General features: G+C 66.4%; 117 protein-coding genes, 2 tRNA genes, 1 pseudogene and 1 riboswitch (2 of these 121 cut by a window edge). Of the genes and pseudogenes, 53 read left to right on the top strand and 67 right to left on the bottom strand.

The window, feature by feature from the left end:
- Nucleotides 1-1,051, bottom strand: the 5' portion of a protein-coding gene (locus ABIE57_RS05965; protein ID WP_354538094.1) for a phage terminase large subunit family protein. It extends 950 nt beyond the left edge of the window; the window shows 1,051 of its 2,001 coding nt (coding positions 1-1,051); the start codon lies at nt 1,049-1,051; its stop codon lies beyond the left edge, outside the window.
- Nucleotides 999-1,637, bottom strand: a complete 639-nt coding sequence (locus ABIE57_RS05960) for a hypothetical protein (RefSeq protein WP_354538093.1) — start codon at nt 1,635-1,637, stop codon at nt 999-1,001. Before ABIE57_RS05960 ends, ABIE57_RS05965 begins: the two co-directional genes overlap by 53 nt.
- A gap of 110 nt (nt 1,638-1,747) precedes the next feature.
- On the opposite strand from ABIE57_RS05960, the gene ABIE57_RS05955 reads away from it, so the two are divergent.
- From ABIE57_RS05955 to ABIE57_RS05935, 5 genes are all read left to right on the top strand, one after another.
- Nucleotides 1,748-1,954 (top strand): DUF6900 domain-containing protein, encoded by a 207-nt coding sequence (locus tag ABIE57_RS05955; RefSeq protein WP_354538092.1) that lies wholly within the window; start codon nt 1,748-1,750, stop codon nt 1,952-1,954.
- A gap of 12 nt (nt 1,955-1,966) precedes the next feature.
- The gene (locus ABIE57_RS05950) at nt 1,967-2,185 is read left to right on the top strand and encodes a hypothetical protein (RefSeq protein WP_354538091.1); all 219 of its coding nucleotides are present in this window, start codon (nt 1,967-1,969) and stop codon (nt 2,183-2,185) included.
- A gap of 111 nt (nt 2,186-2,296) precedes the next feature.
- Nucleotides 2,297-2,521: a hypothetical protein gene (locus ABIE57_RS05945; RefSeq protein WP_354538090.1), complete on the top strand. Its 225-nt coding sequence runs from the start codon at nt 2,297-2,299 to the stop codon at nt 2,519-2,521.
- A gap of 94 nt (nt 2,522-2,615) precedes the next feature.
- Nucleotides 2,616-3,134, top strand: coding sequence for a DUF3489 domain-containing protein (locus ABIE57_RS05940; protein WP_354538089.1), 519 nt, complete (start codon nt 2,616-2,618; stop codon nt 3,132-3,134).
- A gap of 273 nt (nt 3,135-3,407) precedes the next feature.
- Nucleotides 3,408-4,115: a DNA helicase gene (locus tag ABIE57_RS05935; RefSeq protein ID WP_354538088.1), complete on the top strand. Its 708-nt coding sequence runs from the start codon at nt 3,408-3,410 to the stop codon at nt 4,113-4,115.
- Nucleotides 4,116-4,190: 75 nt separating this feature from the next.
- Here ABIE57_RS05935 and ABIE57_RS05930 read toward each other — a convergent pair whose 3' ends face one another.
- Together ABIE57_RS05930 and ABIE57_RS05925 are read right to left on the bottom strand one after the other, a co-directional pair.
- A complete protein-coding gene (locus tag ABIE57_RS05930; RefSeq protein ID WP_354538087.1) occupies nt 4,191-4,406 on the bottom strand; it encodes a DUF7220 family protein in 216 nt (71 codons plus the stop codon).
- Nucleotides 4,403-4,555 carry a hypothetical protein gene (locus ABIE57_RS05925; protein WP_354538086.1) on the bottom strand — a complete coding sequence of 51 codons (153 nt, stop codon included), beginning with the start codon at nt 4,553-4,555 and terminating at the stop codon, nt 4,403-4,405. The genes ABIE57_RS05930 and ABIE57_RS05925 overlap by 4 nt, the downstream gene beginning before the upstream one ends.
- A gap of 79 nt (nt 4,556-4,634) precedes the next feature.
- On the opposite strand from ABIE57_RS05925, the gene ABIE57_RS05920 reads away from it, so the two are divergent.
- A complete protein-coding gene (locus ABIE57_RS05920; RefSeq protein WP_354538085.1) occupies nt 4,635-5,804 on the top strand; it encodes an IS110 family RNA-guided transposase in 1,170 nt (389 codons plus the stop codon).
- Nucleotides 5,805-6,075: 271 nt separating this feature from the next.
- Here ABIE57_RS05920 and ABIE57_RS05915 read toward each other — a convergent pair whose 3' ends face one another.
- The 22 genes and pseudogenes from ABIE57_RS05915 to ABIE57_RS05810 all read right to left on the bottom strand — a co-directional run bounded on the left by ABIE57_RS05915 (nt 6,076) and on the right by ABIE57_RS05810 (nt 26,221).
- Complete coding sequence (locus tag ABIE57_RS05915; protein WP_354538194.1) at nt 6,076-6,327, bottom strand: hypothetical protein; 252 nt, start codon at nt 6,325-6,327, stop codon at nt 6,076-6,078.
- Nucleotides 6,328-6,463: 136 nt separating this feature from the next.
- Nucleotides 6,464-6,973 (bottom strand): annotated as a pseudogene (locus ABIE57_RS05910) (DNA cytosine methyltransferase); the annotation flags it as partial.
- Nucleotide 6,974: 1 nt separating this feature from the next.
- The gene (locus tag ABIE57_RS05905; protein ID WP_354538084.1) at nt 6,975-8,348 is read right to left on the bottom strand and encodes a site-specific DNA-methyltransferase; all 1,374 of its coding nucleotides are present in this window, start codon (nt 8,346-8,348) and stop codon (nt 6,975-6,977) included.
- Between the two features lie 522 nt (nt 8,349-8,870).
- A complete protein-coding gene (locus ABIE57_RS05900) occupies nt 8,871-9,317 on the bottom strand; it encodes a DUF6362 family protein (protein ID WP_354538083.1) in 447 nt (148 codons plus the stop codon).
- Nucleotides 9,310-9,504 (bottom strand): hypothetical protein, encoded by a 195-nt coding sequence (locus ABIE57_RS05895; RefSeq protein ID WP_354538082.1) that lies wholly within the window; start codon nt 9,502-9,504, stop codon nt 9,310-9,312. Before ABIE57_RS05895 ends, ABIE57_RS05900 begins: the two co-directional genes overlap by 8 nt.
- The gene (locus tag ABIE57_RS05890) at nt 9,501-10,022 is read right to left on the bottom strand and encodes a crossover junction endodeoxyribonuclease RuvC (protein ID WP_354538081.1); all 522 of its coding nucleotides are present in this window, start codon (nt 10,020-10,022) and stop codon (nt 9,501-9,503) included. Before ABIE57_RS05890 ends, ABIE57_RS05895 begins: the two co-directional genes overlap by 4 nt.
- Before the next feature lie 616 nt (nt 10,023-10,638).
- Nucleotides 10,639-13,164, bottom strand: a complete 2,526-nt coding sequence (locus ABIE57_RS05885) for a S8 family peptidase (protein WP_354538080.1) — start codon at nt 13,162-13,164, stop codon at nt 10,639-10,641.
- Nucleotides 13,115-14,146 (bottom strand): AAA family ATPase, encoded by a 1,032-nt coding sequence (locus ABIE57_RS05880; protein ID WP_354538079.1) that lies wholly within the window; start codon nt 14,144-14,146, stop codon nt 13,115-13,117. The genes ABIE57_RS05885 and ABIE57_RS05880 overlap by 50 nt, the downstream gene beginning before the upstream one ends.
- 213 nt (nt 14,147-14,359) lie before the next feature.
- On the bottom strand, nt 14,360-16,939 hold the full coding sequence (locus ABIE57_RS05875) for a VapE domain-containing protein (protein ID WP_354538078.1): 2,580 nt from the start codon (nt 16,937-16,939) through the stop codon (nt 14,360-14,362).
- 10 nt (nt 16,940-16,949) lie between these two features.
- The gene (locus ABIE57_RS05870) at nt 16,950-18,269 is read right to left on the bottom strand and encodes an ATP-dependent DNA helicase (RefSeq protein ID WP_354538077.1); all 1,320 of its coding nucleotides are present in this window, start codon (nt 18,267-18,269) and stop codon (nt 16,950-16,952) included.
- Entirely contained in the window at nt 18,266-19,015 is a 750-nt protein-coding gene (locus ABIE57_RS05865; protein WP_354538076.1) for a hypothetical protein, read from the bottom strand. The genes ABIE57_RS05870 and ABIE57_RS05865 overlap by 4 nt, the downstream gene beginning before the upstream one ends.
- Nucleotides 19,012-19,812: a hypothetical protein gene (locus ABIE57_RS05860; protein ID WP_354538075.1), complete on the bottom strand. Its 801-nt coding sequence runs from the start codon at nt 19,810-19,812 to the stop codon at nt 19,012-19,014. The genes ABIE57_RS05865 and ABIE57_RS05860 overlap by 4 nt, the downstream gene beginning before the upstream one ends.
- A complete protein-coding gene (locus tag ABIE57_RS05855; RefSeq protein ID WP_354538074.1) occupies nt 19,809-20,024 on the bottom strand; it encodes a hypothetical protein in 216 nt (71 codons plus the stop codon). The genes ABIE57_RS05860 and ABIE57_RS05855 overlap by 4 nt, the downstream gene beginning before the upstream one ends.
- 11 nt (nt 20,025-20,035) lie before the next feature.
- Entirely contained in the window at nt 20,036-20,263 is a 228-nt protein-coding gene (locus tag ABIE57_RS05850; RefSeq protein ID WP_354538073.1) for a DUF6511 domain-containing protein, read from the bottom strand.
- Nucleotides 20,264-20,403: 140 nt separating this feature from the next.
- A complete protein-coding gene (locus tag ABIE57_RS05845; RefSeq protein WP_354538072.1) occupies nt 20,404-20,634 on the bottom strand; it encodes a hypothetical protein in 231 nt (76 codons plus the stop codon).
- Between the two features lie 82 nt (nt 20,635-20,716).
- Nucleotides 20,717-21,469, bottom strand: a complete 753-nt coding sequence (locus ABIE57_RS05840; protein WP_354538071.1) for a hypothetical protein — start codon at nt 21,467-21,469, stop codon at nt 20,717-20,719.
- A gap of 19 nt (nt 21,470-21,488) precedes the next feature.
- Nucleotides 21,489-22,346, bottom strand: coding sequence for an ATP-binding protein (locus tag ABIE57_RS05835; RefSeq protein ID WP_354538070.1), 858 nt, complete (start codon nt 22,344-22,346; stop codon nt 21,489-21,491).
- A 105-nt stretch (nt 22,347-22,451) separates the two neighbouring features.
- On the bottom strand, nt 22,452-22,934 hold the full coding sequence (locus tag ABIE57_RS05830) for a hypothetical protein (protein WP_354538069.1): 483 nt from the start codon (nt 22,932-22,934) through the stop codon (nt 22,452-22,454).
- 35 nt (nt 22,935-22,969) lie between these two features.
- Nucleotides 22,970-23,326 carry a hypothetical protein gene (locus ABIE57_RS05825; protein ID WP_354538068.1) on the bottom strand — a complete coding sequence of 119 codons (357 nt, stop codon included), beginning with the start codon at nt 23,324-23,326 and terminating at the stop codon, nt 22,970-22,972.
- Between the two features lie 13 nt (nt 23,327-23,339).
- Nucleotides 23,340-23,933 (bottom strand): hypothetical protein, encoded by a 594-nt coding sequence (locus tag ABIE57_RS05820; RefSeq protein ID WP_354538067.1) that lies wholly within the window; start codon nt 23,931-23,933, stop codon nt 23,340-23,342.
- A gap of 106 nt (nt 23,934-24,039) precedes the next feature.
- Nucleotides 24,040-25,017, bottom strand: a complete 978-nt coding sequence (locus ABIE57_RS05815) for a hypothetical protein (RefSeq protein ID WP_354538066.1) — start codon at nt 25,015-25,017, stop codon at nt 24,040-24,042.
- The gene (locus tag ABIE57_RS05810; RefSeq protein ID WP_354538065.1) at nt 24,986-26,221 is read right to left on the bottom strand and encodes a hypothetical protein; all 1,236 of its coding nucleotides are present in this window, start codon (nt 26,219-26,221) and stop codon (nt 24,986-24,988) included. Before ABIE57_RS05810 ends, ABIE57_RS05815 begins: the two co-directional genes overlap by 32 nt.
- Nucleotides 26,222-26,585: 364 nt before the next feature.
- Between ABIE57_RS05810 and ABIE57_RS05805 the strand changes: the two genes are divergently transcribed.
- The 6 genes from ABIE57_RS05805 to ABIE57_RS05775 all read left to right on the top strand — a co-directional run bounded on the left by ABIE57_RS05805 (nt 26,586) and on the right by ABIE57_RS05775 (nt 32,174).
- The gene (locus tag ABIE57_RS05805) at nt 26,586-27,041 is read left to right on the top strand and encodes a DUF2924 domain-containing protein (RefSeq protein ID WP_354538064.1); all 456 of its coding nucleotides are present in this window, start codon (nt 26,586-26,588) and stop codon (nt 27,039-27,041) included.
- Nucleotides 27,038-28,348, top strand: coding sequence for a recombinase family protein (locus ABIE57_RS05800; RefSeq protein ID WP_354538063.1), 1,311 nt, complete (start codon nt 27,038-27,040; stop codon nt 28,346-28,348). The genes ABIE57_RS05805 and ABIE57_RS05800 overlap by 4 nt, the downstream gene beginning before the upstream one ends.
- Nucleotides 28,345-28,734, top strand: coding sequence for a ParB/RepB/Spo0J family partition protein (locus tag ABIE57_RS05795; RefSeq protein WP_354538062.1), 390 nt, complete (start codon nt 28,345-28,347; stop codon nt 28,732-28,734). The genes ABIE57_RS05800 and ABIE57_RS05795 overlap by 4 nt, the downstream gene beginning before the upstream one ends.
- 106 nt (nt 28,735-28,840) lie before the next feature.
- Nucleotides 28,841-29,983 carry an 8-oxoguanine DNA glycosylase gene (locus ABIE57_RS20590; protein WP_454283692.1) on the top strand — a complete coding sequence of 381 codons (1,143 nt, stop codon included), beginning with the start codon at nt 28,841-28,843 and terminating at the stop codon, nt 29,981-29,983.
- A gap of 389 nt (nt 29,984-30,372) precedes the next feature.
- The gene (locus ABIE57_RS05780; protein ID WP_354538059.1) at nt 30,373-31,584 is read left to right on the top strand and encodes a PfkB family carbohydrate kinase; all 1,212 of its coding nucleotides are present in this window, start codon (nt 30,373-30,375) and stop codon (nt 31,582-31,584) included.
- Nucleotides 31,581-32,174: a 7-cyano-7-deazaguanine synthase gene (locus ABIE57_RS05775; RefSeq protein WP_354538058.1), complete on the top strand. Its 594-nt coding sequence runs from the start codon at nt 31,581-31,583 to the stop codon at nt 32,172-32,174. Before ABIE57_RS05780 ends, ABIE57_RS05775 begins: the two co-directional genes overlap by 4 nt.
- 35 nt (nt 32,175-32,209) lie before the next feature.
- Here the strand turns inward: ABIE57_RS05775 and ABIE57_RS05770 are convergent, their stop codons facing one another.
- From ABIE57_RS05770 to ABIE57_RS05755, 4 genes are all read right to left on the bottom strand, one after another.
- On the bottom strand, nt 32,210-34,846 hold the full coding sequence (locus ABIE57_RS05770) for a DEAD/DEAH box helicase (RefSeq protein ID WP_354538057.1): 2,637 nt from the start codon (nt 34,844-34,846) through the stop codon (nt 32,210-32,212).
- Nucleotides 34,847-34,857: 11 nt separating this feature from the next.
- Nucleotides 34,858-36,429, bottom strand: a complete 1,572-nt coding sequence (locus tag ABIE57_RS05765; protein ID WP_354538056.1) for a site-specific DNA-methyltransferase — start codon at nt 36,427-36,429, stop codon at nt 34,858-34,860.
- Between the two features lie 3 nt (nt 36,430-36,432).
- Nucleotides 36,433-36,621: a type II toxin-antitoxin system Phd/YefM family antitoxin gene (locus ABIE57_RS05760; RefSeq protein ID WP_354538055.1), complete on the bottom strand. Its 189-nt coding sequence runs from the start codon at nt 36,619-36,621 to the stop codon at nt 36,433-36,435.
- A 347-nt stretch (nt 36,622-36,968) separates the two neighbouring features.
- Nucleotides 36,969-37,058: transfer RNA gene (locus ABIE57_RS05755), tRNA-Ser, on the bottom strand.
- A 114-nt stretch (nt 37,059-37,172) separates the two neighbouring features.
- Between ABIE57_RS05755 and ABIE57_RS05750 the strand changes: the two genes are divergently transcribed.
- The 8 genes from ABIE57_RS05750 to ABIE57_RS05715 all read left to right on the top strand — a co-directional run bounded on the left by ABIE57_RS05750 (nt 37,173) and on the right by ABIE57_RS05715 (nt 43,595).
- Complete coding sequence (locus ABIE57_RS05750; RefSeq protein ID WP_354538054.1) at nt 37,173-38,006, top strand: DUF2059 domain-containing protein; 834 nt, start codon at nt 37,173-37,175, stop codon at nt 38,004-38,006.
- Between the two features lie 189 nt (nt 38,007-38,195).
- Nucleotides 38,196-38,831 carry a 50S ribosomal protein L21 gene (locus tag ABIE57_RS05745; RefSeq protein ID WP_354538053.1) on the top strand — a complete coding sequence of 212 codons (636 nt, stop codon included), beginning with the start codon at nt 38,196-38,198 and terminating at the stop codon, nt 38,829-38,831.
- An 11-nt stretch (nt 38,832-38,842) separates the two neighbouring features.
- Nucleotides 38,843-39,112, top strand: a complete 270-nt coding sequence (rpmA, locus tag ABIE57_RS05740) for a 50S ribosomal protein L27 (RefSeq protein WP_354538052.1) — start codon at nt 38,843-38,845, stop codon at nt 39,110-39,112.
- 181 nt (nt 39,113-39,293) lie between these two features.
- On the top strand, nt 39,294-39,833 hold the full coding sequence (locus tag ABIE57_RS05735) for a GNAT family N-acetyltransferase (RefSeq protein WP_354538051.1): 540 nt from the start codon (nt 39,294-39,296) through the stop codon (nt 39,831-39,833).
- Nucleotides 39,834-39,869: 36 nt separating this feature from the next.
- On the top strand, nt 39,870-40,904 hold the full coding sequence (obgE, locus tag ABIE57_RS05730; protein WP_354538050.1) for a GTPase ObgE: 1,035 nt from the start codon (nt 39,870-39,872) through the stop codon (nt 40,902-40,904).
- Nucleotides 40,892-41,998, top strand: coding sequence for a glutamate 5-kinase (gene proB, locus ABIE57_RS05725; protein WP_354538049.1), 1,107 nt, complete (start codon nt 40,892-40,894; stop codon nt 41,996-41,998). Before obgE ends, proB begins: the two co-directional genes overlap by 13 nt.
- A gap of 71 nt (nt 41,999-42,069) precedes the next feature.
- Nucleotides 42,070-42,708, top strand: coding sequence for a DUF1007 family protein (locus ABIE57_RS05720; protein ID WP_354538048.1), 639 nt, complete (start codon nt 42,070-42,072; stop codon nt 42,706-42,708).
- Nucleotides 42,690-43,595 carry a nickel/cobalt transporter gene (locus ABIE57_RS05715; RefSeq protein ID WP_354538047.1) on the top strand — a complete coding sequence of 302 codons (906 nt, stop codon included), beginning with the start codon at nt 42,690-42,692 and terminating at the stop codon, nt 43,593-43,595. Before ABIE57_RS05720 ends, ABIE57_RS05715 begins: the two co-directional genes overlap by 19 nt.
- A gap of 5 nt (nt 43,596-43,600) precedes the next feature.
- Here the strand turns inward: ABIE57_RS05715 and ABIE57_RS05710 are convergent, their stop codons facing one another.
- Nucleotides 43,601-43,996, bottom strand: coding sequence for a metallopeptidase family protein (locus tag ABIE57_RS05710; RefSeq protein WP_354538046.1), 396 nt, complete (start codon nt 43,994-43,996; stop codon nt 43,601-43,603).
- Nucleotides 43,997-44,051: 55 nt separating this feature from the next.
- On the bottom strand, nt 44,052-44,978 hold the full coding sequence (locus tag ABIE57_RS05705; protein WP_354538045.1) for an MBL fold metallo-hydrolase: 927 nt from the start codon (nt 44,976-44,978) through the stop codon (nt 44,052-44,054).
- Between the two features lie 149 nt (nt 44,979-45,127).
- On the opposite strand from ABIE57_RS05705, the gene ABIE57_RS05700 reads away from it, so the two are divergent.
- Together ABIE57_RS05700 and gltX are read left to right on the top strand one after the other, a co-directional pair.
- On the top strand, nt 45,128-46,447 hold the full coding sequence (locus tag ABIE57_RS05700; protein ID WP_354538044.1) for an MFS transporter: 1,320 nt from the start codon (nt 45,128-45,130) through the stop codon (nt 46,445-46,447).
- Nucleotides 46,448-46,512: 65 nt separating this feature from the next.
- The gene (gltX, locus tag ABIE57_RS05695; protein ID WP_354538043.1) at nt 46,513-47,838 is read left to right on the top strand and encodes a glutamate--tRNA ligase; all 1,326 of its coding nucleotides are present in this window, start codon (nt 46,513-46,515) and stop codon (nt 47,836-47,838) included.
- Here the strand turns inward: gltX and ABIE57_RS05690 are convergent.
- Nucleotides 47,822-49,060: a DUF2254 domain-containing protein gene (locus ABIE57_RS05690; protein ID WP_354538042.1), complete on the bottom strand. Its 1,239-nt coding sequence runs from the start codon at nt 49,058-49,060 to the stop codon at nt 47,822-47,824. The genes gltX and ABIE57_RS05690 overlap by 17 nt on opposite strands.
- A gap of 216 nt (nt 49,061-49,276) precedes the next feature.
- The gene (locus ABIE57_RS05685) at nt 49,277-49,852 is read right to left on the bottom strand and encodes a gamma-glutamylcyclotransferase family protein (RefSeq protein WP_454283691.1); all 576 of its coding nucleotides are present in this window, start codon (nt 49,850-49,852) and stop codon (nt 49,277-49,279) included.
- 85 nt (nt 49,853-49,937) lie between these two features.
- On the opposite strand from ABIE57_RS05685, the gene ABIE57_RS05680 reads away from it, so the two are divergent.
- The 5 genes from ABIE57_RS05680 (at nt 49,938) to ABIE57_RS05660 (ending at nt 55,307) form a co-directional block, all read left to right on the top strand.
- Nucleotides 49,938-50,390: an RrF2 family transcriptional regulator gene (locus tag ABIE57_RS05680; RefSeq protein ID WP_354538040.1), complete on the top strand. Its 453-nt coding sequence runs from the start codon at nt 49,938-49,940 to the stop codon at nt 50,388-50,390.
- Nucleotides 50,391-50,420: 30 nt separating this feature from the next.
- A riboswitch (glycine riboswitch) is annotated at nt 50,421-50,508 on the top strand.
- A 159-nt stretch (nt 50,509-50,667) separates the two neighbouring features.
- Nucleotides 50,668-51,792: a glycine cleavage system aminomethyltransferase GcvT gene (gene gcvT / locus ABIE57_RS05675; protein ID WP_354538191.1), complete on the top strand. Its 1,125-nt coding sequence runs from the start codon at nt 50,668-50,670 to the stop codon at nt 51,790-51,792.
- Nucleotides 51,793-51,812: 20 nt separating this feature from the next.
- Entirely contained in the window at nt 51,813-52,172 is a 360-nt protein-coding gene (gene gcvH / locus ABIE57_RS05670; RefSeq protein WP_354538039.1) for a glycine cleavage system protein GcvH, read from the top strand.
- Nucleotides 52,173-52,272: 100 nt separating this feature from the next.
- Nucleotides 52,273-55,122: an aminomethyl-transferring glycine dehydrogenase gene (gene gcvP / locus ABIE57_RS05665; protein WP_354538038.1), complete on the top strand. Its 2,850-nt coding sequence runs from the start codon at nt 52,273-52,275 to the stop codon at nt 55,120-55,122.
- Between the two features lie 111 nt (nt 55,123-55,233).
- Nucleotides 55,234-55,307 (top strand) — tRNA-Cys (locus tag ABIE57_RS05660).
- Between the two features lie 87 nt (nt 55,308-55,394).
- On the opposite strand, the gene ABIE57_RS05655 is transcribed toward ABIE57_RS05660, so the two are convergent.
- Both ABIE57_RS05655 and ABIE57_RS05650 read right to left on the bottom strand, forming a co-directional pair.
- Complete coding sequence (locus tag ABIE57_RS05655; RefSeq protein WP_354538037.1) at nt 55,395-56,000, bottom strand: thermonuclease family protein; 606 nt, start codon at nt 55,998-56,000, stop codon at nt 55,395-55,397.
- 210 nt (nt 56,001-56,210) lie between these two features.
- Nucleotides 56,211-57,371 carry a pyridoxal phosphate-dependent aminotransferase gene (locus ABIE57_RS05650; protein WP_354538036.1) on the bottom strand — a complete coding sequence of 387 codons (1,161 nt, stop codon included), beginning with the start codon at nt 57,369-57,371 and terminating at the stop codon, nt 56,211-56,213.
- 55 nt (nt 57,372-57,426) lie between these two features.
- Here ABIE57_RS05650 and ABIE57_RS05645 point away from each other — a divergent pair, with 55 nt between their 5' ends.
- Together ABIE57_RS05645 and ABIE57_RS05640 are read left to right on the top strand one after the other, a co-directional pair.
- Complete coding sequence (locus tag ABIE57_RS05645) at nt 57,427-58,206, top strand: 23S rRNA (adenine(2030)-N(6))-methyltransferase RlmJ (protein ID WP_354538035.1); 780 nt, start codon at nt 57,427-57,429, stop codon at nt 58,204-58,206.
- 97 nt (nt 58,207-58,303) lie between these two features.
- Nucleotides 58,304-58,594 (top strand): hypothetical protein, encoded by a 291-nt coding sequence (locus ABIE57_RS05640; protein ID WP_354538034.1) that lies wholly within the window; start codon nt 58,304-58,306, stop codon nt 58,592-58,594.
- Between the two features lie 16 nt (nt 58,595-58,610).
- Here the strand turns inward: ABIE57_RS05640 and ABIE57_RS05635 are convergent, their stop codons facing one another.
- From ABIE57_RS05635 to ABIE57_RS05625, 3 genes are all read right to left on the bottom strand, one after another.
- Complete coding sequence (locus tag ABIE57_RS05635; protein WP_354537118.1) at nt 58,611-58,817, bottom strand: cold-shock protein; 207 nt, start codon at nt 58,815-58,817, stop codon at nt 58,611-58,613.
- Nucleotides 58,818-58,948: 131 nt separating this feature from the next.
- Complete coding sequence (locus ABIE57_RS05630; RefSeq protein ID WP_354538033.1) at nt 58,949-59,530, bottom strand: DUF1523 family protein; 582 nt, start codon at nt 59,528-59,530, stop codon at nt 58,949-58,951.
- A gap of 13 nt (nt 59,531-59,543) precedes the next feature.
- Entirely contained in the window at nt 59,544-59,810 is a 267-nt protein-coding gene (locus ABIE57_RS05625; RefSeq protein WP_354538032.1) for a hypothetical protein, read from the bottom strand.
- Nucleotides 59,811-59,928: 118 nt separating this feature from the next.
- Here ABIE57_RS05625 and ABIE57_RS05620 point away from each other — a divergent pair, with 118 nt between their 5' ends.
- Both ABIE57_RS05620 and ABIE57_RS05615 read left to right on the top strand, forming a co-directional pair.
- Complete coding sequence (locus tag ABIE57_RS05620; RefSeq protein WP_354538031.1) at nt 59,929-60,483, top strand: hypothetical protein; 555 nt, start codon at nt 59,929-59,931, stop codon at nt 60,481-60,483.
- Between the two features lie 36 nt (nt 60,484-60,519).
- The gene (locus ABIE57_RS05615) at nt 60,520-61,335 is read left to right on the top strand and encodes a cyclase family protein (protein WP_354538030.1); all 816 of its coding nucleotides are present in this window, start codon (nt 60,520-60,522) and stop codon (nt 61,333-61,335) included.
- 22 nt (nt 61,336-61,357) lie between these two features.
- Here ABIE57_RS05615 and ABIE57_RS05610 read toward each other — a convergent pair whose 3' ends face one another.
- Complete coding sequence (locus ABIE57_RS05610; RefSeq protein WP_354538029.1) at nt 61,358-61,585, bottom strand: DUF1150 family protein; 228 nt, start codon at nt 61,583-61,585, stop codon at nt 61,358-61,360.
- Nucleotides 61,586-61,591: 6 nt separating this feature from the next.
- Nucleotides 61,592-62,005 (bottom strand): Hsp20 family protein, encoded by a 414-nt coding sequence (locus tag ABIE57_RS05605; protein WP_354538028.1) that lies wholly within the window; start codon nt 62,003-62,005, stop codon nt 61,592-61,594.
- A 163-nt stretch (nt 62,006-62,168) separates the two neighbouring features.
- On the opposite strand from ABIE57_RS05605, the gene ABIE57_RS05600 reads away from it, so the two are divergent.
- The 4 genes from ABIE57_RS05600 to ABIE57_RS05585 are packed head-to-tail and all read left to right on the top strand — an operon-like array spanning nt 62,169 to nt 64,442.
- A complete protein-coding gene (locus ABIE57_RS05600; RefSeq protein WP_354538027.1) occupies nt 62,169-62,393 on the top strand; it encodes a YdcH family protein in 225 nt (74 codons plus the stop codon).
- Nucleotides 62,394-62,439: 46 nt separating this feature from the next.
- Entirely contained in the window at nt 62,440-62,928 is a 489-nt protein-coding gene (purE, locus tag ABIE57_RS05595) for a 5-(carboxyamino)imidazole ribonucleotide mutase (RefSeq protein ID WP_354538026.1), read from the top strand.
- Complete coding sequence (locus tag ABIE57_RS05590; RefSeq protein WP_354538025.1) at nt 62,921-63,997, top strand: 5-(carboxyamino)imidazole ribonucleotide synthase; 1,077 nt, start codon at nt 62,921-62,923, stop codon at nt 63,995-63,997. Before purE ends, ABIE57_RS05590 begins: the two co-directional genes overlap by 8 nt.
- Nucleotides 63,998-64,001: 4 nt before the next feature.
- Nucleotides 64,002-64,442, top strand: a complete 441-nt coding sequence (locus ABIE57_RS05585) for an NUDIX domain-containing protein (RefSeq protein WP_354538024.1) — start codon at nt 64,002-64,004, stop codon at nt 64,440-64,442.
- Here ABIE57_RS05585 and ABIE57_RS05580 read toward each other — a convergent pair.
- The 10 genes from ABIE57_RS05580 to ABIE57_RS05535 form a co-directional block, all read right to left on the bottom strand.
- Complete coding sequence (locus ABIE57_RS05580) at nt 64,426-65,274, bottom strand: DMT family transporter (protein ID WP_354538023.1); 849 nt, start codon at nt 65,272-65,274, stop codon at nt 64,426-64,428. The two genes, ABIE57_RS05585 and ABIE57_RS05580, sit on opposite strands and share 17 nt — an antisense overlap.
- A 181-nt stretch (nt 65,275-65,455) precedes the next feature.
- Nucleotides 65,456-66,259, bottom strand: coding sequence for a CE1 family esterase (locus tag ABIE57_RS05575; RefSeq protein WP_354538022.1), 804 nt, complete (start codon nt 66,257-66,259; stop codon nt 65,456-65,458).
- A 67-nt stretch (nt 66,260-66,326) separates the two neighbouring features.
- Nucleotides 66,327-66,998 (bottom strand): polyamine aminopropyltransferase, encoded by a 672-nt coding sequence (locus ABIE57_RS05570; RefSeq protein ID WP_354538021.1) that lies wholly within the window; start codon nt 66,996-66,998, stop codon nt 66,327-66,329.
- Between the two features lie 126 nt (nt 66,999-67,124).
- Nucleotides 67,125-68,831, bottom strand: a complete 1,707-nt coding sequence (locus ABIE57_RS05565) for a bifunctional sulfate adenylyltransferase/adenylylsulfate kinase (RefSeq protein ID WP_354538020.1) — start codon at nt 68,829-68,831, stop codon at nt 67,125-67,127.
- Nucleotides 68,832-69,059: 228 nt separating this feature from the next.
- Entirely contained in the window at nt 69,060-69,950 is an 891-nt protein-coding gene (gene hemF, locus ABIE57_RS05560; protein ID WP_354538019.1) for an oxygen-dependent coproporphyrinogen oxidase, read from the bottom strand.
- A 10-nt stretch (nt 69,951-69,960) separates the two neighbouring features.
- A complete protein-coding gene (locus tag ABIE57_RS05555; protein ID WP_354538018.1) occupies nt 69,961-70,761 on the bottom strand; it encodes an SDR family NAD(P)-dependent oxidoreductase in 801 nt (266 codons plus the stop codon).
- 46 nt (nt 70,762-70,807) lie between these two features.
- A complete protein-coding gene (locus ABIE57_RS05550) occupies nt 70,808-71,800 on the bottom strand; it encodes a class I SAM-dependent methyltransferase (RefSeq protein ID WP_354538017.1) in 993 nt (330 codons plus the stop codon).
- A gap of 1 nt (nt 71,801) precedes the next feature.
- Nucleotides 71,802-72,119 (bottom strand): ATP-dependent Clp protease adapter ClpS, encoded by a 318-nt coding sequence (clpS, locus tag ABIE57_RS05545; RefSeq protein ID WP_354538016.1) that lies wholly within the window; start codon nt 72,117-72,119, stop codon nt 71,802-71,804.
- Between the two features lie 193 nt (nt 72,120-72,312).
- Nucleotides 72,313-75,081, bottom strand: a complete 2,769-nt coding sequence (locus tag ABIE57_RS05540) for a [protein-PII] uridylyltransferase (protein WP_354538015.1) — start codon at nt 75,079-75,081, stop codon at nt 72,313-72,315.
- A 16-nt stretch (nt 75,082-75,097) separates the two neighbouring features.
- On the bottom strand, nt 75,098-76,273 hold the full coding sequence (locus ABIE57_RS05535) for a penicillin-binding protein activator (protein ID WP_354538014.1): 1,176 nt from the start codon (nt 76,271-76,273) through the stop codon (nt 75,098-75,100).
- Nucleotides 76,274-76,352: 79 nt separating this feature from the next.
- Here ABIE57_RS05535 and rsmI point away from each other — a divergent pair, with 79 nt between their 5' ends.
- The 4 genes from rsmI to ABIE57_RS05515 are packed head-to-tail and all read left to right on the top strand — an operon-like array spanning nt 76,353 to nt 79,537.
- The gene (gene rsmI / locus ABIE57_RS05530) at nt 76,353-77,231 is read left to right on the top strand and encodes a 16S rRNA (cytidine(1402)-2'-O)-methyltransferase (protein WP_354538013.1); all 879 of its coding nucleotides are present in this window, start codon (nt 76,353-76,355) and stop codon (nt 77,229-77,231) included.
- Entirely contained in the window at nt 77,228-77,662 is a 435-nt protein-coding gene (locus tag ABIE57_RS05525; RefSeq protein WP_354538012.1) for a YraN family protein, read from the top strand. The genes rsmI and ABIE57_RS05525 overlap by 4 nt, the downstream gene beginning before the upstream one ends.
- 58 nt (nt 77,663-77,720) lie before the next feature.
- Nucleotides 77,721-78,656 (top strand): glutathione synthase, encoded by a 936-nt coding sequence (gene gshB, locus ABIE57_RS05520; RefSeq protein ID WP_354538011.1) that lies wholly within the window; start codon nt 77,721-77,723, stop codon nt 78,654-78,656.
- Entirely contained in the window at nt 78,653-79,537 is an 885-nt protein-coding gene (locus tag ABIE57_RS05515) for an alpha/beta hydrolase (RefSeq protein ID WP_354538010.1), read from the top strand. Before gshB ends, ABIE57_RS05515 begins: the two co-directional genes overlap by 4 nt.
- Here the strand turns inward: ABIE57_RS05515 and ABIE57_RS05510 are convergent.
- The 9 genes from ABIE57_RS05510 to ABIE57_RS05470 form a co-directional block, all read right to left on the bottom strand.
- Entirely contained in the window at nt 79,524-81,038 is a 1,515-nt protein-coding gene (locus tag ABIE57_RS05510) for a YifB family Mg chelatase-like AAA ATPase (RefSeq protein ID WP_354538009.1), read from the bottom strand. The two genes, ABIE57_RS05515 and ABIE57_RS05510, sit on opposite strands and share 14 nt — an antisense overlap.
- A 108-nt stretch (nt 81,039-81,146) precedes the next feature.
- Nucleotides 81,147-82,496, bottom strand: a complete 1,350-nt coding sequence (locus ABIE57_RS05505; protein WP_354538008.1) for an aminotransferase class III-fold pyridoxal phosphate-dependent enzyme — start codon at nt 82,494-82,496, stop codon at nt 81,147-81,149.
- 366 nt (nt 82,497-82,862) lie between these two features.
- On the bottom strand, nt 82,863-84,176 hold the full coding sequence (locus ABIE57_RS05500; protein WP_354538007.1) for a M16 family metallopeptidase: 1,314 nt from the start codon (nt 84,174-84,176) through the stop codon (nt 82,863-82,865).
- Entirely contained in the window at nt 84,173-85,498 is a 1,326-nt protein-coding gene (locus tag ABIE57_RS05495) for a M16 family metallopeptidase (protein ID WP_354538006.1), read from the bottom strand. The genes ABIE57_RS05500 and ABIE57_RS05495 overlap by 4 nt, the downstream gene beginning before the upstream one ends.
- Nucleotides 85,499-85,562: 64 nt before the next feature.
- On the bottom strand, nt 85,563-86,102 hold the full coding sequence (locus tag ABIE57_RS05490) for a DUF3035 domain-containing protein (protein WP_354538005.1): 540 nt from the start codon (nt 86,100-86,102) through the stop codon (nt 85,563-85,565).
- Between the two features lie 51 nt (nt 86,103-86,153).
- A complete protein-coding gene (lspA, locus tag ABIE57_RS05485) occupies nt 86,154-86,624 on the bottom strand; it encodes a signal peptidase II (protein ID WP_354538004.1) in 471 nt (156 codons plus the stop codon).
- A 10-nt stretch (nt 86,625-86,634) separates the two neighbouring features.
- Nucleotides 86,635-88,224, bottom strand: a complete 1,590-nt coding sequence (gene purH, locus ABIE57_RS05480) for a bifunctional phosphoribosylaminoimidazolecarboxamide formyltransferase/IMP cyclohydrolase (protein WP_354538003.1) — start codon at nt 88,222-88,224, stop codon at nt 86,635-86,637.
- 33 nt (nt 88,225-88,257) lie between these two features.
- The gene (locus tag ABIE57_RS05475; protein WP_354538002.1) at nt 88,258-90,000 is read right to left on the bottom strand and encodes a heparinase II/III family protein; all 1,743 of its coding nucleotides are present in this window, start codon (nt 89,998-90,000) and stop codon (nt 88,258-88,260) included.
- Nucleotides 90,001-90,176: 176 nt separating this feature from the next.
- Complete coding sequence (locus ABIE57_RS05470) at nt 90,177-91,436, bottom strand: RsmB/NOP family class I SAM-dependent RNA methyltransferase (protein ID WP_354538001.1); 1,260 nt, start codon at nt 91,434-91,436, stop codon at nt 90,177-90,179.
- 65 nt (nt 91,437-91,501) lie between these two features.
- Here ABIE57_RS05470 and ABIE57_RS05465 point away from each other — a divergent pair, with 65 nt between their 5' ends.
- Nucleotides 91,502-91,693: a DUF1674 domain-containing protein gene (locus ABIE57_RS05465; protein WP_354538000.1), complete on the top strand. Its 192-nt coding sequence runs from the start codon at nt 91,502-91,504 to the stop codon at nt 91,691-91,693.
- Between the two features lie 6 nt (nt 91,694-91,699).
- Here the strand turns inward: ABIE57_RS05465 and ABIE57_RS05460 are convergent, their stop codons facing one another.
- Together ABIE57_RS05460 and dapB are read right to left on the bottom strand one after the other, a co-directional pair.
- A complete protein-coding gene (locus ABIE57_RS05460) occupies nt 91,700-92,050 on the bottom strand; it encodes a dihydrodipicolinate reductase (protein ID WP_354537999.1) in 351 nt (116 codons plus the stop codon).
- 60 nt (nt 92,051-92,110) lie between these two features.
- Complete coding sequence (gene dapB / locus ABIE57_RS05455) at nt 92,111-92,929, bottom strand: 4-hydroxy-tetrahydrodipicolinate reductase (protein WP_354537998.1); 819 nt, start codon at nt 92,927-92,929, stop codon at nt 92,111-92,113.
- 122 nt (nt 92,930-93,051) lie between these two features.
- On the opposite strand from dapB, the gene ABIE57_RS05450 reads away from it, so the two are divergent.
- The 9 genes from ABIE57_RS05450 (at nt 93,052) to ABIE57_RS05410 (ending at nt 100,823) form a co-directional block, all read left to right on the top strand.
- The gene (locus ABIE57_RS05450) at nt 93,052-93,471 is read left to right on the top strand and encodes a protein tyrosine phosphatase family protein (RefSeq protein ID WP_354537997.1); all 420 of its coding nucleotides are present in this window, start codon (nt 93,052-93,054) and stop codon (nt 93,469-93,471) included.
- On the top strand, nt 93,468-94,187 hold the full coding sequence (locus ABIE57_RS05445; protein WP_354537996.1) for a 2-dehydro-3-deoxygalactonokinase: 720 nt from the start codon (nt 93,468-93,470) through the stop codon (nt 94,185-94,187). The genes ABIE57_RS05450 and ABIE57_RS05445 overlap by 4 nt, the downstream gene beginning before the upstream one ends.
- On the top strand, nt 94,184-95,533 hold the full coding sequence (locus ABIE57_RS05440; protein WP_354537995.1) for a hypothetical protein: 1,350 nt from the start codon (nt 94,184-94,186) through the stop codon (nt 95,531-95,533). The genes ABIE57_RS05445 and ABIE57_RS05440 overlap by 4 nt, the downstream gene beginning before the upstream one ends.
- A 108-nt stretch (nt 95,534-95,641) precedes the next feature.
- Nucleotides 95,642-96,928 (top strand): ABC transporter substrate-binding protein, encoded by a 1,287-nt coding sequence (locus ABIE57_RS05435; RefSeq protein WP_354537994.1) that lies wholly within the window; start codon nt 95,642-95,644, stop codon nt 96,926-96,928.
- A 34-nt stretch (nt 96,929-96,962) separates the two neighbouring features.
- The gene (locus ABIE57_RS05430) at nt 96,963-97,559 is read left to right on the top strand and encodes a hypothetical protein (protein ID WP_354538190.1); all 597 of its coding nucleotides are present in this window, start codon (nt 96,963-96,965) and stop codon (nt 97,557-97,559) included.
- Between the two features lie 16 nt (nt 97,560-97,575).
- A complete protein-coding gene (locus tag ABIE57_RS05425) occupies nt 97,576-98,496 on the top strand; it encodes a branched-chain amino acid ABC transporter permease (protein WP_354537993.1) in 921 nt (306 codons plus the stop codon).
- Nucleotides 98,493-99,425, top strand: coding sequence for a branched-chain amino acid ABC transporter permease (locus ABIE57_RS05420; RefSeq protein WP_354537992.1), 933 nt, complete (start codon nt 98,493-98,495; stop codon nt 99,423-99,425). Before ABIE57_RS05425 ends, ABIE57_RS05420 begins: the two co-directional genes overlap by 4 nt.
- The gene (locus ABIE57_RS05415) at nt 99,422-100,144 is read left to right on the top strand and encodes an ABC transporter ATP-binding protein (RefSeq protein WP_354537991.1); all 723 of its coding nucleotides are present in this window, start codon (nt 99,422-99,424) and stop codon (nt 100,142-100,144) included. The genes ABIE57_RS05420 and ABIE57_RS05415 overlap by 4 nt, the downstream gene beginning before the upstream one ends.
- Entirely contained in the window at nt 100,128-100,823 is a 696-nt protein-coding gene (locus tag ABIE57_RS05410; RefSeq protein WP_354537990.1) for an ABC transporter ATP-binding protein, read from the top strand. The genes ABIE57_RS05415 and ABIE57_RS05410 overlap by 17 nt, the downstream gene beginning before the upstream one ends.
- A 109-nt stretch (nt 100,824-100,932) precedes the next feature.
- On the opposite strand, the gene cobS is transcribed toward ABIE57_RS05410, so the two are convergent.
- Nucleotides 100,933-101,685: an adenosylcobinamide-GDP ribazoletransferase gene (gene cobS, locus ABIE57_RS05405; RefSeq protein ID WP_354538189.1), complete on the bottom strand. Its 753-nt coding sequence runs from the start codon at nt 101,683-101,685 to the stop codon at nt 100,933-100,935.
- Between the two features lie 73 nt (nt 101,686-101,758).
- On the opposite strand from cobS, the gene cobT reads away from it, so the two are divergent.
- From cobT to ABIE57_RS05385, 4 genes are all read left to right on the top strand, one after another.
- On the top strand, nt 101,759-102,769 hold the full coding sequence (gene cobT / locus ABIE57_RS05400) for a nicotinate-nucleotide--dimethylbenzimidazole phosphoribosyltransferase (RefSeq protein ID WP_354537989.1): 1,011 nt from the start codon (nt 101,759-101,761) through the stop codon (nt 102,767-102,769).
- Between the two features lie 66 nt (nt 102,770-102,835).
- Nucleotides 102,836-104,053 (top strand): hydantoinase/carbamoylase family amidase, encoded by a 1,218-nt coding sequence (locus ABIE57_RS05395; protein ID WP_354537988.1) that lies wholly within the window; start codon nt 102,836-102,838, stop codon nt 104,051-104,053.
- A gap of 97 nt (nt 104,054-104,150) precedes the next feature.
- Nucleotides 104,151-104,510, top strand: coding sequence for a 4Fe-4S dicluster domain-containing protein (locus ABIE57_RS05390; protein ID WP_354537987.1), 360 nt, complete (start codon nt 104,151-104,153; stop codon nt 104,508-104,510).
- 74 nt (nt 104,511-104,584) lie between these two features.
- Nucleotides 104,585-105,238 (top strand): alternative oxidase, encoded by a 654-nt coding sequence (locus tag ABIE57_RS05385; RefSeq protein WP_354537986.1) that lies wholly within the window; start codon nt 104,585-104,587, stop codon nt 105,236-105,238.
- 156 nt (nt 105,239-105,394) lie between these two features.
- Here ABIE57_RS05385 and ABIE57_RS05380 read toward each other — a convergent pair whose 3' ends face one another.
- From ABIE57_RS05380 to ABIE57_RS05365, 4 genes are all read right to left on the bottom strand, one after another.
- Nucleotides 105,395-106,093 (bottom strand): CDP-alcohol phosphatidyltransferase family protein, encoded by a 699-nt coding sequence (locus tag ABIE57_RS05380; RefSeq protein WP_354537985.1) that lies wholly within the window; start codon nt 106,091-106,093, stop codon nt 105,395-105,397.
- A 91-nt stretch (nt 106,094-106,184) separates the two neighbouring features.
- Nucleotides 106,185-106,772 (bottom strand): cytochrome P460 family protein, encoded by a 588-nt coding sequence (locus ABIE57_RS05375; RefSeq protein ID WP_354537984.1) that lies wholly within the window; start codon nt 106,770-106,772, stop codon nt 106,185-106,187.
- Between the two features lie 83 nt (nt 106,773-106,855).
- Nucleotides 106,856-107,803, bottom strand: a complete 948-nt coding sequence (locus ABIE57_RS05370) for a tyrosine recombinase XerC (RefSeq protein ID WP_354537983.1) — start codon at nt 107,801-107,803, stop codon at nt 106,856-106,858.
- A protein-coding gene (locus tag ABIE57_RS05365) for a DUF484 family protein (protein ID WP_354537982.1) crosses the window boundary here: on the bottom strand, nt 107,800-108,112 show its 3' portion. 395 nt of this gene lie beyond the right edge of the window; 313 of the gene's 708 nt are visible here — the last part of the coding sequence; its start codon lies off the right edge, out of view; the stop codon is at nt 107,800-107,802. The genes ABIE57_RS05370 and ABIE57_RS05365 overlap by 4 nt, the downstream gene beginning before the upstream one ends.

The raw sequence follows: 108,112 nt of genomic DNA, 5'->3' as shown, positions 1-108,112 counted from the left end.
CGTCCGACCCTTGGGCTGCTTCCCATGACCGCACGATCCGCTCCCAACTCAGCCAGCCCACCGGCGAATAGAGCGCCGAGAGGTGATACCCGACCGTGGTCGGATCGGCGGCAACAGCCGTTGCGCGCCATTCGCCCGCTTCCAGCATCGCCGTCTTGTGATGCTCGCCGATGGGCCGCTCGCAGCCCTCGCAGTGATATTCCGCCGTCTCCGGCCGCCCCTTCTGCCAGCGCAGCCGCTCAAAACGCAGCCATTGCGCGTGACCGCAATGCGGGCACGGCACGAAGAACCGGCGCTGGTCGCTGGCCTCGTATTCCCGTTCGATCCGGCTCAGCCCCCGGATCGTCGGCGTCGAGACCAGGAACACCTTGCGCCGGTGCGCAAACGTCAGCGACCGGGCCTCGGCCAGCGTGACCGGATCGCCTTCCTCGTCGGCCGAGGCCGGATAGGCGTCGACCTCGTCGAGGAAGATGTAGCGCGCCGGGGTGGACCGCAGCCCGACCGCCGAGTTCGCCCCGGTCATGATCAGGATGCCGCCCGCGAATTCCTTGGACAGCATCGTGTTGCCCGCGTCGCGCGACCGGGCGGGCTTCACCCGCTCCCGCAGATCCGGGCTTTCGTCGATCAGCGGGTCGATCCGCTGGCGCGAGTTGCGCTTGGCCAGTTCCACGGTCGGCTGGACCGCCAGCATCGGACCCGGCGCATGATGCATCACGAAGCCAATAAAGCAGTTGCCCGCTTCCGTGGCGCCGACCTGAGCCGCCTTCATGAACACCACCCGCTGCACAGGGCTCGCGGGCGAGAGGTTGTCCATGATCTCGCGCATGTAGGGCGTGCGTGCCGTCCGATACCGCCCCGGTTCGGCGGAAGCCCGGCTCGATAGCGTCCGGTGTTGGTCCGCCCATTGCGAGACGGTCAGGTCCGGGTCGGGCCGCAGCCCGTTGCCCCAGGCGCGCAGGATCTCGCCCGCGCCGTCGAAGTCCGTCAGGCCATCATCATCACCTGAAGTCGGGCCGGACCTCGGCGAGTTCGTCGAGGTGGGCGCGTACATGTCTCTCCAGCACCTTCTGCATCGCGGCTGGCTCCACGGTGATCTGCTGGCCCGTCGCGTCGCTGCACGAGGCCGAGAGCTCGGCCGCCATCAGCGCGGCCGCGCGCGCGGGCCAGTTCACCCACGCGTCCCGTTCCTCCCGTGCCAGCCGGAACACCAGCGCCAGCGCGCGGGCCCGCTCGATCAATTCCCCCTTCAGCTTCTGGAGCCGGATGCGCCGCTCCTGCGCCTTCAGCACCTCGTTCGCGGTCTTGGCCTGCAGAAAGGTCGTGCCGCCGCCGACCGCCGGGACCGCCAGACCCTGTTCGCGCAGCGTGTCGCCCACGGCCGCCACTGCCGCCTCGGGGACGGGTTTCAGCTTCGGCGCGGGCGTTCGCGGGGCTTGCGTGGCGCCACTGGCGCCACGGTCCACGCTCACCCTCGTCTTGGACGGATCGGTTGTTTCCGCGCGCCGGGCGTCGCTGGCGGCCGCGTTGATGCTGCCGTCGGGATAGAGAACCAGCCGCTCGGCCGTCTTCGCCTTCTGGATCGCGCCCCGCGACAGCCCGACATGGGCGGCGTACTGGCGCTCGCTCATGCCCTGCATCGACGGCTCCGATTATCATTCTGAATCATGCGCTTATCGAGTTGATAAGCACGGCGGACTGAGGGAACGTGTGTCCAGAAGGACGATGCAACTCACCCGAGGAACCTGCCATGCCCCGCCACAAGACCGACCCCGCCGCCGCCCGCGACGCGCTGATCCTGGAGATCGCACAGCGCCGCTTCTTCCTCGAGACGATCGAGACCCGGAACTCCGACCGGCTCGATTTCCACGATGTCGCCGTCTGGGCCATCCGCGACGCGCTCGTCGAGGCCTATGACGCCGGACGCCGCGCTGGCGCTGTCGAAACCCAAACCTGAAAGGACACCCACATGACTGCCACTACCACCATCCGCATCGATCACACTGCACTGCCGGATCCGCTGAACCTCAAGGGTCCCGAAGCTGCCGCCCGCATGATCGAGGCCGCGCTGCGCGATGAGGGCATTGCGGCTGAAGCCTCGGACGTGATCTCGCACATCAAGATCGAACTGCCGACCACCGAGCTTGTGGCCGCCAGCACCATGCTGGCCAGCCTGCAGCTGATCTGAATGGTGTCGGCCAGAAAGCAATCATATGGCTCTGAATTGCCTACACTTTCGGGCGTGGCGGAGCGATTCTGATTGCACAGGAACGTAGCAACTCAAAACGGAGCCACCACCATGACCCGCCGCCCACCGGACAACACCAAGGCCCTCGACGCCTTCCTCGCCGCAAAGTTCGAGATCGAGGCGATGCTGGAGCGGCTCGCCGCCCTCAGCGCAGACCACTTCGAGACCCACCCCGACGAGATCGACTGGGGCGACGTCGGCACCCTGAACCATTACCGCGCCAAGCTGCGCGAGATCACCGACAGCGCCTTCGGCGAGGGCGAGCACGCCCGCTGACATCCGGCACCGCCGGAACTCCTGCCGCGCCCAGCGCGGCTCGGGGTCGTAGGAGGGCCACGACGGTCGCGGCCCCGAACACGGAGACGCCCCCATGACCCAGATCCAGCTGTCCGACACCCAAGCCGTAATCTTGTCCGCCGCCTGCGCGCGCGAGGACGGGATGCTGTTCCCCGTCACCGCCAACCTCAAGGGCGGCGCCGTCGGCAATGTCTGCAAGAGCTTGCTCAAGCGTGGGCTGATCGAAGAGGTCGCCGCCACCGACCTCAACACGGTCTGGCGGCACGACGAGGAGCGCGGCCCTATCACCCTGCGCGCCACGTCGCTGGCCTACAGCACTCTCGGAATCACGGATGATCCGGAGGAGCTGCCGGCGGCCGAACCTGCGCCCGTGCCCGCTCGCCGCCGCAGCGGCACCAAGCAGGAGGCGGTCATCGCCATGCTGAAGGCCGAGGGCGGCGCCACCATCGACGAGATCGTGGACGCTACGCAATGGGCACCTCATACCGCGAGGGGTTTCATGGCCGGCGCGCTGAAGAAGAAACTCGGACTCACCATCACCTCCGAGAAGGTCGCAGGACGCGGGCGCTGCTACATGATCGCCGAGGGCTAAGGGGTAGGCCACGAACTCGATCAGGCCGCCGTCCTGCTGGGCGGCGGTTGCTCATTCAGCGGTGGCAGGCAATCGACGCGAAGAGCCCGAAGCGGACGAACGGGTTGCGTGGCTCCCTGATCATGAATAATATTGTCGTTAGGCTTGACCCGCGCCTCCCCCCTCCAGATGGGGAAGTATTGCACATACGGGGTGACTGAGATCATCGAACCATCTGTTCGAGCGTTCGCATAAGGAGGGGTTGCGTTTCCGGCTCGATATGGAGGTTCCGTGATGCGACTGTCCGCACCGATCTATCAGTTGAAACGGCGTGCCAAGCTCTTGGCCCGTCATGAGAAAATTCCTCTGCATTTAGCACAGGACCGTGTTGCCATTGACGAAGGCTTCACTGCATGGAGCCTGCTGGCATCACGCGTCCAGGCGGGTTCCAATGAGGACCCACTGCTGCAAGAGCTTGCATATGGCGATATGCTCCTGATCGCTGCCCGTCCCGGGCAAGGTAAGACGCGGCTTGGATTGCAGCTGCTGCTCGATACTGCCCACGCAGGGCGGCGAAGCGTCCTCTTCACGCTGGAATACACTGAACGCGAGGCGATCGAGCAGTTCCGCGCACTTGCCGACCCGTTGCCCGAACTCATGCCCGAAATCGTCACCTCAGACGATATCTGCGCCGACAGCATCGTCCAGCATCTGTTGGGCGCACCAAGGGGCACTGTGGCTGTCATCGATTATTTGCAGATCCTCGATCAGCAGAGGACAAAGCCCCCGCTTTCGGAACAGATGAAGGTCTTGCAGGCATTCACACGCAGCACCGGTGTCATTCTGGGAGTGATCTCGCAGATCGACCGGTCCTACGAACCCGAGGTCACGGCTGTGCCGGGCATTGCCGACCTTCGCCTTCCCAATCCAATCCCTTCCGGCATCTTCTCAAAAGCCTGCTTCCTGAATGCCGGTGAGGTGCGCCTTCAGACTCTGACTTGACGCTATCTGCCAGTGCGCGCGTCAGTCGCACTGGCAGACCGCAAACGACCGCTTCGTCCGCCAATCTGACCGTCACTATCGCCCCCGGATCGCCTCGAACACCCTTCGCAGGACGAAGGAGCGTGCAATGCTCACTACCGTGAACATCGCGCCCATCTTCAGGTTCTGCGCCAGCGTCGTGTGCAGCCCGAAGACCGGGAAGATCAGGATCTGCGTGACGACCGCAACGCCGTAGCCGACGATCACATTGGCGACGGATTCGACCAGCGACATGAGGCGCGACTGCTTCATGTCGCGGCCTCATCCATCGGCCAGCAGTTCAGCCGCCAGAGTTCGGAGCGCATACGCTGCAACCAGCGGGACCACGCCGTTGCCACAGAGCCGAAGCCGGTCCACCCGGTGGGCCAGCCCATCAGCGCCTCGACGAACAGCGGGTTCAAGATTCCATGGGCGGTGGACCGCGACCGGCGCTCTGGCAGAGTGGGGTTGCTCAGACACCCATCTGCACAGGAGACAGCCATGAACAAGCCTTCCCCCGCGATCATCACGCCGGCCGCGATCCGCACCGATCTTGGCGCGATTTTCGTCTCGTTGGAACTCAGCCGATCGCGTTGGGTCGTCACGTCGCTGTCGCCCGGCGGCGGCGAGAAGATGTCGAAGCACAGCGTGCCGGGCGGCGACATTGCGGGGCTCATGGAGCGTTTCCGGCTTCTTGTAGCGAAAGCGAAGGCGCGCACGGGACGGGATTTCCCGATCGTCACCATTCAGGAGGCGGGTCTCGACGGCTTCTGGATCCACCGCGCGCTGGTGAAGGAAGGCATCGAGAGCCATGTCGTCGATCCGGCCTCGATCGCGACCTCGCGTCGGCGGCGGCGCGCCAAGACCGACAGGATCGACGGCGAGGCACTGGTGCGGGCGCTGCTGGCCTTCAAGCGGGCAGAGCCGCGGGTCTGCGCCATGGTCCGGGCCCCGTCGCCCGCTGAGGAGGACGCGCGCCGGATCATGCGCGAGCGCAAGACCCTGACCGGCGAGCGTGTTGCGCATGTCAACCGCATCAAGGGGCTGCTCTTCGCGCAAGGCGTGAGCGGATATGAGCCGCTGCGGCGCGATCGTCGCAAGCGGCTGGAAGAGCTGCGGACCGGGGACGGCCGGGAACTCCCGCGGCATCTGACGGCGCAGATCCTGCGCGAGCTCGACCGGCTGGAACTGCTGCTGGCGCAGATCAAGGCGGTGGAGGCCGAGCGCGATGCCGAACTGGCACAGGCCCGGGAGGCCGCGCTGCCCGCCTCGGCCGCGCGGCTGCTGGAGATCAGGGGGATCGGCCCGGAATTCGCCATGCTGCTTTGGTCGGAGGGGCTCTATCGTCACTTCGACAACCGAAGGCAGGTGGCCGCCTATGCGGGTCTGGCGCCGACGCCGTGGCAGAGCGGAGCGGTCGACCAGGAACAAGGCGTGTCGAAAGCCGGCAATCCGCGGCTGCGCACCACGATGATCCAGCTGGCCTGGCTCTGGCTGCAGCACCAGCCGACATCGGCGTTGACGCAGTGGTTTCGCGACAGGGTGGCGCATCAGGGTGGCCGCTCGCGCAAACCCGCCATCGTGGCGCTGGCGCGAAAGCTGCTGGTTGCACTCTGGAAATACGTCGCCACGGGTGTCGTGATCGAGGGTGCCGCGATGAAACCCGCCTGACCTGATACATCCTTTTTTCGAAATTCGACGGGGCCCGATCAGCCTCGCCGGATCCGGGTGGATGAACCGGGCCGGACCCTGGTCTGACAAGAACCGTGTTCAAGATTGGTCTCATCCGCTCGAGCCCAGCCCGCCGCAAGCGGAATTCTGGACCGCGCCGACCGCCCGACAGGGCACCTGCGCGACCGTATGTGAGGTTGATCGTGCCCGGAACCGGGCCGCGTCATGCATTCGGGCTCGGACCTCGGATCCTGAAACAGACGGAGCGTAATCATGTGACCAAATGCCAACCGTTGACATCGGAGTGCCCATGTGAGGTCCGGGGCGTGTCGCAGGAAGGCGCGCCAACCGCTGGCGTCACCAGGACCTGGCGGCCAAGCAGGCCGTTCACCGGCGTGTTCGCCAGGCTCGTCGCGCCATCCTTGTGGTCCCGGGCCGTCGGCGTCATCCACATCCCCGCCGAATGGGTCAGATCGGCCGTCTTGCGGTTGCCCGCGCTCGGCTTGCAACCGTCGTTCGCCATCGGTGTCGGCCAGAGCCGCAGCATCTCCGTCCGGTTGCCGCCGCTCGAACGGGTCCCAGAGCAGGCGCGCGGGGTCGGCCAACTCGTCCCCTTCGCGGATGGCGAGGATGAAGAGCCGCTCTCGTCGATGGGGCGCGCCGACTTCCGCCGCCGTGAAGAGGCCTGCCGCAAGCTTGTAGCCCATGCGGACCAGTCCTGCGGCGACTTCGGGGAAGCCGAGGCGGAGATGATGGGCGACATTCTCGAGGAAGACGAAGGGTGGCTCGACCTCGCCGATGATGCGGGCGACATGCGGCCAGAGGTGGCGCGGGTCGTCCGTGCCCCGGCGCTTGCCTGCGACGGAGAACGGCTGACACGGATAGCCCGCAGTGACGATGTCCACCGCGCCGCGCCACGGGCCGCCGTCGAAGGTTCCAACGTCGTCCCAGACAACAGCCTGATCCAGGGACGCGTCTTCCATCCGCGCCACGAGAGTGGCTGCGGCGAAGGTTTCCCGTTCGACATGGCCCACAGCACGATATCCGGGGATGGCGATGGCAAGCCCGAGGTCGAGACCGCCTGCGCCGGAGCAGAGGGAGAGGCCGAAGAGGCATGCGTCTCCGGCTCCGGAAGTGTCTCCGGAGGAACGTAAAGCCAGGTCATGCATGTCACGCGGCGGTCTTGCGCTTTCGCGCGGGTTCGGGGGCGGCGTCCTTGACCGGCGTATCGGCCCGGGCTTCGGCGTCGTCCCCCAGCCGCTCGGTTCTCACCTCAGCGAAGGTCCGACCGTCGCCATCGAGGATCGCCTCGCGCCCGGTCTCGGCCCGCCAGCGTTCGACGGCGACATCGACATAGGCCGCGCTAATCTCCATTGCGAAGACGCGGCGGCCGTTGGCCTCGCCCGCCATGATCTGCGAACCCGAGCCCGAGAAGGGCTCGTAGCAGAGGCCGCCCCGCGCAACATGCTGGCGCATCGGGATGCCGAACGCGTCGAGCGGCTTCGGGGTCGGGTGGTCGGGCCGGTCGTCCTTGGCGAAGCTGGGCAGCGCCCATGTCGAGGGCAGCGTTTCCTCGGCCACCTTCGGCGGCCGGTTCGGGCGACGCCAACCCATGAAGCAGGGTTCGTGCTTCCAGAGATAGTGCGAGCGGGTCAGAACCCCGCGATCCTTCACCCAGATGATCTGCTGGTGGACGAAGGCGCCCGCCTTCTCCCAGCAGGCTTCGAGCATCGCCTGGCGGCGCGAGGCGTGCCAGCAATACCACGCGGCATCGTCGGCGATGGCTTCGGCGACCGCAGCGGCAATGAAACCGTCGTAGAGGTCCGCGCCTTGGCTGCTGTCATCCCAGGTGGTGCCATAAGACGCCGACCAGTCTTTATTCCGCGTCGGGTGGTTCGATCCGTCGTAATCCACCAGATACGGTGGGTCGGTGGCGAATAGCACCGCCCGTTCGCCGTTCATCAGGCGGCGCACGTCGGCGTGGTTCGTGCTGTCCCCGCAGAGCAGCCGATGGTCGCCAAGGATCCAGAGATCGCCCGTGCGCGAAGCTGGATTGCGCGGCGGCTCGGGGATGGTCACCGGCGGCACGCTGGTGCCGCCGCTTTCCTCGCCGTCCCCCTCCGGCACGAAGGCCAGCAGCTTGTCCAACTCGCCGTCGGAAAACCCGACCAGCGACAGGTCGAAATCCTCGGCCAGCAGGTCGTTCAGTTCCGCCGACAGCAACGCCTCGTCCCAGGTGCCGAGCTCCGTCAGCTTGTTGTCGGCGATGCGATAGGCCCGCCGCTGCGCCTCGGTCAGATGGCCGAGCACGATCACCGGCGCTTCCGTCAGCCCCAGTTGCGTGGCGGCCAGCACCCGGCCATGGCCCGCGATCAGCTCACCGTCCTCGGCCACGAGGCACGGCACGGTCCAGCCGAACTCGGCCATGCTGGCAGCGATCTTGGCGACCTGCTCGGCGCCATGCACCTTCGCGTTCCTCGCGCAGGGCTGCAGGCGCGCAAGCGGCCACATCTCGATCGCGTCCGGGGCGAAGCTGAGGGTCATGCAGGTTCCTGTCGATGATGGGGCGGCTTCCGCCCGGGTGGATTCCGCGATGCGGGCATCCACGGGCTTCCGGCTGGACTCCGGGGTCCAGGGTGTCCACCCCGGAGTCCACCAGCCAAGTGGTTGTTATTGCGTGGTTATTTGTGGTTTCGGGGGTGGACTCCACCCGGGGTGGCTTCCCAAAAAATCGGCCCTGTCGCTGGCGATATGCCGCGCTTCGCCCGCCAGCATACGTTTCGGCCCGGAAAGGAACCGTAAAACAATGGCTTGGCGGTTTGGCTCAGGGACGACCGGTCACCGATTGATCCGGAAAACCATTCTCTGCGCGCGCCCCCCGTCAACCGCCTGCCACTCGCCCTTCGAACCATCCGGACCCCGATCTGGATTCCGGCCTGGCTTCCAGATGGACCCCGGAAGCCAGCGGCGCGGGCCGTCCCGCGCGCGCCTCTCCCGAGCATATCGTTTTTGTAGGCCTCGGCGCGGGCAGGGTGAACCCCGTCCGATGTCTCTCCGAAAATTCCCTCACAGGACGATTTTCCTTGACAGCCGGTCGGCATTCTCGACCACGAAGCGCTTCGAACGTCGCGAGGACGGCACGCGACCGTTGAGCCGCCAGGTGATCAGCGCGACGCCGTACTGCCAGTGGCGGTTGGCTGCCGGACGGCTCAGCCCGATCTCCCAGGTGATCTTCTTCCACGGCTCGCCGTTGGCACGCAACCAGACGATGCGGGCGTCGCTCTTCTCCAGCCAGCGCAGCCAGAGCATCGCCTCCTCGGCCTGCGTGATCTGACGCGGGCTGGGCCTCGGGCGACGCATCCGCGGCTCCTGGCCGACCTTGTCGGCGAAGCTGTGGAAATACTCGGGCCATGCGTTGAAGAAGCCCTGCGGCATCACGCCCGGCATCTGCCGCATCACGCCCGCCGCGAGCTCCAGCCGGTCCTGCACCTGCGCTGTGGTCCACTCACCCATGGCGCGCCTCCCGTTCCCGCTTGCCATAGAGCCGCTCGCCAAGTTGACGGACCAGCTCGCGTTCGGGCCAGGTCAGGCGGTCGTCGTCGATGGCGACGGCCAGCAGCCCTTGTTCCTTCCAGCCGTCGCGCTTGACCTCGTCGGGGTTGCGGCGGTGCCCGCCGTAGCCATGGGGATGCCACCTCATGCGACACCCCCATTCGTTGCGATGGCCCACAGCAGGAGCGCGATAGCATCAGCTTCGTTGTCGTCGGCGGGAGAGAACCCGCGGGCTCGCGCCGCGGCGATCATCGCCTCCTTCGGGGCGTTGCCTCGGCCAGTGGCGTGGCGCTTGATGGTGCCCACCGGCACGCCCTGATAAGGCACCCCGCGCAGCTCGGCCCATGCGGTCAGGGTGGCCATCAGACCGCCATAGACATGCGATGCGTCGACACCCTTGTGATTTCTGACTTCCTCGAACCAGATCGCGGCGATGGGACCGGACAGCCGGTCGATCTCCGTCAGCCAGTTGGTGAAGCGCAGATAACGCATGCCACCGCCATCGAAGCGGCCCGGGCGGAACAACGCGGTGCCGCTGGTGGTCAGGCCTTCATGGGTCCGGAGCGCCCAGCCGGTCGTGGTGCCGAGATCGAGCGCGAGGATGCAGGACCTGGAGATCGCGCCCGGCTCGGGGCGGACGTCCTGCGCGGGGATCGGTGTGTTCATCGTGAAGGCTCACAAGCTGTGGGCCTTCGGCTTCGGTCACCGCAATATCTAGCATCCGGCGGGTCTGCGCCAAAGCGAAAACGACCACGGGCGCGACGGCGGGCGGCGATCGACGCTCACCTCAGCTCCGGTCCCAACCTCAGGGCGCGTGGTCCCAACCTTCGGGGAGGTTGGGACAGGGTTTTATCATTCCACACCAATGGTTTGACCGGATGTGGTCCCAACCTCGGTGTCCCCAACGGGGGGCCTTCTCTTTTCGTATGGAAAAACATGGTCCCGACGTTTTCCGTTCTCCCACATCAATGTATGGTAAAAGGTTGGGACCACGGAGTGAGGTTGGGGACACCGTTGTTTTTGCACACCTTTTCGTGTCCCCAACCCCCTCGGAAGGTTGGGACAGGGTTGGGACCACCAGGGGGGTTGGGACAGTACCCAGTGACGAAAGCCAGGCGGATTCCGAAAAACTGAGGACGGGCAGCGGAGGGAGGAATGCTGCCTTTCAATGCTCAGCAGGCGACAGTGTCATCCGTGTATCTGCGACGCCGTCAAGCTGTCGCGCGCTGCGTCTGGCTAGCGTGGGCCTCTATACGGAAATCTTCTGTGCGACGTCGCAGCGTCAAGCTCCTCCGGCCGGACGCGCTTGGACCAGCGGCGCGAGTCGAGCCCGCACTTCGTCGTAGATGCCGATTTCACTCGGCATTGAAATTGTCACGGCTAATCCAAAGGGTATCGCCTCATCAACTGGCGCGCCTTGATCGGGATCGCGCTGTACGACAAGAGGAATCGTCATGTTGGGCGTGACGACCGGCGCATTCGCCCCGCTCCAGCGCCGCGAGTTGACTGTCCCGCGATTACTCTGATTTTCGTCTGGATGCCAACGATCGCCAGAGACAGCGAGCGCGTCGAGTTCGACCGGTGTGAGAACCTTCAGTCGACAGCTGCGATAGCTCTTGCGGCCGGGCACAACAGGCGAAAACCAAGCAACCGTTGCTGACAGGCTGTGCGGTCTTGCCTTTCCGCCAATTGCCGAAGGTACCGGCACGTCGATCGTTGCGATGCGATCGGCCCCCAAGAGCCCTGTTGCGAAAAACGTCGCCCGATCCGCAGCACAAGCCACCGCGTCATCAGAATCGACATAGCCGTAGCCGAGGAAGCGCCGAATGTTATCCTTCTGCTTAGACGCTTGGCCGCGCCCGGTGGGGCCGAGGGTATTCTTGATGAGTTCAGCGGTCTCCCTCGGCCATTGGGCCGGATGTACCAGAAGGGCCTTCAGCAGAACTGCACGCTGCAAGGGCGGCATGCGCAGAAACGCGTCCCCATAGGCGGCCTCGAGGGCATCGTGGATGCGGTGACACGTCCGCGACGCAAGCGCCGCTGCTGCGCTGGTTCCATTCGAATAGCCGTCAAGATTCTCTCGACCTGCCCTTGGCGGCGCCGCAACCTTGAGCCCCGCTCCGCGCGAGGCCGATGCCGGACGGACGTCAATGTGCCGGTGATTGCCGACACAGGCCATGTGTTCGCGGGCGCCGGGCATCAGAATGTCCGGCTTGACCGATCTGGCAAAGCCCGGTCCGAGGCTGCTCGATGGGTTCGCCGCGACGTGAGCCGGGAAGGGATCGATCAAGGCTCGCGCCAACCCGCGCTCGGCAGGACCGACGGCGTCGACGTTTCCAGCACCGACCGTGATGCCGTTCACCGTCTCTGCTGGCGATAGCAGGCGGCGGTCCGCCATGACGCCATGCAGCGTAGCAACCATTGATTTCGCGCGGCTTTCTGCGTCGGCATCCTCGTAGTCCCGGCTGGTGGCGTAACCCGGCATGCCGAATGGGAAGACCTGATTGCCGGCACTCACCACAAAGAGCAGGCCGAAGCGATAGGCTAGGCGGTCGAGCAGGCGGGCCCAGGGCGAAAGGTGCTTGTGGAATGGCCGATATCGATTTCCGAGGGAGAGATTGACGATCACGACCCCGGGGCGCTGTTCGCGCAGCCTTGTGACCGCGAGGTAGATCATGTCGACAATGAGCCTGTCGGGAGGGAAGGCATCATTGTTCCCCAAGACCGGGATCATGTGGATCTTTCTCGGCAGTGGGGCCTCGCCGCGATTGAGGTCCCCGTGAATGACGAGGGATGCCATCGCCGTTCCATGCGCCCGAGACGCCACGAGGGCGTCCGGCTCAAGATCGAAGGGATCGTCGAGGTCGATATGGGCGGCCAGCCGCCTGTGGCCACTGACAGGGACGCCGTCGAGCACCGCAAGAATCGGCTCACCGAGTTCCTCGATCTGCTCCCCGGCCTGCGGGCTGTCTTCAGGATCGCCGATCTGGACGGTCGTGGCCTCGGACTGCGGACGGATGTGCATCACCGCGTCCAAACCAGCGATCCCCGCGATCCGCCGTTCGATGATTTCGCGCACGGCCCAAGCCGGGATATCGGCAAGGAGTGCATGGTAGGAAATGTCGGGCAAGCGGCAGCGAGACAGGACCAAGCCCCCTCGCGCCGTCAGCGCGTGTGACGTCTCCTCTTCACTGAGTCGAGCGACCGCCTCATTGGCCCTGAAAACCAGTTCGATCTCCAGTCGGATCAGATCGTTGTCCTGGTGGCCGTCGAGAATTGAGGAGAGAAAGGTCCGATCTGACGGTTGAACGCGGTCGTCTGGCCCCCATGCACGCAAGTCCCTGAGGTGTTCGAACACATTCGCCCAGGGCGTTTCCCCTCTGACCAGTTGTCCAGCCTGCCACCGCCGCCACAGCGATTCAAGGCTTCGCAAGGCCACCATGTCGGGGACCAGAAGGTAGGCGACGGGTTGCTTGTCTTCCTCGTCGCCGTCGAGTTCTTCCTCATCCACCAGTTCCAGCCCGCCCACTTGGCGGATGGACGCGGCAAACGAACTGATCGCGCCGCGGACTTCGAACACCAGCAGCCGTTCCGGCGCGAGGCCGGCAGGGTCTGCGCGCAGTTCAAGCGCCCCATCGCCGCGCGCGAGAATTTCGGCGAGGCGCGTGAACTTTGGGCCGAACGCGCTGGTCTGGCGGTCTCGCGGAAAGGCATCTGGCGAGGGAACGGGTCGGGCGCGGCCTTTGGGGCGGGGCTGATCAGCTCTCGGCGTCAGTCTCAGGAGAGGTTTTGTTGGATCGCTCGGCATTTATGAACTCGGGCGTGACGCGCGAAGTCCAAAGATCCAGTTCCGCGCGCAATGCCTCATCAACCGAAACCTCCCCTAAACCAAGAATCTGCCGCCGTCTGACATTCTGGCAGAAGTCGAGAGCTTCTGCGTAACTCACATTTCCGAGGCGGCCGGCAAGTCGGCTCAGCGCCATTTTTGGTGCATCTGGCCAGCCCGAAATGACCCGGTCCAGAAACACCGCAATCTCGGTCTTCTTGGGAGCCGGAAATGCCAGCCGCATCTGAAAACGGCGCCAGACAGCGCGATCGAGCAGCTCGCCATGATTGGTAGCCGCGACCACAATGACGTAGCTGGGAAGCTGATCGAGTTGCATGAGCAGGAAAGAGACAACCCGTTTTATCTCTCCCGTTTCATGTGTATCGCCGCGTTCCTTGCCGATGGCATCGAACTCGTCGAAGAACAGAACGCTCGGAGTCGTTCGCACATAGTCAAAGAGTTTGCGGAGCCGCGCGTTCGTCTCACCGAGGTAACTGCCGATCAAGGCGTCATATCTGACAACGAAGAAGGGCAGGCCTAGGCCCTCTGCCACTGCCTCGGCGAACGACGTCTTGCCATTGCCTGGGGGGCCCGACAGCAAGACCCGGTGCCGTGGTTCATAGCCGTTCGTGCGCAGGACATCCGCTCTGCGATGCTCTTCAAGAAGCTGGCGGCCACTTTCTTTTGCTGGCAAAGGAAGCAGGATGTCGTCGAGCTGGAGCTGCGGCGTGACCTCGAGAATGGCCTCGCGCCCGTTCGGATCCGCCAAGTGAGGCGAGCTTGCCGTAAGGGCAGGAGGTGTGATCGGGACGGCCGATAAGGCGCGCTGCATGCGGTCGGCCACGATGAAATGCTTCTTGGCGCGCTCTTCCGCGACCATCGCTTCGGTGGTGGAGCGCAGCATCTCTCGATCGCCGGTCGCACCCGCGCGAATCAAGGATACAAGAAGATCGCTCCGCGCCATGTCAGACCTTACGCACCACGATGCACCACCTTTTCGGTCGAGCGCCCAACGAAGACGGTATTCTTGCTCCCGAAATACGGTCGCCAGAAGCAACCCAAAAGACGCCGCGACATTTTTACAGGTTAGCATCCCTTAGCCCGACAAGGAATCCCCCATTGACACCCGCTGGGCATGAAACCGCTGAGATGTGGCATCGGCTCCAGGCGCACAGGCCTACCAAGCTCCTTTTCGGTACCGCCACTCCCGTGCCGCCTCGCGCCCGCCCTCGTCGCGCCGCCGGTACCGCTCCCAGCCGTTCGCCTTGAGGTAGGCCGAGACGCGCATCTGATCGCCTCGCGTCCAGCGGGCGGGTTCGAGCCCGATGGCCTCCTCGAGGATCTCGCCGACCGACACATCCCGCAGCGGCTCCGGGCGCGGCACGTTCTCGGTGCGGGAGTTGCCATAGTCGGGGAAGCCGTCGGAGACGGTGCGGATCTCGTGTGTCAGCCAGTGCTCGATCAGGTCGTCCCAGGCGTCGGACTGGTAGCGGCGGTCTTGCTCCTCGCGGGCTTCCGCCAGCAGCGCCGGGTCGTCGATCCACCAGATCGCCCCGGCGCGGAAGTGGTGGACCGCTTCGGCCCAGAGCTGGTAGCGGTCGCGAGCGAGCGCCGCGATGTCGATGGTGCCGCAGCGGAGCGGCCAGAAGCGGCGGTTGCCGGTCTCGTCGCGCAGGTAGGTGTCCGGGTTGACCGTACCCGCGAAGACACACTGGCGCGGCACCTCGACGGTGTAGCGGCCATAGGGTGGGCGGAAACGGTCGGTGGTGCGGGTGAGGAACGCCTTGATGCGCGAGACCTCGGCGCGGCCGATGGCGTCGAGTTCGGCGATCTCGACGATCCAGACGCCCTGCATGTGGATGGCGGCATCCTTGGACCCAAGCTCTGGCAGTTCGTCGGTGAACCATTCCTCACCGGCCAGCACCTTCAATGCGGTGGACTTGCGCGCGCCCTGCGGCCCTTCGAGGATCAGCATGTGGTCTGCCTTGACGCCCGGGCGGAAGATGCGGGCGACGGCCGAAATCAGCCACAGCGCGCCGACGGTATGGTGAAACGCGGTGGGTTCGGCCCCGAGATAGGTGCTGGTCCAGGTCTCGATCCGGGGCGTGCCGTCCCAGCGCAGGTGCTCCAGCCAGTCACGCACCGGGTGGATGCGATGGTCACGGGCGACGGCGCCTATCGCGCGGCCGACCACCATGGGGGCGACGTTGACGCCGCGCAGTTGCAGCCATTCGGCGGAGCGGACGTCGTCCGCATCCTCCCAGGGCCGGGGAAATGGCCCGGTCGTGCTGTCCCATGGCAGCGGTTGCCGCACCACGATTTCTTGGGCGAAATCGTCGAAGGCGAGCACGCCCGCGAAGGCGACATCGGAGGTCAGAGCAATGATGACATTGGCCTCGTTGCGTTCGGGGGTTCCGGCCATGTCCTGACGCAGGCGGTTGAACCAGGCCGGTTTGGCGATACGCGCATTGGGATCGCCGCTGACGTTGACGCGACGGCGCAGTTCGGCAAGCTGCTTGTCCAGGATCGACATGGAAATGCCGGTGGCGGTCTTGATCCGGGCGAGGATCTGGCGTTCGGGCAGCGGGTCCAGTCTGGCAAGCGCGGCGCGGCCGAGAAGCTGGCCGAGGGCGGTGATGTCAGGCGGGTTGGTCAAGGCGTCGGCGGCGGCGACCAGCGTGTCGATATCTTCCCCGGCCGGGGCGACCGGTTCTGCCGCCGCATCCTCTGCGGGCTCGATCATCAAGGCGGTCGCGGGCACGGCGGCCTCGCCAGGATAGTCCTCGGCCCGCGCGCCCCGCATCAGATCGTCGTTGAAATCATCCCCGTGGAGCGGCAGGACGATCTCGTTCGCAATGTCGGCCCGGTTCAGCCGGTCCGACAGTGTCGCGGCTGCCTGACGCCCGGCATCGCCCGCGTCAGCGTAGATGGTGATGCGCGTCGTGCCCTCGGGCCAGCGAAAGCGCGCCAGCCCATCGGCCGAAAGGGCCGCCCAGACCGGTGTGCCGAAGAGGTCGTGCGCCGCTACAGCCGTCTCGATGCCTTCGGCCACACCAAGGTGGCCGTCTTTTGGCATGGCGAACAGACGCACTGCGGCGTCCGCGACCGAGCCCAGCATCTTCTTGCCCGCAGGGGCCTTGGCGCTGCCGTCATCGAGCAGAAAGGTCCGGTGAATGCCGGGTGCGCGATCTCCGTTCGCGAACCGCGCCAGCGCGATCAGCCCCGGCCAACCGCGACGGCTCTCGAAATCAGGCAGGTCAGGGTGGAACATCAAATGCGGCGATGCAGGATCCGATAGCCCGCGCGCGCGGAGGTAGTCTTCACCCACGGTGCCCACCAGGGGGATAGCACCCGCGACCAGCCTCGCGATCTCGGTGGAATGATCGGGCTTGGGGCGCGGCGCGGACCGGGGTGGCGGATGGTCCATGCCCGCGATCCGCGCCGCCTCGTCGAAAAGTGCTGCGTCAGAGAAGCCCGTCGCCTGGGCAATCAGGTCGATAGGGCCCGCCCGCTCGCCGGTGGCATAGTCGAAACCCCAGCCGGCATAGGGCCCGTCGAGGTGGATGGTGCAGGATCCCTCCTTGCGCGGGGCCCGGCCCGAAAGATCGGCGCAACGCAACGCGCGCCGGTCACGGGCAAGCCGCGCCTCGGGGAACAGCCGCGGCAGCCAGTCGGCGGCCGTGACGGCCAGCCGGTCGCGCACCGCCGCCAGATCATGGCGGGGGTTGGCGGTGGCGACATCGTTCAGGTCGATCATCGCACCCCCTTCAGGCCAGCAGCACAAGGCCGCGCTCGGCCCGGGTGATCGCGGTATAGAGCCAGCGGCGGCGGTCGAGATCGGTCCGGCCCAGCCCGTCGTCCCAGACGATCACGTTCTCCCATTGCGAGCCTTGCGCCTTGTGGGCCGTGATCGCCCAGCCGAAGGTGGCTTCGGTCAGAAGACGCTTGTCCTTCCAGTCGCGGTCGTGGCGTTTCGGATCGTTGGCGACATGATCCTCGAAATGCCCCTTGTAGACGCGCAGGCGGCCGGGTCGGCCGTCGCGATCAAGGGGCCCGACCCGGCGACCATCCTCGTCATGGACGATGGCCGAGAAATGGAGGCTGCCTTCGTCGACGATGCCTTCCAGTGTCAGGAACATGCCGTTGATCAGCCCGAGGTCGTTCTGGTTCTTCAGGCAGATGATCTTTTCCGCAGCCCCGGTGGGCAGGTATGTCCCGCCGAGCCCCGCGGCCGCGCGCATCGCATTGTTGAGTTGCAGCCGCGTCGCGTTCAGGCCGCAGATCAACTGCCCGCCGCGCAGCGCCTGATCCGGGGTGATGTCGCCCTTGCGCAGCTTGGCCACGAAGGCGTCGTAGGTCCCGAAGCCGATGGGCTCGCCCATTCGCGCCATGGTGGCCAGCCGGATGATGGCGCTTTCCGCCGCTTGGCGGTGGATCTCGGTCAGCATCACGTCGGGCGCGTCACGGGTGAAGGCGCCTTCACCCTTGATGGGGGGCAACTGGCCGGGGTCGCCCAGCACCAGGATGGGCTTGCCAAAACTCATCAGGTCGCGCGCCATCTCCTCGCCCACCATCGACACCTCATCCAGCACGATCAGTCTGGCATCGGCGGCATCGCTCTGCGGGTTCAGGGCAAAGCGCGGATGTTTCATGGCCGAAAGCGCCTGGCGCATCGCCTCGATTCCCGCCTCGGCTGCGGTCCTGTCGAAGCCGGTCAGCTTGCGGGCGGCGGCCTCGGCTTCCTGCACCTTCACGGCGGCGGCCGCGACTTCCTCTTCGGTCGACTCGATCACCGAGTAGATCAGGCTGTGAATGGTGCGCGCGGATGTGCCCTTGCGGGTCAGCACCAGTGCGGCCTTGCCGGTGAAGGTGGCGGTGACGACGCCGGGCACGCAAGTGCCGTCCCTGGCGCTGCGGTGGGGCGCGAGGCCGAGGTCGTCGAGGGCGAATTTCAGAACGGTGCTCTTGCCCGATCCGGCATAGCCGAAGAGACGGAACACCTGCTGCTGGTCGGTGCGATTTTCGAACCAGTCGCGGACCTCGGCGATGGCGGCGGCCTGTGCGGCCGAGGGGGTGAAACTGGTCATGCGGCGTGTCCTCCGACAGCGTAGTCCTTGACCACCCCGCCGCGTTCGGGATTGCCGACCTCGCATTGCCGCACGAAGACGCGCCGCCCATCGGCGAGCTGACGCCAATGCCCGCGACGAAGATGCCAGCGCGGGCTGGCATGGCTGTCGCCCGGATCGGCGGCGGCGGTCCGAAGGCGTTCCGGATCGATGGCGACCTGCCGCCAGACCCACCCGCGCACGCCGTCGCGGGCAAGGCGGGTGCGTTTCGCGACCGACACCTTGCGGTCGCGGATGTCCGGCGATGCGCCGAGGATGGTCAATGCCCGCCAGACGATGCCGGCGGCGACCTCGCCGTGACCGCGTATCGTCTGGTCCTTCTGCTCGGCCGGATTGCCCTCGATCTCTACCATGCCGTCCGGAAGCATCCAGATCCGCACCAGGCAGTCGGTCCAGCCGCCCGGCGCGCGCTTGCGCATCAGGAAGGTCGCCTCGACGATATCGTCATGCTCGCGTGCGCAGACGATCAGACCGGAGGGCGCCGGACGCTGCTCGCGCACCTCGAAGATCACGGTCGGATGCGGCAGCCGGACCGGGCCGGTCAGCACCCGGGTCATTGCGCGATCGACGGTCTCGCCGTCGAAGGCGGCCTGATCGTCGAAGAAGTAGATCGGCGCGAACTCCGCCGCTTCGAGCAGGTCCGGGCACCAGAAGCGAGCCCTGTGGTTGCGGACGATGCGCTTGAGTTCGTAGGCGTCGGGGATCATGCGTGGGTCTCCTTCCAGCAACGGTTCGCCCACGCGCAGGGCGCATGCCATTTCCCCGCCGACATGCCACCCCGGCACAGAACCGCCGTAGGGACAGCCGCCGTTCGCGGCAGCCATTCGCCCGCTTCGGACGCCCGCACCACCGCGACGGCGCGATCCGACATTTCCTGCGCGAGGCGGGCATCGAAGGGCACCAGTTCGGCGTGCAGTTCCATCGTGTCGCGGTTCAGCGCGGTGAAGAGCGCGGGCTTCGGCAGATCGAGATAGGCCTGATAGAGCGCAAGCTGGGCGGCATAGACCGGGCGGGCGATGCTGACCCCGCGCTTGACCACGTCCTTCCAGCTTGATGCCCCGAGCGCCTTGTTTTCCCAGAGGGCGGGATAGTCCATGGCGACCGGGCCGGAAACGAGGCAGCCGTCGATATGGCCCTTGAACCGGCCGCCAAGGGCCTCGAAGCCGAACTGCCGCCCATCGGCGCGCGCCGTGCGCAGATCGAACCCGGCGATGCGCAGCCAGCCCGCGACGATGTCCTCGCCCCGGTGCCCCGCCTCGAAGATGCGCAGGGTTTTCGGGGCGAACTCCTGACCCTCGTCTTTTGGCACGGCCAGAAAGTCATACTGGATCTGGCGCAGACAATCGCGGCCAAGACCCGAGGAGCTGACATAGGTGCGCGGACGCTCGGCGCGGTTGCGCGCGGACAGCGCCGTGTCGATGGCGGCGGACACGGCTTCGGCAATGGGTGGACGCGGCGCGGCGGCGCCGTAGAGGAAGCCCGATTTATGGTTGAGGTCGATCATCGGTCGCGCTCCCAGAACCCACCGGCCTGCGCGATGCAGGTCAGCTTGTGAAACTGGGCGTCCGTCAACTGGACACGCGCGCCGAACCGTTCGAGTTTCTGGCGCAGGCTATCGCAGAATTCGATCTCGAAATCTGTGGCGGCATTTTCGGTGGCGGCGGCCAGAAGCCCTTTCCAGGCGCAGGTCGTCGTATCGTCGTTCAGATCAATCATGGCGCTTCTCCCTAAAACGGGATCGGATCGTCGTGGGCGGTGCCGGTGCGTTCCCTGATCGCCCCCTGCGCCAGCATGCTGTCGACGTAACCGGTCACCGCCGCCTCGATCAGGCGGTCGATGTCTTCGGCGCTGCGATGGAAGAAGGGCTCCATGAGCCCGAGGTCGGTGAGCGCTTCGGCGAAGAGCGTCCGCGCGTCGCGGATCGCACGGCCCTCGCGGGCGGTCTTGTCGATCATGCCATTGTTCCTTTGGGCAATTGCGCTGCCTGCGTCCTGACAGCGGAGCGAGCAGAAGCGGTGATAGGGATGGCGATCCCAGCGGAGGCCGTGGCAGTAGCCGAAGCCGCGCGCCTTTCGGGCGCAGACGGCGCAGAGCGCTATCCGATCAAGAAGGTCGCGATCGGGTCCTCTTGCGGCCAATCCAGCCGGTGCAGGCGTTCCGCCTGCATCACGATCCAGCGCGAGATGGCGTTCACCGCCATGGCCTCGAGGTCGCCGAGGGTAAGGCTTGCGATGGGTTGGTGCAGTCTTCCTCGGGCCTCGAGCCATTTTCCGATCTCCAGCGCGGCGGCGCGCGTCACATGCGCCTGCCATTCGTCCGGGGTCATGGGCCGGTTCCCCGGCCCAGCCCCATCGCCTTGGGCGGTTGGTGATCGTGCCGCCCCACCTGACCGCCGCGTCCGTCGTGCCTCAGCCATTGAGCCACGCGGGCATCGCGGGGGTGGCCGGCGCCGCCGGTGCGGGCTGCGGCGGCGCGGGTTGCGGTGCCGGTGCCGGGGCGGCCGCTTGCGCGCCCCAGTTCGGCGCCGCGGGCGACGGTTGCGCCGCGCCCCATGCCGGTGTCGGCGCCTGCCAGCCCGGCACCTGCGCGCTCACGGCCTTGCGCGGCGGGGCGTTGACCGGATCCGGCGGCACGGTTTCGCCGCGCATGATCGCGGCATGGCTCGCGTCGTCGGGCAGAACGACGTTGGCGATGCGGTTTTGGTCGCGGTATTGCGGGTTGGAGGCGGGCTCCACCATGATCCGCGCGGCGAAGACGATGCCGTCGAGATGCTTGAGCCCGGGCAGAACCCGCTTGGCCTTGGCGCCGGGGCTTTCGTCCCTGGGATCGAGCCCGAGAGCGCTGTCGACCATCGCCCGAAAGGTGGATTTCGAGATCTTCCAGCCGATGGACTGGCCTTTCTCGTCCAGCTTCCCGCCCGCCACGGTGAAACTCTGCCAGAACTTGCGCCGGGCATGGGGGCCATCGACCACGGTGAATTCGCAATCGAGCATGCGTGCATCGCTGGATTGCGATGCCTTCAGCAGCCCCGCATCCATCGGGGTCGCACCGTTCACGCCGCCGGGGCGGATGGTCAGGCGGACCTTGGCGAAGGTGCCGTCGGGGATCAGCTCGCCGATGGGGGCCATCTGCGGCTGGGCGTCGTTGAGATCGTAGCTCATGTCAGTTTCCTTTCAGGGATCAGGAGGCGAGTGCAGGTTTGAGAGCGGTTCGGCCATCGATCCGGGCGAGCAGCGCGCCGAGATCGGGCGGTTCGGTCATGTCGAGGCGGCCGGAGCGGTCCTTGGCCGGAAGGCCCCAGGGGTTGCCGGAGCGGCAGACGAGGCGGCGCTCGGCGGAGGTCTCGTCGAGGGTCCACTCGCCCTCGGCATCACGCGCGAACAGCTGCATCGAGACCACCTGGTCCACGATCCCGGGCAATTCCCGCCCGGCCTTGCTGCCCTCCATCTGCGGCTGCCAGGTGACCGTCCCGAAATCGTCGGTGACCTTTTCCAGCACGCCGACGAAGATCACCGTCTTGCCGCGCGCATGCTGCAGGTGCTTCAGCGCCTGGATCACTTCGCGCCCCAACAGCCCATAGGCCCCGCGTACATCCGGCTTGCCGGTCCGGTCCGAGAACGCCTCGGGCTGCTGGCGGGCATAGGCCATGACTTGCCGGGTCAAATCGGTGATCGAGTCGACGAACACGATGCGGCGCGCGGCAAGAAAGGCTTCGATGCCGCTGTCGCGGTGCTGGGCCTGCAACCACGCATGGCGTTCGGCACCATACCAGGATTGCGGATGCTGCGCAGGATCGGGCCCACCGATCAGCACCACCAGATCGCGGAAATCGGTGAAGCTGCGCACCGGGATCGACGCCCCGCGCCAGTCCTGCACCGACTTCATCCCGGCCTCGAGGTCGAGGCAGACGGTTTCCTCGGCGGGCAGCGATTTCAGGAGCGTGGTCTTGCCCACGCCGGGCGGACCGAAGATCGCCAGCGAGGTCTTGTTCTCGGCCGAGGAGATGCGCTCGTCGGCGGTGATGATGCGGAAAGTCATGGGGTTCTCCGGAATTTGCGTTCAGGGTGCGCGGCGGCGGGGGGTGACCGGGTGCCGAAGGGGAACCTGCCCGGCGTTGCCGCGCGGGCGTCCCGCCGCCGCGCGTCACCGGTCTCGGGTCTCGAGCCGGAACACGGGTTTGCCGGTGGTCTCGCTCCGCGCGTCCGCGAAGCCCTCGCGCATCGCCGCGGGCCAGGCGCCGTAGCGCCGCTCGGGCACGCGGTAGGCGATCTCGAGATACTCGGTCGTGTCATCGCCGGCCGCGCGGATGCGCTCGGCCATCGCCGCGAGACGGTCCTGATCCCAGGTCACCTTCTTCGGCAGATCGGCGACGATTACGATGCCGTCGTCCTCGATGCGCACGGTGCCGGAGGTCTTGCCCTGGGTGGCCCGCTCGGCCGCGGCGGCGGCCTCGTAACGTTGCGCGATGCCAGCCTCGAGCCGGTCCCGCAGCCGCTTCACGCGGGCGGTCTCGGTGAGCGCCGTCGTCTGCAGGTCCAGCAGCAGCTCGGGCGGAAATGCGGCGATGTCGCCAATGGCGAAGCGATCGAGGTCAATGAGGCGTGGGGCGTTGTCGTTTTGCGGCATGGCGGAAACTCCGTTGGAAGGGGATGGCAGGGCCATCACGCGGCCTCGGCGTCTTCGAGGAGACGGGCGAGCGGCACGGGCGTGCGGCGCGGCTTGGTCCGGGCGATGGCGAGATAGGCGAAGCGGTCCGGGCCGAGCCGCACCTGAACGAGGTGGACGAGGTCCGCCTCAAAAGCCCGATGCGCGGCGCTGGCGAGCGCCCCAAGCCTGCGACGCTCGGGCTCCGGCAGCGTCGAGATGACGGCCGTCGTGTCGATCCCGAGAAACCCGCGGTGGTATTCGAGGCGGTCGTCGGGCATCGCCTGACCGATCCAGGCGCAGAATTCGACATCGGTGAGCGGCCGGGGCCTGGCCGGGATGAAGGCGGTGCGGGGCATGATGAGCATCTCCATGTCCTCCCTCTACTCACGCGGCTCGCGAGGCGTCCCACCGCGCCCCGAACCCGCGCATCGCGAGGTCGAGCCGCAACCGGGCGATGCGGCGGTAAAGGGCGGAGCGGGAGATGCCGCTGTGGCTGACAATCTCGGCGATGGCGCAGGTCCCGAGAGCGGCGCAGAGCCTGCGGGCCTCTTCCGGCAGCGCGCCAAGGGCGAGGGCAAGATCGTGACGCAACTCGGCATCCTCGGCCGCGCTGGCATCCTGGCCATGCCAGGCAGCGAGCCCGTCGGTTTCCGCCAACAGGCAACCCAGCGGCTCGACCCCGCCAGCGATCGGCGCATCGAGCGAAAGCACCGTCCCGCCCTGCGCCCGGCGCTGGCGGTGATGGCGGATCGCGATCCGCGCGGACTGGTTGCGCAGGATGATGCCCGCGAAGGCGCCGATGCTGCCGCGTCGGGCATCGAAGCCGGGCAGACGGCAGATCAGATCGACGAGCAGGTCCTGGCGGAGATCGTCGAGATCGGCCGCGGGGAGCGCCAGCTTGCGGTGCAGACGCCGCGCCGCGAGGTCGGCCTCGTCGATCAGCGTGGCGAGGTCGGAGGGGGAAATGGGTGGGTGCATGTCGTGGTGCCTCGGAACATCATTGCTGTTGTTCCGAAACTGCCGTTTCGCTGCGGGCGATTGGTGGGAATGGCGTGGGAAAATCGTGGGAGAAACGTGGATCGTCTCAGTCGCGGATGTCGATGTCCTGTCCCGGCAAGCTGATGGTCAGTCCCCGTCCGTGCACCGTCTTCACCAGGTCGAAAGCCTGTTCGCGCGTCAGACCCTGCTTCTGCAACTTGTCGCGGAGTTCGTTGATGACATCGCGATGGGTCGCCCGGTTGGTCAGGGCATAGAGTTCCTGATAGGTGAGCATGACCTGTCCAGCCGCGACCTTCTCGGCGGCACCGAGAAAACAGTCGAATTCGGTAAGCGACAGGACGAAATCGCGGCCATCCAGTTGCACGCTTCGCCGTGAGCGTGAAATCATTAGCCGGGCGGTTCTGGATGCGGCGGAATCTGAGGACGTCGCCGCGACGTGCGGCTCCGCAAGGATCCGCGCGAGGTCCAGACGATCCGCACCGGACTGGTCAGGGATCATCACCTCGCTGAAGTCCAGCACCGGAATTCCGGCTTCCCGCCAACGAATTGCGATGGTCGCCTCGATTGCGGTGGCGATCAGGGCCACCCTTGTGCCGCCCACCGCGGCCTTGAGCGCAAGGATCATGCCGGGCGCTTCCAACCTGTCAGGGTCGTTGCAAAGCACCATGGCATAGCCTGAAGGTGCCTTGCCGATCAGCCAGACGCCGTCATCCATCCGGACCACGCCGCCGACAAGCCCGCCCGATGCCGCGATTTCGCCCGCCAGGTGTTCCCCGTCGACGGAATAGCGTTTCAGGTCGTCCTCGGTGAGGGCAACGTCTTCAGCGGCATCATGCGGACAGCAAGCGCGAATCTCGTCGCCGACCCGCCGGATCGGGCGCGCATCAAGCCCGCAGTCGCAATGCGTGCAGACCGGCCAATTGTCGGCCTTGCGCTGTTCGATCAGAACCCGGGCCCGCAGCAGGCGCTCGACCTCGCGCTCGGGGAAGCGGCGTAGCGCCCGGCCGGAGACCCTGGCCTCCGCCCCGCCGTTACTCAGCCGCTTCCACAACCAGGTCAGCATCGCGATCCTTTTCCAGCCCGTTGCGCGCGACCAGCGCATGAATCGCCTTCTCGAAGCGGGTGCGACGGAAGGCGAGCGTGCCGGGCGGCTTCAAACGCACGGTCACCTTGGCGGGCTGTTTCGCGTCGCTCTTGAAAAACACCCGGAAGGTGATCTCTCCCAGACGCCAGCCGCGGCCGAAGCGCACCTCGCTGGCCTTGAAATGCCGGAGCGCCGCACCGGATGCGTCCTTCGACTCCCAGCTGCGCACATAGCGCCATGCGCCATCCTCGTCCTCGGCGAAGAAATCGGCCGCTGCCGCCACGATCCGAACCTCGAGGATCCTCTCGTCGAACGCATGCTGGAATGCGAAGTCCGGGCCGAACGCGGTGATGGGATCGAGGGTATAGAGATCGCGCGCGTCCTTGCCGGCGAAGAAACCGGGTCGCCCGAGGATGTGTTCGGCGAAGATCGCCGCCACTTCGGCCTGCTGCGCCCTTGGCACGCCGCCGATGCGCAGGAGCCCTTCGTTCGATGCATAGCGCAGGGCCGCATATTTCACCGCGCGCAGGGTGATGATCTGTTCGCGGTCGCCCGCCACGACCGGCGTGGTCGTGACCGGTGCGCCATGGCTGACGACGAGGTTGATCTCGCCATCCTCCTCATAGGGGCCGAGACGACAGTAATCGCCCTGCAGGTCCTGCGCGAACAGCTTCACGATGGCGGCCTTGAATGCCGCCGACGCCGCCTCGGTCAGATCGGCTCCGACATCGCGCTGCGGGCCGCGAAACTCCGCCATGGCGGTCGGCGCCCGCAGCGCCTGGAAATCGGCCGCCGCCTCGAAGATCGGGTGGTGATGCAGATAGGCGTGCAACGCCACATGCTTGGATTCGTGCCTCACCGGCGCCGAGTCGGCCTGTTTCGCATCGAGGTCGGAATAGAGGATCACGCCCTGGCGGCGAGCCTCGTTCAGGATGAGTTGCATGCCTTCGCCGGTGCCGAGTTCGGCGACCCGATGCAGATCCGCGATCAGCCCTTCGGACCAGGCGGTGATCGGCGCCGCGAAATAGGCGGCCATCCGTTTGCGAATCTCGGCAACTTCGCCCTCGAACACGAGAGGGAGGCCATCGTCCTTGAAATGACGCGCGAAGAGGTCGCGCATGAGCACGACATCGATGCTGTTGAGAAACTTCGGATTGACAAATTTCTTGATGTCGGACCCCATGGCACCCCCTCGCTGAAGACTCATTTGTTCATATTATGTTCTAACAACCAGAACAACCCTGAGTCGAGTCGAAACAGGCGCGGTTCGCGCATTGCCACCGTCCGTGGGACAGATTGAAAGGGCCGTGAGTAGAGGAAGGGTGAGACCTCACGGACACGCCCTTCATGAAACGCCCCAATCCGCTATCACCCGCCCGAATGACCCCCGCCGAGCGCCGCGCCGAGCTGTGCGGCCTGCTGGCGCTCGGGCTGGTTCGGCTGCGGATGCGGGAGATGGGCGAAGTATCTGACGATACTGGAGAACGTTGCCTACACTATCCGCCCGACCAATGCCGTCATGCAACTCCAACTCAGCGGAGAAATGCATGAACAAGCCCGATCCCATCCCCGCGCGCCTGGCCGCGCTCAAGACCACGTCGACGCCCGAGCTGAAGAAACAGTGGCGAGAGTTGTTCGACAGCGAGCCGCCGCCCTTCAACCGGCGCTACCTGGAGTCCCGCCTGGCCTACCGCATTCAGGAACTGGCCTATGGTGGGCTGAGGCCGGAGACGATCCGGCGGCTGGAGCGGCTGGGCGAGGAGTTGGACGGCGGCGACCGATCCAAGCGCCGCATCCGCGCCGACCGCGACCGTCCCATCACCGGCACGCGGCTGCTGCGCGAGTGGCAGGGCGTCGAACAGATCGTCACCGTGACCGCCGATGGCTTCGAATGGCAGGGCCGCCCCTACAAGTCGCTGTCCGCCATCGCGCGCGCGATCACCGGCACACGCTGGAACGGCTGGGTCTTCTTCGGGCTGAAAAACCATCGGAGAACGGCATGAACAAATCTGTCGTTCGCAAGCTGCGTTGCGCGGTCTACACCCGGAAATCCTCCGAGGAAGGGCTGGAGCAGGAGTTCAACAGTCTCCACGCCCAGCGCGAGGCCTGCGAGGCCTACATCGCCAGCCAGCGCTCCGAGGGCTGGGTGCTGGTCCGCGACCAGTATGACGACGGCGGCATCTCGGGCGGCACGCTGGAGCGGCCCGGCCTCAAGCGCCTGCTGGAAGACATCGAGGACGGGCTCGTCGATGTGGTGGTGGTCTACAAGATCGACCGCCTCAGCCGCTCACTCGCCGACTTCGCCAAGCTGGTCGAGGTGTTCGACCGCAACGGCGTGACGTTCGTCTCGGTCACGCAGTCCTTCAACACGACCACGTCGATGGGCAGGCTGACGCTGAACATCCTGCTCAGCTTCGCGCAGTTCGAGCGCGAGGTGACGGCCGAGCGCATTCGCGACAAGGTCGCCGCCTCTCGCCGGAAGGGCATGTGGATGGGTGGGGTGCCGCCCTACGGCTACCGGGTCGAGAACCGGAAGCTGGTCATCGACGAAGAAGGCGCCGCGCATGTCCGCTGGATCTTCGCCCGCTTCCTCGAGATCGGGTCGAGCACGGAACTGGCGCGGGAGGTCGGCGCACGCGGCATCCGGACGCCGCGCGGGAACCGGATCGACAAGAAATACATCTACCGGATGCTCGGCAACCGCGCCTACATCGGCGAGGCGGTCCACAAGGGCGATAGCTACCCCGGCGAGCACGACGCCATCATCGACCGCGAGACGTGGGACAAGGTTCATGCCATCCTTCGGACAAGCCCGCGCAAGCGTGCCGCCCGGACTCGCGCCGACACGCCCGCGCTGTTGAAGGGGCTGCTCTTCGGTCCCAATGGTGCCGCGTTTTCGCCGACCCATACGCGCAAGGGCGACAGGCTCTACCGCTACTACGTCAGCCAGACAGTGCTGAAGCACGGTGCCGGGTCATGCCCGGTGGGCCGCGTGCCAGCAGGGGAGATCGAGGCCACGGTCATCGACCAACTCCGTGCCGTGTTCCGACAGCCAGAGATTGTTGCGGGGACATGGAAGGCGGCGCGTGTTCACGCCGACGACATCTCCGAGGCCGACGCGCGTGCGGCGCTGCAGCAACTCGATGCGCTGTGGCACGAATTCTTCCCCGCCGAGCAGGCACGCATCGTGGCACTGCTGGTCGAACGCGTCGATGTTGGCACTGACGGGCTCAACATTCGCCTGCGCGTTGATGGCCTCGGTGGCCTCGCGCGCGAGATGCTTGCCGGCGGAATCGGAGAAGCTGCATGACCCGCGGGTCTCCAGCCCCGGAGACGGTGACGCTCCACGTGCCGTTCCGCATCGTGAAGCGGGGCGGACGGAAGGAGATGCAGCTGCCGGAAGGCGCTACCCAGCCGCGGCGCGCGGACAACACGTTGGTCAAGGCGCTGGCACGTGCATTCCGATGGAAGCGGATGCTTGAGTCGGGCGAATACGCCACCATCGCCGAATTGGCCGAACGGGAGGGCATAGCGCCCTCCTACATGACCCGCGTCCTGCGGCTCACGCTGCTCGCGCCTAACATCGTTGAGGCGATCCTGGACGGGACGTACGGGCCCGATGTGACGTTGGCGCTGGTGCTGGAGCCGTTTCCGGTGGAGTGGGGTCGACAGCCAGGTCGATCAGACCGCGCCTGACGACCCCGGCATCGGGCGTACGAACGGGCTCATTACAGGCGCCAACTACCCGCGCACCGCCAAGGCGCAGCATTGGCCGAATGACAATCCTGGAACATCGCGAAAAATGGAAGGCAGCGACATAGACCATGCATTAGGAATGCATACTGCCATCGAGAATACGCGCGACAAGAGCGCGAAGTTCGGGGGAATTCGCCACGTTTGCGACGACGCCCTCCAAGTCAACTTCCTTTGCCGCATCATCGATGATTGCCCTCAGCTCGTTAACCTTAGACGACTGAAAAACATTACCATTTTCGATACGCGAAACCGTACTCTGCTTAAGGCCGACTTTTGTCGCGACAGTACTTTGCGACAGTCCAAGCCGCCTTCGAGCCCGCTGAAGGGCGATGCCAAAAGCAGGCTGATCGAGCTTGTGTTCATGCATGATTTAATGCATATATCATGCATGACAGCTTGTGAAGCCCACCCCTCTCGCAGCCACTGCGTACTGCCCGCGCTTGATGCAAATGGGTGCGCCGAAGTCCTTCCGGGGGTCGCGCTGGGTCGACCTGATGTGATCCTCTCGCCGGCCTATTGGCGCTGGCGCTGCGCGAATGCAGAGAAAGCCGGTGAGGGGTATGTCGCACGAGAATCCACACTTCACGAAGAGTTGGGTTTCTGTCTCTTGGGTGGATACGGAGTGCGCGTTGAGGTGAACGACGCTTTCTTCCGCCATCTGCGAGAACGAGGCGTATTTGAATGGCGCGCGCGCCCCTCAGTGGAGCAGCTGTTCGATCTGCTCTCTGAACGGATCCCAGTTTCCGATGCACGCGGGGTGAGACTTCAGAGTTACCGCTTCCCACGTCAGAAGGCGGAGCGGCTTGCTTGCTCCCTCGTGCTGGCTGACGAATTGGCGCCCGAGCGCTCAGCGCATGCGAAAGCCTCGCGGGTCTTTCGCAACAGACTAATGGCCATGCCAGGCGTCGGTCCGAAGACAGCGAGCTGGATTGCGCGCAACTGGCTGGGTGCCGAGAATGTTGCGATTCTAGATATACATGTTCTTCGCCTTGGTCGGCATATGAAGCTTTTTCCCGACCGTGTGCGCCTGCCTGCCGACTATGAGCGCCTTGAGGCACGCTTCATCGATTTCGCCGCAGCTCTGGAGGTTCGACCGTCAATCCTTGACGCAGTAATCTGGGACGACATGCGTCGGTTCGGATCGCGTATGGTGGAGCGCGCCACTGTCGGCTACGCTACTCGAAATTGATTAGGAGGATGATTTATGGGCGGAAGCGGCGGTGATCCGAGCTATCCCAAAGGAGGAAGCGGGACGGGTGGTGGCAGCGGCGGATCAGGCTCCGGCGGAGGTAACCCCGGCGCGGATCCCTGTGCGATATCCTTTCAAGACGATCTCTACTCCCCTGTCGCCGGTGTCGCGGACCGGCTCACAAGCGGCCAGGTGCTGGCGGTCCGCTTGACCCCTGCGAACGCCGTAGGCGTGTTTCTGGACAGCGGAACGCAGGTTGGCACGCTTGCGGGTCACGTGCTGCTTCCTGCGTTGATTGGCTGCCTCGATGACGGTGTCGAGTTTGCCGCGGACGTCGTCGACGTGACAGGGGCAGCGGCAGGACGCGTGCGCCTTCGAGTGCGACGTGCATGAGCGGCACTGAACCCGACATCACAGTCGTTGGTGGCTACTATGCCGAGCGCTGCGTCTCGCCCGAGGTGGACGCCCGCTTCGGCTCGGGCGGCCGGGCCGCGCTTGCGCTTGCCGCCGCGGGTAGGCACGTTCGTTGGCGGTATTACTGCCCAGCTGCCGAGCAGTTGGACGCGACGCGCACCGTGGCGCATGAGAACCTTGAACATGCACCAGCTGCCAGCGATGCGCTTGTGTCGTTCCGCTACACTCACCCGCTCGCTCGTCCGGAGTATCTTCCTTTCCCATTGCCAAGGGCCGAGCCCCTGGTTGTCGAGGGGGCCGCGGTACTGCGCTTCGGGCTCATGGAAGGCACTGGCGTCGTAAGGGCTGAGGCTTGCGTATACGATCCCCAAGGGGATCCTGCGGATTTCCACGAAAATGGCTCGGGCGCTTCAAGGCTTGCAATCGTATTGAACCTGTCCGAAGTCCTTGCGCTCGGGCGGGCACCGGATGAGGCCAGCGCTGTGGAGCGTCTCTTCGCTGGCGGGAACCTCTCAGCCCTTATTGTCAAGGCAGGGGCGGACGGATGTCGCGTTTACGAGAACGCCCGCCTTTCCGCAGAAGTGCCGCCCTATCAATCCGCTCGCGTGTACAAGATTGGCACGGGCGATGTCTTCAGCGCCGCATTCGCGGAAAACTGGATGTTGGCGGGGCGATCAGCGCCAGATGCGGCTGACGTTGCCTCGCGCTGCGTCGCGCACTATGCGCAGACGCGTACGCCAGCCGTTCGAGCGGAAGAGGCCATCAGCGTCGGCGAGCCAATCAAACCTGGTGTAGGTGGACAGGTCTATATTGCTGGGCCCTTCTTCACGACACATGAGCTTTGGCTCGTCGAGGAAGCGTATCGCGGGCTGAAAGAGCTGGGTGTGAAGGTCTTTTCTCCTTACCACGAGATTGGGCTCGGCCAGCCGTCCGAAGTCGTTCCGGCGGACCTCGCCGCGCTAGACCAGTCCACAGCGGTGCTCGCCCTTCTGGATGGTGGCGACCCGGGGACTCTATTCGAAGTGGGCTATGCAACGCGCATCGGCCTCCCTGTAGTGGCGCTAGCACAATCGACGAAGGCCAGCGACCTAACGATGTTGCTGGGCTCTCCCAATTGCCGTGTCGTCGACGACTTCTCTACAGCTCTGTACCATGTGGCGTGGGCAGGGCGCCGGGCATTGACATGAGGGTCCTGCTTTTCTCCGGCGGCGTAGAGTCCACCGCACTTGCCTACTGGCGGCGGCCAGACCTACTGCTCACTATCGATTACGGGCAACGCCCGGCCGCCGGAGAAATGAGGGCCGCATCACACCTGGCTCGACAGCTTGACCTGCCGCATCAGGTAGTGACGGCGAACGTCGGCGCCCTGGGCGCTGGGGACATGGTCGGCCGAGGTATGGCATCTCACTCAAAGGTTAGTGAGGCGTGGCCTTTTCGGAACCAATTCCTCGTGACGGTAGCCGCCATGGCATTTGCGGATCGCGGCTTGAAGGAAATTGCCGTGGGAACGGTGATCACAGACCGCGTTCATCCCGACGGCAATCCCGAGTTCGTCAGTGCGATCGACGCTTTGATTCGCTGCGAACTGCCCGACGCCCGTGTAACGGCACCGGCGATCAACATGACAACTGTTGAACTCGTCCGCGAAAGCGGGGTTCCACTCTCCCTGCTTCGCTGGACGTTCTCGTGCCATAGAGAGTCCGTTGGATGCGGGCAATGCCGAGGGTGCAACAAGACTTTGGAGACGTTCGCAGCGCTGGGCCTGAACACCGCTTAGCCAAGAGGATTAATCCGCCTCTCTGATCGCGGTTTTCACTTGTGAACGCTGAGTTTCCCGACCATCTGAGCCCGCATGTCTCTGCCGTCGACGGTCTTCTCAACCACGACGAACAGGCCCTTGCCGCCGCTCTTCCTCTCCCACAGCTGCCCGATGGTCCGCTTTTCGGCGGTGTCGGGGCCATCGGCGATGTGGGCGCCCTTGTACTCAACGACGAGCAGTCGGCCGTCCTCCAACTGAGCCACAAAATCCGGATAGAATTTGTCTGTGGCCGTCGGCAACCAGAACGAGTTGGGGTGGCGAGCGACGTTGCGGATCCAGAACTTGAGGCCCGGCAAGCTGTCGATGGCCTGCGCGCACTGAAACTCTTCGCCGTTCTCGGCCCCGTCGAAAGCAGGCACATGGTCCGGCCCAAGGAAGTGCTTGCGAGGTTTCCAGCGCCCACGATACCGGCGCTGATCCCAGTACATTCCGTCCTTGAACTCGAAAGCCTGGTCGAAGGATACCTCGACCTTGGCTTCCGGAGCGAAGAGATACCGCTGGTAGACGCCATCGCGTTCCTGCTGACGGATGGCGGCGAGTTTCTCGCGGATCTTGCGGGCGAGGATGAATTTGCACCGCATCAGCGCCGCGATGTGCATGCCGCGTGTGGTGATCAGGTGGCCGACCAGGTCGCGCAGCCAGCGCAGCAGTTCGCTCTGATGAATGTCAGGCTGGCGCACCTGCCGGTCGAGCCAGAGCACCAGCGCCTCCGGCGTCCAGCCTTCGACATCGACGTCAAGCGCCAGTTGTTCCTCTTCGTCGGCGAACTGGTAGGTGATGCGGTTGCCGTCGAGGTCGATCTCGAAGCTGCGTGCCGTCTCGCGGATCGCGAACTCGCCTTCACCCAGCTTCGACGAGTGGTCGAGCAGCGACCAGTCGTGGAATTCCATGAACACGTCGGTGTCAGCGAACTCGAACTCGCCCTGGATCTCGGAGACCAGGCGAGGGACCTCGAACGCCTCGCCCTGTTCTGCAGGCGATAGCTGGTCCTTCACCTCGACGCGATACTTGGTGACGGCCGCCGAGAACCCGGTTCGTTCGGTCTCGGGGAGGGCCTCGACGATCGCCTCTTCGAGGCCGCCGTCAAAACGCCCCGTCACGGCAATCTCGACCTTCCCATCCTCGGTTTCGCGAACGCTCACCCCTTCGCGCTTCTTCAGTTCGGCAAGCACCTCAGGCGTCGCCGTCACCGTGTGCTTGAAAGTCGGCTTCGGCTTGTCGCGCGGGCCGAACAGGCCAGTATCGGCATCGAGCGAAGTTTGCGCCGGTTCGATGTTGTCGAGCGCCTCATCCTCCTCGAAACCCATGGCCACCAGCTTGTCGGCCAGCGACCGCGCCGCCTCGCCGAACGACGGCTCCGACAGGAACGCATAGGCGCGGTTCAGATCCTCGGCCTTGCGGCGTTTGGCATATGGCATCCGCAGGACGCGCCCCAGCAACTGCTCGACGTCCACCGCGCTCTGGATCCTCGAGACCGAGCAGAACGCATAGGCGAAGGAGCAATCCCAGCCCTCCTTCAGCGCCTCGACGGTGATGACGTATTCGATCGGGCATTTCGGATCGAACAGGTTGATGCCGTCCAGTTCGCGCTGATCGCCAGTTGCCACGGCGATCTTGTGCTCGGGGATCTGCTCGACCTCCATCAGGTGCTTCTTCAGCACCTCGACCGTCACCTCCTGGTTCTTGGGCTGCGCCTGGAACAGGACGATGGGGCGGATGTACGACGAGTCCTTCTCGGCTTCCTCAGCCAGCGACGCGCGCGACGCGATCGCCCCGTTCACCGCGTTCTGCCAGGTGTCGTGCTCGGACAGCATGATCGGCAGCTTGATCATCTCCTCGAGCTTCAGCTCCTGCGCCGTCACGCTGTGCAGGATGTTCGAGTTGAGCCGCGGCGTCGCCGTGAACTCGATGATCGCGGACGGATTGACGCGTGCCTGCATTTCGCGCGTCAGGCCGGTGACCGCGTTGTGCGCCTCGTCGACGATCATCAGCGGCCGGTGGACATGCATCAGATTGGCGAAGGAGAACTTCACGCCGCCGCCTTCCAACGTTTCCAGCCCCGGCAGGCTCTTGGGCAGCGCCGTGAAGTGCGGCTCCATGTTCTCGTTGTGGGAATAGACCTTCCGGCCCTCGGTGTTCGAGACCCTCAGCGTCTGGATCGTGCCCACGACGATGCAGCAATGGTCGCGGATGTCGTGCGGGCGGATATGCGTGAAGTCCGCGATGTCGAACACGCGCACCCGGCCGTCGAAGGCCTCGTCCAGCGCCTGCCGATAGGGGTGGCGGGCGTTCTTCAGCGCCTCGGCCGTCTGAAGCCGGATGGTGTTCGACGGCACCAGCCAGAGGACCATCGGATAGTCCTTCTCCACCCAGGCGTCGCGCGCGATGCCGATGGAGTGGGCGCCGAGGATCGTCTTGCCGCCCCCGGTGGGCAGGCGCAGGCAGACATATGGAACGGCCGGCAACTCGGCGAGCGACGTGTAGGTGCCACCGTACCGGCCGAGCCGCTTGGCCTGTTCGGGCTCCCTGGTGATCGCCTCGTACGCGCCCTTCGGGCCCGCCACGCGCGCCTCCTCGAAAAAGCGGCGGAGAACGGAGAGAGTATCGGTCTGGTATTGCTTCAATTTCATCAGATGCCCCCTCAGGCCCGCGCTTTGACGTCGTAGGGCGTCTGCTTAAAGGTGATGCGCTCGCGGTCGAGCGTCGTGGGCGTCAGCCGTGATTGTTCGCCGTAGACGGTCAGCGGGCCGTCGAAGTCCGGCGCCAGCTTGGCGATATCCTCTCGGATCAGGACGAGGGTCGCGCGGGTCAGCACGTTGCCGCCGCCCGGCCTCTTGTCGCCAAGGATGCCGTTGTAGAGCAGCGCATGGGCGCGGCCGTCATGAATGCCGAGCAGCGGGCTGTCGCCGCTGCCATCCCAAGGCCGGTCGGTCTCCGAAAACCAGACATGCGCCGCCAGCACCGGGAAGCGGATGTCCTGCCGGATGTGGCCTTCCTCGTCGAAGACGGGCGGGCCCAGCCGGTAGAAGCGGAAACCGCCGCCACCCTGCCAGCCCACCGCCTCCGAAATCCCGCCCGGTTCGCCCTCGATGACCTTCTGCAGTCGCGGCGCGCAGTGGGACACCGCGTGCTCTCCCATCTCGATGCCAATGTAACGGCGACCCATCTTGTGAGCGACAGCGGCCGTTGTTCCCGAGCCGAGGAAGGAGTCGAGAACGATATCTCCTCGATCAGTGCAGGTCTCAAAGACGCGCGCAATCAGCTGCTCCGGTTTTACGGTTGCGAACGTCTCTACGCTGGCAAGCAGGGATCGTTGATGAGCTTTCGCTTGCCGTGAGGTCTTTACATCGAGCAGAATCGTAGGGTGTGGGCGCGTGGGCGTCTCTGGCGCGAACTCCCGTGCATACGGGACCCATACGGTCTCGCCGTTTCTTTCGCGCTGTTTCCAAACAAGCCTATTCTCGCGCCTTAGCTTTTCGACGCCTGCCTTGCTGAACGCCCAATTGGCTTCCCTGCCGTCGTCGTGGATCGGCAAAACCATCGTTCCGTCAGGAGCCTCGATTTCGTAGAACATTGTAGGTCGATCTTCTCGGAGGCTGTTGGCGCCATTCTTCTTCACGAGCCGATCACGATGCGGACGCGGCTCTTCTTCACTCGTCCGGTAAGATTCGAGAATCGACAGGTCTGCTTTCTTCTTGAACGGGGCCCGCTCCGAATTGCGCTCGTAGCAAAGTATGTATTCGTGATCCGGTGTGACCGGGACCTTGTTATCGTTTGGACTGTCGACCTTCTGCCAAATGAAGGACGTGTAGAAGTTTCGACGCCCGAACACCTCGTCCATGATGACCTTGAGGTAGTGCCCCTCGTTGTCGTCGATGGACACCCAGATCGAGCCATCCTCGGCCAGAAGATCGCGCAGCAGTTCCAGCCGCGGCCACATCATGGCCAGCCATTGCGTGTGCTCGAGGTTGTCGTCGTAGTGCTCGAAGGCGGAGCGCGTGTTGTAGGGCGGGTCGATATAAATGCATTTCACCCGGCCGGCATAAAAGGGCAGCAGGGCCTTCAGCGCTTCCAGGTTGTCGCCCTGGATCAGCATGTTGCCCGCGCCACCGTCGCCCGCCGACAAATCCGGGACTTCCTCCAGCAAGCGATAGGGCACGTGCTGTGCCGTGCGGATGTCCTCGTCCCGTGTCAGCCAGTTCAGTATCGGCATGCGCTACCGCTCGTCCTCTCGTTTCTTGCCGGAGGGTTCCACGGTCCGGCCGGTCAGCCGCTGGTACTCCTCGACCGCAAGGACGACGACCACCGGCCGCCCATGCTTCTCGACCACCACTGGCTCGGCCCGCGCCACGTCGATCAGCTGGCCGAAGTGATGCTTGGCCTCACGGGCAGACACGGCCTTCATGGGCCCCTCCCTGATTTGTGGTCAGAATGGTCATAACTCGCCCGGGACGTCAACGAGCGGCGCGTTCCGATGCTGCAAATCAGGGTTGGATACCGGTGGCGCCACACCCGAACGGAACCGGCGTCGGAGTCAATAACCGCTCCGTGGAAAAGCCGATTAGATACAGTGGCTTACAAGCTATTCACCAAAATGGCGCAGTCATGAGGTCCGGAGAATATCGGCCCCGAGAGACCGCTTCGGGGCCTCCCGGCGGCAGGGCCAGTGCTCAGCCGCGCCCGCATAACCCTCGAAAACAACGAGAAAATCCGGCCGCAGCCGGATCGGGAGAACGCTTTCGCGAGGGCAAGTGGCGGAGAGACAGGGATTCGAACCCTGGGTGGGGTTGCCCCCACAACGGTTTTCGAGACCGCCCCGTTCGACCACTCCGGCACCTCTCCGCGGGGGTCTGGTGAGCGCGTTTACTTGGCTTTGGAGGGCGGGGCAAGGGGGTTATGGATTGTTTGTGCCGCAAAATCGCCTAGGTTTGGGAAAACAGATCGAGAGGTCCCGCCATGGTGTTTCTGCCGTCTCTCCAGCGTCTGCCTGCCCTTGGTCTGACGCTGATGCTTGTGTTGTGGTCCTGCGTCGCAGCGGGGGCCGACCGCGACCGACTGTCGGCGTTCCTCGAGGTGACGGGATTCGACGTGGCGCTGGACAGCATCGCGCTGAGCGCGCCGGATGCGCCCGCGATGGTCGATCTCGCGCCCGAGGATTTCGGGATGGCCTGGGAGCGGATCACCGCGGAGGTCTTCGATACCGTCAAAATGCGGGCGCGAGCGCTCGATATTCTCGCCGAGACGCTCGATGACGAGATGCTGAACCATGCCGCCGAGTTCTACGCCTCCGGTCTCGGGCAGCGTCTTGTTGCCGTGGAGAACGCGGCGCATATGCGCGCGGATGACGAGGCCGCGCGGGCCGAGGGCGAGGCGCTGCTGGCGGCAATGGATGAGGGGCGCCGCGCAGCCCTGAGCGAGATGAATGACGCGATCGACGCCTCGGGCCAGTCGCTTCTGGCGATCCAGGAAATCCAGTTCCGCTTTCTCATGGCTGCGTCCGCGGCGGGGCTGACCGAGGGCGCGATTGATGCGGACATGCTGCGGCTGATGCTGGCACAGGGGGCCGAGGAGATGCGCGAACCGATGCGCGCCTCGGCGCTGGCCAATGCGGCGCAGACCTATCAAGACCTGTCGACCACGGATTTGCGCGCCTATGCCGCCGCGTTGGCGCATCCCGTGATGGCGCGGGTTTACGAATTGATGAATGCCGTGCAATACGAGATCATGGCCGATCGGTTCGAGGCGCTGGCGCTGCGGCTGGCGGATGTGCCGCGCGCGCAGGATTTGTGAGCGTGTCGGGGCGGGGAATGGCTTGACTCGGCGGCGCGCCTCGCGCATATGCCCGTGATCCGGCGGGATGGCTTGCCGGTATTGTTTTTGAATGACACCCGGGATGGGTGCGCTGTCCGAGGTGGCCCAGAGGCCGAAAACACCCGCGAAAGCGGGGACCACAGGACGCGGAAGCGAAAGGAAATGCCCATGTTTGCGGTCCTCAAGACCGGCGGCAAGCAATACAAGGTCCAGTCCGGCGATACGCTCCGGGTGGAACGCATTGCGGCCGATGCCGGTGAGAAAGTGCAGTTCAACGAGATTCTGATGCTGGGCGGTGAGAGCCTTGTCATCGGCGCGCCGCTGGTCGCGGGCGCGGCCGTGCAGGCCGAAGTGATCGACCAGATCAAGGGCGAGAAGGTCATCAACTTCGTCAAGCGCCGCCGCAAGCACGGCTCGCAGCGCACCCGTGGCCACCGCCAGAAGCTGACGCTTGTGCGGGTGACCGACATTCTGGCGTCGGGCGCGGATGCAACCGGCGTCAAGGCCGCGATCGGCACCGGGTCCGTGAGCGCGTCGGCGCTGGCCACGACCGCGCCGAAGGCTGCGAAGGCCCCCAAGGCAGAGACGGCCAAGGCCGCTGCCGGTGGCGACGATCTCAAGCGTTTGTCGGGCGTCGGCCCCGCGCTCGAGAAAAAACTGCACGAGGCGGGCGTGACCAGCTTCGCGCAGATCGCCGCATGGACGCCCGAGGACGTGGCGGCCTTCGACGAGAAACTGAATTTCAAGGGCCGGATCGAGCGTGAGGGCTGGATCGAGCAGGCCAAAGAACTCGCGCAGGGCTAAGGAGAGACGAGATGGCACACAAGAAAGCAGGCGGCTCATCCCGCAACGGTCGCGACTCGGCTGGTCGGCGCCTTGGCGTCAAGAAATACGGCGGAGAGGCTGTCATTCCCGGCAACATCATCGTGCGTCAGCGTGGCAACAAGTTCTGGCCGGGCGATGGCGTGGGTCAGGGCAAGGATCACACGCTCTTTGCCGTGACCGAAGGTGCCGTGACGTTCCGCAAGGGCCTCAAGGGCCGCACCTTCATTTCGGTCCTGCCAGTGGCGGAGGCCGCAGAGTAAGCCGACCTCGAAGGTTTTGACAAACATGAGGGGATCGGCGCGCGCCGGTCCCCTCGTTCGTTTTGCCGCCGAACGGTCAAATCCGCGTCACTTTGCGGTGTGAGACCACAGCGCCGCGCTTGCGGTGCCCGCGACCGCCCCCATTTTGGGGGATGTTCCCCGTCATGCGAAGGAGGAGCGCATGAAGTATGAGACCATCATCGCGCAACCGGTGATCGAGACCGAGCGGTTTGACCTGCGCCCGCTGCGCGTGTCGGATGCCGGACTGATCGCGCTCAACGCGGGCGATATCCGCGTGGCGCGTGCGACCTCGACCATTCCGCACCCCTATCCGCCCGGCGCGGCCGAGGCACTGATTGCGCGCGCGCAGTCCGAGACCCGGCTTGAGGATATCTGGGCCATCGACGCCACCAGGGTCGGCGGGCCCGAACTGATGGGCCTCATCAGCCTCACCCGCGTGGATGCGGGCCAGTCCGAGATTGCCTATTGGGTGGCCCCGGCGTTCTGGAACACGGGCGTGGCCTCGGCGGCGGTCGAGGCGCTGATCGCTGCCAACCCGCATCAGGCGCGTACCATCTTCGCCAGCGTGTTTCAGGACAATCCGGCCTCGGCGCGGGTCTTGACGAATTGCGGCTTTCAGTATCTTGGAGATGCCGAAACCCATTCGGTGGCGCGCGGCGCGAACGTGCCCACCTGGACCTATACCCTCAAGATGCTCTGAGGCCCCGCGCAGGGCCTTGGGCCGGAAGGACGGACGATGAAATTCCTCGACCTCGCCAAGGTGTATATCCGCTCGGGCGCGGGCGGCGCGGGCTGCGTGGCCTTTCGCCGTGAAAAATATATCGAGTTCGGCGGCCCCGATGGCGGCGATGGCGGGAATGGCGGCTCGGTCTGGGCCGAGGCCGTGGACGGTCTCAACACGCTGATCGACTTTCGCTATCAGCAGCATTTCTTTGCCGATAACGGCCGCCCCGGCATGGGACGGCAAAAGACCGGGGCGAGCGGCTCCGATATCGTGCTGCGGGTGCCGGTCGGCACGGAGATCCTTGACGAGGACGAGGAGACGGTGATCGCCGACATGACCGAGGTGGGCCAGCGCATCGAACTGGCGCATGGCGGCAATGGCGGCTGGGGCAATCTGCGCTTCAAGACCTCGACCAACCAGGCCCCGCGCCGCGCCAATCCCGGTCAGGAGGGGGTGGAGCGCACGATCTGGCTGCGCCTCAAGCTCATCGCCGATGTGGGCCTTCTGGGCCTGCCCAATGCCGGCAAGTCCACGTTCCTTGCCGCCACCTCGAACGCGCGGCCCAAGATCGCCGATTACCCCTTCACCACGCTGCATCCCAATCTGGGCGTGGTGGGTGTGGACAATGTGGAATTCGTCGTGGCCGATATTCCCGGCCTGATCGAGGGCGCGTCCGAGGGGCGCGGCCTGGGCGATCTGTTTCTGGGCCATGTGGAGCGGTGCGCGGTGCTCTTGCATCTGGTCGATGGCTCTTCGGGGGATCCGGTGGCGGATTATCACACGATCATCGAGGAAATCGGTGCCTATGGCGCGGGGCTGGCCGACAAGCCGCGCCTCACGGTGCTGAGCAAGATCGACACGCTTGACGACGAGGAACGCGCGTTTCTGCGCGACGAATTGCAGGCGGCGAGCGGCGGGCCGGTGATGCTCATGTCGGCGATTTCCGGCGAGGGCGTTACGCAAGTGCTGCGCGCCTTGCGCGCGCGCATCGACGCGAACCGCCTGCGCGAAAGGACCGCCCCGGAGGAAGCCCCGTGGCAACCCTGAGCGATGCGCGCCGCGTTGTGATCAAGATCGGCTCGGCCCTGCTGGTGGACCGCGCCACCGGGGCCTTGCGCGCCCCTTGGCTCGCCTCGCTGGCCGAGGATGTGGCTGGCTTGCGCGCGCGCGGCGCGGATGTGATCCTTGTGTCGTCGGGCTCGATCGCGCTCGGGCGCGGAGTGCTCGGCCTGCCCGCCGCCGCGCTCTCGCTCGAACAAAGTCAGGCGGCGGCGGCCGTGGGGCAGATCAAGCTTGCCGGGGCCTATGAGGCAGCACTCGCGCGTCACGGGTTGCAGGCCGCGCAGGTGCTGGTGACACTCGAGGACAGCGAGGACCGCCGCCGCTATCTCAATTCCCGCGCCACGATGGAGCAGCTTCTGCGCCTTGGGGCCGTGCCCATCGTCAACGAGAACGACACCGTGGCCACGGACGAGATCCGCTATGGCGACAATGACCGTCTGGCGGCACAGGTCGCGGTGACGGCGGGGGCGGATGTGCTCATTCTTCTGTCGGATGTGGATGGCCTTTACACCGCCAATCCGCAGATTGATCCGGGTGCGCACCACCTCGCCGAAGTTGCCGAAATCACGCCCGAGATCGAGGCGATGGCGGGCGATGCCGGCTCGGGCCTCTCCAAGGGCGGGATGAAGACCAAGGTGATGGCCGCGCGCACCGCCACGGCGGGGGGCTGTGCCATGGCGATCACGCGCGGCGACCGGCTCCACCCGGTGCGCGCGCTCATCGAGGGGGCGCGGGCGACGTGGTTCGCGGCGCAGGGCGACCCGCAGCAAAAGCGCAAGGCCTGGATCGCGGCGATGAAGCCACGCGGCCGCGTGACCGTCGATGCCGGGGCCGCGCGCGCGCTGGCCAAGGGTAGCAGCCTTCTGTCGGCCGGGGTGAGCGCGGTTTCGGGGACCTTCGGGCGGGGCGACCCGGTGGAGGTTGCCGAGGAGGGCGGGCGCGTTCTGGGCCAGGGCCTGACCCGTTACGACGCCGAGGATGCCCGGCGCATCGCGCGTCTGCGCTCGGACCAGATCGAGGCCGCGCTCGGCTATGCCTCCCGCGGCCCGCTCATCCACCGCGACGATCTCGCGCTCTGAACTGGGCCGATCCTTGCCGAGCCTGCGGGGCGCGCTTGCGGGGCGATCCGGGGTGGCCTATCTCTGGGCGCATGAAAAACATCGCCCTCGCCGCCCTCATCGCCGTGCTGCCCGTGTCTCAGGCCGGGGCGCATCCGCATGTATTCGTCGATGTCGCTCTGCGCTTTCAGGATGACGGCGCGGGCAATCTGACCGGCGTCGAGGTGACGTGGAGCTATGACGATTTCTTCTCGCTGTTGATCCTGACCGATATGGGGCTTGATCCCGATGGCGACGGGGTGCTGACCGAGGAGGAACTGGCGCGGCTCAAGGGGTTCGACCTTGTGGAATGGCCCGAGGGGTTCGAGGGCGATCTTTACCTCCATGCGGGCGAGGAGAAAATCGCGCTGGACCACCCGACACCGACCGGGGTGCGGCTTGAAGAAGGCCGGATCATTGCCACCCATGTGCGCAGCTTCGGCCCCGTCCCCGCCGAGGGCTTGCGGGTCGAGCCGTATGATCCGACCTATTACGTTGATTACACGCTTGCCGGACCGGTCACATTGCCGTCGGGCTGCGCCTATGCGATCCGCGAGCCGGACCTTGACGAAAGTCAGCGCGCGTTCCGCGACATGCTCGCGCAACTGAGCGCCGAGGAGCAATATACCGGCGTCGAGGTGGGCAATCTCTTTTCCGACACGATGGTGATCTCGTGCCGCGCGCGCTCCTGAGCATTGGGGCGCTGGCGGTTCTGGGGCTGGCGGTCTGGCTATGGGGGATGGGCGGCGCGGATGACCTTGCCGCCTGGGCGCGCGCGGGTCAGGCCGAGACGCAACAGGCCATGGCGCGCCTCCTGCGCGCCTTGCGCGCGGGCGAGCCGGGGGCGATGGTGGGGCTTCTGAGCCTCTGTTTCGCCTACGGCTTCTTTCACGCGGCAGGGCCGGGACATGGCAAGATCCTGATCGGCGGCTACGGCATGGCGGCGCGGGTGGGGGCGGCGCGGCTCTCGGCGCTGGCGCTGGCGTCAAGCCTTGCGCAGGCGGCCAGTGCCGTGGCGCTGGTTTATGCGGGGGTGTTCCTGTTCGACCTCACACGCCAGCAGATGACCGGTGTGGCGGAGGGGCTTCTGGCCCCGGTAAGCTATGGCGCTGTGGCGCTGGTGGGGCTGTGGCTGGCGTTGCGCGGGGGGCTGCGCTGGAACCGGGCGCGCGCGCTCCGTGCCCCGGGCCACGATCATGACCATGCCTGCACCGGTTGCGGCCACAGCCACGGCCCGACCCCGGAGCAGGCCGCGCGTGTGCACGGCTGGCGCGATGCGGTCATGCTCATCGGTGCGGTGGCGATACGGCCCTGCACCGGGGCGCTTTTCCTGTTGATCCTCACATGGCGCATGGGGATCGAGATGGCGGGCATCCTCGGGACCTTTGCCATGGGCCTTGGCACGGCAAGTGTGACCCTCGCCGTGGCGCTCGCCTCGGTCACGCTGCGCGAGGGCGCGCTGGCGCGGCTGACGACGACCGAGGGACGGGGTCTTGCGCGTGCCCTGACCGCGCTGGAAATCGGCGCAGGGCTCCTGATTGCGGCGCTGTCGCTGCACCTCATGCGCGCCACGCTCTGAGCGCGCTATTCCCACCACTCGTCGATGGCGGCAATATCGTCATCGGACCAGCCGAAATGGTGGGCAAACTCGTGCACCACCACATGCGCGATCAGCTCTTCGAGCGGGATGTCGCCCCGGTCGCGCCATTCATCCAGGATCGGCTCCCGGAAGAGCCACACGGTATCGGGCCCGAGCGGCTGATCGAACTGCGATTTCTCGGTGAGCGGAATGCCCTCGTAAAGCCCGGTCAGCTCAAGGGGATCGTCGATCTCCATCTCGGCCAGGATATGCGCGGGCGGCCAGTCCTCGATCAGCAGGACCACGTCGGAGGCGGGCTTGCGAAAGGCCGGCGGCAGCGCGTCGATGGCGTCGAGCGCGAGGCGCTCGAAATCGGCAAGGGAGGGCGGGCGAGTATCCATGCGCGCCATATGGGGCAGGGGGCCGGGATTGTAAATCCGGCCCCCTGCGCGGTGCTCAGAGCATGAGCTGATAGCTGGCGGGCACGTAGCGGAATCCGTCGCCCGCCGTCTCGACATAGCCCAAGCCGGGCCAGGGCATGTGATAGCCGACAAAGGGGATACGGTCGGCCGAAAGCATCCCCAGAAGGCGGCGGCGCGTGGCGGCGGCGGCTTCCTTGTCCATGTCAAAGCGCACCTCCCAGTCGGGATGGGCCAGCGACCAGACATAGTGATTGGCGAAATCCGCCGCGAGCAGCAGCGATTTGCCCTCGCTTTCGAGCATGTAGGCGGTGTGGCCGGGGGTGTGGCCATGGGCCGCCATGGCGGTGATGCCGGAGGCGACGCTTGCGCCATCGGCGGTCATGGCGGTCTTCTCGGCCAGCGGGCGCATGTTGGCGTCGAACCGCTCGTTGCCCGCCCCGGCCCAATGGTCGAACTCGGTGCTGGCGGTGACATAGCGGGCATTGGCAAAGGTCGGCGCGCCGTCGCGCATCAACCCGCCGATATGGTCGCCATGCATATGGGTGATCACCACCACGTCGACCTGATCCGGGGTATATCCGGCCTCATTGAGCGCACTCACGATGCCATCGGGATTGAGGCCGGTGTCAAAGAGCACAAGCTCCGCCCCGGTATTGACCACCGTGGGGGTAAAGAAGAACTGCGCCTGATCGGTGGGCAGGTTGGCGGCGGCAGAGACCGCGTTGAATTCCTCGGCACTGACGTTGAGGCCGAAGATCGTCTGCGGATCGGGGCGCGGGGCGGTGGCGGCCAGAAGCGTCGTCACCTCGAACGCGCCCAGCGTGACGCGGTTGAAGCGGGTGCTGGCGGGGCCCATCATCGGGGCCGCCGCGCGTGCAGAGGTGCCGGCAAGGGAGGCGGCAAACGGTAGGGCGGCGGTTGCGGCCATGAGGCCGCGGCGGGTGATCTGTCTTTTGGTCATCGAAGGCTCCCTGTCTCTGACGCGACGCGTGGACAGTAGCGCCCACGCGGCTTTCGACAAGAGGGTAGCGCGGATCGGGCACGGCGCGGTGACGCTCACGCGAAGTTGATCGGGCTTGCGGCGGCGCGGGACAGGCGTAGTCTGCGGCCATGCTCGGCATCCTCAAACACCGCGATTTCGCCCGCCTCTTCGCCGCGCAGGTCGTGGCGCTTCTCGGCACGGGGCTGTTGACCGTCGGCCTCGGCCTGCTGGCCTATGATCTGGCGGGGGCGGCGGCGGGGATGGTGCTGGGCACGGCCTACACGGTCAAGATGGTGGCCTATGTCGGTCTGTCGCCGGTGGCGCAGGCCATGGTGCAGCGCCTGCCGCGCAAGGCGGTGCTGATCGGGGCTGACCTGATCCGCGCGGGCGTGGCGCTTTGCCTGCCCTTCGTCACCGATCTGTGGCAGGTCTATGCGCTCATCTTCGTGCTTCAGGCTGCTTCGGCCACCTTCACCCCGGCGTTTCAGGCGGTGATCCCCGACATCCTGACCGATGAGCGCGCGTATACCCGCGCGCTGTCGCTCTCAAGGCTGGCCTATGACCTCGAGAACCTCGCAAGCCCCGCACTGGCGGGTGTGCTGCTTCTGGTGCTGAGCTATCACTGGCTGTTTCTGGGAACGGTGGCGGGGTTCGTGGCCTCTGGCTGGCTGGTCTGGCGCGCGACGGTGCCGCCGGTTGCGGGCGGCGCCGCGCGGCCCTTTCGCGAGCGGCTTACGCGCGGCGCGCGCATTTACCTCGCCACGCCGCGCCTGCGGGGGCTTCTCTCACTTAACCTCGCAGCCTCGGCGGTGGGGGCCTTCGTGCTGGTGAACACCGTGGTGCTGGTGCGGGTGGATCATGGCGGGGACGAAAGCGCGCTGGCACTGGCGATGGCGGCCTTTGGCGCGGGTTCGATGGCGGCGGCGCTCATGCTGCCGCGCGTTCTGGAAAGGTTGAGCGACCGGCCGGTGATGCTGGCAGGGGCCGGGGCGCTGGTGGTCCTGGCGCTGGGCACCGGCGCGGCGATCTGGGCAGGGCAGGCCCCGGCATGGGCGGCGTTTCTCGCGCTCTGGGCGCTTATCGGGCTGGCCTATGCGGCGGTTCTCACGCCTTCGGGGCGCCTGCTGCGGCGTTCGGCCCACCCGCAGGACCGCCCCGCGCTTTTCGCCGCGCAATTCGCCCTCAGCCATGCCTGCTGGCTTGTGACCTATCCGCTGGCGGGCGTGGCGGGGCGCTGGCTGGGGATGGGGCCGGCGCTGGTGATGGCGGGGCTTGTGGCGGCGCTGGGCCTCATGCTGGCGCTGCGGCTCTGGCCCGGCGATCAGGCGCGTGCGCCCTTGCACGACCACCCTGAATTGCCGCGCGACCATCCGCATCTGCGCACCCATGGGCAGGGACCCCATGCACATGGCTATGTCATAGACGATCTGCACCGCCGCTGGCCCTGAGCCGGGCCATTCTGGACAATCGTCCATACCTGTGACAAAGCCCCGGCCATTGTCAGGAGACGCCCATGACCACCACCCGCTTTGCCCCGTCGCCCACCGGCTATATCCATGTCGGCAATCTGCGCACCGCGCTGATGAACTATCTCATCGCGGCCAGGGCCGGGGGAACCTTCATCCTGCGCATCGACGACACCGACCCGGAGCGCTCGAAAGAGGAATATGTCGATGCGATCAAGCAGGATCTGGAGTGGCTCGGCCTGCATTGGGACCGTGTGGAGCGGCAATCGCAGCGGCTCGACCGCTATGCCGGGGCGGCTGACCGGCTGCGCGGCATGGGGCGGCTCTACGAGGCGTTCGAGACGCCGACAGAGCTTGATCTCAAGCGCAAGAAACAGCTCAACATGGGGCGGCCCCCGGTCTATGACCGCGCTGCCCTGGCGCTAACGCCGGAAGAGGGCGCGCGCCTGCGCGCCGAGCGCGGCGCGGGCGTCTGGCGTTTTTTGCTCGATCAGCAGAGGATCGAGTGGCCCGACGGTATCCTCGGCCCGATCTCCATCGACGCGGCGAGCGTGTCGGACCCGGTGCTCATCCGCGCGGACGGGCAGGTGCTCTATACTTTCGCCTCGGTGGTGGATGATATCGAGATGGGCGTGACCGACATCGTGCGCGGCGCGGATCATGTGACCAACACCGCGACGCAGATCCAGATCATCGAGGCCCTGGGCGGCACGGTCCCGCGTTTCGCGCATCACTCGCTCCTGACCGGGCCGCAGGGCGAGGCGCTGTCGAAACGTCTCGGCACGCTGTCGTTGCGCGACCTGCGCGCGCGCGGGGTGGAGCCGATGGCGCTTTTGTCGCTGATGGCGCGGCTTGGATCGAGCGATCCGGTGGAGTTGCGCAGCGAGATGGCAGACCTGATCGAGGGTTTCGATATCGAGCGTTTCGGCGCGGCGCCGACCAAGTTCGACGAGGCCGATCTTTTCCCGCTCACCGCGCATGTATTGGCCGCAAAGCCCTATGAAGCGGTCGCCGATACAATCGCGGCCATTGGCGTGCCCGAGGATCTGGCGCGGCAATTCTGGGAGGTGACGCGCGAGAACATCACCACGCTGCACGATCTCGAGCGCTGGTGGACGCTTTTCCGGGACGGAGCGGAGCCGGTGATCGACGCCGAGGATCAGGCCTTTATCGCTGAGGCGATGGCGCTCTTGCCCGAGGGGCCGCATGACAATGAGACCTGGGGCAAGTGGACCGCGGCTGTCAAGGAGGCCACGGGGCGCAAGGGCAAGGGATTGTTCATGCCGCTCCGCAAGGCGCTGACCGGGCAGGCGCACGGGCCGGACATGGCGCGGGTTCTGCCGCTCTTGCAGGTGATCAGGGCAAAAAACTGATCCCGTCGCCGGTGGCGCGCAGGCGCGCGCGCTCGCTTTCCAGTGCCAGCGTGGCGTCGGCGTGATCGAGCGCGCGGGCGGCCATGGCGCGTGCCGCCTCGGCCAGCGCGGGGTCGGGGGCCTCCGAGAGCCGCAGGAGTGCCGCGCGCAGCCGCTCGGCCACCTCGACCTGCCCCGCCCCGTCGCGCGCGGTCTGGGCAAAGGCAGCCTCGATCAAGGCCGTGCGCGAGGTGTCGGGCAGGAACAGCCCCTCGAAAAGCCGTGCGTCGGTCTCGGGGCGCGCGCGCGCCCAGTCGAGCAGCAGCTTTTCCAGCCGACAGATCACGGCGATGGCCGTGCCGGGATCGTTGATCCCCGGCGAGAGAGCGCGCGCGGCGGTTTCCGACAGCACCATGAGACCATAGCCCGCATCCTGCTCGAACGTGCGATGCGCGCCGATGGTGAGGTGCGTCCCGATGGTCGCAAGCGTGGCGTCATCAAGCCCCGCCGCATGGCCGATCGCCTCGCCCTCGATCACGTAATCGCCGGGGCGGGCGTAGAGATAAAGCCGCGCCTGCGCGCCGGTGCAAAGCGTCGAAAGGCCCGGCATGTCGATGAACTGCACATGGCCCGTGGCGGGCGCGGGGATGGCGCGCGCGTCGGCGGGCAGCACCATGTCACGGCTGAGTTCCTGCGCCCCGAGCGCGGGTAGTTGGCGCGTGCGCATGAGGCAGGGCCGTGTCGCCGCCTCGATGGTGGCCAGCGTCGCGTCCATGCTACCCAGATCGCTCAGGTGATCGATCCAGCGCAGCAGCGCCAGGATCACCAGCACCACCACCGCCACCGTCACGCCCAGCACGATCACGCTCGCCCCCTCGGGATAAAACCCGGCCTTGAACAGGATGATGGCCGCGAGCGCGTAGACGAAAGCGCCGATAAAGGTGGCCAGCACGGTTTGCGTGGTCGTATCGGCCAGCAGAAGGCCATGTACGCGCGGCGTCGTCTGTCCCGCGGCGGCGTTATGCGCCGTCACCATGACGTTCAGCGAGAAGGTGCTGACGGCGAGCATCCCCGAGGCGAGGATGGTCAGGATCGGCAGCACTGTATCGGGCGAAAAGCTGCGCCGGAGCGTGGCGGGGATCATGTCTTCGGCCAGGATGGCAATCGCGGCCGTGCCCACAGACAAAAGCGCAAAAAGCGTCACCCGCAGCCACAGCTTGTGGCTGAGGCGCTGCAGGATCATCGCCGGAGAGGAGAGAAACAGGGATTTCATTGATGACCATGCCTTTGCGGTGACAATGCCAGAGTTGCGCGCGACGTGGCCGCACGCAAGCCCGGACGATGCGGCGATGGATACTTTCATAGGGGCTGGCGAAAGGCGTTTTTCGCAGAAACAACGCCGCCCCGAGAAAATTCGCGAATTTTCCCGGGCTTGGCCGGTCCGTGTCGCGCGCGGGCCTCAGTCCTGCGCGGGACTGCCCAAGGCCCCGACCCGCCAGAGGTGATCGTCGGTGATCGCGCGTTCCCTTGCCGTCACCGGCTGATGGCGCGGATAGCGCGGCGCGGCGCGGTCGTCGAGAATGGGCGCGTCCCAGCCATGGGTGGTGGTGAAAAAGCGTGTGACGCCATCCTCGCCGAATTCACGCAGATAGCCCTGCACGACCACGTCGATATAGCTCAGCAGGATCGGATGCGCCTTGCCTGGCGCGCCGTGATGTCCTTCGGGGATGGTGTAGACCGCGATCTCGGGGCGGTGGGGCAGGGCATGGCGCACCTGATGGGCGGCGGGCGCGCGGATATAGGCCGCTTCGCGCGCATCGAGCGCGGGCCAGTGCGCCCGCGCCACCGGCGCGATCAGCCCGTCGATCTCGGCCGTCTCGTCCGGCACCACCGTCAGATAGGCGACAGGGCGCAGTGTGGTATGCCGCCAGACGCGCCGCCAGCCGCGCAGGTGTGCGGGCACCGCCCCCGCGAAATCATGCGTGGCCCGGTTCACCAGACTGCCATAGCCGAAGAAATATGTATCCCGAACCAAGGTTTTTCGTCCTCGCTTGACGTGTATCAAGGCCCGTTTGCACGGTCGGTGCATAATGGGGCAGTTTCAAGGGAGAGTGTGCCCCATGCGGATCACCAAGAGAACCAATATCGCCATCCGGCTGCTGATGTTCTGCGCGGTCAATCCCGAACGTCTGGTGACCAAGGCCGAGATCGCCGAGCGCTGCAATACCTCCGAGAGCCATCTGGCGCAGATCATCAACCGCCTCGGGCAATTGGGCTTTCTGCGCACGCAGCGCGGGCGCACCGGCGGGGTGACACTGGGCCGCCCCATGGCCGAGATTCGCGTGGGCGACGTGTTTCGCCAGCTTGAGGACAACGTGCCGGTGGCCGAGTGCTTTGCCGATATGGACAATACCTGTCCGCTCAAATCCGCCTGCCGGTTGCGCGCGGCGCTCACCGATGCGGTCGAGGCGTTTTATGCGCGGCTCGACACGGTGACCCTCGATGCGCTGGTCTGCGAGAACGACGCACTCATCGACATTTTTTCCGCGCCGCCCTGCCTCAAACGGGCTTGATCGGGCGCGCGCAGTATACTAGCGTCCACCGTAATCGGACAGGGAGAACCGGCCTCGCGCCGGTGCCGAAGGAGCAACCGCCCCGGAAACTCTCAGGCGCAGGGACCTGCCCGATTTCGACACTCTGGAGAGACCCCTTTGCGGGGCGCCGACGGGATAGCGATCTCAGGCCAAAGGACAGAGGGGGCATCGTGGCGCGGGCCATTTTGGCATTGCGTATAATCGGTGCCGGTGCGACCTTCATAGCGGTCCGGCCCATCAGATGAGGGAAGACCCGTTGGCCGATCTGCACACGACACCGCTCAGCGCGCTGCACCGAGAGCTTGGGGCAAAGATGGTCCCGTTCGCGGGCTATGACATGCCGGTGCAATATCCCATGGGCGTGATGAAGGAACATCTGCATTGCCGCGCACGCGCGGGGCTGTTCGATGTAAGCCATATGGGGCAGGTGATCCTGCGCGCGCCGGGGGGATATGCCGGGGCGGCCGCCGCGATGGAGCGCCTCGTGCCGGTCGACCTGCTGGGTCTTGGTGAGGGGCGGCAGCGTTACGGCGTTTTCACCAATGAGGCGGGCGGTATCCTTGACGACCTGATGATCGCTAACCGGAGCGATCACATGTTCGTCGTCGTGAACGCCGCGTGCAAGGCGGATGACATCGCCCATATGCGGGCCGGGCTGAGCGGTGTGGAGGTCGAGGAGATCACCGACCGCGCGCTCTTGGCGCTGCAAGGCCCCGCCGCCGAGGCTGTGCTGGCGGCGCTGGTGCCCGAGGTGGCGGCGATGCGCTTCATGGATGTCGGCGTTTTCGATTCGATGTTCGGCGAGCTATGGGTCTCGCGCTCGGGCTATACCGGCGAGGACGGCTATGAGATTTCGGTGAATGACGGGCAGGCCGAGGCGCTGGCCCGCGCGCTGCTGGCGCATGAGGATGTGGAACCCATCGGCCTTGGCGCGCGCGACAGCCTGCGGCTCGAGGCGGGGCTTTGCCTTTATGGGCATGACATCGACACCACGACAACGCCGGTCGAGGCGAGCCTCAACTGGGCGATCCAGAAAGTGCGCCGCGCGGGCGGCGCGCGGGCGGGCGGTTTTCCGGGGGCGGACAGGATATTGCCCGAACTGGCCCAAGGCGCGTCGCGCGCCCGTGTCGGCCTGCGCCCCGAAGGCCGCGCGCCGATGCGCGAGGGCACAGGTCTCTTTGCCGCGCCCGAGGGGGGCGAAGCCGTGGGCCACGTCACCTCGGGCGGCTTTGGCCCGACCATCGAGGGGCCGATGTCGATGGGCTACGTGCCCCGCGCCCTCGCCGCCCCCGGCACCACCTTATATGGAGAAGTGCGCGGCAAGCGACTGGCCGCTACGGTCACCGCGCTGCCCTTCACCCCCGCCCGTTTCAAACGCTGATCACAAGGGAGCCCACAGCGATGAAATTCACCGAAGAACACGAATGGCTGCGCGTCGAGGGCGATCTTGTCGTCGTCGGCATCACCGAACACGCCGCCGAGCAACTGGGCGATGTGGTCTTTGTCGACCTGCCCGAGGTGGGCAAGGCCGTCACCAAGGATGACGAGGTCGTGGTGATCGAAAGCGTCAAGGCCGCCTCTGACATCCTCGCGCCCATTGATGGCGAGATCGTCGAAGTGAACGAGATGCTGGCCGACGAGCCGGGCAAGGTCAACGACGATCCGATGGGCGATGCCTGGTTCTTCAAGATCAAGCCCGAAGACCTGAGCCAGATGGATGAATACCTCGACGAGGCGGCCTACAAGGCCCTCATCGGTTAGGCGCGTTTCCCGCCGGGGGGTGCCTCCGGCGGGGATATTTTCGGCAAGATGAAGCGAGGCGCGCCGCGCGTCTCGGGACCTATGCGTTATGGAGAGTGCGATGCCCTTCAAGCCCACCGATTACCTGCCCTATGATTTCGCCAACCGCCGCCATATCGGCCCCTCGCCCAAGGAAATGGCGGGGATGCTCAACGTGCTGGGGGTGGGCAGCCTCGATGCGCTCATCGACGAGACGGTGCCGAAATCCATCCGGCAGGCGGCACCGCTCGATTTCGGCAAGGCCAAATCCGAAAGCGAGCTTTTGCACCACATGCGGATCGTGGCGTCGAAAAATCAGGTGCTGACCTCGCTCATCGGGCAAGGCTATCACGGCACGGTCACACCGCCCGCGATCCAGCGCAATATCCTGGAAAACCCCGCCTGGTATACCGCCTATACCCCCTATCAGCCGGAAATCAGCCAGGGCCGGCTGGAGGCGCTGCTGAATTTCCAGACCATGGTGAGCGATCTCACGGGGCTGGAAATTGCCAATGCCTCGCTTCTGGATGAGGCGACGGCGGCGGCCGAGGCGATGACCATGGCGCAGCGCGTGGCCAAGTCCAAGGCGCGGGCGTTCTTTGTCGATGAGAACTGCCACCCGCAGAATATCGCCGTCATGCAGACCCGCGCCGCGCCGCTGGGGATAGAGGTGATCGTGGGCGCGCCCGAGGCGCTGGAGGCCGAGAAGGTCTTTGGCGCGATTTTCCAGTATCCGGGCACGCATGGCCATCTGCGCGATTTCTCGGGTGAGATCGCGGCGCTGCATGAGGCGGGTGCGATCGGCATCGTGATCGCCGACCCGCTGGCGCTGACGCTGCTGAAAGAGCCGGGCGCCATGGGCGCGGATATTGCCGTGGGCAGCACGCAGCGCTTTGGCGTGCCGGTGGGCTATGGCGGGCCGCACGCGGCCTATATGGCCTGCCGCGACGCCATGAAGCGTGCCATGCCGGGGCGGATCGTCGGTGTCTCCATCGACAGCCACGGCAACCGCGCCTATCGCCTGTCCCTGCAGACCCGCGAGCAGCATATCCGCCGCGAGAAGGCCACCTCGAACGTGTGCACCGCGCAGGCGCTTCTGGCGGTCATGGCCTCGATGTATGCGGTGTTTCACGGCCCCGAGGGCCTCAAGGCCATCGCGCAACGCATCCACCGCAAGACCGTGCGGCTGGCCAAGGGGCTGGAAGCGGCGGGGTTCAAGGTGGAGCCGAAGGCGTTTTTCGACACGATCACGGTGGATGTGGGCCTGTTGCAGCGCGGCGTGCTGCAATCGGCGGTGCGCGAGGGTGTGAACCTGCGCCGGGTGGACGAGACGAAGATCGGTATCACGCTTGACGAGCGCACCCGCACCAAGACCGTCGAGGCGGTCTGGCGTGCCTTTGGCATCGTCATGGAGGACAGCGATTTCCGCGCCGAATACCGCCTGCCCGAGGCGCTGGCGCGCGACAGCGATTACCTCACCCATCCGATCTTTCACATGAACCGGGCCGAGACCGAGATGATGCGCTACATGCGCCGTCTGGCGGATCGCGATCTGGCGCTCGACCGCGCGATGATCCCGCTGGGAAGTTGCACGATGAAGCTCAATTCCGCCGCCGAGATGATGCCGGTCAGCTGGCGGGAATTCTCGCTCCTGCACCCCTTCGCCCCCGCCGATCAGGCGATCGGTTACAAGGAGATGATCGACGATCTGAGCGCCAAGCTTTGTGATATCACCGGCTATGCCGCGATTTCCATGCAGCCCAATTCCGGCGCGCAGGGCGAATATGCGGGCCTTCTGACCATCGCCGCGTATCATCGCGCGCAAGGTCAGGGCCATCGCAAGGTCTGCCTGATCCCGGTCAGCGCCCATGGCACCAACCCCGCGAGCGCGCAGATGGTGGGCTGGGATGTGGTGGTGGTCAAATCCGCCGAGAATGGCGATATCGACGTGGAGGATTTCCGCGCCAAGGCCGAGAAACACTCGGACAACCTTGCCGGGTGCATGATTACCTATCCCTCTACCCATGGCGTGTTCGAGGAGACGGTGCGCGATCTCTGCGAGATCACCCATAGCCATGGCGGGCAGGTCTATATCGACGGGGCCAACATGAACGCCATGGTGGGTCTGTCGCGCCCCGGCGATCTGGGCGGCGATGTGAGCCACCTCAATCTGCACAAGACGTTCTGCATCCCGCATGGCGGCGGCGGTCCGGGCATGGGACCCATCGGTGTCAAGGAACACCTCGTGCCGCATCTGCCCGGTCATCCCGAAACCAGCGGGCAGGAGGGGCCGGTCAGCGCCGCGCCCTATGGCTCGCCCTCGCTTCTGCCGATTTCCTGGGCCTATTGCCTGATGATGGGCGGCGCGGGGCTGACGCAGGCCACGAAGGTGGCGATCCTCAATGCCAATTACATCGCGAAACGGCTGGAGGGGGCTTATGACGTGCTCTACAAGGGCCGCAATGGCCGTGTGGCGCATGAATGCATCCTGGACGTGCGCCCCTTTGCCGAGAGCGCGGGCGTCACCGTCGACGATATCGCCAAGCGCCTGATCGATTGCGGCTTTCACGCGCCGACGATGAGCTGGCCGGTGGCCGGCACGCTGATGGTGGAGCCCACCGAGAGCGAGACGCGCGCCGAACTGGACCGTTTTTGCGACGCGATGCTGGCCATCCGCGAAGAAATCCGCGCCATCGAGGAGGGTCGGATCGACCCGGAGAACAACCCGCTCAAAAACGCGCCGCATACGATGGAGGATCTCGTGCGCGACTGGGACCGCCCCTATAGCCGCGAACAGGGCTGTTTCCCGCCGGGGGCGTTCCGGGTGGACAAATACTGGCCCCCCGTGAACCGCGTGGACAACGTCTATGGCGACCGCCACCTTGTCTGCACCTGCCCGCCGCTCGAGGACTACGCAGAGGCGGCGGAATAGACGAGACGCTGATATTTGCGGCGGGCCGGGACCGGCTCGCACCCGCCGCAAATGCCCGCTTGACCCGCTTGCACAGCCCTGCGCGATGCGGTATCGACACGCACCACGAAAGGCGAGTTGGCGGAGTGGTTACGCAGCGGATTGCAAATCCGTGTACAGGAGTTCGATTCTCCTACTCGCCTCCATTTAAAATCAATAGCTTAGAGAATTTTTCGGTCAGTGCGCAGACATGCGCCTGAAGTTTCCGTTTTTTTCCGTGTGCAAGCACTCAATCACTTATGAAAAACGTTCATATGTCCGCGTTGTCGGGCAGCCGCTTTCCAGTGTTTCTTACGAACGCCTTCAGGTTCCAGGTGGGCATACTTCCCGCCAGAGAACTTGGGCCAGTCGAGCGCCATTCCCCTTCGAACCATCTCCGCGCTCAAATCTCTCCCATCCGGGAGAAAGCAGGTTGCAACCAGGCGATCATACGACAGCTCCGGCTCGATCTGGGCGGTGATGATTTGCCCCTTGCAGAGATTGACCAACTCCCATTTCGCCTTGTTGCCCCACGGATGCTCAAGCTCCGGCGCGTCGATGCCCGCCAAGCGGATACTCACCTCTCCAATTCGAATGGTATCTCCATCAACCACGTAGCACTTACCTGTCAGCGTGGTCTCGTGCGTGTGGCGTGGCGCTGGGGCGGCCTTGGTAGCCCGCTGAGGAGCCGCAACGGGCGATGACGGTTGCGACCGGCGACGACGTTGCGGAAGCGGAGTGACGGTGTCACTGGACCACGGGCTGTCATGACGTTTTGCCGAGCGGCTGAAAAAGAGCGCGCGGATTATCATCCTGAACAAGTTCGATACCTCTAGGCTGATCAACATAGGGTTGGTCATCTGACAACCGACCCAGTTTATGACAAGCGCCAAACGACCGTCAAACCGCTTCTGCGGTGCATACCTACTCGCCTCCATCCGGTTTCAAGGGCTTGGCAGTCATGCCGTGACAGCCCGAAAGCGCGTATCCCAACCATCCGACCGCATGTCTGACCCGGCCCGCTGCTCTGCATCGACGTTTGCGCGGTGCGTGTCGGGGATATCCACCGGTCAGAGGATCGCGCGAATCCGCTCGACTGCGCGGGCGATGTTTTCGGCGGAATTGGCGTAGGAGAAGCGCAGGAACCCCTCACCGCCCGCGCCGAAGGACGTGCCTGCGATCGTCGCGACGCCGGCCTCATCCAGAAACCGGTTCTGCGCCGCCATCGCGCTCATCCCGGTGCCCTCGATATTGGGAAAGGCATAGAACGCCCCGCCCGGATCCGCGCAGCGCATCCCCGGCAGGCTGTTGAGAGCCGCCACGATCAGCCGCCGCCGCGCGTCAAAAGCCGCCATCATCTCGGCCACCGCGTCCTGTGGCCCGGTCAGTGCCGCAAGCCCGGCATATTGCGCGGCCGCATTCACGCAGGAATGATCGTTGATGCAAAGCCGCGTCGCGTGCCCCACTGCCGCCTCGGGCCAGACCGCGTAGCCAAGGCGCCAACCGGTCATGGCATAGGTCTTGGACCAGCCGTCGAGCATGATAAGACGGTCGCGGATCTCGGGATATTGCAAAAGCGAGACGTGGGACCGCCCGTCATAAAGCATGTTCGAATAGATCTCGTCCGAGAGCACCGCCACCTGCGGGTGATCCGCCAGTCCCGCCACCAGCCGGTCCACCTCGGTGCGCGGGGTGACGCCGCCGGTGGGATTGGCGGGGCTGTTGAGGATGAGGAGGCGCGTGCGCGGCGTGATCCGGGCCAGCACCGCCCCGGCGTCGAAGGCAAACCCGTTCTGCTCGCCGAGCGGGATCGGCACCGGCGTGGCCCCCGAGTAGCGGATGACCGACTCGTAGATCGGAAAGCCGGGATCGGGATACATGATCTCGGCACCCGGTTCCCCGAACATCAGCACGGCAAAGAACATCGTCGGCTTGCCCCCCGGCACCACCACGACGTGATCGGGATTGACCTCGACCCCGTGGCGGGCGTGCAGGTCGGCGGCCACCGCCTCGCGCAGGGCGGGCAGGCCGTTGGCGGGGGTATAGCCGTGATGGCCGTCGCGCAGCGCCTTGATCCCGGCCTCGACGATATGCGGCGGGGTGGGAAAATCCGGCTGGCCGATCCCAAGATTGATGATGTCGCGCCCCTCCGCCGCCAGCGCCTGCGCCCGCGCCAGAACGGTAAAGGCGGATTCGGTGCCAAGCCGCGCCATGCCATCCGCAAAGATCATGCCTCGTCCCTCCGTGCCGTCTTTTCCATCGTCCCGGCACCTGCTACCGGGGGTCATGCTCAGCTATCAGCACCATTATCACGCGGGCAACCCCGCCGATGTCCACAAGCACGCGGTGCTGGCGTGGATGCTGGGCTATCTGACCGCCAAGGACAAGCCGCTTACCTATATCGAGACCCATGCCGGGCGCGGGCTCTATGATCTGGGAGACGCGGCCGCGCTCAAGACCGGCGAGGCGGCGGCGGGCATCGGGCGGCTTGAGCAGCGGCTGCCTGCGGATCACGCCTATCGCCGCTGCCTTGACGCGACCCGCGCCGCGCATGGTGCCACCGCCTATCCCGGCTCGCCGCTCATCGCCGCGCAGATGCTGCGCCCCTCGGACCGGCTGCACCTTGCCGAACTGCATCCGGGCGAGAATGCGCGCCTCGTGCAGACCCTGGCAGGGTATCCCGCAACCATCCGTCAGCAGGACGGGATCGCGATGGCCCTCTCGCTCTGCCCGCCCACGCCGCGCCGGGGGCTGGTTCTGGTCGACCCGAGTTACGAGGTGAAGGCCGAGTATGACACCATTCCCGGCGGTCTGGCGCGGATGGCGCGCAAGTGGAATGTGGGCATATTCGTGCTCTGGTATCCGATCCTCACATCCGACAGCCACCGCCCGATGCTGGCCCATCTGGGCGCCGCGTTTCCTGACGGATTTCGCCACGAGGTCCGCTTTGCCCCGGTGCGTGACGGGCATCGCATGACCGGCTCGGGCCTCTTCGTGGTCAACCCGCCCTTCGGCCTTGCCGACGAGGCGGCGCGGCTTGGCGACACGCTCTTTGACGGAGGGTGAGGGGGAGGCCGTGCCCCTCTGACAGGGTCATTATGAATTGACAGGGGCCGCGCATCGCTTACCATCGCGGCAGATTAACCGTATTTGAGGGGGTTTCATGCGTCCGTTTTCCGCGAAGATCATGACCGCGCTGGCGCTTGCCTGTCTGGCAGCACCCGCGCTTGCGCAGGGGCCGCGCGTCTATGCCTATGACAGCACGGCGAATTTCTGCCCTGCCGGGCTTCAACCGGTGAGCATCAACGGCACCATCTGCTGCGGCGTGCCCAATCAGGCGCAAAGCTATCAGGAGGCCATGCGCCACCCGGTGAGCACGCGCATTCACCATGTGGCCCGCAGCGCGCGCCCGCGTTACGACGATTGCCCGCCGGGGTCGAAGGGCTGCAACTGAGCGCGCGGGGTCGCGCTCAGAGCAGCCGCAGGTCCGAGGCCATCTGCCGCCCGTCGCGGCCGTCCCGAAGCTCGAACCCGACTTTCTGATTGTCGGCAAGGCCGGTGAGCCCCGACCGCTCCACCGCCGAGATATGCACGAACACGTCCTTGCCGCCGTCATCGGGGGCGATAAATCCGTACCCTTTTGTGGTATTGAACCATTTCACGGTGCCTGTCGGCATGCCGCTCTCCTTCGTCTGCGCGTCCCCGGGAGTATGCCGGGCCATATGCGCCAGGTCGCAGGCGCACGGCCCGATGATTGCACCGCCATTGTAAAAATCAAGCGAAACCCCGTGACGGGCCGGATGGAGGCTCAGAGCTTGCCCTCGCTCCACTCGCCGCCCTCGGACGCACCCCGATTTGCCCAGAACCGGTTCCAGCGCACCCGGACGGCCCAGTAAAGTGCGGCGAGCGCCACGAGCAGCACGATATTGAACCACGGGATGATGCGTGCCTCGGGCCCCTCGACCTCCCACAGCGCGACCGCGTTGGGATAGATCGACAGGAACTCGTTGCGCCAGCCGTAATGACGGACAGCCACCCATTGCGCGGTCTCGGCATTGCGCTTGGACATCATGTCCGACGCGCGGGCCTGAAGGTTTGAGGTATTGAACTTGAAATAGGGTGGCCAGCCCCAGCCGGTATCCTCGTTGCGATAGATCATCGGACGGTCATTGGCGCGAAACGTCTGGATGAAGAACACGTCGCGCTCGGTGGCCGAGACATTCTCGCCCGTATTCGCATTTGACCAGAAGAGCGCGTTCTCGCCCGGATTGACGCGCTTTTCATAGGTGTCGGTGATCCGCACGATATCGTGCTGCGGCAGCGTATAGTGGAGAAAAGCCACAACCGCCGTCCAGAAAACGATGCGCCAACCCCATTTCAGATAGACCATGTCGAGGGTTCCCTCAGTTGAAATTCGTGAGCCAGATCAGCAGCGTGATCGCTGTCACCGGCAGGATATAGACCAGCCACAGGAGCTTGCGCCTGAGCGAGCGGTCATATTGCGCCATCCCCTCGGCGATATAGGCGTCGCGGTCTCCGGGGCGACCGGCCTCCTGCCAGTCCTGCGCCATCCGGCCGCGCCGCTTTGCCCGAAAATACCACAAGAGGCCGAGGTAAACCCCCGTAAGCAGGATCAGCCCGAAGATCAGCAGACGCATCAGCGCGACCATTCCCGCCCCCTCATGCTGCGGTCTTGCAAACGGGCCGCAGCGCCGTAAACTCGGCCCATGGCACCGACCCATTGCCGGTGTCAGGCACCCTTTTGCATGAAACCCGGAGTATTCGCAAATGACACGTCCGCTTATTGCCGCAACCCTTGTCTTTGGTCTTGCCCTGCCTGCCGGGGCTGATGAGATTTCCGATACGCTGCAAAGCGCGCTTGATGCCTATGGTGAGGGCGACGCGGCCTATGCGCTCGAAGAGCTGGACTATGCCCGACAACTCCTGTTGCAGCTCAAGACCGAGGCGCTGGCGCAATTTCTGCCCGAGGCCCCGGAAGGCTGGACCAGAGAGATCAATACCGAGATGAACGCAGGGCTGGCCATGATGGGCGGCGGCACCGGGACCGAGGCCAGCTATCGGGGCGAGGGCAAGTCCATCACGCTGCAACTCATGGCCGACAATCCCATGGTCGGGGCGCTCGGCGGCATGATCGGGAACGCGGCCCTTTATGGCGCCAAGGTCGAGCGCGTCGGGCGCGAGAAATTCATGGTTCAGGACAGCGAGGTGACAGGGCTGGTCGATAACCGTATCCTCGTCAAGGCGAGCGGCGCAGAGCCGGAGGCGCTTTTGGCGCTGATCGGGACCATCGACATGCGCGCGCTCAAGGAGTTCGGCAAGTAGGATGCGCCTTGCGCGCCAACAGAAGAGGAGAGACCCATGTGTGACGTCTGCATCATCAACGCGGTCAAGGACAGGATGCTGTCGCGGCGCGGCTTTTTCACCGCAGCCGCCTCTGTCGGCGCGGCCACGGCGCTGGCCCCGCTTGGCGCGCCTGCCGCATTGGCCCAGGGCCATGGCAAGGTCGAGGATCTGACCCACACCTATGACGCCGGTTTCCCGACCTATTTCGGTGCGCCCGGCATTTCGGTGGAACAGAATTTCAACTTTGCCGAACACAGCTTCAACCTGATGACGTTGACGGTGAACGAGCATACCGGCACCCATATCGACGCTCCCTTGCATTTCTCTGCCGATGGCGCGTCGGTTGACGAGATCTCCGTGGGTGATCTGGTGGCACCGCTCTGCGTGGTCGATATCGCGGCGCGCGCGGCCGGGGATGCCGATGCTCAGGTGACACCGGAGGACCTCAAGGCGTGGATCGCGCAGCATGGCCCGATCCCGGACGGGGCCTGTGTGGCGCTTCATTCCGGCTGGGGCGCGAAGGTGGGCAGCGATGCGTTCCGCGGTTTCGACGGCGAGAAACAGCATTATCCGGGCTTTCATGTCGAAGCCGCGCAAATGCTGATCGAGGAGACCGGCGCGCGCTCCATCGCCAGCGACACGCTGTCGCTCGATCACGGGATATCGCCGGATTTCGCCACGCATTACGCCTGGTTGCCCACCGGGCGCTTCGGGATCGAGTGCCTTGCCAATCTCGACAAGGTGCCCGCGAGCGGCGCCACCATCGTTGTCGGCGCGCCCAAGCATCGGGGCGGCACCGGGGGTCCGGCGCGCATATTCGCGCTGATCTGACAGGGTGGCGGCAGGGGGCCGGTCAGTGGACCGTGACCGGCTCCATGTCGTTTTGCCGCGCAAGGAAAAAGGCCAGCTTGCGGTCGCGCACCAGTGCAAGACGCTCGCCCTCGGTCGAATGAACCGCGTAGAGCGTTTCCACGCCGTCCAGTTGCGCGCGCACCTCCTCGGGCAACTCGTCCACCTTTACGGGCCGCACATAGACGATGGGCCGCCCGCCCGCCTGTGCCATATCCTGTTTCACATCCATGACCGCTTACCCCTTGTTGATCCTGATCCGTTGCACCACCGGTTCCGGCTCGATCCGCCGCAGATCGACATGCAGCAGGCCGTTTTCCATCACCGCCTCGCCCACCTCGACACCGTCGGCCAGCACGAAGGAGCGCTGGAATTGCCGCGCGGCGATGCCGCGATGAAGAAACAGGCGCTCCTCGCCCGCGTCGGACTGCCGTCCGCGAATGACCAGTTGCCGGTCCTCGACGGTGATCGCCAGATCGTCCTCGGCAAAGCCCGCCACGGCGAGCGTGATGCGATAGGAATTCGCTGAAGTCTGTTCGATATTGAAGGGCGGATAGCCCTCGTTGCCGGATTTCGCGCTGCGTTCGAGCATCCGTTCCAGTTGCTCGAAGCCCAGCAGATAGGGATGCGATCCCAGAGTAAGCTTTGTCATGACACGTCCTTGAGTGTAAGCGACCGTCCTTGGCCCGGACCCCTTGAAAGGCAGCCCGGTGCAGCAAATATGGGGTTGGCAACCGGGCTCTGCAAGTGCTTTGCGGATGCGGAAAAATCCGGTATCGTCGCCTTCCGCAGTGTTTTCAGGGGAATCGCTGACCATGAATGCCTTTGGCGATCTGTCCATGAAGAACGAAGAGGTGCTGCGCGTGGAACTCGAAGAGTTCCGCCGCGAGCATCGCGATCTCGACGAGGCCATCCGCGCGTTGCAGGATCGTGGCACCGCCGATCAACTGACCTTGCAACGGCTCAAGAAAAAGAAGCTCTGGCTGCGTGACACCATCGCCCGGATCGAGGATCGGCTATACCCGGACATCATTGCGTAAGCCCGCGCGATGGCTATAGTGCGCGCTCCAAAGAGAGGGGCGCGGCATGACAGGCGTGAAGGTGGGCATCATCATGGGCAGTCAGTCCGACTGGCCGACCATGCGTGAGGCCGCAGCGGTTCTGGATGAGTTGGGCGTCGCCTACGAGACGCGGATCGTCTCGGCGCATCGCACGCCGGACCGGCTCTGGGAGTATGGCCGCACAGCGGTGGCGAGGGGCCTTCAGGTGATCATCGCGGGCGCGGGCGGGGCGGCGCATCTGCCGGGGATGATGGCCTCCAAGACGCGGGTGCCCGTGATCGGCGTGCCGGTGCAGACACGCGCGCTGTCGGGTGTGGACAGCCTTTATTCCATCGTGCAGATGCCGCGCGGCTTTCCGGTGGCCACCATGGCCATCGGGGCGGCAGGCGCGGCCAATGCCGGGCTGATGGCGGCGGCGATCCTTGCCAATTCCGATCCGGCGCTTGCGCAGCGGCTTGATGATTGGCGCGCGGCGCTCTCGGCCTCGATCCCCGAGGAGCCGCGCGATGACTGAGCCGCTCAGCCCAGGGGCCACCATCGGCATTCTCGGCGGCGGTCAGCTTGGCCGGATGCTGTCTGTCGCGGCCTCCCGCCTCGGCTTCAAGACCTGCATCTTCGAGCCGGGTGGCGATTGTCCCGCCAGCCATGTCAGCAACTACCATGTCAAGGCCGGGTATGACGACGAGGCGGCGCTGCGGCGTTTTGCCGAGAGCGTCGATGTGATCACCTACGAGTTCGAGAACATCCCCACGACCGCGCTCGATGTGCTCGAGGGCCTGCGCCCCGTGCGCCCCAACCGCCGCGCGCTCAGGGCCAGCCAGGATCGGCTGGTGGAGAAGGCGTTCCTCACGGATATCGGTCTGGCCACCGCGCCCTTTGCAGCCGTGGATGACCCCGAGGACATGGCCGAGGCGCTGGCCGAGATCGGCATGCCCGGTATCCTCAAGACCCGCCGTTTCGGCTATGACGGCAAGGGGCAGGCGCGTATCCATACGCATGAGGAGGCCGAGGCCGCGCTTGCCGCCATGAACGGGCAACCGGCGATCTACGAGGGGTTCGTGACCTTCTCGCACGAGGTTTCGGTCATCGCCGCGCGCGGGGTGTCGGGCGAGGTGGCCTGTTATGATCCGGGCGAGAATGTTCATGAGGGCGGTATCCTGCGCACCACCACGGTGCCCGCGCGCCTGACCACGGCGCAGCGCACCGATGCCGTGCTGCTGGCGGGCAAGATCCTCAACGCGCTCGATTATGTCGGTGTCATGGGGGTGGAGCTGTTCGTCACCCCCGGCGGCCTCATCGTGAACGAGATCGCGCCGCGTGTGCACAATTCCGGCCACTGGACGCAGGCAGGCTGCGCCATCGACCAGTTCGAGCAGCATATCCGCGCGGTGGCGGGCTGGCCGCTTGGCGACGGGGCGCGCCACTCGGACGTGGTGATGGAAAACCTCATCGGCGACGATATGGACCGGCTGCCCGATCTCATGCGCGATCCGCGCGCGGCGCTGCATCTCTACGGCAAGGCCGAGGTCAAGCCGGGGCGCAAGATGGGCCATGTCAACCGCGTGACCGGTTCGGGCGGCTGAGGCCATGACCCCCCGTCTGGCGGTGCGCGCGGTGATCGTCGAGGAGGGACGCCTTCTGCTGGTCAACGCCTATGCTGATGCGCACAGCACGCTCTGGTGCGCACCGGGGGGCGGGGTGGTGGCGCACCGCTCTCTGCCCGAGAACCTCATCCGCGAGGTGCATGAGGAGACCGGGCTGCGCATCCGGGTGGGGCCGCCATGCCTCGTGAACGAGTTTCACGCGCCCGGTGGCGGGTTTCATCAGGTAGAGGTGTTCTTTCGCTGCCGTCTGGTCGAGGGGGTGCTCTCCGACGATTGGCGCGACCCCGAAGGCGTGGTGACGCGCCGCCGCTGGGTCACGCAGTCGGAATTGACCACGCTGCGCGTCAAACCGGCCAGCCTTGGCCATGTCGCTTTCCGGCGCGGCATGGGCTACGACCCGCTCGAGCCTATCGTCGCCCCCTGAGCGGAACGACCGAGAGCGCGACGCCGCCCAGAACCACCGCCCCGGCGATCACCAACGCCACGTCGATCCGCTCGCCCAGCAAGAGCGCGCCGCCCGCCATGGCAATGACCGGCACGGTCAGTTGCGCCACCGCCGCCACCGAGGCGGGCAGGGCGGGCAGCACGCGATACCACAGCGCATAGCCAAGCCCCGAGGTGATCGCCCCCGACAGCACCGCCAGCGCGATCCCCTCGCCCCCAAGCGTCACGGCACCCGACGGCAGGGCAATCCCGAGGAGGAGGCCCAGAGGTGCCGCCAGCAGGAAATTCGCAGCCGTCCCCTGAAGCGCATCGGTGCTTTTGCGCCCCGTGAGCGAATAAATCCCCCATCCCACGCCCGCTGCCGCCATCAAGAGCCCGTGCAGCACGCTGACCTGCGGCCCCGCGCCGGGCCAGAGCAGCCAGACAAGGCCTGCAAATGCCAGAGCGGCCCCAAGCGCGCGGCGCAGCGGTATCGCCTCGCGCGCCAGAAGGCTGCCCGCGAACATGGTGATCTGCACCACGCCAAAGAGGATGAGCGCGCCAAGGCCCGCATCGAGCACGGTATAGGCCCCGGAAAACCCGTAGATATAGAGCAAGAGCGCGGCCACCCCCGCGACCCGGCCCGGCCCGCCAAGCCGCAGGCCACCGCGCAGACCGATGCAAAGCGCCGCCAGCATCACCGCCCCCGCGATCAGCCGGATCGTGCCGAAGCTTGTCGCGTCGATGCTCCCGCCCGCGAGCGCCATCCGGTTCAGCACCGAATTGGCGGCGAATGCGATCATGGTGAGGGCGGTCAGGAGAAAGAGGCGCATGACATCGGCCTGATGCTTGGCGCGCGGCCTGTCAACCCCCGTACCGTCATGCGCGGGCCCGACCAGGTCACCTCTCCGAGTGCGAGGCCGGTCTTGCGAGATTGCCCGGTCAAGCCGGACAATGACGGGGCCGAAAAGCGCGGGTCACGCGTCAAAGACGGGTATCCTGAAAGCGTCCGGCTCATGGATAGGAGGGCGGCAGGTCAAGCAACTCATCGAGTTGCCGCGCGATCCAGCCGCGCGGGATGAAATGGCCGCGTGCATGGACATCGAGCACCACGCGCCCCTCGGCGCAGTTCCATGCGGTGCGTGTGAACGTATCATGCTCGGTGATGGACCAGTCGCCTGTCGCTTGTCCCGGCCCGTCGCAACCCATCCGGTCACGCCAGAGTTTGACGGGCCATGTCGTCTCGCCATTCGGGCCAAAGGGGAAATTCAGCACGGTGTCGCGCGTTCCGTGGACATGGCGGAACTCGGTCGGGGCCTGCGGGCAGTCCTCGAACTGATCGAGCGTGCCCGAGACCGCGAGCACGGCCGCCACTCCCGTGCCGTTCTCGCAGGCATAACGCCAGGCCATCGCCGCGCCGTAGGAATAGCCCGAGACGAAGATGCGGCTGCGGTCGACGGGATAGCGTTCTGCCGCGTCCTCGATCACGGCGGCAGCGAAATCCACGTCATCGGTCACCCGCGTCCAGAAATCCCAGGTCTTGCCCTCGCCGTTGGGGGCAAGCAGCAGCACGCCGCGCCGCCGCGTCGCGCCCGAGATGCGGCCATGATTGACGATCAGCGTGCCCTGCCGCATCCAGCCGTGGAAATGCAGCAGCACCGGCAGGGGCGTGACCCCGTCCCAATCGTCGGGTTCGCGGACGTGATAGGCGCGGTCACCCAGCGGGCAGGGGACCTCTGCATGGCATCTCTCGGCCTTGGGCGCAGCCAGCGTCAGGGAGGGCAGCATCAGCGCCACGAAAAGAACGAAAACCCGCATGAAATCCTCTGAATACGGTTTACGTCGAACCTATCCTGCGCGCCTGAAATGTCATGTCACAAGCATGTCAGGCGCGCGCCAGGTAGACCGCTTGCGTAAAGGGGCGGTCTTGCAAGGGGTTCTCGAACACCACTTCTTCGGCCCATGCCTTGGCAAAGACCCCCGCCAGACGGGCAGTGAATTCCGCATCGGGCCGCTCGTTCGACCAGAGCCCGAATATGCCCCCCGGCCTGAGATGGCGCAGCACGTCCCGCAGCCCCTCGGGCGAATGGTCGATATCGACAAGGATGGCGTCATGGCGCTGCGCCGGCATGGCCGGGTCATAGCCATGGGGCGTGCCGGTCAGGGCAAAGAAATCGCCCCGGATGAAGCGGCAGCGCGGATCGCCCGTCAACTCCGGCCCAAGCGGCACAAGGCCGCTTTCGTGCCAGTCGATCACCGGTTGGAGATATTCGACAACCGCCAGCCGCGCCACCCGGTCCGAGGCCAGCACCGCCTGCGCCGTGTAGCCAAGGCCAAGCCCGCCCACCACCACATCGAGCGCGTCCCCCTTGCAGGCCGCCAGCCCCAGCCGCGCCAGCGCCACCTCCGAGGCGGTAAAGGCGCTCGTCATAAGGAATTCCTCGCCCAGCTTGATCTCCAGAACATCCAGCCCAAGCCGCAGGTCACGGCGACGGCGCAGCGAAATCGCGCCGATATCGGTGGGCTGGTAATCGAGTTCCTCGAACATGGCGGACATTGGCGCTCCTTGGGTTTTACGGCGCAGCCTAGGGCGCAGAGGCAGGGGTGTCGATGGCCGATCCCGCCGAACGCAAACGGGCCGCCCGTCAGGGGCGGCCCGGTCCTGGTCGTTCGTGGAGCGCGATCAGCCCGCGATCAGCCCCATCTGTTCAAGCTTCAGGATCACCTGATGCGCGCAGTTGTCCACGTCGACATTCTCGGTCTCGACGCGCAGTTCGGGGTTTTCGGGCACATCATAGGGATCGGAAATTCCGGTGAATTCCTTGATCTTGCCCTCGCGCGCCAGCTTGTAGAGGCCCTTGCGGTCGCGCCGCTCGCATTCCTCGATGCTTGTCGCCACATGCACCTCGACGAAGGCGCCGAACTGCTCGACATCCTCGCGCACGGCGCGGCGGGTGGTCGCATAGGGGGCAATCGGTGCGCAGATGGCGATGCCGCCATTCTTGGTGATCTCGGAGGCGACATAGCCGATGCGGCGAATGTTGAGGTCGCGGTGCTCCTTGGAAAACCCAAGCTCCGACGAGAGGTTCTTGCGCACCAGATCGCCGTCGAGCAGCGTCACGGGGCGCCCGCCCATCTCCATCAGCTTGACCATGAGCGCGTTGGCGATGGTCGATTTGCCCGAGCCGGAAAAACCGGTGAAGAACACGGTAAAGCCCTGCTTGGAGCGCGGCGGACGGGTGCGGCGCAGCTCCGCCACCACTTCGGGGAACGAGAACCACTCGGGGATCTCCAGCCCCTCGGCCAGACGGCGGCGCAGTTCGGTGCCGGAAATATCCAGCACGGTCGACCCTTCCGGCACTTCCGAAATCGGGTAATATTGCGCCTTTTCCTGCACATAGACCATGTGCTTGAAATCGACCATCTCTAGGCCGATTTCGTCCTGATACTCCTTGAAAAGCTCCTGCGCCTCGTAGGGTCCGTAGAAATCCTGCCCGGCGGAATTCTTGCCGGGGCCGGCATGGTCGCGCCCGACGATGAAATGGGTGCAGCCATGGTTGCGGCGAATGAGTCCATGCCACACCGCCTCGCGCGGGCCGGCCATGCGCATCGCCAGATTGAGCAGGCTCATCGTGGTGGTGGCGGAGGGGTATTTGTCCAGCACCGCCTCGTAGCAACGCACGCGTGTGAAGTGATCGACATCGCCCGGTTTGGTCATGCCGACAACCGGATGGATGAGCAGGTTGGCCTGCGCCTCGCGCGCGGCGCGGAAGGTCAGTTCCTGATGCGCGCGGTGCAGCGGGTTGCGGGTCTGGAAGGCCACGACGCGCCGCCAGCCCAGCTTGCGGAAGAGCGCGCGCAATTCGTTGGGCGTGTCGCGGCGGCCACGGAAATCGTAATGCACCGGCTGCTGAATGCCGGTGACGGGGCCACCGAGATAGACCTTGCCTGCGGTGTTGTGCAGGTAGTTCACGGCCGGATGCGCGCTGTCATCGGCCCCGAATACATGCGCCGCCTCGCGCGCCTTGTCCGGCGTCCAGCGGTCGGTGACGGTCATCGTGGCGAGGATCACGCCCTCCTGATCACGCAGCGCGATGTCCTGACCGATTTCCAACCCTTCGGCGAATTTCTCACTCACGTCGAGGGTGATCGGCATCGGCCAGAGCGTGCCATCGGCAAGGCGCATGGTCTCGACAACGCTGTCGTAATCGGCCTCGCTCAGGAACCCCTTGAGCGGGTTGAAGCCGCCGTTCATCAACAGTTCCAGATCGCAGATCTGGCGCGGGCTGAGATCCCAGCTTGTCAGGTCGGCGGCCTCGACCTTGAGTTTCTGGGCACTCTCGTAGGAAACGTAGAGTTCGGGGACGGGGGCTAAATTTGGGGACTGCATGGCAACCTTCGTCATGTTGGCAAAAAAGGGCGCGCCGGTTGGCACGTCGAATGCGCGCGGCTTAGACCCGGAAGGCCGCGCAATTCAAGCGCAAGCGGGTTGTTTCTGGAAAAAAGAGGCGGATTTGGCACGGATTGGATGGAATGGGGGACAAAACCGGGCAGCGCGATGCTGCGGTGCAGCAATAATTCGCCGAAAGGGTCACCGTGGCGAACGCGCGTTCCACGCTCACACCCATTTCGCGAGCGGCGGCAGGCTCATCAGCACCGCGTTGGCGTCATGGCCGGTGGCGAGGCCAAACTTGGTGCCCCGGTCATAGACAAGGTTGTATTCGGCATAGAGCCCGCGATGCACAAGCTGCGCCTCCTTGTCGGCCGCGTCAAAGGGCTGCACGCGGCGGCGCTCCACAAGCGGCAGATAGGCGGGCAGGAAGGCGCGGCCGATATCCTGCGTCAGGGCGAAATCCGCTTCCCAGTCGCCGGTGTTGCGATCATCCATGAAGATCCCGCCGACGCCGCGCGCCCGCCCGCGATGGGGCACAAAGAAATACTCGTCCGCCCAGTCCTTGAGGCGCGGATAAAGATCGGTCCCGTGCGGGTCGAGATGGGCCTTTTGCGTGGCGTGGAAATGGGCGGTGTCCTCGGCGTATTCGATACACGGGTTGAGGTCCGAGCCGCCGCCGAACCACCAGGCGTGGGGCGTCCAGAACATGCGGGTATTCATGTGCACGGCCGGGCAATGCGGGTTTTGCATATGTGCCACCAAGCTGATGCCGGAGGCCCAGAAGCGCGGATCGTCCGCCATGCCGGGCACGCCGCGCGCGGCCATGGCGCGCTGTGCCGCCTCGCCAAGATGACCGTAGACCTCGGAGACATTGACGCCCACCTTCTCGAAGACGCGCCCCCCCCGCATCACGCTCATCAACCCGCCGCCCGCGTCCGAGCCATCCTCGCTGGCGCGGCTTGTCTCGGTCACATCGAATCGGGCGGGGGGCATGTCGGCAAACGGGCCTGCGGCGTGGCTTTGTTCCAGCGCCTCGAAGGCGGCGACGATCTCGTCGCGCAGGTTTCGGAACCAGCCGCTTGCTCGGGCCTTGCGGTCGGTGAAATCCTCGGACATGGGCACTCCTTCAATGGGCGGGGGCGGCGCAGGCATCGATCAATGTGCGCCCGCCATCCATGGTCATGATCTGCCCGGTCATGAAGGCCGAGCCGTCGCAGGCGAGATATTGCACCGCCTCGGCAAGTTCGGTGGCCGAGGCGATCCGTCCCAGCGGCGTGTGGCACTCGATATCCTCGCGGTAATCGCTGTGCTCGCGCAGCGTGTCCTTGAGCGAGGCGCTCATCACCGAGCCGAAGGCCACCGCGTTGACGCGGATGCGGTGTGGTGCCAGCGCCACGGCAAGGCTGCGCGTCATCTGGTCGAGCGCGGCCGAGGCAATGGAATAGGCCAGGAGGTCGGGATGCGTGCGCCGCGCGGCGATCGACGACAGGTTGACGATCGTTCCTGCTGTCCCCTCGCGCTCGCCCTCCGCCTGCTTGATCATGCGACGCGCGACAAGCTGGCTCATGCGCAACGCGGTCATGACGTTCTGTTGCCAGAGGGTCTCTACCCCGTCATCATCCGTGTTGAACGGGTCCGAAGGCAACACCTGACGGCAGGCGTTCACGAGAATGTCCACCTCGTCGAAGGCGTCGAGCGTGGCCGAGAGCAGGTTGGCCTGCGCCAGTTTCTGCCGCATGTCGCCAGCGAAATAACGGACATTGTCGCTCTCGGCCAGCTTGCCCAACTCTTCCTTGAGCCGCTTTTCGTCCTTGTCGGCGAACATCACATTTGCGCCCTTGTCGGCAAAATGCCGGCCGATGGCCAGGCCGATTCCGTTGGCGGCTCCGGTGACGATGGCGGTCTTGCCCGCGATGGAAAAGGACATGGCAAAGGGGCCTTTCTGGCTGATCCGTCGCGCAATCTAGGCCAATTCAGGGCCGCTGGCGAGAGGGATGGCTGGCATGGAGGATCTTGAAACGGCTATCGCCCGCCGCCTCGGTCACGCGCTTGAACCGCTCGGCGAGGGTGCTCTCATACGCGAGGTGCCGGTTGGCCACCAGCCAGAGCGCGCCCGCAGGCTTGAGCATGTCGGCGGCCGCCGCGATGAAGGCGCGGCCAAGGCCGGGATCGGCGGCGCGCGTGGTGTGAAAGGGCGGGTTCATGATCACCGTGTCGGCGCGCGTCTCGGGCCGCCAGCCGGTCGCGTCGGCCCAGTGCAGATGCGCGCGCGGATCGTGCAGGTTGCGGCGCGCGCATTCAAGCGCCGCGTGATCGGCCTCGACCAGGTCGAGCCGGGTGAGGCCGTCGCGCTCCAGCGCGCGGGCCGAAATATAGCCCCAGCCACCCCCCAGATCAATCACATGCGCGCCAAGCTTAGCAGGCAGTGTGTCGCCGAGCAGCCGCGAGCCGGGATCAATCCCGTCGGCGGAAAACACCCCCGGCGCGGTGACAAACCCGCCCTCGATTTCTTGCGGTCCGGGGCTTTGCCAGTCGGAGAGGTCGGCACCGGGCGCGAGCACGACTATCTTGCCATGGGCCTTGGAAAGCGGCGTCCCGGTCTCGGTGCGCGCCCGCAGCGCGCGCAGCATCGATTCGATACCGTCGGTCTTGTCCCCGTCCACGATCACCGGCCCGTCGCTGACCCCCGCTGCCCCGGCAAGGAGCGCGCGGGCCAGCATCCTTGCGCGCGGCAGGCACACGAGCGCGGTGGCATAGCGGCCTTCGGGCGTGATGGCACAGTCATACCCTTGCGCGTTGAAATGCTGAAAATCCGGGGCAAATCCGGTGATTACCTGCACCCGGTCCCGTGGCAGCACCGAGATGTCCGCGCCCGCGCGCGGCGCGAATACGGCGATGCGCCCGCTCTCGGGCAGCACCACATGCCCGCTTTCAAGCGCGAGCGTCAGGCGGTCGGCAAGGGCCACGCTATTCCTTTTCCATCGTGCATTGCAGCGGATGCTGATGGCGGCGGGCGAAATCCATCACCTGACCGACCTTGGTCTCGGCGATTTCGTGACTGAACACGCCGACGACGGCCACGCCCTTCTTGTGAACCGTCAGCATGATCTCGAAGGCCTGCGCATGCGACATCCCGAAAAACCGCTCAAGCACCGCCACGACGAATTCCATCGGGGTGTAATCGTCATTGAGCAGCAGGACCTTGTAGAGCGGCGGACGCTGCGTGCGGGGCCGCGTCTTGAGCGCGATCGACGTCTCGTTGTCGCCGTCCTCGGGTCCGGTCATGATATGGCGCGGGGTTTTTGGCATGGGTGGCGGTCGGGTCCGGGTTTGTGAAGGTGCGGTGTCTCTCGGCCCCTCTATATAACTTTTGCCGCGTGCGAGAAAAGGGGCGGTTTGCGCCGTGCTCTGGCCGCGTCCTGCCGTCATTTTCCTGGCCAGACCGCAGGATCTCTTGATGTCCGACACGTTGCGGCCCTCAGGCCCCCGCCCGCTCCACGCCTTCCTCGATGGCCGCGCGGAGTTTGCGTTCCAGCGCGGCGCGTTTGCTCTCGGAATGGAATTTCAGCCCGAACATGTCCTTGACATAGAAGGTATCGACCACCTGTTCGCCAAAGGTGGCGATGACCGCCGAGGCGATATAGACATTGTTGGCCGCCAGCGTCCGGGTGAGATCATAGAGCAGGCCGGGACGGTCGCGGGTATCGACCTCGATGATGGTGTAGATCTCGGACCCGTCATTGTCGAAGGTGATATGGGTGGGCACGCGAAAGGCGCGCTCGCGTTTCCTGAGCTTGTCGCGGGACTTGATCGCCTCGCGCGGCACGATCTCGCCCTTGAGGGTGCGCGCGATGGTCTGGCGCAGGCGCGGCAGGCGGCTTGCCTCGAAGGGGCTGCCGTCATCGTCCTGGATCCAGAACACGGCGGTGGCGAACCCGTCCTTGGACGTATAGGTGCGCGCATCGACCACATTCGCCCCCGCCAGCGCCAGCGCCCCCGCCAGCCGCGAGAAGATGCCCGGATGATCGGCCAGCGCGAAACAGGCGCGGGTGGCGTCGCGATCCGCGTCGATGGCCAGATCAATGGCGATCTCGTCCTCGTGCAGGTCGTGCAGCAGCCGGGCAAAGATCACATGGGCCGTGACATGCAGCCCCTGCCAGTAGGGGGGATAGTGGCGCGCGGTCTCGTGCTTGAGGTCTTTCGCGTCCCAGTCGGGCAGGGCCTCGCGCAGCGCGCGCTTGGCGTCCACGCCGCGCTGTTCGCGGTTGAGCGCCTCAAGCCCGCCCTCCATCGCGCGGCGGGTCTGGCGGTAGAGCGCGCGGAACAGCGAGGCCTTCCAATTGTTCCAGGTGCCGGGGCCGACGCCGCGAATGTCGCAGACCGTGAGCAGGAGGAGCAGGTCAAGCCGCTCGCGCGTCTGCACCGCCTTTGCAAAATCGCGCACCGTGCGCGGATCGGCGATATCGCGTTTCTGCGCCGTGTCGGACATGAGCAGGTGGTGGCGCACCAGCCATTCCACCGTCTCGGCCTCGCGCTTCGAGAGGCCAAGGCGCGGGGCCACCTTGCGCGCGATCTGCGCGCCCAGGATCGAATGATCCTCGGGCCGGCCCTTGCCGATGTCATGCAGGAGCAGTGCGAGATAGAGCACGCGGCGATTGACGCCTTCCTTGAGGATCTCGGAGGAAACCGGCAATTCCTCGATCAACTCGCGCCGCTCGATCTGCGCCAGATGGCTGATGCATTGGATGATATGTTCGTCCACCGTGTAGTGGTGATACATGTTGAACTGCATCATCGCGCGCACGGGCTCGAACTCCGGCAGAAAGGCCGAGAGCACGCCAAGCTCGTTCATGCGCCGCAGCGCGCGTTCCGGATTGCCGTGTTTCAGGAGCAGGTCGAGAAAGAGTTTTTGCGCCGCCTGGTCGTGGCGGAACCCCTCGTCGATAAGTGAGAGGTTTTTTGTGACCATGAGCATGGCGTCGGGATGGATCAAAAGCCCGGTGCGCAGCGCCTCCTCGAAAAGACGCAGGAGGTTGAGCGGATCGGCCAGAAAGGCCGCCTCGTCGGCGACGGCCAGCCGCCCGGTGGTCTCGACATAGCCCGCGCGCAGTTTCTTGCGCCGCTTGAGCAGGCGTTGCAGCAGCGGCTCGGCCTTTTGCTGCGCGGCTTCCAGCTTGGTCAGGAAGATGCGCGTCAGGTCCCCCACGGCGGTGGCGTGGCGGAAATAATCCTGCATGAAGATCTCCACGCCCCGCCGCCCGCCGCGATCGGCATAGCCCATGCGCTCGGCCACCTGCACCTGCACGTCGAAGGTGAGTTGGTCATTGGCGCGCCCGGCGATGAGGTGCAGATGACAGCGCACCGCCCAGAGAAAGCTCTCGGCGCGCTGAAACGTGCCGAATTCCTCCTGGGTGAAGGTGCCGAGTGCCACCAGATCGCCGACATCGCGCACATGGTGCAGGTATTTCGCGATCCAGAACAGTGATTGCAGGTCGCGCAAGCCCCCCTTGCCCTCCTTGACGTTGGGCTCGACCATATAGCGCTCGCCCTGTTTTTCGTGGCGGGCGTCGCGCTCGGCAAGCTTGGCCTCGGTGAATTCGCGCTCCGTGCCGGTAAAAAGCTTGTCGCGCAACTCCGTGTCGAGGCGCTGCGCGAGGGCGGCATCACCACCAAGAAAGCGATGCTCCAGAAGCGCGGTGCGGATGGTGAAATCTTCCGATCCAAGGCGCAGGCAGTCGCGGATGGTGCGGCTTGCGTGGCCGACCTTGAGGCGCAGATCCCACAGGATGTAGAGCATCGATTCGATCACGCTCTCGGCCCAGGGGGTGATCTTGTAGGGCGTGAGAAACAGCAGATCGACGTCCGAATGGGGCGCCATCTCGCCGCGCCCGTAGCCGCCGACTGCGCAGACGGCGATGCGCTCGGCCTCGGTCGGCGTGGCGAGCGGGTGCATGTGCTGCGTGGCCAGATCGAGCGCGGCGAGGGTGACGCAATCGGTCAGCCAGCACCAGGCACGGGTGGCCGGGCGCGCATCGAACGGCCGCGCGGCAAAGGCCTCGGAAATCGCCGCCCGTCCGCGCGTCATCTCGGCCCCGAGGACAGACACGGCCGCGCGGCGCAGCGCGGCGCTGTCGGTGGCACCGGCAGCGGCCTCGTCCAGTGCCAGCGCGACCTTGCCCGCCGCGAATATCTCGTCGGGCGGCAGGATCAGGTCGGCGGGGGGCGCGGGCGGCTGGGGCAGGGGCATCAGCGCCGCGCGGGCCTCAGAACCCGGCACCGCCAAAGCCCTGGGGTGCGGGCGACAGGATCTGCACGCGCTTGTCGGTGATGGTCGCCACGGCAAGGCCGCGCTCGTTGGTGCCGTCCGGGCGCAGCCGGAAGACGCCGCTCACCCCCTGGAAGCCGGCCGCCTGCGTGAGATCGCCGCGCGTGAGGCCCCGACCGGCCTTGGTGAGCGCGCCGACGGCGGCGATCCCGTCATAGGCGAGGCCCGCGATCGGGTGCGGGCTATTGCCATGGGCCGCGCGAAAGCGGCTCTCGAACGCGTCAGAGCGGGCCGGATCGGGCACGGCGAACCACCCTCCCTGCACCCCCGGAAGATCGAGTGTCTGGCGCGGTGTGTCCCACCGGGCCAGGCCGATATACTGCACCCGGTCCGGACCAAGCCCCGCCTCGGGCAGCATCTGCGAGAAGAGCGGCAGCGCGCCCGCGCTGTTGGCCGTCAGAAAGATTGCATCGGCCGCATTGGTCTCGGCGGTGCTGCGGATCACCGGCACGGCGTTGACAACCCCGTCCTGCGAGAAATCGTAGCTGACGCTTCCCGCCAGCGTGCCGCCCTGCGCCTGCACCGCCTGGCTGATCGCCTCGAGCCCGAGCTGTCCGGCGAGGTTGTCGGAATAGACCGCCAGGATGCGGGATTTCCCCTGGCCCGTGGCAAAGCCCGCCAGCCGGTCGGCGGTGTTGCGGAAGGTCTGTCCCAGGACAAAGAGATTGCCGCCCGCGATGGTCGGGTTGTTGGAAAAGGCCAGCACGTTGATGTTGCGCTGTGCCATGGCGACGGCCACGGCATTGGCCGATTCGGCATGAAGCGGGCCGATGATGATCTGTGCGCCATCGGCGGCGGCGTTGAGCGCGGCCTGCTGCGCCTGCGCGGGTTGCCCGGCGGTGCCGTAGACGCGCAGGTCGATTTCGACGCCCGCGAGATCAGCGACCGCAAGCCGCGCGGCATTCTCCAGATCGCGGGCAAGCTGCGCCTCCTGCGCGTTACCCGTGCCATGCGGCACCAGAAGGGCCACCGGCACCGCGCCGCCCCGCGCCACGCTGCCGCCCCCGCCGGTCATGGCCCCTGGCGCGACATCGCAAGCGGCCAGCCCGATGAGCGCGAGAATCGCGGCGAGGCGGGCCAGGGGCTTGCGGAGGAGGGTTGAAACGGCAAACATGGTCTACTCCCTGTTATGGGCACCCAAGGCAGGATACACGCAGGCGTGATCATAGCCGTCATGGAACAAGGGTCCAGCGATGAATTCCGATCCGCAGAAACTGGCCGCCGGACTATACCTCATCGCCACCCCGATCGGCGCCGCGCGCGACATCACGCTCCGGGCGCTCGATCTGCTGGCGTCGGCAGAGGTGCTGGTGGCCGAGGACACGCGCAGCCTGCGGCGGCTGATGGAAATCCATGGCGTGGCCCTGGGCGAGCGCCCGCTCTGGGCCTATCACGATCATAACGGCGCAAAGATGCGCCCGCGCATCCTGGCGGCGCTGGCGGAGGGCAGATCGGTGCTCTACGCGTCGGAGGCAGGCACACCGATGGTGGCCGATCCGGGCTTTGATCTTGGCCGCGCGGCGGTGGCGGCGGGCCATCCGCTCATCTCGGCACCGGGGCCATCGGCCGTGATCGCGGCGCTGACGCTCTCGGGCCTGCCCACCGACCGGTTCCTGTTCGCGGGCTTCCTCCCAAGCAGCTCTGCGCGGCGCAAGACGGTGTTGAAGGAGCTTGGCGCGGTGCCCGCGACGCTGGTGTTCTACGAATCGCCCAGGCGCGTGGCCGCGATGCTGGCGGACGCGGCAGAGGTGCTGGGCGGCGAGAGACCGGCGGCGCTCTGCCGCGAGATCACCAAGAAGTTCGAGGAAACGCGCCGGGAAACGCTGGAAACCCTTGCACGGGACTGCGCCGGAGAGACGCTGAAAGGCGAAATCGTTATCGTGATCGGGCGCGGGGATTCACCGGATATTAAAGAAGGTGATATAGACCGGGCTCTGGAAGAGGCTCTCAAAGGCGCAAGTGTGCGCGATGCGGCGGATCGGGTGGCTGCAGATATGGGGTTGCCCCGGCGCACGGTCTATCAGCGAGCCTTGCAGCTTGCGGCGCGCAAGGAACAAGGGGACGGGTCATGATGCGGCAACTGGCCTTCGATTTCGACGCCGCTCCGACTGTGGGCATGCACCAAGGTGTGCCGCAGTGGCGACAGGAACGGGGCCGGCGCGCCTTTCTCAGCGGGCAGGCCGCCGAGGACATGGTCGCGCGGCTTTACGAGGGGCGCGGCGTTCAGGTTCTGGCGCGGCGCTGGCGCGGGATCAGCGGTGAGATCGACCTCGTCCTGCGCGCGCCCGACACCTATGTGTTCTGTGAGGTCAAGCGCGCGGCAACGCATGATCTGGCGCTTCAGCGGTTGCATCAGGGGCAATTGCAGCGGATCTATCATGCAGCCTCCGAATATATCGGGCTGACGCCCGAGGGGCAGCTGGCACCGGTGCTATTCGACGTGGCGACGGTCGATGGCATCGGATCCGTGAACATCCTCGAGGCGGCGTTCGGACTTTTCTGAATTGCGCGCGCGCGCGGCATGGCCCATGAAAGGGGCGATGTGACACATGAGGCCACGCATGAAAATCGCGTTTCAGATGGACCCGATCGGGCCGATCGACATCGCCGCCGACAGCACCTTTCGCCTGATGATCGAGGCGCAGGAGCGGGGCCATGAGCTTTTTTACTACACGCCCGATGCGCTCGCCTATGAGGAGGGGCGCATCACCGCGCGCGGCTGGCCACTCGAGGTGCAGCGGGTGGCGGGGGATCACTACCGCTTGGGCGAAAACCAGGTGGTCGATCTGGCCGATTTCGACGTGGTCTGGCTCCGGCAGGATCCGCCGTTCGACATGCATTACATCACCACGACGCATCTGCTGGAACGGTTGAGCCCGGCTACGCTGGTGGTCAATGATCCGTTCTGGGTGCGCAATTTCCCCGAAAAGCTTCTGATCCTGAACTTCCCCGACCTGATGCCGCCCACCACCATCGCGCGCGATCTTGCCACGATCCGCGCGTTTCGTGCGCGCCATGGCGATGTCATTCTCAAGCCGCTTTACGGAAACGGCGGGGCGGGGGTGTTCCATCTGCCCGAGAGCGACCGGAACCTTGCAAGCCTGCACGAGATGTTCACCGGCTTCTCGCGCGAGCCGCTTATCGCGCAGAAATACCTCCCCGATGTGAGCCGGGGCGACAAGCGGGTGATCCTTGTGGATGGCGCGCCCATCGGCGCGATCAACCGTGTGCCCGCCGCGGGCGAGACGCGGTCGAACATGCATGTGGGCGGGCGGCCCGAGAAGATCGGCCTGACCGACCGCGACCGCGAGATCTGCGCACGGATCGGACCGCTTCTGCGCGAGAAGGGGCAGATCTTCGTCGGCATCGACGTGATCGGCGATTACCTGACCGAGATCAACGTGACCTCGCCCACGGGCCTTCAGGAACTCGAGCGGTTCGACGGGACCAATGGCGCGGGACTTATCTGGGACGCCATCGAGGCGCGGCGGGGATGAGCTGGCAGCTTGCGCTTCTGAACCGCCACCTTCGGTGGTTCGAGAAGCCGGCGCTGGCGCGGCATGACAAGGACCGGCTGCGACGGTCCTTTGCGCTGAAGGCGCGGCTTTATTTCCATGCGCCCCGGGGCAGCCGGTTCGAGCGCGGGAGGCTGGGGGCTGTGCCCGTGCAATGGGCGCGGGCGCGCGGCGCGGTCAGGGGGCGAGGGCCGGTCCTCCTCTATTTCCATGGCGGTGCCTACGTGTTCGGCACCTCGGATACGCACCGCGCGATGCTGGCGCGGCTTTCCGCGCTGACCGGGCTCGAGAGCTGCCTGCCGGATTACCGTCTGGCGCCGGAGCACCCGTTCCCGGCTCAGATCGAGGATGCGCTGGCCTGCTACCGGGCCTTGCGGGCAGAGCGCGAGGTGATTCTCGGCGGGGACAGCGCGGGTGGCGGTCTGGCGCTCGCCCTCCTGCATGAGATCCTGCGGCAGGGGCTGGACGCTCCGGCGGCTCTCTTTGCGTTTTCGCCCCTTACGGACGTGACGTTTTCGGGCGGCTCCGTGCGTGAAAACGCCCTGCGCGACACCATGTTGACGGCAGAGCGGATCGGCGAGATGCTGGAGATGTTCCTGGGCGGGCAGGACCCGTCCGATCCGCGGGCCTCGCCGCTTTTCGGCCGGTTCGAGAGTGCGCCGCCGGTCTGGCTGACCGTGGGCGATACCGAGATCCTGCGCGACGATGCGCTGCGGATGCACGCGGCCCTGACGGCGCAGGGGGTGACGAGCGAGGTGCATCTGAGGCCGGACCACCCGCATGTCTGGCCGATCTTCCACAACATCCTGCCCGAGGCACAGACCACTTTGCGCGATCTGGCGGGGTGGCTCAGGTCTCTTTGATGGTTGTCAGGCGAAAGCTGACCGCCTCTGCCACATGGGGCAGGCGCACGGCGTCAGAGCCGTCGAGATCGGCGATGGTGCGCGCCACCCGCAACACCCGGTGATAGCCGCGCGCCGTCAGGCCGAACCGCTCGGCCACGCGGGTGAGCAGGGCGCGCCCCTCGGCGTCGGGTGTGGCGATGTCCTCGAGGGCCTCGCCTTCGGCATCGGCATTGAGGCGCATGTCGGGCCGGTCCGCGAAGCGCGCGCGTTGCACCGCCCGCGCCGCCGCGACCCGTTCGGCCACCTGCGCCGACCCTTCGCCAGAGGCGGGCAGATCGAGATCGCTAAATGCCACCGGCGGCACATCAAGGCGCAGATCGAAGCGGTCCATCAGCGGGCCGGAAATGCGCCCCATGTAATCCTCGCCGCAGTTCGGTGCGCGCGAGCAGGCGCGGGCGGGATCGCTCAGATGCCCGCATTTGCATGGGTTCGCGGCAGCCACGAGCAGAAAGCGGCAGGGATATTTCACATGCGCATTGGCGCGCGCGATCATCACCTCGCCGGTCTCGATGGGCTGGCGCAACGTCTCGAGCACGGGGCGTGGAAACTCGGGAAATTCGTCCATGAAGAGCACGCCGTTGTGGGCAAGGCTGATCTCTCCCGGCTTGGCGCTGCGTCCGCCGCCCGTGATCGCCGCCATCGAGGCGGTGTGATGGGGCTCGCGGAAGGGGCGCGTGCGGCTGATTCCGCCCTCGGATATGAGCCCCGCGACCGAATGGATCATCGAGGTTTCCAGCGCCTCGGCGGGGCTGAGCGGCGGCAGGATACCCGGCAGCCGCGCGGCCAGCATGGATTTGCCGGAACCGGGCGGGCCGACCATCATCATGTGATGCCGCCCGGCGGCGGCGATTTCCAGCGCGCGCTTGGCGCGCTCCTGCCCCTTGACGTCGCGCAGGTCGCGCCCCGGTGGCGGGCCGGTCACCTCGCCGGGTTGCGAGGGCGCGATGGGGCATTCGCCGGTGAAATGGCGCACCACATCGGCGAGCGAGGCGGCAGCGATCACCTGCGCCGCGCCGACCCAGGCGGCCTCGGCGCCCGAGGCGCGCGGGCAGAGCAGGATACGGTTTTCTTCGGCCGCTGACATGGCCGCAGGGAGCGCGCCGATCACGGGAATGAGCGTGCCGTCGAGCGACAATTCGCCAAGGGCCGTTGTGCCCTCGACCGCGTCATGGGGCAGGATCTCGAGCGCGGCGAGCAGGGCGAGGGCAATGGGCAGGTCGAAATGGCTGCCTTCCTTGGGCAGGTCGGCGGGCGAAAGGTTGACCGCGATGCGCTTGGATGGCAGCGAAATGGCCAGCGCCGAGAGCGCCGCGCGCACCCGCTCGCGCGCCTCCGACACGGCCTTGTCGGGCAGACCCACGAGGGCAAATCCCGGCACACCGGCAAGCACGGCGCATTGCACCTCCACGGGGCGCGCCTCGACCCCTTCGAAAGCCACGGTATAGGCGCGTGCGACCATGTTCTCCCCGCGCGGCGATGCGTCAGGGTTAACGGGTAGCGCCGGGAGGTTTAAGAATGGTTAACGGTGATTTGGGACGACAGGTCCGGCCCGTCGCCCCTCTCTGGCTCAGGCTGCCGAAAAGCCCGCGTCGAGCGCGTTCAGGATCACGTCCACCTCGGCCTCGGAAATCACCAGCGGGGGCGACATCAGGACGTTATGCGCGCCAAGCCGCACCATCGCGCCCGCGTCATAGGTGGCGGTGTGGATGCGCTGCATGGTGGCCGCGTCCATCGGCGTTTTCGCGGCGCGGTCGCTGACGATCTCGATCCCGGTCATCAGACCGTGACCGCCGCGCACATCGCCGATGATGGCGTGCTTTTCGGCCAGACGCTTGACGCCTTCATAAAGCTGGGTGCCGCGCGCAGCGGCGTTCGTCTTGGTGTCAAGGCGCAGGGTCTCCGAGAGGCAGGCCACCACGCCGGCCGCCCCCACGGGATGCGCCGAATAGGTATAGCCCGTCCAGATCGCGCCGCGCGCGTCCGAGGTCTCGAACACCTCGGCCACCGCGCCGGAGATGAGCACGCCGCCCACCGGGAAATAGCCCGAGGTGATGCCCTTGGCGATGGTCATGAGGTCAGGCTTCACGCCCCAATGCCGCGCGCCGGTCCAGTCGCCGGTGCGCCCGAAACCGCAGATCACCTCGTCCGAGATCATCAGGATCCCGTAGCGATCGCAGATCGCGCGCATGTGTTTCATGAAGGACGCATCAGGCACGATCACGCCGCCCGCGCCGAGGATCGGCTCCATGATGAAAGCGGCAATGGTCGAGGGGTCCTGAAACTCGATCTCGTCCACCATGGCGGCGGCGATCTTTTCCGCCAGCTTCGCCGGGTCACTTTCGTCAAACGGGTTGCGATAGGTATAGGGCGCGGCGATGTGGAAACAGCCGGGCAAGAGCGGTTCATAACCGATGCGGAAGCGGTTGTTGCCGTTGACGCTGGCACCACCCCAATGGGTGCCGTGATAGCCCTTCTTGAGGCTGAGGAACTTGGTGCGCGTGGGTTCGCCGCGCAGGCGGTGGTATTGGCGGGCAAGGCGCAGCGCGGTGTCGACGCTGTCCGAGCCGCCCGAGGTGAAGAATACCCGTTCCATCCCGTCCTCGGCAAAGAACTCGCGCACCGCATAGGACGCCTCGATGGCGGCCGGGTTGGTGGTGCCCGCAAAGCCCGAGTAATAGGGCAATTGCCAAAGCTGATCAGAGATCGCCTGTTTCACCACGTCGTTGGAATAGCCGAGATTGACGCACCAGAGGCCGCCCACGGCATCCACGACCGAATGGCCGTCGATGTCGTGCAGGCGCACGCCCTCTGCCGTCTTGATGATGCGCGGCGCGTTGCGCTGCGCCTCGCCGGGATGGCCCATCGGCTGCCAGAGGTGGCGGCCATTCATCTCGCGCAGGAAATTGTCGTCTTTCATGGGGCTTGCTCCGGGAGAGTGTTGGATTTGATCAAATTCTGCCACCGCGCACGGGAACTGTCCAGAGGGAGAGTGGGTGCGGGGAAGAAAGGCAGGGTATGACAGGAGGAAAGCGGGTCGGGCTTTGGCCTGAAGGCGACGTTGACGTGTCGATCCCCGCGCGGAATCAAGGGCGAAGCCCGCCGCGCGAGCGCCCGACCGCCCGGACGGGCGGGCGCTTCTGCAACGCTGCACATCCGCACACTCGTTCCAGTATTTGGCACCATAAAGCAACGACCAAAGCCTTTGGAGCGCCCACCCGCGGTCGGGCACTCGCGCGGCTCCCCAAACCTCCGCTATAGGCCAAAGCCCGCCGTGCCCTGCCTCTCAGTTCAGCGTGCCTTCCAGCCCCTCGGGTTGTCCCACCACCACGAAGGTCAGCGCCTCGGGGTCGAGCCACTCGCGCGCGACGCGATTGATCTCGTCAAGCGTGACCGCGTTCACCATGTCGTTGCGGTTGACGATGTAATCGGTGGGCAGCCCGTCCATCTGCATCCCCACGGCGATCGAGGCGATGGTGCCGTTGCCGTCAAAGCGCAGCGGATAGGCCCCGGTGAGGTAGGTCTTGGCATTCTCCAGTTCCTCAGCCGTCACCCCCTCGTCGCGCAGCCGCGCCCATTCGGCGCGGATCACGGCGATGGCCTCGGCCACGCGGTCATTGGCCGAGGCGACCGAGCCGGTCCAGACCTCCGCTGCGTCGCGGTCGGCGATGTAGGAATAGACGCCATAGGTCAGCCCGCGCTTTTCGCGCACCTCGGTCATCAACCGGCTTTCAAACCCGCCGCCGCCAAGGATGTGGTTGAGGATGAAGGCCGCGAAGAAATCCGGGTGATGCCGGTCCAGCCCCGGTTGCGCAAAGAGCGCGACGGATTGCGGCGTTGCGAAATCCACCAGCTTGATCCCGCCGGGCAGGGTCAGTTCCGCGCGCGGCGGCAGCGGCGCGCCGGTCTCGGGCAGATCACCCAGCAGGTGATCGAGGAGCGTGCCAAGCTCTTCGGCGGTGATGTCGCCGACGGCGCTGATATAGACGCGGTCGCGGGTCATCGCCGCCCGATGCGCGGCCAGAATATCGTCGCGGGTGAGGGCGGCCACGCTCTCGGGCGTGCCCTCCTGCTTGGAACCGTAGGGATGCGTGCCGTAGATGAGCTGCGCCGCCTCTCGGCTTGCGATGTCGCGCGGGTTGGTTTCGTCCGAGCGCAGCCCCGCCAGCACCTGCGCGCGCACCCGTTCGATGGCGTCCTCGTCAAAGCGCGGCGCGATCAGGCTGTCGCGCAGAAGGTCCACCGAGGCGTCGCGGTTTTCGGTCAGGAATCGCGCCGAGATGCTGACTGCGTCATCGCTCACGCGATAGCCGAAGCGCGCGGCAAGTTCTTCGGTGGCCTGCGTGAAGGCGCGCGCGTCGCGCTCCCCTGCGCCTTCTTCCAGCAAGCCCACCATCAGGTTGGTCGCGCCGCGCGCGTCCGGCGCATCAAGCGAGGCCCCGCCGCGAAAGCGCACTTCCAGCGCCACGAAGGGGATCGAGTGATCCTCCACCAGCCAGGCGTCAAACCCGCCCGGCGTGGTGATCTCGGCCACCTCGACGCCCGCGCGCGCGGGCAGAGCGGCGGCGAGCATGAAAAGTGTCAGTGCGAAACGGATCATTGCGTCACCTCCGGGGCCATCAGCCAGCCCGTCACCGATTGCCGCCGGTCGAACACCTCGCGCGCGGCGGTCATGATATCCTCGGGCCCGACCGCTTGCAGGATGTCGGGCCATGCCTGCACATCCGCCACCGTCAGGCCCTGAGCGAAGGCCGCGCCATAACGCTGCGCCAGCGACGAGGCGTCATCGCGCTCATAGATCGCCTGCGCGCGCACCTGCGTCTTGATCCGCTCCAGGTGGGCCGCATCGGGGCCGGTTTCCAGAAACCCGGTCAGGACATCGTCCATCGCCGCCTCGGCCTCGGCCAGCGTCACGCCGGGGGCGGGCACGACCACCAGATCGAAGGTGGTGCTGTCAAGCGACATGCCCGAATACCAGGCCCCGACCTGCACCGCGATCTGGCTTTCGAATTGCAGTTTCTGGGTCAGAACGGCGGTCTGTCCGCCGCCCAGCAACTCTGCCAGAAGGGTAAGGGCGGCGGCCCGTTCCTGCGCGCCGCTGTCGCGTTCGGGGGCAAGGTAAGAGCGGCTGACATAGGGTTGCGACACGCGCGGATCGTGAAATGTCATCCGCCGCTCGGCCAGCTGCGGCGGCTCTTGCGGGCGGGCGCGTTCGGGCAGGTCGGAATTGGCCGGGATCACACCGTAATGTTTATCGGCCAGCGCGCGCACCTCCTCGGGGTCCGCATCGCCTGCGATGACGAGAATGGCATTGTTGGGCGCGTAATAGCGGCGGTAGTAGGCCAGCGCATCCTCGAGCCCGAGCGTCTCCATCTCGTGCCGCCAGCCGATGATCGGCACGCCGTAGCGGTGATTGAGATATTGCAGCGCGCTTTTCTGCTCGCGGTAGAGCGCGGACGGGCTGTTCTCGACCCGCTGATTGCGCTCTTCGATGATGACATCGCGTTCGGTCAGGATATCGGCCTCGTCAAGCTGGAGGTTGACCATGCGGTCGGCCTCCATCCCCATCACCAGATCAAGCCGGTCGGCGGCGATGCGCTGGAAATAGGCGGTGTAATCATAGCTGGTAAAGGCATTGTCCGACCCGCCATTGCGCGCCACCGTGGCCGAGAATTCGCCCGGCGCCATGGTATCGGTGCCCTTGAACAGCAGGTGTTCCAGAAAATGCGCAACACCCGAGACGCCGGGGGTCTCATCCGCCGACCCGGCGCGATACCAGACCATATGCGTGACCACCGGGGCGCGCCGGTCCTCGATCACCACCACCTCCATGCCGTTTTGAAGCGTGAAATGCGTCACGGCCTCGGCCTGCGCGGCCAGAGGCGCGAGGGTAAGAAGGCAAGCGGTGAGCAGTCGGCGCATGGCAGATCTCCGATTGGGGACGTTAGCACATAGATACGCCCCCGGACCGGGGATTCAAGCGCACTCAGCGTCGGTCGGGTGGCGGCGGGGCGGCAGGGGTGCGCACACCGGCGCGCCGCAAGCGGCGCTCCTCGTTATGGGCATCGAGCCATTGCCGCTCATAGGCCTGCACGTAATCGTCGCCGGGCATGATGCCGCGTAAAATGTTGACATTTCCATAACGACTGCGGATCTCGCGGTCCTCTGCGGCCAGCGCCTGACGGACACCGGGATCACGGCCGTAGCGGGTGGCATGGGCCAGCAGCCCGGCATTGGCCGCCGACGCGGCCTCGGCCTGTGTCACAGCCAGATTGCCGCCGAGCGCGGCAACGCCGTCGGCCAACGGGTTCTGGTCGGTGCGGTTCGCCCCGCCCGGCGTCGGCGCGGGCAGCGCGGCCACATCCTCGGGCATTTCCAGGGGCTTGCTCGGGATGATCGAAAACTCGTCCGGCCCGTTGCCCGTATTGCGCAACTTGGTCAGCGATACTTCGCGGTCACGCCCGCCGCAGCCCGCGACAAGCGCGGCGGCCATGAGCATCAGAACGGTCTTGCGCGGCATCCACATCGCCACTCTCCTGCAACTGTCACGCCCATGTATCGCATCCGCGCGCCAAGGTCACGAGGGCTTTTTCTCCGCCGGTAGCAGAAGCATGCCGAACGCCCCGGCAAAGACCGCGATATCGGCCACATTGAACGCAAAGGGGTTGTCGATCCCGCAGCACGACATGTTGAGGAAATCCGCGACCGCGCCATAGATCAACCGGTCCACGACATTGCCAAGCGCGCCCCCCACCAGAAGCCCCGCCGCGATCCGGTGCAACGGCCCTGCATCCTCGGCGCGCACCCACCACAGCACCGCGCCGGAAATCACCAGCGCCACGGCGATCAGCATCCAGCGTGTGAGCGGGTTGTCATCCGCCAGCAGCCCGAAATTGATGCCGTAATTCCACGCCATGCGCAGGTTGAGATAGGGCGGCAACACGTCGATCCGCCCCAGCATCCGCAGATCGAGCATGTGAACCACGAGATACTTGCTCGCCTGATCGAGCAGAAAAACCCAGAATGCAATCCAGAAGACCAGCCGCATATGCCCTGCCTCAGTGCCGGAAGTGGCGCATGCCGGTCATCACCATCGCGAGCCCCGCCGCATCCGCCGCCGCGATCACCTCGTCGTCGCGCATCGACCCGCCGGGCTGGATCACCGCCGTGGCCCCGGCCTCCGCCGCCGTCAGAAGACCATCGGCAAAGGGGAAAAATGCGTCCGACGCCACCACGCTGCCTTGGGTCAAGGGCGCGGGCAGGCCGAGCGCCTCGGCCATGTCGCGCGCCTTGCGCGCGGCGATCCGGCAGCTGTCGACACGGCTCATCTGGCCTGCTCCTACGCCCACGGTGGCCCCGTCCCTGACATAGACGATGGCGTTGGATTTGACATGCTTGGCGACGGTCCAGGCGAACAGAAGGTCGGCCATTTCCGCCTCTGTGGGCGCGCGCTTCGTCACCACCCGCAGATCGGCGCGGTCCACATGGCCCGCGTCGCGGTCCTGCACCAGGTATCCGCCCGCGACCTGCTTGATCATCCGCCCCGCCGCGTGCGGATCGGCAAGCCCTTCGGTCAGCAAGAGGCGCAGGTTCTTCTTCGACTCGAACACACGCAGCGCGTCCGCGTCCGCTCCCGGCGCGATCACCACTTCGGTGAAGATGCCCGCGATCTCTTCTGCGGTCGCGCTGTCAAGCGGCCGGTTGAGCGCGATGATCCCGCCGAACGCGCTGGTGCGGTCACAGTCGAACGCGGCCTTGTAGGCGTCCCGCAGCGTTGCGCCGCGCGCCACGCCGCAGGGGTTGGCGTGTTTGATGATGGCGCAGGCGGGGCCGTCATGGGGCGCAAATTCGCTGACCAGTTCGAACGCCGCATCGGTGTCGTTGATGTTGTTATAGCTCAGCTCCTTGCCCTGCACCTGCCGCGCGGTGGCCACGCCGGGGCGGTTTGATCCGTCCACGTAGAAGGCCGCCCGCTGATGCGGGTTCTCGCCATAGCGCAGGCTTTGCGCGAGCGTCCCGGCAAAGGCGCGGCGGCGCGGTGCCTCGTCGCCGATCGCCTCGGCCAGCCAGGTGCTGACGGCGGCATCATAGGCGGCGGTGCGGGCATAGGCGCGCTGCGCCAGCTTGCGGCGGAATTTCGGGCAGGTCGCGCCGCCGTGCTGATCCATGTCGGCGATGACGGCCCCGTAATCCTCGACATCCACGACCACGGTGACATGGGCATGATTCTTGGCCGCTGCCCGGATCATCGCCGGGCCGCCGATGTCGATATTCTCGACACAGGTCTCGTAATCCGCGCCCCGCGCCACGGTCTCTTCGAACGGGTAGAGATTGACCACCAGAAGGTCGATCGCGCCGATCCCGTGCGCCTCCATCGCGGCCCGATGCTCGGGGTTGTCACGCAGCGCCAGAAGCCCGCCATGCACCATCGGGTGCAGCGTTTTCACGCGCCCGTCCATCATCTCGGGAAAGCCCGTGACCTCGGCCACATCGCGCACGGCCAGCCCCGCGTCGCGCAGCGCCTTCGCGGTGCCGCCGGTGGACAAGATCTCTACCCCCCGGTCGGCCAGGGCGCGGCCCAGATCAATCAGGCCGGTCTTGTCGGAAACGGAAATGAGGGCGCGGGTGACAGGCGCGGGATTGGTCATCGGGATTTGGTCCTTCGTCGGAGCGGTCGAAAATCAGTCCTCGGTCTCCGGGTCGGGCACGTCCTCGGCGACATCTCGGATGCCGACCGGGGTTTCCTGCGCCTTGGCCAGGGACCAGCGGATGCGGGTCGCATAACCCGTCGCGCGGCCAGACAGAACGATCTGTCTTGTCGCACGCGGCTTGAGGCGCGTTTTTTCAAGATAGACGCTCGGGTGCAAGGCCAAAGCGGCCCCGCCATCGGCCCGGAATATCCAGATTTCGCCGCTACGCAACAAAAGCGAGACCGCCGTGCCGCCCATGTCGAGCGAGGCCTCCACATCGGGATGGAGGTGAAACCGGATATCGAACGGCACGCCATGCAGTCGCGTGGCATCGAGCGCGCGGTCGAATCGCGCCTTGCCGGCCGCGTCGAGGGACAACAACATGTCCTCGCCCACCAGCGCGCGCCCGTCCGCCGCCAGATCGAGCCTGCGCGCATGGGTCAGGCCATGGCTGCGCAGGTAGCCGTCATGCCCGCCCTCGTAGCGGAGTCCGTCCGGCGCACGGGTGATCTGCGCGGGCACATCGCGCGGTGCCTCTGACAGGCGGTCGGGGTGCCGCCTGTCGTTGCTCAGCCGCGCGCTTGATCCGCCCGCCAGCACCAGCGTCGAATGCGACGGCGTGGCGCGGCCCGCGCGCCGCCACTCGGGGCCGAAACTCATGCCCGAGCCGCAACTGACGATCAGCGGGCGCCGCCCCGATGTCAGCTCGAACGCCAGCGTCGAGGCATGTGCCCCCTCCGAGGCCGCGCCCACGGGCGGCGCGCTTGCATCCACGATCACGCTTGTGCGCCCGCGCGCCAGCCGCGCATAGCCCATGGCCAGCCCTGTCGCGGCCCGCGCCTTGACCCCGCTTGCCGCCAGCGCCGCATCAAGCCGCCCGTCGAGGCCGCGCCCGCCGCCATGGAACCGCGCCAGCCCGCCATCGGCATGGCGCAGCGCGCGCAGGCAGGGGGCGGTCCGCTCCACCGCGCGCCAATGTGCCTCGTCGGGGGCCTGTCCGGCCTCGCTCAGGCCAAGCGCGGCCCAGGTCAGCAGGGTGAACACCTCCAGCAATTCCTCGGGGTTGCGCGAGGGGGTACCGCCGCCCGCGTCGATACCTTGCGCACATTCGCGCGCGAGCGCCGCGCACGCCTCGGCCGTGAGATGCCCCATCCCCTCGAGCGACACGCCCGCATAGACAAGGCCGGTCAGGGCCTCGAACCGCTTGAGCCCCGGTGCCGCCGCGCGCCAGCGCCGGGCAAGAAAGTGCGCCTGCTGCGCGAGCGAGCAAAAGAAGACCTGCGATGCCTCGGGTGGCTGGCCGCGCAACAGGAAAATCGCGTGGCTGATCCAGCGGATAAGCCGCCGCCCCGCCAGATCGGGCGTCCAGCCCGGCCCATGGCCGCGCCCGTAGCGCGCGATCCACGCCCAGAGCCAAGCCTGCGCGCGCTGGCGTGCCGCCGCATCGCCCGCAGCCGCCAGATCGTCAAGCCAGCCAAAACCGTGCAATTCCTGGGCAAATCCCGCATCGGGCGCGGGCACGTCCCAGAGCATGACGCCCGGCGCCTCGACCAGATGGCCGCCAAAGACCAGATTGCCCGCGCAAAGCTGTCGCCCCCGCGCCAGATAGCCGATGCTGCGCGGCTCGGGTTGAGAGACAAAGGCCGTGGCCGGACGGCCCATCGCCGCGCGCCGCGCGGCGAGCCGGTTTCTCAGATGCGCCCAGCGCGCGGACAGGGGTTCGGAATGCGACATATGCCTCTGCACGCTTCTTGCGGCGCTCGGGCCGGACTATACGCGCCGCGCGCGCGCAAGTCACCGCCCGATTGCGGCGCGCAACGCCGTCTTTTTCCCGGCGTCACCCTCGGACGTGATCCGAGGGTCTGCCGGATCTGAGATCGTCCGCTCGGGCCGGAGGGTGATCCCCCGAACTACCCCCGCCGCAGGCACGCCATGTAAAACCCGTCCATGCCGCCCCGTTCGGGCCAGAAGTCGGGCCGCAGCCGCAGCCCGCCCTCCTCGGTGATCCATGCGGGGTCCACCCCCGGCAACGCCAGCGCGGCGCGATCCGCGACAAGACCGGGATGCCGTTCAAGCGCGGCCTCCACCTGACATTCTCCCTCGTCGGGCAGAAGCGAGCAGGTGCAGAACACCACCCGCCCACCGGGACGCAGGAGCGATATGGCGTGATCGAGCATGGCCGCCTGTAGCTCGATCAGCGCGCCGATTTCGGCCCCGTCCTTGGCATGGGGCAGGTCCGGATGCCGCCGGATCGTGCCGGTGGCAGAGCAGGGCGCGTCCACGAGCACGGCGTCATAGGTGCCCTCTTGCGCCAGTGCGTCGCCCGTCGCGCAGTCCGCTGTCAGCCCGGTGCGCGCAAGGTTCTCGGTCACCCGTGCCATGCGCGTCTCGGAGAGGTCCACCGCCACCACCCGCGCGCCTGCCGCCGCCAGTTGCAGCGTCTTGCCGCCCGGTGCCGCGCACATGTCGAGCACGGTTTCGCCCGCCTGTGGGGCAAGGATGCGCGCGGGCAGGGCGGCTGCGGCATCCTGCACCCACCAGGCACCCTCGGCATAGCCCGGCAGGGCCGAGATCTGCCCCGGATCGCGCAGCCGCACCGATCCGGTCGGCAGCACCTCGCCGCCGAGTTTGACAGCCCAATCCTCGGGCGCGTCCTTCACCGTCAGATCGAGCGGCGCGCCCGCCAGATGCGCGCGCTCCATTCCGGCCACCGCACCCTTGCCCCAGGCCGCCACCAGCGGCGCGCGCAGCCACTCGGGCAGGCGCGGCACCCGCAGGTCATGCCACGCGCGCGGGGCCTCGTCGCAGAGCTTGCGCAGCACCGCGTTGACCAACCCCTTGAGCTTGGCGTGGCGCGGGCTTGCGCCCACGATCCCCACCGCGTCGCTCACCACCCCGTGCGCCTCTCCGCCCTGCGCCAGTTCCACCACGGCCACGCGCAGCACGTTGCGCACGGGCAGTGGGGGCGTCTTGCGCAGGTGCCGCGCGAGCAGCCGGTCGGCCCGCTCCAGCCCGCGCAGGGCCGCCACCGCCAGACGTTGCGCGCGGGCGCGCTCGGCGGGGACCAGAGGGTCGAGCGTGCCGAGGGTCTCGGACAGAAGCCGCCCCTCTCCCAGCACCTGATCGAGCAGGCGCGCGGCGGCGGCGCGGGCGGGGATTGGCTGGGTCATGGGCTTTTCCTTGGCCATCGGACAGGCGCGCGATATATCAACGCCCAGAGCCAGAGGAAAGCGCCATGACCGCCGATACCGACACCACGCCCCGCGATCTGCCCCCCGCCGCGCAGCGCGCCCTTGCCGAGGCCGAGGAACGCCGCCGCAAGGCCGATGCCCTTGCCCTCCCCAAGGAGTTGGGCGGCCGCCGCGAGGGACTGGAGCCGGTGCGCTACGGCGATTGGGAGAAAAAGGGCCTCGCGGTCGATTTCTGAGCGCGCTCAGCGCAGGTAGAGATCCGCGAACTGCCCGGTGCCCTCATCCGAGATGAAGCGGATCGTATCGCCCTTCAGGCGCACGGCCTGACAATTGGGGCCAAGATCCATCTCGCCCCAATAAAGGCTGCGGCAGAAATAATCGCCGTTCCAGCGCCATGCGCCACGCACATCGCGGCCAAAGGCGCGGCCCGTTATCTGTCCGTCCGGCGTCACCGTCAGGCGGATGCCAAAACGGGTCAGGTCGCGGCCGGTTATCAGCGACACGAAGCCATCACGATGGGTCACCGGCGCAAAATCCGCGAGCGCAGGCACCGGCAATCCCAGAAAGACAAAGAGAACAAGCGCGTATCGCATGGCACACCCTTCGTGACGGCATATGTTACACGAGGATTACGCCGTCACGGCCCGCCCGGATCACTCGGGCGTGAGGCCGAGCACGTCGAGCATGTCATATTCGCCGGGCTTTTTGCCCTGCCCCCAGAGCGCAGCGCGCAGCGCGCCCCGCGCGAAAATCGCCCGGTCGGTGGCGATATGGCGCAGCACGATCCGCTCGCCCGCGCCCGCAAAGATCACGTCATGCTCGCCCACCACATCGCCGCCGCGGATCGCGGCAAAGCCGATATGGCCGCGCTCGCGCCGCCCGGTGATGCCGTCGCGGCCCCGGTCAGAGACCGCCCCGAGCGCCACGCCCCGTCCCTCTGCCGCCGCCTCGCCCAGCATGAGCGCCGTGCCCGAGGGCGCGTCAACCTTCTGGTTGTGATGGGTCTCGACGATCTCGATGTCGAAGCTTTCGTCGAGGGCAGCGGCCACGCGTCTGGTCAGCTGCACCAGCAGGTTGACGCCAAGGCTCATGTTGCCCGCGCGCACGATCACCGCATGACGCGCAGCCGCCGACAGGCGCTTGAGGTGGTCCTCGTCAAAGCCGGTGGTGCCGATCACATGCACCACCCGCGCCTGTGCCGTGATCGTGGCCAGCTCCACGCTCGCGGCGGGGGCGGTGAAATCGATCACCGCATGAGCGGCGGCCACCACCTCGAGCGGGTCGTCGCTCACCACCACGCCCAGATCGGCCCCGCCCATGGCGCGCCCGAGATCCTGCCCGATCCACGGATGGCCTGCCCGTTCCAGCGCACCCGTCAGGCGCGCGGCCGTGCTCTCGCCCACCACGCGCACCAGCATCTGCCCCATGCGCCCCGAGACGCCGTTGATCACGATACCCGGCAGATCGCCCATGTCCCGCTCCTTTTCCAATCGTCGCCTGCTTAGCCCGCGTCTGCGCATCCGGCAAGGCGGCGGCATTGATCTTGGCCGCGATTCGCGCGCATATCACCGCCAGCCCAGCCAAGGAGAATGTCATGGACCTGCGCAAGATCACCGAGGATTTTTCCGTCTCCCCCCAGATCGAGGCCGGGGACGTGCCCGCCATCGCCGCTGCGGGCTATCGCGCGATCCTGTGCAACCGCCCCGATGGCGAAGAATGGGGGCAGCCCGCCTATGACGGCGTGGCCGAGGCCGCCCGCGCCGCCGGTCTGACGGTTGCGTTTCTGCCCATCGTCTCGGGTCAGGTCACACAGGACGATACGCGGGCGTTCCAAGACGCGCTCGACACCCTGCCCAAGCCGATCCTTGCCTATTGCCGCACCGGCACGCGCTGCACGGTGATGTGGAGCATGACACAGTTCGAGACGCTCGGAGCGGATGAAATCCTGCGCCGCAGCGCGGATGCAGGCTATGACATGTCGGGCCTTGTCGCGCAGTTGCAATCCGCGCGATGAGCCACTGGCGGCTGTGCGGTCATGACGGGTGCGCAGGCCGCGCTTTCGCGCTCAAGGGGGCGCGGATCGTGGCCGAAGCGGGCGGGGTCACGCCCGACGAGGCGCTTGCCGCGCTTGCCGGGACCTCCGGCCCGGTGCTGCGCGTGGGCGATGGGGCGGCCGCGCGCCTGCCCGCGCCGCTCTTGCCCGAGACCGGCCCGCCCCTGCCGGGGTTCATACAGGACAGCCCCGCAGATGTGCTCGACGGCTGGACGCGCCTTCTGCTCATCGGCCTGAGCGAGGTGTCGCCCGATTGGGACGGAGTCGCCTGCGTGCTGACCCCGACGCTCGCGCATTGGGTGCATCTGAGCGCGCGCGAGGCGGTGAGTTGCCTCAGCTTTCTCACCCCCCGCCTTGTCACGGCGCTGGGCGGGGCGGAAGACGTGGACGCGGACGCCCTTGCCGACAGCCTGAGCCGCCCCGAGCGCCTTGCCGCGCATCTGCGCGTGGCCGAGGTGACGGGCCGCGCCGAGGCGCTGACCGGTCATCTTCTCGGCGCGGAACTCGCCGCCGCGCGGCCCTATTGGCTGGGCCAGACTGTCCGCCTCGTCGCCCCTGCCGGGGTCGCCTCGGGGCGCGCGGCGGCGCTTGAGGCCCAAGGCGTGCCGGTCAGTTGCCACGACCCCGAAACGCTTTTGCCCCCGGCACTCGCGGCGCTGGCGCGGCTTGTGGCATGAGGCGGGTCGGCGGCGCGGCGGCGCTCTGGGTCACGCTTGCTGGGCAGGCGCAGGCGCACGCGACCGAACAGGGATTTATCCTGCTGCTGCCCACCAAGCTTTATATCCTCTCCGGCGGTCTGGTGGTGACGCTCACCGTTCTGATGCTGGCGCTTTTGCCGGGGCGCGCGGCGCTGGCCCCGTTCCGTCCCGTCACGCTCTGGCGGCGCGCGCGCCCCGCGGTCTGGCCCGGTCTTGCCGTCGCGGCGCTGCTTTTCTGGCTGGTCTGGCAGGGCTGGAGCGGCTCGCGCGATCCGTTGGGCAATCCGGTCTCGCTGGCCGTCTGGGTGGTGTTCTGGATGGGTTTCGTCTCCCTTCAGGGCCTTTGGGGCGATATCTGGTCGCGCCTCGATCCGTGGCGGGCACTGGCCCGTCTCGGCCTGCGCCGAAGGCCGCCGTTGCGCTATCCGCGCGGTTGGGGGCATTGGCCCGCCGTTCTGGGCTTTCTCGCCGTCGCGGGGTTCCTGCTCGCCGATCCCGCCCCGGCCGATCCGGCGCGTCTCGCGGTGGTGGTGGCGGGCTATGCCATCGTGACACTTGCCGCGCTGGTGCTTTTCGGACCGCGCTGGCTGGTGCGCGGCGAGGTGCTGGGCGTCTTTCTGCGCGCCTATGCCGGAATGGGGGTGTTCGGGCGGCGGGGCAGGCGGCGGGCGCTGGGCCTGCCGGGCTGGCAGGTGCTGCGCGGCCCGCGCCCTTCGCTTGCGCTTGCGGTGCTGATGCTGCTTCTGCTCGGCTCGGGCAGTTTTGACGGGCTGAATGAAACCTTCTGGTGGCTGGCCCTCATCGGCACCAATCCGCTGGAATTTCCCGGGCGTTCAGCGGTGGTGGCGGTGAATGTGGCGGGGTTGCTTATCGCCAATGCCGCGCTCCTCGTCATCTTCGCGGGCGCGCTCGCGCTCGGCGCGCGGCTGGCCCATGACGCGACGCCGGTGCGCGATCTCATCCGCCTCTACGCGCCCACGCTCCTGCCCATAGCCCTTGCCTATCACATCGCGCATTACCTGCCCTCGTTGCTTCTGGATGGGCAATACGTGCTGGCGGGGCTGGCCGAGGCGCTGCATCTGGGCCATATCCATGTCAGCGCCGGGTTCCTGAGCCATCCCGGCCCGGTGCGTCTCATCTGGCTGACGCAGGCGGGGGTTGTCGTGGCGGGCCATGTCATCGCGCTGATGCTGGCCCATGCCCTCGCCCTGCACACGGGCCAATCGGTGCGCCGTGCCGCGCTCGGACAGGCCCCGCTCGCGGCATTCATGGTGGCCTACACGGTCTTTGGCCTGTGGCTTCTGGCCGCGCCGCGCGGGGCGTGAGGGGTCAAGAGGCTGGACAAGCGCGGGCAGGTTGCGCATTTTGCGCGCGCGGCAATCGCGCCGCATGTGCAAGACACATCTGCAAGACAAGGGAGCGGAGACCCGCCCATGACCATCAAGACCCAAGCCACCCCGACGCGCCGCGACGCTCTGCGCACCCTGACTGCCGGGGCCGCCGCCGCCAGCCTGCCCTTGTGGGCCCGCTACGCCCATGCCCAGAGCGCGGCCCCCATCCGGCTCGGCTTTCAGCAGCACCGCACCGGCATTGGTGCTGCCTATGGGCGCTGGTATGGCCGCACGGTCGAGGCGGCGACCGCGCTCATCAACGAGGGTGGCGGCATCAATGGCCGCCCGGTGGAGATCGTGGCCGAGGATGACGGCACCGACCCCAAGCGCGGGGCCGAAGTGCTTGAGAAATTCGCCAACCAGCACGGCGTCGACGTGGCTTTCGGCACACTGTTTTCCCATGTCGTGATCGGCTCCGCCCCGCGCGCGGGGGAGTTGAAGCTGCCCTATTTCGTGGTCTCGGAGGGCACGCATGTGTCCTCGGGGATGCTCAACCGCTACACGTTGCAGCCCGGTATCACCGATGTGAAGGCGCAGGTCATTTCCATGGCCCCCTTCATCACAGGGAACCTTGGCAAGAAGGTCACGATGATCTTTCCCGATTACGGCTTCGGCTATGATCACCGCGACAACCTTGTGCCCGCCATCGAGGCGCAGGGCGGCACCGTGCTGGAAAAGATCGCGATTCCGCCGACCGAGACCTCCTTTACCAAGTATTTCCCGCGCATCCCGCGCGACACAGAGGTGCTTTATCACGTCATGGTCGGGCCTGCCGTGCTGACCTTCGTCAAGGAGTTGGGCGAGTTTTTCGGCGGCCAGGGGCCGCAGCTTTTCGGCTTCATCGACAGTCTGGAAGCGGTGGCCATCGACAGCCCCGGTCTGGAATTCCTCGAAGGCAGCCATTTCTGGGAAGGCATGTGCCGCCACGCGCAAACCGGGCAATCCGCGCACGAGACCGCCTATCGCGCCGCCGTTGGCGTGGGTGAGAGCGGTGCCTCGGTCGCCGATCCGCGCGATGTCTCCACCTATGGCCACATGTTCGGCTGTTGGGAGACGCTGCACATCATCAAGGCCGGGATGGAGGCGTCGGGCTATGCCGGGCCGCAGGACCGTGCCGCGCTCATCGAGGCGGTCGAGGCGATGGAGGATATCCCCGAAAGTGCTGCCCATCCGCAGGGCGCCAAGCGCTTCAACGGGCGCACGCATCAGGTTTTCGGGCATCAGAATGTCAGCCGGGTCGAGGGCGGGCGGCTTATCCGCGTGCATCGCACCTCGATCGAGGATACGTTCTATCCCGATCAGGTGGACTATACCCAACAACCGTTCTGAGGAGGCGAGGCCCGTGAGCGTGACGCGCAGGCAGATGGTGCAGGGGCTGGCGCTTCTGGCGCTGGCGGGCTGTGGCGCGCCGCCGCCCCCTGCCACCCCCGACGAAGTCTCGCGCCTCGCCGCCGCCATCGCGGGGCTCGGGCCGGAGGTGGACCGCGAGGAGGCGCAGCGCGCGGCGCGCATCAGCTACGAGCATACGCACCGGCTGGCGCAGCAATACCAGATCACCGACCCGCCGCTCATCCACAATACCAAGGTGAATATGGGGCTGAAGCCGCGCGGCCTCTGCTGGCACTGGGCGCGCGACATGGAGGACCGGCTGAAGCAGGAGCGGTTCGAGACGCTTGATTTGCACCGCGCGGTCGCCAATGCCGAGAACAGGTTCCGGCTGGAACATTCCACCGCCATCGTCAGCGCCAAAGGGGCCGAGTATGAGACCGGCATCGTGCTCGATCCGTGGCGCAAGGGCGGGCGGCTGACATGGGCCCCGGTGCGCGCGGATGGCGACTATAACTGGGAGGCGCGCAACGAGGTGGTCGCGCGCAAGCTGGAGCGGGCCCATGGCCAGATCGTGACGCTGACCGCCGATCAGCGCCTGCTCATGGGCGGGGTGGAGTTCGTGCCCGAATGACCGGGGCGCGGCGCTGATGGAATTCGGCCCCCACCTGATGCTCGCCACGCTGGAAGGCGCGGTTACAGCCGCCGTGCTGGCGCTGACAGCGGCGGGGCTGAGCCTTGTTTTCGGCGTGATGCGGGTCGTGAACATCGCCCATGGTGAGTTTTTCATGCTGGGCGCGGTGCTGGCCTGGTGGGTGACGCAGGCCGTGGCGGGGCCGTGGGGCTTTGCGCTGGCGCTGGGGGTGGCACCCCTGCTGGTCGGCGCGCTCGCGGTGGCGGCGGATGTGACCATCCTCAAGCGGCTCTCCTACGATCCCGAGCGCACCATCGTGGCCACCATCGGCCTCCTTTACATCCTGCAACAACTCACGCTCATGACCTATGGCCCCGATGCGCGCCCCGTGGTGGCCCCTTTCAATAGCCGCATCGCGCTGCCGTGGCTGGAGAGGGGCGTGGACGGCTGGGCGCTGATCTGGCCCTGGGGCCTCGGGACAACCACCTACAAGCTGGCGGTGATCGGTGCGGCGGCGGCGGTTCTTTGCGCGCTGTGGCTCTTTCTGGCCCGCACCCGTGCGGGGCTGGTGATGCGTGCCACGCAGGCCGACCGCGAGATGGCCACCGCCTTCGGCATCCCCGTCGAGCGGGTTTATGCGCTGACCTTCGGCCTTGGCGCGGCGCTGGCGGCGCTGGCGGCGGTGCTGATCGTGCCCATCCAACAGGCGCATTACCTGATGGGGGCCGATCCACTGCTCTTGTCGTTCATCGTGGTGATCATCGGCGGGCTTGGCAGCCTGCCCGGCACGTTGGTGGCGGCGGTGCTGATCGGGCTGTCGGACGGGATCATATCGGTGTTCTTCTCGCCGACGCTGGCCAAGATCCTCGCCACGCTTCTGGTGGCGCTGGTGCTGGTGTTCCGCCCGCAGGGTCTTTTCGGGGCGCGCGGGAGGTGAGGGCGCTGGCGCTGCATCTGGGGCTTCTGGCGTTGCTTCTGGCGGCGCATTTCCTGCTGCCCGCTTATCACCACGGCAATCTGGCGCGGGTGATGGTGCTGGCAAGCTACGCTTTGGCCTATAACCTGCTCTTCGGCTATACTGGCCTTCTGAGCCTTGGCCACGCGCTCTTCTTCGCGGCGGGCATGTATGGGATGGGCATGGGGGTGCAGCATCTGGGGCTTGGCGCAGGGACCGGTCTGGCGCTTGGCATCGCCTCGGGCGCGGTGGTCTCGGGCCTCGTCGCGGCGCTGGCGCTGCGCACCTCTGGTGTGGCCTTCATGATCGTCACGCTGATGTTCGCGCAGGCGGGGTTCCTCACCATCCTGCATTTCGGCGAATGGACACGGGGCGACGAAGGGTTCGTGCTGGCGCAGGCGGGCCGCACCCTTCTTGGCCTCGACCTGAGCGCCCCCGGCCCCCGCTACCTCGCCGCACTCGCGCTTTTCTCCGTCTGCCTGCTCCTGAGCCTCGCGCTGGTGCGCGCGCCCTTCGGCCGGGTGCTGGTGGCGATCCGCGAGAACGAGGAGCGCGTGCGGATGCTGGGCTATGACACGCAGGCGCACCGCTTTGCCGCCATGGTCGCCTCTGGCACGATGGCGGCGGCGGCGGGGGCGGTCTACGGGATGCTGTTCGGTTATGTGGGTGCTACCTTCGCAAGCGTGCAATATTCGATCCTGCCGCTTCTCTGGGTGCTTCTGGGCGGCGCGGGCACCGTGCTTGGCCCCTTCATCGGCACGCTTTTCATGTTCTATCTCATCGACCTGAGTTCCGGGCTGACCAGTGCCTACATGCTCATCGCCGGGGTGGCGCTGGTGGCGCTCACGCTTTTCGCGCCGCAGGGCATCATGGGCGAGGTGCGACGCAGGTTCTGGCGGGGGCTGCCATGAGCCTTTTGTCCGTGCGCGGCCTCATCCGCGATTTCGACGGGCTGCGCGCCGTGGATGGCGTCGACCTTGACCTGACGGCGGGGGAGGTGCGCGCGCTCATCGGCCCCAACGGGGCGGGCAAGACGACGCTGGTGGGCATGATCGCGGGCCGCATCGCGCCCTCAAGCGGTCGCGTGACATTCGACGGGCGCGACATCACCCGCCTGCCCGCACATCGCCGGATGCGGCTGGGGATGGCCTATACCTTTCAGATCACGTCGATTTTTGCGGGGCTGAGCGTGGCCGAAAACGTGACGCTGGCCGCGCGGCGGCGGGCGCGCGGGGCGGGGCTGACGGGCGCGGTCACGCAGGCACTGGCGCGGGTGGGGCTGGAGGGGCGCGCAGGTCAGGTGGCCGGCGATCTGGCCTACGGCCATCAGCGCCTGCTGGAGATTGCCATGGGCCTTGTGCAACGCCCGCGCCTTCTGATCCTCGATGAGCCGACACAAGGGCTGAGCGACGGTGAAATCGAGGGGTTTCAGACCCTTGTGCGCGCTCTGGCGGGCGAGGTCACGATCCTTCTGATCGAGCACAACATGGCCGTGGTCATGGCTTTGGCCCACCGGATCACCGTCATGGCCGCCGGGCGCATCCTTGCCGAGGGCACACCGGCAGAGATCCACGCCAACCGCGCGGTGCAGGCGGCCTATCTGGGGGGGGCGGATGCTGCGGATCGCTGATCTCAGCGCGGGATACGGCGCGGCGGAGGTGCTGCACGGTGTTTCGCTCACCGTGGCACCCGGCGAAATCCTGTGCCTGATGGGCCGCAACGGCGCGGGCAAGACCACGCTTTTGCGCGCGGCGATGGGGCTTTTGCCGCCCATGGGCGGCGAGGTCTGGCTGGGCGAGACGCGGCTCGATGCGCTGCCCGCGCATCGCATACCGGGGGCGGGGCTGGGGTATGTGCCGCAGGGCCGCCGTCTTTTCGCGGGGCTGAGCGTGGCGGAAAACCTCGATGTCGGGCTGAGGACGGGGCAGGGCGGCCGGGTGCTGCGCGAAGAGGTGCTTGGCCTTTTTCCGCGCCTGCGCGACCGGCTGCGCCAGCGCGCCGAGACGCTCTCGGGCGGCGAACAGCAGATGCTGGCGCTGGCGCGCGCGCTCTGCCTTGGGCCCCGTGCGCTCTTGCTCGATGAGCCGACGGAGGGGCTGCAACCCTCGATGATCGCCGTCATCCGCGATGTGGTGGCGCAAAAACGCGCCGAAGGCGTGGCGATCCTGCTGGTGGAACAGCGCCTCGATGCGGTGATTTCGGTCGCCGACCGGGTGGCGTTTCTGGAAAACGGGCGACTGGCCGAGGAGATGAGCGCAGAGGCGCTGCGCGCCGAGCGCGCGCGCGCCAACCGGTATCTGGGCGTCTGAAGAACCGGGCCGGGGGTGCAACGTCACCCTCGGCCAGGAGATCCTCCCGTCAAGCCGGAGGATGCCCCCGGCCACATCGGCACCCGTGCCCGAACCGGCCGAGGGCCAGTCACACAAGAAGGCAGAGCAGCGCCGCGATTTCCGCCCCCTGTTGCACCGCCCCCAGAACATCGCCGGTCTGACCGCCGATCTTTACCCGTGCCAGCCGCGCAATGACGCCGGCCACCAGCGCCGCGGCCGCCGCGGCCACAAGGCCGGACATCCCGCACAGGAGCAAACCCGCGCCGATTGCCAGCGCCACGGCAACCGCGACGGTTGTCACCGGCGGGCGGCCCTGAGCCTGTGCCAGCCCCGTCTCGCGGGCATGGGGCAGGGTGGCCATCACCCCCGCCATCGCTGCACGCGACAGCATCGCCGAGGTGACGAGCGCCGCCGCCGCCGCGCCGGGCCCGGCCTCGAAGAGAAGCCAGAACGCCACGCCGCGCAGGGCCAGCGTCACGACCAGCGCGATCACCCCGTAGCTGCCCACGCGGCTGTCGCGCATGATCTCGAGCCGCCCCTCGCGCGTCCAGCCGCCCCAGAACCCGTCCACGGTATCGGCAAGCCCGTCCTCGTGCAGCGCGCCGCTCAGCATCACCAGCGCGCCGAGCGCGAGCAGCGCCGCCACCGGCGCGGGCAGGCCAAGCGCCAGCGCCCCCCAGCCGACACACGCGGCCAGCCCGCCCAGGACCGCCCCCGCCAGCGGCCAGGCCCAGGCCGCGCGCGCACCGCGCGCCGTGTCTCTCACGGAGATCGGCAGTCGCGTGAGCAGGCCAAGCGCAAGCGCAAGGTCGATGGGACGGAGGAGGGCCTTGTCGGTCATCGTGGCGGTTTCTTCTGGGGTCGGCGCGCCCCCCGCGATACAGAAGGCCATCGAGACTTGCAACGAGGCCGCCATGTCCGCCCCCTTCGCCACGCTCGCCGGGTTTGCCGCCCTTCTGCGCGACCTGCCCGAACCAGACACGGCAGCACTGCGCGCCGCGCGCGCCCGTGACGCCACGCTGACCAAACCGCCTGGCGCGCTTGGCCGGCTTGAAGAGGTGGCCGCGTGGTATTGCGGCTGGCGCGGCGATGCCCGCGCGCGCGTCACCCGCCCGCAGGTGGCGGTTTTCGCGGGCAATCACGGCGTGGTGGCGCGCGGCGTCTCGGCTTTTCCGCCCGAGGTCACGGCGCAGATGGTGGCGAATTTCAGGGGGGGGGGGGCGGCGGTCAACCAGTTGGCGGGCGTTGTGGGCGCGCGGCTCGATGTGCACGCGCTGTGCCTTGATCGGCCCACGGGCGACATCACCACAGGCCCCGCCATGTCCGGGGCCGACTGCGTGGCGGCGCTGGCAACCGGCTGGGACGCGGTGGACCCGGAGGCTGATCTCTTTGTCGCGGGCGAGATGGGCATCGGCAACACCACGTCCGCGGCGGCCATCGCGCTTGCGCTTTTCGGGGGCCGCGCCGAGGACTGGACCGGGCGCGGCACGGGGGTTGACGATGCGACCCTTGCAGCCAAGGCGCATGTGGTGGCGCAGGCGGTTGCGGCCAATCCGGCGCGGGGTGGCCTTGGGGTGCTTTGCGCGCTTGGCGGGCGGGAACTCGCGGCCATGGCGGGGGCGATCACGCGGGCGCGTGTGCTGCGCATCCCCGTCCTGCTCGACGGGTTTATCTGCACCGCCGCCGCCGCCTGTCTGGAGGCCGAGGCGACGGGCGCGCTCGATCATGCGCTTGCGGGCCATGTCAGCGCCGAGCCGGGTCACGCGCGCCTTCTGGACCGGCTGGGCAAGGCGCCGCTCCTGTCACTCGGGCTGCGTCTGGGCGAGGGGTCGGGCGCGGTGCTGGCCATGGGCGTGGTGCAGGCGGCGCTTGCCTGCCATTCCGGCATGGCGAGTTTTGCCGAGGCAGGCGTTTCGGGCGGTTGAGGGAATGCGGTTGCGTCCCCGCGCCGCGCCGCTAGGCTGGCAGGGAACCGACAGAAGGAGCGCCGCATGATCCCCATCAACCCACAGAGATTTCTGGATAATCTGCACCGCCTGCGCGGCTTTGGCGCGGCGGGGGTGGGGCGTGGCGTGGTGCGCCCAGCCTTCAGTGCGGCGGATATCGCCGCGCGCGATTGGCTGGCCGGTGAGATGCGCGCCGCCGGTCTCAGCCCGCAATTCGATCCGGTGGGCAACCTTTTCGGGTTGGCGGAGGGGCGCTCGTTTCTGGTCGGCAGCCATTCCGACAGCCAACCCGAGGGCGGCTGGCTCGACGGGGCGCTTGGCGTCATCGCCGGGCTGGAGATTGCCCGTGCCTGCCACGAGGCAGGCGGCCCGCCGGTCTCGGTCGTGTCCTTTCAGGACGAGGAGGGGCGTTTCGGCGTCACCACCGGAAGTGCTATCTGGGCGGGCACGTTGCCGCTTGCGGAGGCCGACCGCCTGACCGACCGCGACGGCACAAGCTTTGCCGAGGCGCGCGCGGCCATGGTGCATCTGGCCGGGGATTTCGTCGATCCGGCCCGTTTCACCGGGTTTCTCGAGATGCATATCGAGCAGGGCCCTTGGCTTTACGAGGCGGGCGAGGCGGTGGGGGTCGTGACCGATATCGTCGGCATCCGCGACATGCGCATCACGCTGGAGGGCGAACAGAACCACGCAGGCACCACGCCCATGCACCGCCGCCGCGACGCGTTTCAGGGGCTGGCGCGGTTCAACACCCTGCTTGATGACCGTTTGCGCAATGTCGTGACGCCACAGACGGTCTGGACCATCGGCCATGTGCGCCTGCATCCGGATGCGCATTCCATCGTGCCGGGGCGGGCCACCTTCTCGATGCAGTGGCGCGACGGGGACGCCGACCGGCTGCACCGCATGGAGACGATCATCCGCACCACCGCGCAGGAGGTGGCGCAGGACATGGGCCTGCGCGTGGCGTTCGGCGATCTTCTGGGGCTGGAGCCGGTGACCATGGATGCCCGGTTGTGCACGGCGCTTGATCAAAGCGCCGAGGCCGTGGCGCCGGGCCGCTGGCGGCGGATGCCATCGGGCGCGCTGCATGACGCAACCAACGTGGCGCGGCTCTTGCCCACGGCCATGCTCTTCGTGCCGTCCATCGACGGGATCAGCCACGCCTTCGCCGAAGATACCGCCGAGGCGGATCTTGTGGCGGGGCTGGAGGTGCTGGCCGGGGCGGTGACGCGCGCCGCAGCTCAGGAAGGTCTGTCATGAAAAGTTGACAAGCATCATTGTCCGACTCGTTTTCATGCGCTAGCGTGATCGTGTTGAACCGGTCTGCTGCATGGCATTCTGATTACGGGAGGACGCCATGTATCCTGATTGGCAACGGGAGCCCGCGGGCACAATCCTTACGGAAAAGGACGTGCGCCGCCCGCCCGGCACGGCGGGGCGTCAGCAACTGGCCGAGTGCTGTTCCGGCTGTGGCGATTGCGTGGCGGTTTGTCCGTCCGAGGTGCTTGCGCTCGATCCGCTGGGCTATCCCCATGTAACGTCAGAGCGCGGTCTCTGCGAGCAATGCGGTCTCTGCGCCGATGTGTGCGTAAGAGGGGCGATCGTCTATACAGCGGCCATGCTGCGCGCGCGCGAGCGGGCGCTGGCAAGCGACGGCGAGCCGGTGCTCTGCGTCGAGGATCTGCGCAGCAGCGGGGAATCCGTCGGCACGATCTGAGCATGCCCGCGCCAAATGTCGCATGTAAAATTCATCTTTGCCCCCCATCTCGGTTCGGAGAAAGGGAGCATGCCATGAAACAGAGCCACGACTTCCAGCCTGACGACACGACCGACCTGCACGCGCACCACGCCCCGCGCGACATCCATGACCGGATCGCGCTCCGGGTGGTGAAAGTCATGCGCGTCTTTGCCGATGCGTTCTTTTCCAAACGCTACGGACATCGGGCCGTGGTGCTGGAAACCGTCGCTGCCGTGCCGGGGATGGTGGGCGGGCTCTTGCAGCACCTCAAGTCGGTGCGTCATATCCGCGACGATCAGGGTTGGATCCGCGAATTGCTCGACGAGGCGGAAAACGAGCGGATGCACCTGATGACCTTCATTCACATCGCCCAACCCTCGCGGGGCGAGCGGTGGCTCATCATGATCGCCCAGGCGATATTTTATAACGTGTTCTTCTTCACCTATCTCCTTGCGCCGCGCACCGCCCACCGCATCGTCGGCTATCTTGAGGAGGAGGCGGTGGTCAGCTACACCCAATACCTTGCCGAGATCGACGCGGGACGGCAAGCGAACGTGCCCGCGCCGCAGATCGCCATCGACTATTGGGCATTGCCCGAGGGGGCACGGCTTCGGGAGGTGGTGATCGCCGTGCGCGCCGACGAGGCAAATCACCGCGATACCAACCACGGTTTTGCCAATCAGATCATGGACGGGCGGCATCCCTGAGAGGTTCAGGCCGATTGAAGCCGGGTGCCCGTTTTGCGTGCGTGCAAGGATCGGGCACCGGGTGGTTCACAGGCTCATGCCGCCGGGGACGCGATCAACATCGGGCTGCTGCGCGGCGAGGTCTGCGATATGACCGCGCGCGAGACGGAGGTATGCTCAGAGCGCCTCGCGCGCGGGCACGAGCTGTTGCACGATGCCCACGAAGAGCAGGTAGAGACTTGTCACCACCAACCCCCAATGTGCCCAGCTTTGCGGGTCGAAATGCACCCAGGCCGCCCAGCCCGCGAAGAAGGTCCAGGCAAGCGCCATGGGCAGCGACACCCACCGCCAGCGGCGCGTGCGCACCGGGTGGATGAACTTCAAGGGCAAGAACATCGCCACCGAAAGCGCCGTGACCAGCGCGAGGATGATCCAGAAATTCGGCTCTAGCGCGAAGCAGACAAGCACCACCATATTCCAGCAACCGGGAAAGCCGGAAAAGGAATTATCCTTGGTCTTCATGCGGGTATCGGCGAAATACATGGCGCTGGCAAAGGTGATGACGATGATCGCCACCCAGCCCGTCCAGCCCGGCAGCAGATCGGACTTGAAGAGCGCGAAGGCCGGGATGAAGACATAGGTCAGATAGTCGATGATCAGATCGAGCAGCACCCCGTCAAACTCGGGGGCATTGGTCTTGACATCGTAATGGCGCGCGAGCGGGCCGTCGATCCCATCGACGGCAAAGGCCACCACCAGCCACAGAAACATCAGCTCCCATTCGCGGTCGATGGCGGCGAGCATCGCCAGCATCGCGAAGACGGCACCGGTGGCCGTGAGCAGGTGAACGAGCAAGGCTTTCAATCGAGGTGTCATGCCCGTTTCATGACGCAAGGATGACAGATTTGCAAAGCGAAACCCGGCCCCCCTTGCGGGAGACCGGGCCAAAAACCGCATGAGTGGCGGATCAGTTGGAGACGCGGACCTCTTCCACCGGATAGGCCATCATGTCCTGCGCTTCCCAGGCGACATGGCAATCATGGCAGAAGCTCTGCTTGAATTTCATCGGCTTGCCATTGGGTTGCACCGCCGAATAGACCCAGTCGCCGGTGTCGGGCGCGGATCCGGCCTCGCCCTTGGTCATGATGAAGAGCGGGCCGACGGCGGCCTCTTTCTTCTTGGTCGAAATGGTGATGCTCTCCTTGGCGAGCACGGAGCCTGCGGGCATCACCACGCCCTCTTCGGCAAATTTCAGATATTGTTCGGCGGCGATATCGTTGGCGAAAGTCATGAGCAGACGGCTGCCATGCGCGCCTTGCACGGCGGGGCGGGTCGCGGTCACGGTCCAGTCGCGATAGGCGGCGGCGACCTCATCGCCTTCCTTGGCGTAGGCCTCGGCCATCCGGTCGCCGATGCAGGCGTAGATTTCGGTGATCGCGGCCTCGTCAAGATCGAACGGATCCTCGACATTGGCGGCGCAGGCCTGTGCTGCGGCCTGCTGGCCCATCATCACACCAAGGGCGAGGGTGGCGGCGGCGAAATAGTGACGTTTCATAATGGTCTTTCTCCGGTTTCTGTCGTGACTCACGGGGTCATCCGAAGCGGAGCCTCGCATATCTCGGCTGTAATTGAACTTAACTATTCTGTGAGGGGGATGTCAGACGCGCGGTCGCCACCCTGTGGATGGGCGCGGGCATAGACCTCCATCAGCCGTGCCGTATCGACGGCGGTATAGGCCTCTGTGGTCGAGAGCGAGGCGTGGCCCAGAAGCTCCTGGATTGCGCGCAGATCGCCGCCCGCGTTGAGCAGATGCGTGGCAAAGCTGTGCCGCAGCGCGTGGGGCGTGGCGGTGGCGGGCAGGCCAAGCTGAGCGCGGACCCGTTCCATCGCCTTTTGCACCGGGCGCGGCCCGAGCGCGCCGCCGCGCGCGCCGAAGAAAAGCGGCGTGGCAGCCGTGATCGGGAAGGGGCAGGCCCGTGCATACTCGGCCACGGCGGCGCGGGCGGGGGCGATCACCGGCACGATGCGTTCCTTGCCGCCCTTGCCGGTGATGCGCAGCACCTCCGCCATGGGCAGTGCCGCGCCGGTGAGGCCGAGCGCCTCGGAAATGCGCAGCCCGCAGCCATAGAGCAGCGTCACCACGGCGCGGTCGCGCGCGGCGATCCATGGCTCACCAGATTGGAAATCGACCTGCTCGATCACGTCGCGCGCGGCATCTTCACTCAGCGGGCGGGGCAGTTTGCGGGTGAATTTCGGGCTGCGCGCCGACAGAACGGCGGTCGGCTCGAACCCCTCGCGCTCCGAGAGCCAGCGGTAAAAGCTCTTGACCGCCGAGAGCCTGCGCGCGAGCGAGCGGGGGCCAAGGCCCGTGCCGCGCTCATGGGCCATGAAGGCGCGCATGTCGGAGGTGGTGATCCGGGCAAGCGGGCCGAGGCCCTGCGCCGCGCCGTGATGAGCGCAAAGGAACGTGAGAAACGCGCGCAGGTCGCGCGCATAGGCGTCGATTGTATGGTCCGAGGCCCCCTCGAGCGCCTTTTGCGTGGCCAGCCACGTCTGGAGAGCGTCGCGGGCGGCCGCGCTGATCACGACAGCCAGCGGCGCATCACCCTCTCGAACACGCCCGCGAAGAACGCCAGAAGGTCGGTGCCCTGCTGCGGGCTGAACTGGTGCGGATCCTCTGCTCCCATCACCAGCATCCCCGGCAGGCGGTCCGATCCGAAATCCAGAAGCAGGCACGCCTCGGAGCGGATATGCGGCGCGGTGCGGCCATAGACGCGCATGTCGCCCTCCTCGATCTGGCGCAGCGTGACCTGCCGCGCGGGCGCATCGCGCCCCTGCGTGAGGTAGCCCCGGATAAAGCCCGGCTCGGCCACCGAGAGCACGTCGCCCAGACGG

The organism is Roseovarius sp. MBR-6 (genome assembly GCF_040547525.1).
GTDB lineage: Bacteria > Pseudomonadota > Alphaproteobacteria > Rhodobacterales > Rhodobacteraceae > Roseovarius.
Note: the sequence above shows the minus strand (reverse complement) of the source record. Positions and strands in the feature narration are given on the sequence as shown.

Bases quoted from the DNA above. Each gene is read 5' to 3' on its own strand.
- ABIE57_RS05960 (WP_354538093.1), bottom strand. From the start codon at position 1,637: ATGCAGGGCATGAGCGAGCGCCAGTACGCCGCCCATGTCGGGCTGTCG.
- ABIE57_RS05955 (WP_354538092.1), top strand. From the start codon at position 1,748: ATGCCCCGCCACAAGACCGACCCCGCCGCCGCCCGCGACGCGCTGATC.
- ABIE57_RS05950 (WP_354538091.1), top strand. From the start codon at position 1,967: ATGACTGCCACTACCACCATCCGCATCGATCACACTGCACTGCCGGAT.
- ABIE57_RS05945 (WP_354538090.1), top strand. From the start codon at position 2,297: ATGACCCGCCGCCCACCGGACAACACCAAGGCCCTCGACGCCTTCCTC.
- ABIE57_RS05940 (WP_354538089.1), top strand. From the start codon at position 2,616: ATGACCCAGATCCAGCTGTCCGACACCCAAGCCGTAATCTTGTCCGCC.
- ABIE57_RS05935 (WP_354538088.1), top strand. From the start codon at position 3,408: ATGCGACTGTCCGCACCGATCTATCAGTTGAAACGGCGTGCCAAGCTC.
- ABIE57_RS05930 (WP_354538087.1), bottom strand. From the start codon at position 4,406: ATGAAGCAGTCGCGCCTCATGTCGCTGGTCGAATCCGTCGCCAATGTG.
- ABIE57_RS05920 (WP_354538085.1), top strand. From the start codon at position 4,635: ATGAACAAGCCTTCCCCCGCGATCATCACGCCGGCCGCGATCCGCACC.
- ABIE57_RS05915 (WP_354538194.1), bottom strand. From the start codon at position 6,327: ATGGCGAACGACGGTTGCAAGCCGAGCGCGGGCAACCGCAAGACGGCC.
- ABIE57_RS05905 (WP_354538084.1), bottom strand. From the start codon at position 8,348: ATGACCCTCAGCTTCGCCCCGGACGCGATCGAGATGTGGCCGCTTGCG.
- ABIE57_RS05900 (WP_354538083.1), bottom strand. From the start codon at position 9,317: ATGGGTGAGTGGACCACAGCGCAGGTGCAGGACCGGCTGGAGCTCGCG.
- ABIE57_RS05895 (WP_354538082.1), bottom strand. From the start codon at position 9,504: ATGAGGTGGCATCCCCATGGCTACGGCGGGCACCGCCGCAACCCCGAC.
- ABIE57_RS05890 (WP_354538081.1), bottom strand. From the start codon at position 10,022: ATGAACACACCGATCCCCGCGCAGGACGTCCGCCCCGAGCCGGGCGCG.
- ABIE57_RS05885 (WP_354538080.1), bottom strand. From the start codon at position 13,164: ATGCCGAGCGATCCAACAAAACCTCTCCTGAGACTGACGCCGAGAGCT.
- ABIE57_RS05880 (WP_354538079.1), bottom strand. From the start codon at position 14,146: ATGGCGCGGAGCGATCTTCTTGTATCCTTGATTCGCGCGGGTGCGACC.
- ABIE57_RS05875 (WP_354538078.1), bottom strand. From the start codon at position 16,939: ATGATCGACCTGAACGATGTCGCCACCGCCAACCCCCGCCATGATCTG.
- ABIE57_RS05870 (WP_354538077.1), bottom strand. From the start codon at position 18,269: ATGACCAGTTTCACCCCCTCGGCCGCACAGGCCGCCGCCATCGCCGAG.
- ABIE57_RS05865 (WP_354538076.1), bottom strand. From the start codon at position 19,015: ATGATCCCCGACGCCTACGAACTCAAGCGCATCGTCCGCAACCACAGG.
- ABIE57_RS05860 (WP_354538075.1), bottom strand. From the start codon at position 19,812: ATGATCGACCTCAACCATAAATCGGGCTTCCTCTACGGCGCCGCCGCG.
- ABIE57_RS05855 (WP_354538074.1), bottom strand. From the start codon at position 20,024: ATGATTGATCTGAACGACGATACGACGACCTGCGCCTGGAAAGGGCTT.
- ABIE57_RS05850 (WP_354538073.1), bottom strand. From the start codon at position 20,263: ATGATCGACAAGACCGCCCGCGAGGGCCGTGCGATCCGCGACGCGCGG.
- ABIE57_RS05845 (WP_354538072.1), bottom strand. From the start codon at position 20,634: ATGACCCCGGACGAATGGCAGGCGCATGTGACGCGCGCCGCCGCGCTG.
- ABIE57_RS05840 (WP_354538071.1), bottom strand. From the start codon at position 21,469: ATGAGCTACGATCTCAACGACGCCCAGCCGCAGATGGCCCCCATCGGC.
- ABIE57_RS05835 (WP_354538070.1), bottom strand. From the start codon at position 22,346: ATGACTTTCCGCATCATCACCGCCGACGAGCGCATCTCCTCGGCCGAG.
- ABIE57_RS05830 (WP_354538069.1), bottom strand. From the start codon at position 22,934: ATGCCGCAAAACGACAACGCCCCACGCCTCATTGACCTCGATCGCTTC.
- ABIE57_RS05825 (WP_354538068.1), bottom strand. From the start codon at position 23,326: ATGGAGATGCTCATCATGCCCCGCACCGCCTTCATCCCGGCCAGGCCC.
- ABIE57_RS05820 (WP_354538067.1), bottom strand. From the start codon at position 23,933: ATGCACCCACCCATTTCCCCCTCCGACCTCGCCACGCTGATCGACGAG.
- ABIE57_RS05815 (WP_354538066.1), bottom strand. From the start codon at position 25,017: ATGCTGACCTGGTTGTGGAAGCGGCTGAGTAACGGCGGGGCGGAGGCC.
- ABIE57_RS05810 (WP_354538065.1), bottom strand. From the start codon at position 26,221: ATGGGGTCCGACATCAAGAAATTTGTCAATCCGAAGTTTCTCAACAGC.
- ABIE57_RS05805 (WP_354538064.1), top strand. From the start codon at position 26,586: ATGAACAAGCCCGATCCCATCCCCGCGCGCCTGGCCGCGCTCAAGACC.
- ABIE57_RS05800 (WP_354538063.1), top strand. From the start codon at position 27,038: ATGAACAAATCTGTCGTTCGCAAGCTGCGTTGCGCGGTCTACACCCGG.
- ABIE57_RS05795 (WP_354538062.1), top strand. From the start codon at position 28,345: ATGACCCGCGGGTCTCCAGCCCCGGAGACGGTGACGCTCCACGTGCCG.
- ABIE57_RS20590 (WP_454283692.1), top strand. From the start codon at position 28,841: ATGGAAGGCAGCGACATAGACCATGCATTAGGAATGCATACTGCCATC.
- ABIE57_RS05780 (WP_354538059.1), top strand. From the start codon at position 30,373: ATGAGCGGCACTGAACCCGACATCACAGTCGTTGGTGGCTACTATGCC.
- ABIE57_RS05775 (WP_354538058.1), top strand. From the start codon at position 31,581: ATGAGGGTCCTGCTTTTCTCCGGCGGCGTAGAGTCCACCGCACTTGCC.
- ABIE57_RS05770 (WP_354538057.1), bottom strand. From the start codon at position 34,846: ATGAAATTGAAGCAATACCAGACCGATACTCTCTCCGTTCTCCGCCGC.
- ABIE57_RS05765 (WP_354538056.1), bottom strand. From the start codon at position 36,429: ATGCCGATACTGAACTGGCTGACACGGGACGAGGACATCCGCACGGCA.
- ABIE57_RS05760 (WP_354538055.1), bottom strand. From the start codon at position 36,621: ATGAAGGCCGTGTCTGCCCGTGAGGCCAAGCATCACTTCGGCCAGCTG.
- ABIE57_RS05750 (WP_354538054.1), top strand. From the start codon at position 37,173: ATGGTGTTTCTGCCGTCTCTCCAGCGTCTGCCTGCCCTTGGTCTGACG.
- ABIE57_RS05745 (WP_354538053.1), top strand. From the start codon at position 38,196: ATGTTTGCGGTCCTCAAGACCGGCGGCAAGCAATACAAGGTCCAGTCC.
- rpmA (WP_354538052.1), top strand. From the start codon at position 38,843: ATGGCACACAAGAAAGCAGGCGGCTCATCCCGCAACGGTCGCGACTCG.
- ABIE57_RS05735 (WP_354538051.1), top strand. From the start codon at position 39,294: ATGAAGTATGAGACCATCATCGCGCAACCGGTGATCGAGACCGAGCGG.
- obgE (WP_354538050.1), top strand. From the start codon at position 39,870: ATGAAATTCCTCGACCTCGCCAAGGTGTATATCCGCTCGGGCGCGGGC.
- ABIE57_RS05720 (WP_354538048.1), top strand. From the start codon at position 42,070: ATGAAAAACATCGCCCTCGCCGCCCTCATCGCCGTGCTGCCCGTGTCT.
- ABIE57_RS05710 (WP_354538046.1), bottom strand. From the start codon at position 43,996: ATGGATACTCGCCCGCCCTCCCTTGCCGATTTCGAGCGCCTCGCGCTC.
- ABIE57_RS05705 (WP_354538045.1), bottom strand. From the start codon at position 44,978: ATGACCAAAAGACAGATCACCCGCCGCGGCCTCATGGCCGCAACCGCC.
- ABIE57_RS05700 (WP_354538044.1), top strand. From the start codon at position 45,128: ATGCTCGGCATCCTCAAACACCGCGATTTCGCCCGCCTCTTCGCCGCG.
- gltX (WP_354538043.1), top strand. From the start codon at position 46,513: ATGACCACCACCCGCTTTGCCCCGTCGCCCACCGGCTATATCCATGTC.
- ABIE57_RS05690 (WP_354538042.1), bottom strand. From the start codon at position 49,060: ATGATCCTGCAGCGCCTCAGCCACAAGCTGTGGCTGCGGGTGACGCTT.
- ABIE57_RS05680 (WP_354538040.1), top strand. From the start codon at position 49,938: ATGCGGATCACCAAGAGAACCAATATCGCCATCCGGCTGCTGATGTTC.
- gcvH (WP_354538039.1), top strand. From the start codon at position 51,813: ATGAAATTCACCGAAGAACACGAATGGCTGCGCGTCGAGGGCGATCTT.
- gcvP (WP_354538038.1), top strand. From the start codon at position 52,273: ATGCCCTTCAAGCCCACCGATTACCTGCCCTATGATTTCGCCAACCGC.
- ABIE57_RS05655 (WP_354538037.1), bottom strand. From the start codon at position 56,000: ATGACCAACCCTATGTTGATCAGCCTAGAGGTATCGAACTTGTTCAGG.
- ABIE57_RS05650 (WP_354538036.1), bottom strand. From the start codon at position 57,371: ATGATCTTTGCGGATGGCATGGCGCGGCTTGGCACCGAATCCGCCTTT.
- ABIE57_RS05645 (WP_354538035.1), top strand. From the start codon at position 57,427: ATGCTCAGCTATCAGCACCATTATCACGCGGGCAACCCCGCCGATGTC.
- ABIE57_RS05640 (WP_354538034.1), top strand. From the start codon at position 58,304: ATGCGTCCGTTTTCCGCGAAGATCATGACCGCGCTGGCGCTTGCCTGT.
- ABIE57_RS05635 (WP_354537118.1), bottom strand. From the start codon at position 58,817: ATGCCGACAGGCACCGTGAAATGGTTCAATACCACAAAAGGGTACGGA.
- ABIE57_RS05630 (WP_354538033.1), bottom strand. From the start codon at position 59,530: ATGGTCTATCTGAAATGGGGTTGGCGCATCGTTTTCTGGACGGCGGTT.
- ABIE57_RS05625 (WP_354538032.1), bottom strand. From the start codon at position 59,810: ATGGTCGCGCTGATGCGTCTGCTGATCTTCGGGCTGATCCTGCTTACG.
- ABIE57_RS05620 (WP_354538031.1), top strand. From the start codon at position 59,929: ATGACACGTCCGCTTATTGCCGCAACCCTTGTCTTTGGTCTTGCCCTG.
- ABIE57_RS05615 (WP_354538030.1), top strand. From the start codon at position 60,520: ATGTGTGACGTCTGCATCATCAACGCGGTCAAGGACAGGATGCTGTCG.
- ABIE57_RS05610 (WP_354538029.1), bottom strand. From the start codon at position 61,585: ATGGATGTGAAACAGGATATGGCACAGGCGGGCGGGCGGCCCATCGTC.
- ABIE57_RS05605 (WP_354538028.1), bottom strand. From the start codon at position 62,005: ATGACAAAGCTTACTCTGGGATCGCATCCCTATCTGCTGGGCTTCGAG.
- ABIE57_RS05600 (WP_354538027.1), top strand. From the start codon at position 62,169: ATGAATGCCTTTGGCGATCTGTCCATGAAGAACGAAGAGGTGCTGCGC.
- purE (WP_354538026.1), top strand. From the start codon at position 62,440: ATGACAGGCGTGAAGGTGGGCATCATCATGGGCAGTCAGTCCGACTGG.
- ABIE57_RS05590 (WP_354538025.1), top strand. From the start codon at position 62,921: ATGACTGAGCCGCTCAGCCCAGGGGCCACCATCGGCATTCTCGGCGGC.
- ABIE57_RS05585 (WP_354538024.1), top strand. From the start codon at position 64,002: ATGACCCCCCGTCTGGCGGTGCGCGCGGTGATCGTCGAGGAGGGACGC.
- ABIE57_RS05580 (WP_354538023.1), bottom strand. From the start codon at position 65,274: ATGCGCCTCTTTCTCCTGACCGCCCTCACCATGATCGCATTCGCCGCC.
- ABIE57_RS05575 (WP_354538022.1), bottom strand. From the start codon at position 66,259: ATGCGGGTTTTCGTTCTTTTCGTGGCGCTGATGCTGCCCTCCCTGACG.
- ABIE57_RS05570 (WP_354538021.1), bottom strand. From the start codon at position 66,998: ATGTCCGCCATGTTCGAGGAACTCGATTACCAGCCCACCGATATCGGC.
- ABIE57_RS05565 (WP_354538020.1), bottom strand. From the start codon at position 68,831: ATGCAGTCCCCAAATTTAGCCCCCGTCCCCGAACTCTACGTTTCCTAC.
- hemF (WP_354538019.1), bottom strand. From the start codon at position 69,950: ATGTCCGAGGATTTCACCGACCGCAAGGCCCGAGCAAGCGGCTGGTTC.
- ABIE57_RS05555 (WP_354538018.1), bottom strand. From the start codon at position 70,761: ATGTCCTTTTCCATCGCGGGCAAGACCGCCATCGTCACCGGAGCCGCC.
- clpS (WP_354538016.1), bottom strand. From the start codon at position 72,119: ATGACCGGACCCGAGGACGGCGACAACGAGACGTCGATCGCGCTCAAG.
- ABIE57_RS05540 (WP_354538015.1), bottom strand. From the start codon at position 75,081: ATGCCCCTGCCCCAGCCGCCCGCGCCCCCCGCCGACCTGATCCTGCCG.
- ABIE57_RS05535 (WP_354538014.1), bottom strand. From the start codon at position 76,273: ATGTTTGCCGTTTCAACCCTCCTCCGCAAGCCCCTGGCCCGCCTCGCC.
- rsmI (WP_354538013.1), top strand. From the start codon at position 76,353: ATGAATTCCGATCCGCAGAAACTGGCCGCCGGACTATACCTCATCGCC.
- ABIE57_RS05525 (WP_354538012.1), top strand. From the start codon at position 77,228: ATGATGCGGCAACTGGCCTTCGATTTCGACGCCGCTCCGACTGTGGGC.
- gshB (WP_354538011.1), top strand. From the start codon at position 77,721: ATGAAAATCGCGTTTCAGATGGACCCGATCGGGCCGATCGACATCGCC.
- ABIE57_RS05515 (WP_354538010.1), top strand. From the start codon at position 78,653: ATGAGCTGGCAGCTTGCGCTTCTGAACCGCCACCTTCGGTGGTTCGAG.
- ABIE57_RS05510 (WP_354538009.1), bottom strand. From the start codon at position 81,038: ATGGTCGCACGCGCCTATACCGTGGCTTTCGAAGGGGTCGAGGCGCGC.
- ABIE57_RS05505 (WP_354538008.1), bottom strand. From the start codon at position 82,496: ATGAAAGACGACAATTTCCTGCGCGAGATGAATGGCCGCCACCTCTGG.
- ABIE57_RS05500 (WP_354538007.1), bottom strand. From the start codon at position 84,176: ATGATCCGTTTCGCACTGACACTTTTCATGCTCGCCGCCGCTCTGCCC.
- ABIE57_RS05495 (WP_354538006.1), bottom strand. From the start codon at position 85,498: ATGCGCCGACTGCTCACCGCTTGCCTTCTTACCCTCGCGCCTCTGGCC.
- ABIE57_RS05490 (WP_354538005.1), bottom strand. From the start codon at position 86,102: ATGTGGATGCCGCGCAAGACCGTTCTGATGCTCATGGCCGCCGCGCTT.
- lspA (WP_354538004.1), bottom strand. From the start codon at position 86,624: ATGCGGCTGGTCTTCTGGATTGCATTCTGGGTTTTTCTGCTCGATCAG.
- purH (WP_354538003.1), bottom strand. From the start codon at position 88,224: ATGACCAATCCCGCGCCTGTCACCCGCGCCCTCATTTCCGTTTCCGAC.
- ABIE57_RS05475 (WP_354538002.1), bottom strand. From the start codon at position 90,000: ATGTCGCATTCCGAACCCCTGTCCGCGCGCTGGGCGCATCTGAGAAAC.
- ABIE57_RS05470 (WP_354538001.1), bottom strand. From the start codon at position 91,436: ATGACCCAGCCAATCCCCGCCCGCGCCGCCGCCGCGCGCCTGCTCGAT.
- ABIE57_RS05465 (WP_354538000.1), top strand. From the start codon at position 91,502: ATGACCGCCGATACCGACACCACGCCCCGCGATCTGCCCCCCGCCGCG.
- ABIE57_RS05460 (WP_354537999.1), bottom strand. From the start codon at position 92,050: ATGCGATACGCGCTTGTTCTCTTTGTCTTTCTGGGATTGCCGGTGCCT.
- dapB (WP_354537998.1), bottom strand. From the start codon at position 92,929: ATGGGCGATCTGCCGGGTATCGTGATCAACGGCGTCTCGGGGCGCATG.
- ABIE57_RS05450 (WP_354537997.1), top strand. From the start codon at position 93,052: ATGGACCTGCGCAAGATCACCGAGGATTTTTCCGTCTCCCCCCAGATC.
- ABIE57_RS05445 (WP_354537996.1), top strand. From the start codon at position 93,468: ATGAGCCACTGGCGGCTGTGCGGTCATGACGGGTGCGCAGGCCGCGCT.
- ABIE57_RS05440 (WP_354537995.1), top strand. From the start codon at position 94,184: ATGAGGCGGGTCGGCGGCGCGGCGGCGCTCTGGGTCACGCTTGCTGGG.
- ABIE57_RS05435 (WP_354537994.1), top strand. From the start codon at position 95,642: ATGACCATCAAGACCCAAGCCACCCCGACGCGCCGCGACGCTCTGCGC.
- ABIE57_RS05430 (WP_354538190.1), top strand. From the start codon at position 96,963: ATGGTGCAGGGGCTGGCGCTTCTGGCGCTGGCGGGCTGTGGCGCGCCG.
- ABIE57_RS05425 (WP_354537993.1), top strand. From the start codon at position 97,576: ATGGAATTCGGCCCCCACCTGATGCTCGCCACGCTGGAAGGCGCGGTT.
- ABIE57_RS05415 (WP_354537991.1), top strand. From the start codon at position 99,422: ATGAGCCTTTTGTCCGTGCGCGGCCTCATCCGCGATTTCGACGGGCTG.
- ABIE57_RS05410 (WP_354537990.1), top strand. From the start codon at position 100,128: ATGCTGCGGATCGCTGATCTCAGCGCGGGATACGGCGCGGCGGAGGTG.
- cobS (WP_354538189.1), bottom strand. From the start codon at position 101,685: ATGACCGACAAGGCCCTCCTCCGTCCCATCGACCTTGCGCTTGCGCTT.
- cobT (WP_354537989.1), top strand. From the start codon at position 101,759: ATGTCCGCCCCCTTCGCCACGCTCGCCGGGTTTGCCGCCCTTCTGCGC.
- ABIE57_RS05395 (WP_354537988.1), top strand. From the start codon at position 102,836: ATGATCCCCATCAACCCACAGAGATTTCTGGATAATCTGCACCGCCTG.
- ABIE57_RS05390 (WP_354537987.1), top strand. From the start codon at position 104,151: ATGTATCCTGATTGGCAACGGGAGCCCGCGGGCACAATCCTTACGGAA.
- ABIE57_RS05385 (WP_354537986.1), top strand. From the start codon at position 104,585: ATGAAACAGAGCCACGACTTCCAGCCTGACGACACGACCGACCTGCAC.
- ABIE57_RS05380 (WP_354537985.1), bottom strand. From the start codon at position 106,093: ATGACACCTCGATTGAAAGCCTTGCTCGTTCACCTGCTCACGGCCACC.
- ABIE57_RS05375 (WP_354537984.1), bottom strand. From the start codon at position 106,772: ATGAAACGTCACTATTTCGCCGCCGCCACCCTCGCCCTTGGTGTGATG.